The 115,343-nt window shown below is 52.1% G+C and carries 90 protein-coding genes, 1 tRNA gene and 1 pseudogene (1 of these 92 running past the window's edge); 44 read left to right on the forward strand and 48 right to left on the reverse strand.

Annotated features, from left to right (window positions below; all coding sequences use genetic code 11):
- Positions 1-307: 307 nt before the first annotated feature.
- The 3 genes from H6F91_RS09685 to grxC form a co-directional block, all read right to left on the reverse strand.
- Positions 308-1,081: a 1-acyl-sn-glycerol-3-phosphate acyltransferase gene (locus tag H6F91_RS09685; protein ID WP_190770652.1), complete on the reverse strand. Its 774-nt coding sequence runs from the start codon at positions 1,079-1,081 to the stop codon at positions 308-310.
- A gap of 402 nt (positions 1,082-1,483) precedes the next feature.
- Entirely contained in the window at positions 1,484-1,969 is a 486-nt protein-coding gene (gene tadA, locus H6F91_RS09690; RefSeq protein WP_347280021.1) for a tRNA adenosine(34) deaminase TadA, read from the reverse strand.
- Positions 1,970-2,281 (reverse strand): glutaredoxin 3, encoded by a 312-nt coding sequence (gene grxC, locus H6F91_RS09695; protein ID WP_190770651.1) that lies wholly within the window; start codon positions 2,279-2,281, stop codon positions 1,970-1,972.
- 207 nt (positions 2,282-2,488) lie between these two features.
- Here grxC and H6F91_RS09700 point away from each other — a divergent pair, with 207 nt between their 5' ends.
- Positions 2,489-2,812, forward strand: coding sequence for a DUF1825 family protein (locus H6F91_RS09700; protein WP_190770650.1), 324 nt, complete (start codon positions 2,489-2,491; stop codon positions 2,810-2,812).
- A gap of 149 nt (positions 2,813-2,961) precedes the next feature.
- On the opposite strand, the gene H6F91_RS09705 is transcribed toward H6F91_RS09700, so the two are convergent.
- Complete coding sequence (locus H6F91_RS09705) at positions 2,962-4,764, reverse strand: penicillin-binding protein 1A (protein ID WP_190770682.1); 1,803 nt, start codon at positions 4,762-4,764, stop codon at positions 2,962-2,964.
- 670 nt (positions 4,765-5,434) lie between these two features.
- On the opposite strand from H6F91_RS09705, the gene tyrS reads away from it, so the two are divergent.
- From tyrS to tilS, 4 genes are all read left to right on the forward strand, one after another.
- Positions 5,435-6,679: a tyrosine--tRNA ligase gene (tyrS, locus tag H6F91_RS09710; protein WP_199307733.1), complete on the forward strand. Its 1,245-nt coding sequence runs from the start codon at positions 5,435-5,437 to the stop codon at positions 6,677-6,679.
- 178 nt (positions 6,680-6,857) lie between these two features.
- The gene (gene ccsB / locus H6F91_RS09715; protein ID WP_190789305.1) at positions 6,858-7,853 is read left to right on the forward strand and encodes a c-type cytochrome biogenesis protein CcsB; all 996 of its coding nucleotides are present in this window, start codon (positions 6,858-6,860) and stop codon (positions 7,851-7,853) included.
- A gap of 200 nt (positions 7,854-8,053) precedes the next feature.
- Positions 8,054-8,437, forward strand: a complete 384-nt coding sequence (locus H6F91_RS09720) for a KGK domain-containing protein (protein ID WP_190770647.1) — start codon at positions 8,054-8,056, stop codon at positions 8,435-8,437.
- Between the two features lie 100 nt (positions 8,438-8,537).
- Positions 8,538-9,575, forward strand: coding sequence for a tRNA lysidine(34) synthetase TilS (gene tilS, locus H6F91_RS09725; RefSeq protein ID WP_242035715.1), 1,038 nt, complete (start codon positions 8,538-8,540; stop codon positions 9,573-9,575).
- A 60-nt stretch (positions 9,576-9,635) separates the two neighbouring features.
- On the opposite strand, the gene hmpF is transcribed toward tilS, so the two are convergent.
- Complete coding sequence (gene hmpF / locus H6F91_RS09730) at positions 9,636-11,387, reverse strand: pilus motility taxis protein HmpF (protein ID WP_190770646.1); 1,752 nt, start codon at positions 11,385-11,387, stop codon at positions 9,636-9,638.
- Between the two features lie 487 nt (positions 11,388-11,874).
- On the opposite strand from hmpF, the gene H6F91_RS09735 reads away from it, so the two are divergent.
- The 6 genes from H6F91_RS09735 to H6F91_RS27545 all read left to right on the forward strand — a co-directional run bounded on the left by H6F91_RS09735 (position 11,875) and on the right by H6F91_RS27545 (position 24,598).
- The gene (locus H6F91_RS09735; RefSeq protein WP_190770645.1) at positions 11,875-12,030 is read left to right on the forward strand and encodes a hypothetical protein; all 156 of its coding nucleotides are present in this window, start codon (positions 11,875-11,877) and stop codon (positions 12,028-12,030) included.
- A 498-nt stretch (positions 12,031-12,528) separates the two neighbouring features.
- Positions 12,529-13,812 carry a response regulator gene (locus H6F91_RS09740; RefSeq protein ID WP_190770644.1) on the forward strand — a complete coding sequence of 428 codons (1,284 nt, stop codon included), beginning with the start codon at positions 12,529-12,531 and terminating at the stop codon, positions 13,810-13,812.
- A gap of 97 nt (positions 13,813-13,909) precedes the next feature.
- Positions 13,910-14,275: a response regulator gene (locus H6F91_RS09745; protein WP_190770643.1), complete on the forward strand. Its 366-nt coding sequence runs from the start codon at positions 13,910-13,912 to the stop codon at positions 14,273-14,275.
- 11 nt (positions 14,276-14,286) lie between these two features.
- Positions 14,287-14,823: a chemotaxis protein CheW gene (locus H6F91_RS09750; protein WP_190770642.1), complete on the forward strand. Its 537-nt coding sequence runs from the start codon at positions 14,287-14,289 to the stop codon at positions 14,821-14,823.
- A gap of 41 nt (positions 14,824-14,864) precedes the next feature.
- Positions 14,865-17,552, forward strand: a complete 2,688-nt coding sequence (locus H6F91_RS09755; RefSeq protein ID WP_190770641.1) for a methyl-accepting chemotaxis protein — start codon at positions 14,865-14,867, stop codon at positions 17,550-17,552.
- A 188-nt stretch (positions 17,553-17,740) separates the two neighbouring features.
- Positions 17,741-24,598, forward strand: coding sequence for a response regulator (locus tag H6F91_RS27545; RefSeq protein ID WP_199307725.1), 6,858 nt, complete (start codon positions 17,741-17,743; stop codon positions 24,596-24,598).
- 117 nt (positions 24,599-24,715) lie between these two features.
- Here the strand turns inward: H6F91_RS27545 and H6F91_RS09770 are convergent, their stop codons facing one another.
- Positions 24,716-25,798 carry a DRTGG domain-containing protein gene (locus tag H6F91_RS09770; RefSeq protein WP_190770640.1) on the reverse strand — a complete coding sequence of 361 codons (1,083 nt, stop codon included), beginning with the start codon at positions 25,796-25,798 and terminating at the stop codon, positions 24,716-24,718.
- A gap of 402 nt (positions 25,799-26,200) precedes the next feature.
- Positions 26,201-26,575, reverse strand: coding sequence for a type IV pilus biogenesis protein EbsA (ebsA, locus tag H6F91_RS09775; protein WP_190770639.1), 375 nt, complete (start codon positions 26,573-26,575; stop codon positions 26,201-26,203).
- A 422-nt stretch (positions 26,576-26,997) separates the two neighbouring features.
- Here ebsA and H6F91_RS09780 point away from each other — a divergent pair, with 422 nt between their 5' ends.
- A complete protein-coding gene (locus H6F91_RS09780; RefSeq protein ID WP_190770638.1) occupies positions 26,998-28,224 on the forward strand; it encodes an aminoacetone oxidase family FAD-binding enzyme in 1,227 nt (408 codons plus the stop codon).
- A 206-nt stretch (positions 28,225-28,430) separates the two neighbouring features.
- On the opposite strand, the gene H6F91_RS09785 is transcribed toward H6F91_RS09780, so the two are convergent.
- Positions 28,431-28,595, reverse strand: coding sequence for a hypothetical protein (locus H6F91_RS09785; protein ID WP_190770637.1), 165 nt, complete (start codon positions 28,593-28,595; stop codon positions 28,431-28,433).
- 437 nt (positions 28,596-29,032) lie between these two features.
- Entirely contained in the window at positions 29,033-29,773 is a 741-nt protein-coding gene (locus H6F91_RS09790; protein WP_190770679.1) for a peptidoglycan recognition family protein, read from the reverse strand.
- Between the two features lie 538 nt (positions 29,774-30,311).
- Between H6F91_RS09790 and H6F91_RS09795 the strand changes: the two genes are divergently transcribed.
- Positions 30,312-31,295: an alpha-ketoacid dehydrogenase subunit beta gene (locus H6F91_RS09795; RefSeq protein ID WP_190770636.1), complete on the forward strand. Its 984-nt coding sequence runs from the start codon at positions 30,312-30,314 to the stop codon at positions 31,293-31,295.
- A 104-nt stretch (positions 31,296-31,399) separates the two neighbouring features.
- Here H6F91_RS09795 and lysS read toward each other — a convergent pair whose 3' ends face one another.
- Positions 31,400-32,914 carry a lysine--tRNA ligase gene (gene lysS, locus H6F91_RS09800; protein WP_190770635.1) on the reverse strand — a complete coding sequence of 505 codons (1,515 nt, stop codon included), beginning with the start codon at positions 32,912-32,914 and terminating at the stop codon, positions 31,400-31,402.
- 9 nt (positions 32,915-32,923) lie between these two features.
- Positions 32,924-33,706, reverse strand: a complete 783-nt coding sequence (locus tag H6F91_RS09805; RefSeq protein WP_199307734.1) for an ABC transporter permease — start codon at positions 33,704-33,706, stop codon at positions 32,924-32,926.
- Positions 33,707-33,991: 285 nt separating this feature from the next.
- On the opposite strand from H6F91_RS09805, the gene H6F91_RS09810 reads away from it, so the two are divergent.
- On the forward strand, positions 33,992-34,516 hold the full coding sequence (locus H6F91_RS09810; RefSeq protein WP_347280024.1) for a DUF3172 domain-containing protein: 525 nt from the start codon (positions 33,992-33,994) through the stop codon (positions 34,514-34,516).
- 76 nt (positions 34,517-34,592) lie between these two features.
- Here H6F91_RS09810 and H6F91_RS09815 read toward each other — a convergent pair whose 3' ends face one another.
- A complete protein-coding gene (locus H6F91_RS09815) occupies positions 34,593-35,597 on the reverse strand; it encodes a diguanylate cyclase (protein ID WP_190770632.1) in 1,005 nt (334 codons plus the stop codon).
- Positions 35,598-36,226: 629 nt separating this feature from the next.
- Here H6F91_RS09815 and alaS point away from each other — a divergent pair.
- Positions 36,227-38,878, forward strand: coding sequence for an alanine--tRNA ligase (gene alaS, locus H6F91_RS09820; RefSeq protein WP_199307727.1), 2,652 nt, complete (start codon positions 36,227-36,229; stop codon positions 38,876-38,878).
- 91 nt (positions 38,879-38,969) lie between these two features.
- On the opposite strand, the gene H6F91_RS09825 is transcribed toward alaS, so the two are convergent.
- On the reverse strand, positions 38,970-39,647 hold the full coding sequence (locus H6F91_RS09825; RefSeq protein ID WP_190770631.1) for a hypothetical protein: 678 nt from the start codon (positions 39,645-39,647) through the stop codon (positions 38,970-38,972).
- Positions 39,648-40,097: 450 nt separating this feature from the next.
- Here H6F91_RS09825 and trmFO point away from each other — a divergent pair, with 450 nt between their 5' ends.
- Entirely contained in the window at positions 40,098-41,507 is a 1,410-nt protein-coding gene (gene trmFO, locus H6F91_RS09830; RefSeq protein ID WP_347280022.1) for an FADH(2)-oxidizing methylenetetrahydrofolate--tRNA-(uracil(54)-C(5))-methyltransferase TrmFO, read from the forward strand.
- 341 nt (positions 41,508-41,848) lie between these two features.
- Entirely contained in the window at positions 41,849-43,672 is a 1,824-nt protein-coding gene (locus H6F91_RS09835; protein WP_190770630.1) for a mechanosensitive ion channel family protein, read from the forward strand.
- A 122-nt stretch (positions 43,673-43,794) separates the two neighbouring features.
- Here the strand turns inward: H6F91_RS09835 and H6F91_RS09840 are convergent, their stop codons facing one another.
- Positions 43,795-44,691, reverse strand: a complete 897-nt coding sequence (locus H6F91_RS09840) for a pentapeptide repeat-containing protein (protein ID WP_190770629.1) — start codon at positions 44,689-44,691, stop codon at positions 43,795-43,797.
- Positions 44,692-44,931: 240 nt separating this feature from the next.
- Here H6F91_RS09840 and H6F91_RS09845 point away from each other — a divergent pair, with 240 nt between their 5' ends.
- Entirely contained in the window at positions 44,932-46,095 is a 1,164-nt protein-coding gene (locus tag H6F91_RS09845) for a pyridoxal phosphate-dependent aminotransferase (protein WP_190770628.1), read from the forward strand.
- A 118-nt stretch (positions 46,096-46,213) separates the two neighbouring features.
- On the opposite strand, the gene H6F91_RS09850 is transcribed toward H6F91_RS09845, so the two are convergent.
- The 4 genes from H6F91_RS09850 to H6F91_RS09865 form a co-directional block, all read right to left on the reverse strand.
- Positions 46,214-47,308, reverse strand: a complete 1,095-nt coding sequence (locus tag H6F91_RS09850) for a Photosystem Q(B) protein 1 (protein ID WP_190770627.1) — start codon at positions 47,306-47,308, stop codon at positions 46,214-46,216.
- 771 nt (positions 47,309-48,079) lie between these two features.
- Entirely contained in the window at positions 48,080-50,080 is a 2,001-nt protein-coding gene (locus H6F91_RS09855; protein ID WP_199307728.1) for a penicillin-binding protein 2, read from the reverse strand.
- Positions 50,081-50,098: 18 nt separating this feature from the next.
- Positions 50,099-50,692 (reverse strand): hypothetical protein, encoded by a 594-nt coding sequence (locus H6F91_RS09860; protein ID WP_190770626.1) that lies wholly within the window; start codon positions 50,690-50,692, stop codon positions 50,099-50,101.
- 319 nt (positions 50,693-51,011) lie between these two features.
- The gene (locus tag H6F91_RS09865; RefSeq protein ID WP_190770625.1) at positions 51,012-51,875 is read right to left on the reverse strand and encodes an OmpA family protein; all 864 of its coding nucleotides are present in this window, start codon (positions 51,873-51,875) and stop codon (positions 51,012-51,014) included.
- Between the two features lie 505 nt (positions 51,876-52,380).
- Here H6F91_RS09865 and H6F91_RS09870 point away from each other — a divergent pair.
- On the forward strand, positions 52,381-53,211 hold the full coding sequence (locus H6F91_RS09870) for a hypothetical protein (RefSeq protein ID WP_199307729.1): 831 nt from the start codon (positions 52,381-52,383) through the stop codon (positions 53,209-53,211).
- An 85-nt stretch (positions 53,212-53,296) separates the two neighbouring features.
- Here the strand turns inward: H6F91_RS09870 and H6F91_RS09875 are convergent, their stop codons facing one another.
- The 3 genes from H6F91_RS09875 to H6F91_RS09885 all read right to left on the reverse strand — a co-directional run bounded on the left by H6F91_RS09875 (position 53,297) and on the right by H6F91_RS09885 (position 55,641).
- Positions 53,297-54,553 carry a DUF4335 domain-containing protein gene (locus H6F91_RS09875; protein ID WP_190770623.1) on the reverse strand — a complete coding sequence of 419 codons (1,257 nt, stop codon included), beginning with the start codon at positions 54,551-54,553 and terminating at the stop codon, positions 53,297-53,299.
- On the reverse strand, positions 54,550-55,158 hold the full coding sequence (locus H6F91_RS09880; RefSeq protein WP_190789310.1) for a DUF3038 domain-containing protein: 609 nt from the start codon (positions 55,156-55,158) through the stop codon (positions 54,550-54,552). The genes H6F91_RS09875 and H6F91_RS09880 overlap by 4 nt, the downstream gene beginning before the upstream one ends.
- A 198-nt stretch (positions 55,159-55,356) precedes the next feature.
- Complete coding sequence (locus tag H6F91_RS09885) at positions 55,357-55,641, reverse strand: DUF427 domain-containing protein (protein ID WP_190770622.1); 285 nt, start codon at positions 55,639-55,641, stop codon at positions 55,357-55,359.
- Positions 55,642-56,059: 418 nt separating this feature from the next.
- Between H6F91_RS09885 and H6F91_RS09890 the strand changes: the two genes are divergently transcribed.
- The 6 genes and pseudogenes from H6F91_RS09890 to H6F91_RS09910 all read left to right on the forward strand — a co-directional run bounded on the left by H6F91_RS09890 (position 56,060) and on the right by H6F91_RS09910 (position 62,159).
- Positions 56,060-57,916: an AMP-binding protein gene (locus H6F91_RS09890; RefSeq protein WP_347280025.1), complete on the forward strand. Its 1,857-nt coding sequence runs from the start codon at positions 56,060-56,062 to the stop codon at positions 57,914-57,916.
- A 90-nt stretch (positions 57,917-58,006) separates the two neighbouring features.
- Positions 58,007-58,456 carry a YlqD family protein gene (locus H6F91_RS09895; protein ID WP_190770620.1) on the forward strand — a complete coding sequence of 150 codons (450 nt, stop codon included), beginning with the start codon at positions 58,007-58,009 and terminating at the stop codon, positions 58,454-58,456.
- Between the two features lie 181 nt (positions 58,457-58,637).
- Positions 58,638-59,939, forward strand: a complete 1,302-nt coding sequence (locus tag H6F91_RS09900; protein WP_190770619.1) for a dihydrolipoamide acetyltransferase family protein — start codon at positions 58,638-58,640, stop codon at positions 59,937-59,939.
- A 208-nt stretch (positions 59,940-60,147) separates the two neighbouring features.
- Positions 60,148-60,441 (forward strand): annotated as a pseudogene (locus H6F91_RS27885) (hypothetical protein); the annotation flags it as partial.
- 150 nt (positions 60,442-60,591) lie between these two features.
- The gene (locus H6F91_RS09905; protein ID WP_190770618.1) at positions 60,592-60,993 is read left to right on the forward strand and encodes a RidA family protein; all 402 of its coding nucleotides are present in this window, start codon (positions 60,592-60,594) and stop codon (positions 60,991-60,993) included.
- Entirely contained in the window at positions 60,990-62,159 is a 1,170-nt protein-coding gene (locus H6F91_RS09910; protein ID WP_190770617.1) for an FAD-binding oxidoreductase, read from the forward strand. The genes H6F91_RS09905 and H6F91_RS09910 overlap by 4 nt, the downstream gene beginning before the upstream one ends.
- Before the next feature lie 376 nt (positions 62,160-62,535).
- On the opposite strand, the gene H6F91_RS09915 is transcribed toward H6F91_RS09910, so the two are convergent.
- Both H6F91_RS09915 and H6F91_RS09920 read right to left on the reverse strand, forming a co-directional pair.
- A complete protein-coding gene (locus H6F91_RS09915) occupies positions 62,536-63,924 on the reverse strand; it encodes an AtzE family amidohydrolase (RefSeq protein ID WP_190770616.1) in 1,389 nt (462 codons plus the stop codon).
- A 129-nt stretch (positions 63,925-64,053) separates the two neighbouring features.
- A complete protein-coding gene (locus H6F91_RS09920) occupies positions 64,054-64,251 on the reverse strand; it encodes a DUF4089 domain-containing protein (RefSeq protein ID WP_190770615.1) in 198 nt (65 codons plus the stop codon).
- Positions 64,252-64,622: 371 nt separating this feature from the next.
- Here H6F91_RS09920 and H6F91_RS09925 point away from each other — a divergent pair, with 371 nt between their 5' ends.
- Positions 64,623-65,372, forward strand: a complete 750-nt coding sequence (locus H6F91_RS09925) for a hypothetical protein (RefSeq protein ID WP_190770614.1) — start codon at positions 64,623-64,625, stop codon at positions 65,370-65,372.
- 64 nt (positions 65,373-65,436) lie between these two features.
- Entirely contained in the window at positions 65,437-66,327 is an 891-nt protein-coding gene (locus tag H6F91_RS09930) for an alpha/beta fold hydrolase (protein ID WP_190770613.1), read from the forward strand.
- 109 nt (positions 66,328-66,436) lie between these two features.
- On the opposite strand, the gene H6F91_RS09935 is transcribed toward H6F91_RS09930, so the two are convergent.
- The 4 genes from H6F91_RS09935 to sixA form a co-directional block, all read right to left on the reverse strand.
- Positions 66,437-68,059: an ATP-binding protein gene (locus H6F91_RS09935; protein ID WP_190770612.1), complete on the reverse strand. Its 1,623-nt coding sequence runs from the start codon at positions 68,057-68,059 to the stop codon at positions 66,437-66,439.
- A gap of 353 nt (positions 68,060-68,412) precedes the next feature.
- Positions 68,413-68,979, reverse strand: coding sequence for a GNAT family N-acetyltransferase (locus H6F91_RS09940; protein WP_190770611.1), 567 nt, complete (start codon positions 68,977-68,979; stop codon positions 68,413-68,415).
- A gap of 5 nt (positions 68,980-68,984) precedes the next feature.
- Positions 68,985-70,226 carry an amidohydrolase family protein gene (locus H6F91_RS09945; protein ID WP_347280023.1) on the reverse strand — a complete coding sequence of 414 codons (1,242 nt, stop codon included), beginning with the start codon at positions 70,224-70,226 and terminating at the stop codon, positions 68,985-68,987.
- A gap of 372 nt (positions 70,227-70,598) precedes the next feature.
- Positions 70,599-71,099, reverse strand: coding sequence for a phosphohistidine phosphatase SixA (gene sixA / locus H6F91_RS09950; RefSeq protein ID WP_190770610.1), 501 nt, complete (start codon positions 71,097-71,099; stop codon positions 70,599-70,601).
- A 340-nt stretch (positions 71,100-71,439) separates the two neighbouring features.
- Between sixA and H6F91_RS09955 the strand changes: the two genes are divergently transcribed.
- Positions 71,440-72,498, forward strand: a complete 1,059-nt coding sequence (locus H6F91_RS09955; RefSeq protein ID WP_190770609.1) for a folate-binding protein YgfZ — start codon at positions 71,440-71,442, stop codon at positions 72,496-72,498.
- Between the two features lie 962 nt (positions 72,499-73,460).
- Complete coding sequence (locus tag H6F91_RS09960) at positions 73,461-76,127, forward strand: EAL domain-containing protein (RefSeq protein WP_199307730.1); 2,667 nt, start codon at positions 73,461-73,463, stop codon at positions 76,125-76,127.
- A gap of 367 nt (positions 76,128-76,494) precedes the next feature.
- On the opposite strand, the gene H6F91_RS09965 is transcribed toward H6F91_RS09960, so the two are convergent.
- Complete coding sequence (locus tag H6F91_RS09965) at positions 76,495-77,310, reverse strand: TlyA family rRNA (cytidine-2'-O)-methyltransferase (RefSeq protein WP_190770608.1); 816 nt, start codon at positions 77,308-77,310, stop codon at positions 76,495-76,497.
- A 210-nt stretch (positions 77,311-77,520) separates the two neighbouring features.
- Between H6F91_RS09965 and H6F91_RS09970 the strand changes: the two genes are divergently transcribed.
- Complete coding sequence (locus H6F91_RS09970) at positions 77,521-78,432, forward strand: S1 RNA-binding domain-containing protein (protein WP_190770607.1); 912 nt, start codon at positions 77,521-77,523, stop codon at positions 78,430-78,432.
- Positions 78,433-78,574: 142 nt separating this feature from the next.
- Here the strand turns inward: H6F91_RS09970 and H6F91_RS09975 are convergent, their stop codons facing one another.
- Complete coding sequence (locus H6F91_RS09975) at positions 78,575-79,474, reverse strand: aminoglycoside phosphotransferase family protein (RefSeq protein ID WP_190770606.1); 900 nt, start codon at positions 79,472-79,474, stop codon at positions 78,575-78,577.
- Positions 79,475-79,957: 483 nt separating this feature from the next.
- Here H6F91_RS09975 and H6F91_RS09980 point away from each other — a divergent pair, with 483 nt between their 5' ends.
- The 3 genes from H6F91_RS09980 (at position 79,958) to H6F91_RS09990 (ending at position 82,761) form a co-directional block, all read left to right on the forward strand.
- Positions 79,958-80,905: a sulfurtransferase gene (locus H6F91_RS09980; protein WP_190770605.1), complete on the forward strand. Its 948-nt coding sequence runs from the start codon at positions 79,958-79,960 to the stop codon at positions 80,903-80,905.
- A gap of 56 nt (positions 80,906-80,961) precedes the next feature.
- Positions 80,962-81,183: a hypothetical protein gene (locus H6F91_RS09985; protein WP_190770604.1), complete on the forward strand. Its 222-nt coding sequence runs from the start codon at positions 80,962-80,964 to the stop codon at positions 81,181-81,183.
- A 63-nt stretch (positions 81,184-81,246) separates the two neighbouring features.
- Positions 81,247-82,761: an FAD/NAD(P)-binding protein gene (locus H6F91_RS09990; protein ID WP_190770603.1), complete on the forward strand. Its 1,515-nt coding sequence runs from the start codon at positions 81,247-81,249 to the stop codon at positions 82,759-82,761.
- Positions 82,762-83,098: 337 nt separating this feature from the next.
- Here H6F91_RS09990 and H6F91_RS09995 read toward each other — a convergent pair whose 3' ends face one another.
- Both H6F91_RS09995 and recJ read right to left on the reverse strand, forming a co-directional pair.
- Positions 83,099-84,400 carry a hypothetical protein gene (locus H6F91_RS09995; protein ID WP_190789306.1) on the reverse strand — a complete coding sequence of 434 codons (1,302 nt, stop codon included), beginning with the start codon at positions 84,398-84,400 and terminating at the stop codon, positions 83,099-83,101.
- A gap of 92 nt (positions 84,401-84,492) precedes the next feature.
- The gene (gene recJ / locus H6F91_RS10000) at positions 84,493-86,691 is read right to left on the reverse strand and encodes a single-stranded-DNA-specific exonuclease RecJ (protein WP_190770601.1); all 2,199 of its coding nucleotides are present in this window, start codon (positions 86,689-86,691) and stop codon (positions 84,493-84,495) included.
- Positions 86,692-86,998: 307 nt separating this feature from the next.
- On the opposite strand from recJ, the gene H6F91_RS10005 reads away from it, so the two are divergent.
- The 3 genes from H6F91_RS10005 to bchB all read left to right on the forward strand — a co-directional run bounded on the left by H6F91_RS10005 (position 86,999) and on the right by bchB (position 90,910).
- Complete coding sequence (locus tag H6F91_RS10005) at positions 86,999-87,706, forward strand: SDR family oxidoreductase (protein WP_190770600.1); 708 nt, start codon at positions 86,999-87,001, stop codon at positions 87,704-87,706.
- A 104-nt stretch (positions 87,707-87,810) separates the two neighbouring features.
- Positions 87,811-88,836 carry a phosphoribosylformylglycinamidine cyclo-ligase gene (purM, locus tag H6F91_RS10010; RefSeq protein ID WP_190770599.1) on the forward strand — a complete coding sequence of 342 codons (1,026 nt, stop codon included), beginning with the start codon at positions 87,811-87,813 and terminating at the stop codon, positions 88,834-88,836.
- A 547-nt stretch (positions 88,837-89,383) separates the two neighbouring features.
- Entirely contained in the window at positions 89,384-90,910 is a 1,527-nt protein-coding gene (gene bchB, locus H6F91_RS10015; protein ID WP_190770598.1) for a ferredoxin:protochlorophyllide reductase (ATP-dependent) subunit B, read from the forward strand.
- Positions 90,911-90,978: 68 nt separating this feature from the next.
- Here bchB and H6F91_RS10020 read toward each other — a convergent pair whose 3' ends face one another.
- The 6 genes from H6F91_RS10020 to petC form a co-directional block, all read right to left on the reverse strand.
- Complete coding sequence (locus tag H6F91_RS10020; protein WP_190770597.1) at positions 90,979-91,953, reverse strand: alpha/beta hydrolase; 975 nt, start codon at positions 91,951-91,953, stop codon at positions 90,979-90,981.
- 408 nt (positions 91,954-92,361) lie between these two features.
- Positions 92,362-93,093 (reverse strand): hypothetical protein, encoded by a 732-nt coding sequence (locus tag H6F91_RS10025; protein WP_190770596.1) that lies wholly within the window; start codon positions 93,091-93,093, stop codon positions 92,362-92,364.
- Positions 93,075-94,628 (reverse strand): NAD(P)H-hydrate dehydratase, encoded by a 1,554-nt coding sequence (locus tag H6F91_RS10030; protein WP_190770672.1) that lies wholly within the window; start codon positions 94,626-94,628, stop codon positions 93,075-93,077. The genes H6F91_RS10025 and H6F91_RS10030 overlap by 19 nt, the downstream gene beginning before the upstream one ends.
- A gap of 150 nt (positions 94,629-94,778) precedes the next feature.
- A complete protein-coding gene (locus tag H6F91_RS10035; RefSeq protein WP_190770595.1) occupies positions 94,779-95,732 on the reverse strand; it encodes a hypothetical protein in 954 nt (317 codons plus the stop codon).
- Positions 95,733-96,106: 374 nt separating this feature from the next.
- Entirely contained in the window at positions 96,107-97,090 is a 984-nt protein-coding gene (gene petA, locus H6F91_RS10040; protein WP_190770594.1) for a cytochrome f, read from the reverse strand.
- A gap of 55 nt (positions 97,091-97,145) precedes the next feature.
- Positions 97,146-97,685: a cytochrome b6-f complex iron-sulfur subunit gene (gene petC, locus H6F91_RS10045; RefSeq protein ID WP_190770593.1), complete on the reverse strand. Its 540-nt coding sequence runs from the start codon at positions 97,683-97,685 to the stop codon at positions 97,146-97,148.
- A gap of 194 nt (positions 97,686-97,879) precedes the next feature.
- On the opposite strand from petC, the gene H6F91_RS10050 reads away from it, so the two are divergent.
- On the forward strand, positions 97,880-98,191 hold the full coding sequence (locus H6F91_RS10050) for a DUF3067 family protein (protein ID WP_190770592.1): 312 nt from the start codon (positions 97,880-97,882) through the stop codon (positions 98,189-98,191).
- 274 nt (positions 98,192-98,465) lie between these two features.
- Here the strand turns inward: H6F91_RS10050 and H6F91_RS10060 are convergent, their stop codons facing one another.
- The 3 genes from H6F91_RS10060 to H6F91_RS28255 all read right to left on the reverse strand — a co-directional run bounded on the left by H6F91_RS10060 (position 98,466) and on the right by H6F91_RS28255 (position 100,084).
- Positions 98,466-98,801, reverse strand: coding sequence for a tRNA-binding protein (locus tag H6F91_RS10060; RefSeq protein WP_190770590.1), 336 nt, complete (start codon positions 98,799-98,801; stop codon positions 98,466-98,468).
- Positions 98,802-98,953: 152 nt separating this feature from the next.
- Positions 98,954-99,754, reverse strand: coding sequence for a twin-arginine translocase subunit TatC (gene tatC / locus H6F91_RS10065; protein WP_190770589.1), 801 nt, complete (start codon positions 99,752-99,754; stop codon positions 98,954-98,956).
- A 204-nt stretch (positions 99,755-99,958) separates the two neighbouring features.
- Positions 99,959-100,084 carry a hypothetical protein gene (locus H6F91_RS28255; protein WP_277874374.1) on the reverse strand — a complete coding sequence of 42 codons (126 nt, stop codon included), beginning with the start codon at positions 100,082-100,084 and terminating at the stop codon, positions 99,959-99,961.
- A gap of 134 nt (positions 100,085-100,218) precedes the next feature.
- Between H6F91_RS28255 and H6F91_RS10070 the strand changes: the two genes are divergently transcribed.
- Positions 100,219-100,291: transfer RNA gene (locus H6F91_RS10070), tRNA-Phe, on the forward strand.
- A 47-nt stretch (positions 100,292-100,338) separates the two neighbouring features.
- Here H6F91_RS10070 and H6F91_RS10075 read toward each other — a convergent pair.
- From H6F91_RS10075 to H6F91_RS10085, 3 genes are all read right to left on the reverse strand, one after another.
- On the reverse strand, positions 100,339-100,518 hold the full coding sequence (locus H6F91_RS10075; RefSeq protein WP_190770588.1) for a hypothetical protein: 180 nt from the start codon (positions 100,516-100,518) through the stop codon (positions 100,339-100,341).
- A gap of 177 nt (positions 100,519-100,695) precedes the next feature.
- On the reverse strand, positions 100,696-100,887 hold the full coding sequence (locus H6F91_RS10080; RefSeq protein ID WP_190770587.1) for a hypothetical protein: 192 nt from the start codon (positions 100,885-100,887) through the stop codon (positions 100,696-100,698).
- Between the two features lie 62 nt (positions 100,888-100,949).
- Positions 100,950-101,549, reverse strand: coding sequence for a 3'-5' exonuclease (locus H6F91_RS10085; RefSeq protein ID WP_199307731.1), 600 nt, complete (start codon positions 101,547-101,549; stop codon positions 100,950-100,952).
- Positions 101,550-101,857: 308 nt separating this feature from the next.
- On the opposite strand from H6F91_RS10085, the gene H6F91_RS10090 reads away from it, so the two are divergent.
- Together H6F91_RS10090 and H6F91_RS10095 are read left to right on the forward strand one after the other, a co-directional pair.
- Positions 101,858-102,136, forward strand: a complete 279-nt coding sequence (locus H6F91_RS10090; RefSeq protein ID WP_190770586.1) for a BrnT family toxin — start codon at positions 101,858-101,860, stop codon at positions 102,134-102,136.
- A complete protein-coding gene (locus H6F91_RS10095; RefSeq protein WP_190770585.1) occupies positions 102,099-102,377 on the forward strand; it encodes a BrnA antitoxin family protein in 279 nt (92 codons plus the stop codon). Before H6F91_RS10090 ends, H6F91_RS10095 begins: the two co-directional genes overlap by 38 nt.
- A 114-nt stretch (positions 102,378-102,491) precedes the next feature.
- Here the strand turns inward: H6F91_RS10095 and H6F91_RS10100 are convergent, their stop codons facing one another.
- Positions 102,492-102,953, reverse strand: a complete 462-nt coding sequence (locus tag H6F91_RS10100) for a GNAT family N-acetyltransferase (RefSeq protein WP_190770670.1) — start codon at positions 102,951-102,953, stop codon at positions 102,492-102,494.
- Between the two features lie 180 nt (positions 102,954-103,133).
- On the opposite strand from H6F91_RS10100, the gene H6F91_RS10105 reads away from it, so the two are divergent.
- A complete protein-coding gene (locus H6F91_RS10105) occupies positions 103,134-103,517 on the forward strand; it encodes a hypothetical protein (protein WP_190770584.1) in 384 nt (127 codons plus the stop codon).
- A 944-nt stretch (positions 103,518-104,461) separates the two neighbouring features.
- The gene (locus tag H6F91_RS10110) at positions 104,462-105,682 is read left to right on the forward strand and encodes a calcium-binding protein (protein ID WP_190770583.1); all 1,221 of its coding nucleotides are present in this window, start codon (positions 104,462-104,464) and stop codon (positions 105,680-105,682) included.
- A 1,260-nt stretch (positions 105,683-106,942) separates the two neighbouring features.
- Here the strand turns inward: H6F91_RS10110 and H6F91_RS10120 are convergent.
- The 3 genes from H6F91_RS10120 to H6F91_RS10130 all read right to left on the reverse strand — a co-directional run bounded on the left by H6F91_RS10120 (position 106,943) and on the right by H6F91_RS10130 (position 112,123).
- The gene (locus H6F91_RS10120) at positions 106,943-108,376 is read right to left on the reverse strand and encodes an ABC transporter substrate-binding protein (protein ID WP_190770582.1); all 1,434 of its coding nucleotides are present in this window, start codon (positions 108,374-108,376) and stop codon (positions 106,943-106,945) included.
- Positions 108,377-108,552: 176 nt separating this feature from the next.
- Positions 108,553-111,123 (reverse strand): EAL domain-containing protein, encoded by a 2,571-nt coding sequence (locus tag H6F91_RS10125; protein WP_190770581.1) that lies wholly within the window; start codon positions 111,121-111,123, stop codon positions 108,553-108,555.
- A gap of 1 nt (position 111,124) precedes the next feature.
- Entirely contained in the window at positions 111,125-112,123 is a 999-nt protein-coding gene (locus H6F91_RS10130; RefSeq protein WP_190770580.1) for an ABC transporter substrate-binding protein, read from the reverse strand.
- Positions 112,124-113,077: 954 nt separating this feature from the next.
- Between H6F91_RS10130 and H6F91_RS10135 the strand changes: the two genes are divergently transcribed.
- On the forward strand, positions 113,078-113,497 hold the full coding sequence (locus tag H6F91_RS10135; RefSeq protein WP_190771816.1) for a hypothetical protein: 420 nt from the start codon (positions 113,078-113,080) through the stop codon (positions 113,495-113,497).
- Between the two features lie 612 nt (positions 113,498-114,109).
- Here H6F91_RS10135 and H6F91_RS10140 read toward each other — a convergent pair.
- Positions 114,110-115,078 (reverse strand): calcium-binding protein, encoded by a 969-nt coding sequence (locus H6F91_RS10140; protein WP_190771817.1) that lies wholly within the window; start codon positions 115,076-115,078, stop codon positions 114,110-114,112.
- A 227-nt stretch (positions 115,079-115,305) separates the two neighbouring features.
- Here H6F91_RS10140 and H6F91_RS10145 point away from each other — a divergent pair, with 227 nt between their 5' ends.
- Positions 115,306-115,343 carry the 5' portion of a helix-turn-helix transcriptional regulator gene (locus H6F91_RS10145; RefSeq protein ID WP_190771818.1) on the forward strand. 265 nt of this gene lie beyond the right edge of the window, so 38 of the gene's 303 nt are visible here — the first part of the coding sequence; its start codon is at positions 115,306-115,308; its stop codon lies beyond the right edge, outside the window.

Genomic DNA, 115,343 nt, shown 5'->3' on the forward strand with positions numbered 1-115,343 from the left:
AACACCGTTTGAGTGGGGTGGCAAGCGAGCGGCACGACGACAACGAGCGCGATCTAAACGACCTAAGCATCGATTAGGAGGGTCTGGGGCTGTAACCCAGTCCTTGGTGGCCTGAAATGCTCCACCTGAAATGGCAATACTCACGCCAGATGACCCACTAGTAGGCTGCGGCCTAAGTTCGCAACCTATGTTTTTGTGTAGGGTGCTTCGCACCCTACACAAAAACATAGGTGATGGATTTCCGCCTCAGCGTACTAGATATTGCATCCTGACGTAGGCGAACTTAATCCACCCAGTACCCGCAACATCAGGCAACTTCTTCTGTTTGCTTGGCCTGCTGTGTTGTGGCCCTGAGCTCAGGGTGAGAGGTCAAACACTTGTGTCTTAATTGCACTAACCGTTGCCGTAAGTCGTGGGTAAGGCGCTTGGCATCGTCTTTAGGATTGCCAGTCAGATAATCAGCCACCACCATGGGAGTGCTAATCTGAATGCGCACTTTGGAACCCCAACGGGGCATCTCCTCGTCATAGTGCAAATGAATGGGCACAATCTTGGTTCCTATACCAGGCTCGCTCCGCTCTGAATGAATGGCTAAGCGGGCCAACCCTGCCTTCAGAGGGTGCACCTGATTATCACGGAAAATGCCCCCTTCCGGAAAAATAACCAGCATTTCCTGGTTGCGCAGCAAATCCATTCCGTAGCGCAAGCTAGCAATACCGGGTTGTCGGGGGTTGACTGGAAATCCGCCTAACCTGCGGATAAACCACCCCTGAATTCCTTTCACTTCGTCTACCGTCACCATAAACCGCAAGTAGCGTCCGGTTACTCGTGGGCCAGTAACGTGGGGCACGATCAAAGCGTCCCAGCGAGCTTTATGAGTTGGGGCCAAAATAACAGGGCCAGACGATGGAAGATTTTCCTGCCCCGTTACTTCAATTTCGCTGAAGTAGGACGGTAAGAGAAGCCGGCTGCCCAGGGGATAGGCGATCGCCGAAAGCCAGGGAGAAATGCGAGAGTCGATGGGAGCAGCTCGCTCGATGGACGTGAGGTCAATTTCGGTCTCAGGTTTCGAGGATGCCATGAAAATCCGTTTAGGGCGGTAACGCCGTTCCAATCTGCATTTTTAGAATAGTCGGCAATTGAAGGAGCCCTGTTGGGAACAGGACAGTTCTACGGCCGTCCAGATCTAGGCTATCGATTCCATCAGGAAAGCCTAATCCATCGTTGGCAGGAACCCGGCCTCCGCCGCAGGTTATCTCAGCTATATCAGGACTTATGCATTTGTGTTGTGGTTGGTGTGCGAAGTACACCAACCACAACACAAATACACTACGGATAGCGGGCTCGCGTAAGTCCTGTATATCACCTCCGAGAAATCAGGACTGAGGCATTTAATGTTGGGTGTGGTGTGTTTCGCATACCGCACCCAACATTGAATGCCTCAGTCCTGAAGGTTTGAACGGAAGAGAATTTATCCGGGAGATCAGGAACGTCGTTCTAAAAACCACTGCTGTAACTGGTTACGGCATGCCGACTCTAATACCCCTGGCAAGACTCTCAATCGATGATTTGAGCAGGGGCTATCTGGCAGGTTCAGGACAGTACGTATGGTGCCTGCCTTTGGATCATCGGCTCCATAGACTAGCAGGCCCAGGCGTGCCAGCAGAATTGCCCCTGTACACATGGGGCAGGGTTCCAGGGTGACATATAAGATACAGTCTTCGAGATGCCAGGTGCCCCGTGCTTGCCCCGCCGCTCGTAAAGCAAGGACTTCTGCATGGGCTGTGGGGTCATGGTCGCGTTCTCGGCGGTTTTCCCCTGTCGCAATTAAAGAGCCATCCCCGGCTATCACAACTGCTCCTACAGGGACTTCCCCCGCGGCTCCTGCAGCTGTAGCCAGGGCGATCGCCTGCTCCATCCAATAGCGATGAGCAGCGTGTTCAGGCGATAGTACACTCTTTCCGGTCACTTAGACGGCTGGTTGCTGCAAGAGAGCATCAAGTTTTCCCTCCCGATCGAGGCTGTAGAGATCATCGCAGCCACCGACATGCTCATTGTTAATAAAAATCTGCGGCACTGAGCGACGACCATTTGCCCGCTCTGCCATGCGGACTCTGGCTGCGCCATCGCCGTCAATTTTGTATTCAGTAAAGTTTACTCCCTTCCACCGCAACAAAATTTTCGCGCGAATGCAATAGGGGCAAGTTTGCCAGGTGTAAATTTCGACTTGAGCCTTCGCTTCAGGATGACGGCCCAGTAATCGGTTCAGCATTTCAAACATGGTTTTTTAAGTAGGTTTCAAGTAAGTTGAATGATAGGAAAGCTTGCATTGGCTAGGTGATGTCAACGCCCATCGCCGCATTTCACCCCTGAAGTTGAGTGTAGCGATTTCCGCACTTTAGCCCAACCCCTCTCTCCCCTACAATGTATGTATTGCAGCCTACTCGCTGCCTTTCCACCGCTTTTCCCGTTCAGATCGCATAAAGCCATGGGATTTTTTGACTCCGATATCGTTCAACAGGAAGCCCGCCAACTGTTTGAGGACTATCAGAACCTGATGCAGTTGGGTGGCAGTTATGGCAAGTTTGATCGTGAAGGCAAAAAGATTTTCATTGAGCAAATGGAATCCGTCATGGATCGCTACAAGGTCTTCATGAAGCGGTTTGAACTCTCTGAAGACTTTATGGCTCAGATGACGATGGAGCAACTCAAAACCCAGCTCGGTCAGTTCGGTGTCACCCCCCAACAAATGTTCCAGCAAATGCACATGACCCTGGAACGCATGAAAGCTGAAGTCGAAAGCCAAATTTGACTGTTTTCCATGTATTTAATGCCTGTGTATTTAACACCACAGGCATTGAACATTTTTTCACTATCGCCAGAGAGCATGTACGGAAAGAAGGTGGGGTAAAACCCCACCTTCTTTTCGTACACACATTGTGGTCGCTGCTAGATAGGTACCTAAGGCCGTACAAACTGCGAAGCTGGCTTGAACTGTTCTGCTGGAACTCCCTCCAATGCTCGTAGCATAAAGCTCTTCCAGATAGGTGCAACATAGCCCCCACCCGTCGCCCCTCTACCTACTGGCGAGTAGTTATCGTTCCCTATCCAAACGGCAACGGATAGCTGTGGTACATAACCCACAAACCAAATATCCCGTTCCGAAGACGTCGTTCCCGTTTTTCCAGCAGCGGGGCGGCCAATCTGGGCTGATGTGGCGGTTCCTCGGGAGATAACCCCCTGCATCACATCATTGAGCGATGCCACTGCCCACGGGTCTAAAACCAATTGAGGCCGGGGGGTATTGTCCAGTAGTACCCGTCCACTACTATCCGTTACGCGCACAATAAAGGTCGTTTCAGATTGCCAACCTCCACTGGCGAAGGTCGCATAAGCCGAAGCCATCTCTAGAGGTGTCAGGTCTACAGATCCTAACGGTAGTGAAGTTACGGGCTCAATGGGGCTGGTAATTCCCAAAATTCGGCAGATCTCAATCACGCGGTTGATACCGACCTCTTGGCCCAACTTCACCGCGGGTACGTTGCGTGATTGCTCTAGCGCTGATCGAATACTCATGGCACCGTAAAAGCTGCCGTCGTAGTTCTGAGGAGCGTAGGACTCATAGCCATCGGGATAACTCACGGGAGAGTCCATGATGGTTGAGCTGGGCGTGTACTTGCCACTCGCAAAAGCTGCGTAATAGACAAACGGCTTAAAGGCTGAGCCTGGCTGCCGCAAGGACATAATTGCCCGGTTGTACTGGCTTTGCTGGTAGTCGACCCCGCCCACCATTGCCTTCACGAAATGCGTTCGGGGATCTACGGCGACGAGGGCCATCTGATCGGCCCGCAACCCGCGTCGCCGGATGGTCTGATATCCATCTCTCACCGTTTCTTCAGCAATCTGTTGCAGTTTCAGGTCGAAGGTCGTCTGAACCCGCATGCCGCCTTTCAAGACGGCTTCACGGCCAAACTGCTCTGCTAACTCCTGCTCGACTGCTTCCGTTAGGTAAGGGGCACGGCTTACATCAAAGGATTGAATATCCCCCAGCCGAATGGGCTGTTGCCGGGCCTCGGCTTCCTCTTCCGGGGTAATCCAATTCAGCGTCCGCATGCGTTCCAGCACAGTTGCTTGGCGCCGCTTGGCCAATCGGTAATCCACAAATGGGCTGTAATTCTCTGGGGCCTGAATTAACCCAGCCATCATGGCAGACTCGGCCAGGGTTAAGTCAGCGGCTTTTTTGTTAAAGAAGCTCTGAGCAGCAGTTTCAACCCCGTAGTTGTTGTGTCCCCAATACACCTGATTGAGGTACATCTCCAAAATCTGATCTTTGTTAAAGATCTGCTCTAACCGGAGGGCCAGTACCGCTTCCGCCAGTTTCCGGCTGAAGGCTCGTTCTGGGGTCAAGAACAAATTCTTCACCAACTGCATGGTGACGGTTGAACCCCCTTCCACCGTGCGGCCTTCCTCCAGGTTGCTCAAGAGCGCGCGGGCAATACTGGTGGGGTTAATACCGTGGTGGGAGTAAAACTGGTTATCCTCGATCGCCAATACCGCCCGCTTCAAATCAGGCGATACTTCGTTGAGTGTAACGACATCCCGGTTGAACTCGTCATGGATGCTGTCGAGCTGAACCCCGTTAATGTCGTAGATATAGCTTGTTTCAGCCGGAATATAGTTACGCAAAACCCTTACATCGGGCAGGTTTCGGAAGCTGATGGCTAGGCCCACTAGCCCGCCTGCGACGACCGAGCTGCTCAGCATGGTGATGCTGAGTAAAGTTCCAGCGGTAACTTTCCCGACAGATTGTACAAACTGAAAAATAGGGGCCAGTTCCGAGGATTGCTCCGGTACGGCCTGAGCAGAAGTACCCTCGGGGGTTGGCGACGGGTTGCGCCGGGGTGGTTTGGGAGGACGATTTTTCGGTCCCCTGGAGCGGGCGGTGTTGGAGGACACGTCGACAACCTTAATTACGAAACGGATCTGGCAAGGATTAGGTCGAACAGGCGAGTAGAGAGGAACACGTTAGCTGAGTTTAGGGCAGCCTATCAGAAGTAATAGCAGATATCTTCAAATCAGGCAGGAAAGATTCACAAACGTTGCCACGATTTTGGCAGAAATTGAGAGGTTTGTCCCGTTGTGTTCGATAGGATCCCAAAAGGCGATCGCCCATGCCCATCTACTCAAAACAATCTGTATAGTCTATCCCCTGTTCTAGCCTTGTCATCCGGATGCAAGCCAAGAATTACATAACGTTCGGCTAGGCAATCCCCATGGAAAGCGTGGCGAACCCAGACGGAAACACAAATTAAAACTATACTAGGCATTGCTCAAAAAATGATAAGAACCTGTGGGAGCGATAGAAGTAGGCGTGGGCGCAGCAAATTTAGCTCAATCAACTGTTAATGGCGTAGGGGAAACGGCCTCTTCCGATCTGGCCTGGTTGACCCGAGGGATTGTGGAGATCTTCCCAGACGACCGTAACTCCAAAGATCCTGCCGAAAATCTTATGCAGCGCTTGAAGGAGGGCGATCGCCCTCTCCGAGTCAAGCTGGGTATTGATCCCACGGGTACAGAAATCCATCTGGGACACAGCATTGTCTACCGTAAACTGCGAGCATTTCAGGATGCGGGGCATACAGCAGTCGTTATCATTGGCGACTTCACCGCCCAGATTGGCGACCCCACCGGCAAATCTGAAGTTCGTAAACAACTCACTACGGAACAGGTCAAGGCCAACGCCCAGACCTATCTGGATCAGTTGCGCCCTATCCTGGACTTTGATACCCCCGGGCGGCTAGAAATCCGCTACAACTCCGAATGGCTCTCTACGTTGGATCTGAGCAAAATTCTAGAGTTGCTTGGTACGATGACTGTGAGTCAGATGCTGGCTAAGGAAGGCTTTGCCGAGCGGTATGAAAAACAGGTGCCCGTCTACCTGCACGAATTTCTTTACCCGCTCATGCAAGGCTACGACTCTGTCGCGGTGCAGGCAGATGTGGAACTGGGAGGCACTGACCAGAAATTCAACCTGGCGGTAGGGCGGGACTTGCAGCGCCATTTTGGGCAAACACCTCAGTTTGGCCTATTGATGCCCCTGCTCTTGGGCACCGACGGGGTGCAGAAAATGTCTAAATCCCTGGGGAACTACGTTGGGCTGCTGGAGGATGCCCTGACCATGTACTCCAAGCTAGAGAAGACTCCGGATAACTTGATTTCCAGTTACTTTGAGTTGCTGACTAACCTGCCACTGGATCAGTTGCCGGAGAACCCGCGCGATCGCCAAAAACTCCTCGCCCTGGAAGTCGTCAGCCAATATCACGGGAGAGAAGAAGCTCTCAAAGCCCAAGAAGCTGCAATCATTCTCACCTCTGGTTCACCAGTATTTGGTAGCTCTACACTGAACCAATCATTGAGTGTCTCAGCCACAGCCCTTGAGGTACCCACATTTTCCATTCAGGAAATTCAGTTTCCAGTGAAGCTGTTTTATTTGTTGGGAGACAAAGCAACAGGATTGTGTAAGAGCAGTTCTGATGCCCGGCGACAGATCAAGGGTGGTGCAGTACGGTTAGATGGTGAGCGCATTACTGACGAGAACCAGGAATTTGCATCAGCTGAAGAAATCCAGGGCAAAGTTCTACAGGTTGGCAAGAATAAGTTTGCCCGTCTCGTACTTTGACAGGCCGTCTTTTGAACGGCACGAGGCACTTGTGTATTTTTAAGCAAGAACCCAGCGGTTGTTGGCTCAAAAATCCTCGAAGCAGCAACCGCTTTTTCCTTCTGTACCGAGACTCGATAGGATAGAGAGGGATCGCTGCACAGCGATCGAGATTAATCTCACGGGAGTTTTCCATCACATGGATTTGGTTGTTCTCCAAAATTGGCTGGATAATGCCTCCTTTGCTGTCCTCTTTTGCACCATGCTGGTGTACTGGGCGGGCGTGGCATTCCCAGGAGCAACGGTGCTACAGACCCTGGGTACAACGGGGATGGCGATCGCCAATCTAGGGCTGGCTGCACTTCTGGGTGCTCGCTGGCTAGATGCCGGATACTTCCCCCTGAGCAATCTTTACGAGTCTTTGCTGTTTATTGCCTGGGGCGTCACGGCTGTCCATTTCCTGGCTGAAAGCACCAGCCGTAGCCGTTTGGTGGGAGCATTTACCTCTCCCGTCGCCATGGGGATCACAGCTTTCGCGACCCTGTCTCTGCCCGCAGCGATGCAGAAGTCGGAACCCCTGGTTCCTGCACTGAAGTCCAACTGGCTGATGATGCATGTGAGCGTGATGCTGCTCAGTTATGCCTGTTTGATGGTGGGAGCTGTTTTGGCGATCGCCTTCCTCATCGTTACCCGTGGTCAATCGATTCAGCTCCATGGCAGTTCTGTGGGCACCGGGGCCTATCGCGAAGGTCGCTATCGCCTGCGCCGTGCTGGAGCACCTGTGGAGGCGGAGGAGCCGGTTGCGTCTTCGAGTGGTAGCACAGCCGTACTCAATCCTGTGGCGGCCACTACCATGGCTTTAACTCCTCAACGGCTAAGCCTTGCCGACACCCTCGATAATGTTAGCTACCGCATTATTGGTCTGGGCTTTCCCCTTCTCACCATTGGCATCATTGCCGGAGCAGTTTGGGCCAATGAAGCCTGGGGCTCCTACTGGAGTTGGGATCCCAAAGAAACGTGGGCACTCATTACCTGGCTCGTCTTCGCCGCCTACCTCCACGCTCGTATTACCCGAGGTTGGCAAGGACGACGTCCTGCGCTTCTGGCGGCTTCTGGTTTCCTGGTGGTTTGGATTTGCTACTTAGGGGTTAATCTTCTGGGTAAGGGGCTGCATAGTTACGGCTGGTTCTTTTAAGCTCGCGTTCGTCGCCCCGCTGCCGATATCGCTCCCCCTACACGGCATAGATGCCCAGAGCTACTATACCGTTATGAATTAATAAAATTCCAAAGAGGTATAAAGATTGCCACACCTCTTTGGAATTTTATTAATTCGCTAAACCCTTATATATTGGAACCTGGACAAGCGTCCCTGGATGACACTGAGGATCATCGTTAATGGAAGATTACAACCTGCTTAGTGATGACGAGGTGCTGCACGTCCGTGTAGGCCGTGTACTGATGCCTAACTCCACCTTTAAGGTGAGTGAATTTTTGGATGCCCTGGCTCAGGTCGTCAGCGAACGAGAAACGGAATGGGTAGACGAGTGCGAAGATTGGTTTACCGATGAGGGTCTCCGCTGTGAGGTGCTGCGGTTTGGCAACCAGGGCTGGCAGCGTGGCCGTGTCCGAATTCGCTTAGAGTTTCAGCCAGAACCCCAGAAGCTTCTAAAAGAGCAAGCGCCTCGCCGTGCCAACCGTCAGGAGCGAGCTTACCGGGGTGACGTCCAACCAGCGCGGGTCGAGGACGTTCCCTACGAAGAATTTCGAGATGATTACTAAGGGTCCGTCAAACTTTTTGTAGGGCTGCGACCCTCATAAAAATCTTAAGGGTGAGAGTTCTTCACCCTTAACAGATTGGCAAGGGCTCTACTGCCCATTAATGTTTTTGATGGTGAGCGATCGCCACCCCCAATCCACCATGTCGGCTGCATTCCTCTGGAGCCCCTATCACGCCCGTCTGCACCATACCCTTCGGCAACGGGGTCTTTTTTCTCGTAAACAAAGCATGTTGATTGCCGTTTCCGGTGGTCAAGATTCTCTCTGTCTGGCGCAATTGCTCTTGGATCTGCAACCCCATTGGGAATGGCGCATTGAGATCGCCCACTGCAACCATCGCTGGCGTCCAGATGCCGATGATAATGCAGCTTATGTCCAATCCTTAGCCGAAGCATGGCAGGTGCCCTACCATGGGCGCACCGCCGCTGAACCCATTCCCTCCGAAGCCGCCGCTCGTGACTGGCGCTATGCCGTCCTTAAGGAAATTGCCCGGCGGGAAGGATTAGACTGTGTCGTGACGGGCCATACGGCGAGTGATCGCGCGGAAACGCTTCTATACAATTTGATTCGAGGCAGCGGAGCTGACGGCCTGCAAGCTCTCACCTGGAACCGTCCCTTAAGTGACTCCATTCGTCTGGTTCGTCCTCTCCTGGACTTCCTTCGCTCCGAAACCGCTCAAGTCTGTCAGGACAGACAGTTGGAGGTCTGGTACGACGCAACCAACGACGATGTAACCTACGCCCGTAACCGTATCCGCGAAGAACTTCTCCCTTACCTGCAGGAGCACCTCAACCCCCGGGTCGAAGCCCATCTTGGGCAGACTGCAGAGCTACTACGAGCCGACGTAGCTCTGTTAGAAGAATTAGCAACAACCGTGCGTAAACAGGCTAGTAGCCCTGATAGCCCCTACGCCTTAAATCGGCAAGTGCTCAAAAACGCTCCTCTGGCCCTCCAGCGGCGGGTGGTACGCCAGTTTCTGCAAGGCTTATTGCCAGCATCCCCTACCTATGAGCAGGTCGAGAAGGTGGTACGACTTATTCTTGCACCCAACCGTAGTCAAACAGATCCCCTTTCGGGAGGGGCGATCGCCCGCGTTGAGCAGGACTGGATTCAGCTTCAATCGAGGGAATCCAATTACTAATAAATTGGGGGTAGCGCTAAGCGCTACCCCCAATTTATTAGTGATGATTCAGGTAATGGGTTAGGAAGCGTATTCTGGAGCCTGGGTCAAACTGCCGATCAATTGGCGCATCTCGGCGATCGCTTGCAACTGATAGTCGCTGGCTTCCTGGAACTGATTCATCAGCCCAGCAACGGCTTCCAGATTTTCCTGCAACTGCGGCAGAGCTCGGCTGGCAAACTGCATGGCATCCGGGTAGGAATTGAGCCGTCCCCAGATTTCGCCCAGGGCTCCCTTCTCAGCTTTCAGGTCTTGCTCCTGTTGCTGTAGCTCATTCCACAGGGCTTCCTGGGTCGCCGCTTGCTGATCCACTTGTCCCTGCTGATTACCAAAGCTATCTTGCATGGCCTTAAGGTCGCTCTGGGCTTGTTGCAAAGCCTGCGAAAGTTGTTGCTTCAGGTTATCCAGTCGAGACACGACGGGGGAGAGATCAATTTCCGGACCACTGCCACCACTGCTTTCTCCCTTACGACGGCTTAGAACTTGTCGATGCTGCTGGATGACATCTCGCCGCTCTTGCAAAGTCCGTCGTTGCCCTACCAGGGTCTCATCCAACATCCGATAGCGATCCTGCTCGTCTGCCAGCTCCGACTCCATGCGCATGCGATCGTACTCGCTAGCACTTTGGATTTGCTCCATCAGCTTATTGATGTCGTCCTGTTGAGCTGTCAGCTCCTCTTCCTGGCTGCTCACGAAGCGCGAGATTTTCTCCAGGTCAGCCTCCATATCTCGAACTGCCGTCTCCAACTCCTCTAGAGGCATCTTTTCCAGAGCGCTTAGGTCAATGCCACCACCCAAAGTAAACTGCCCCGACGTCTCAATTAACTGTCGGAATTGTTGTTGTAACTCATCCTGCTGCTGTAGCTGAGAAGTCAGGCTATTGATATGGTCCTGCTTCATATCCACCAGCTTTTGGCGTGCTTGCAGTTCCGCTCGAGCATCTTCTAGTGCTGTCTGAGCCTGCCGCCACTCCTGCCAGCGCGTCTGCAGCCGTTGCAGGTTCTCGTCCAGGGTATTCTGACGTTGCTGAGTCTGGTTCCGCTCCTCATCCAATGTCTGATAGTGGCTTCCAATGCTCTCCTGCTGATGATTGAGGATACCAAACGCCTGGTTGAGCTGTTCCCGTACGGCTTCGGTCGGTGCGATCGCCCCCGATAGCCGATCCAGCAACTCCTGCATCTGCTGGGCCTTCCCTTCATCGAGCACAGCCGATTGGGAATATTGAGCCTTCTGCTCCTCCATGCGGTTCATTTCACCCCGCAGATGAGCCCAGGCTCCTTCAAGATCCTGGTTCTTACGGTCGAACTCGGCCCGCTGCTGCTCTACATTCGCTTGCAGCTCTTCAATTTCCCGACGCTGTTGCTCCAGCCGCTCAAAGTCTTCCTCCATCTGGTGGAGTTGCTCTTGGCGAGCTTCTAGCTCCATTTCTCGACGGTTGAGTTCCTGGCTCTGGTAAGTCAGCGACTCCTTCCATTGTTCAATTTCTTCTTCCTGGGATTTGGAGCGATCCTGGAGGCGGGAGAAGTTTTGCAGAATGGTCACCAATTGACGTGCCGCATCGGAGTGCCGCTGTATCTGCTTGGTTCCACTCAGCTCAACCATAATCAGTGCACCGGCGTTGTAGCTAGCCATTTCATCGGGGCACTGAACAATTTCTTCATTGGGTACAGCCGTCCAGCTACTTTCTGAACGCTGGCACGCCAATAATCGAAGTTCCACCTTTGCGGTTCGGAACGCTCCACCCTTCTTCTGCACTTCGGCTAGATACAGCACACCAATATTCCTCTTCCGTATCGGTCTAGACTAAATACCAACGATGCAAATCAATCCACCTGATGGTTGGCAGTTCCTTAGTAGCTGGTAAGCCTATACTGACTTAGGAACCAGTCCCTAGCCCAGCCAAGGTCTTCCATAAGTCTAATCAAAGGCCCCATCATCATTATGTTGCAGAATAACCAAGGGGATACCGATCGAGCCGATGGATCTCGGTTATCCCTGGCAATTTGGTTAGCTGCTGGCGATCGCATCCAACCGTCAAATCGCTCCGCTTTCCGCCCCTGACATCTGCGAACACGCAGTGCGACTAGGTTGGGATGGAGGCACCTGAATCCTTCCGTTCAAATGTAACACCATCAAATGGGAACGGGATCTGGTTCTAACGCAAAAGCACAAACGCTTTTCTAAAATTTATGCAGCCTTCAGGTTTATGCCTTGAATGCGTAATTTTCCGGACAGCATCCAGCAAGCGCGAAGACTCACAATGACAACTTCAGATCTGATGGGTGCAGGGCTAATGCTCTTTGAACAGCCTTTTCAAGTATTGCGATCGCCCTTTTCCTTCCTGTGTCTGGGTAGTGTTGCAAATGCGTGGTTGGTTGTTGAGATGGGGGTAAGCTCCCCGCTCAAAATTAACTAATCAACATGTCTAGAACAGCACCAAATTTATGGCAATGCTCCACTTTGTCACCATTAAGAAAGGCTTCTGTCGTTCTTGGCCATCTCATCTATATATAACGTTGTGTAAACTTCCGGGTATCCACGATTATTCTGCAAAACCCTCTAATTAGGAAGCTTTACAGCCTTTCATCCGGCCTCCCAATGGCTGAAGTAGAGGTATAGCAGTGACTATAGATTGTCCAATCAATGAGTAACGCTATAGTGATAAAGCAGAAGCTCAAGAGCAGCCTTAATTAGCTGCAAAATCAGGCAAAAACCGCTAAAAAGCTACTTTTCATAGGTTAAAAACTCTTTGGGCGAGGAAAAGTCTTTCATTGCGATTGCTCAATACTTTGAGCATGGCTGATGATTTTCCCAATCTGATCGGGAATCTTGATGAAAGAGGTAACAATGAACTAGGTAAAGCACGCGGTTCCCCAATCCCGTGCAACCGTTTTCAGGAGAGCCACTCGGCTAAATGCAGGGCACACTCAGCGAAATCGATAGTCGCAGTATTCTTCAACTCATTGAATTAGGCCAGCGAACTGGAGAGCTGTTTGTCGAAGCCTACAGCTTGCCAATGGTTCCGACCGGCAATGATGCAGTTGTTGCACAGCAAGCTTGGCGGCGCCCTAAAGCCCCAGTCGAGAAATCCTGGTTTGTCTTCTTCCTGAATGGACAAGTAGTCTATGCCGGTGATGCTGGATCAGATTTGACGCGCCTGCGGGATTACCTGCGTCACTATCGCATTACTCTTTCTGCAGATAATGCAGCTCCTTCGGCGATCGCCACCACCAACGCTCCTGAGTATGGCCACCTCTGGGCTCTGCTTGAGAACCATACCCTTACGGCTGCTCAGGGACGCACCATCCTTCAACGTATGGTGCAAGAAACATTGTTTGACATCCTGAGCCTGCATCAAGGCGCATTCATCTTTGAGGTTGGCCCACCTCTGGTGCCTCAACTAATGCCCTTGGAAATCGGTGCGTTGGTGCCCCAAATTCTGAAACAGGTGCAGGAGTGGAAGCAACTGCGCCCCCATGTGCAATCTCCGGAGCAATGCCCGGCGCTTGCTGAAACCAGCCACCTACGTTCCAAAATCTCAGAAAGTGCCCTGACCGCCTGGCTCGATGGCAAAACCTCCATCCGTCGCCTGGCTCGCTATTTGCATCAGGACATTGTGGCTGTAGCAAATCGTCTTTACCCCTATGTGGAACGGGGCGATCTGCAACTGCACATGCCCCAGCCTATTCCTGCCCCAAACCCAAACCTACTGCCTCAAAATCGGGTACCACGAGTTGTGTGCATCGATGATGGGGCCAGTATCCGTAAAGTCGTTGAGCTCATTCTCAACGGCAATGGTTATGAAGGCACATCCATTAGCAACCCACTCAAGGCGCTGAGCCTTCTATTCCAACTCAAGCCCGATCTCATCCTGTGTGATATCTCAATGCCCGAGTTGGATGGCTACGAAATTTGCGCCATGCTGCGCAAGTCCACCGCGTTTCGTCAGACCCCCATCATTATGTTGACGGGTCGAGACGGATTTATTGATCGGGTACGCGCCCGAATGGTTGGGGCTACAGACTATCTGACGAAGCCCTTCGGAGAACACGAATTATTAACTCTAATAGAGAAATATATCGGGCCTGGGAATCCTGATCAGCCTGAGCCTGAAAAATTATTGGCCGAAGCCCTTGAAAATGAGTTAGAAATTGGTATCCCCCGATCTACTTCCGCCACAACTACCCCAACTGATTAATTATTCAATTTGAAGTGCATTATCTTGGTTTACAGGAGAATCCTTATACTGTCCTCGTTAAGCCTCCTTCCCAACCAATCGCGGTCGTAGAGTCGATATGAGTAAAGTTTTAGTCGTCGAAGACAGCGTAACCCAACGAGAAATGATTACAGATCTACTAAAGGGTAGTGGACTAGAAGTAACAGTCGCCAGTGATGGGGTAGAAGCCTTGGAGCAGATCGAGGATCTGCGGCCCGATCTAGTCGTGCTCGATATTGTAATGCCTCGAATGAATGGGTACGAGGTCTGCCGTCAGATCAAATCTAATCCCAAAACCCAGAACATTCCTGTTGTGATGTGTTCATCAAAAGGGGAGGAGTTTGACCGCTACTGGGGCATGAAGCAGGGTGCAGATGCCTATATTGCTAAGCCCTTCCAGCCCACAGAGCTGGTTGGCACCGTTAAGCAGCTATTGCGAGGATAAGGCGTGACCTAATGATCGGCAATCCAGATTTTTTAACCGGTAGTGGGCAAGATCAGGCCCCCGAACTACAACAGCTCGATAGTCCCGAGGGTGAGCTTCACCTGCGGTTTTTTGTCACGTCAGGGGGTGAGTTTGCCTTGCCTGCTATGGGCATCCGCGAAGTGATCTCAGCCTCCCCGGATCGAATTACACCGATCCCGAATGTATCCCCCCTCCTCTTGGGTACTCTCAATGTACGGGGGCGGGTCGTGTGGGTCGCCGATCTGGGTCAGTTTTTAGGTGATGTCATGCCCCTCAGCACCGATCGCTCTGAAATAGCAGTGATTGCGGTTGAGGATCAAGACACTATGTTAGGCTTAGCGGTTGACCGCATCTACGGTATGGATTGGCTGGACATCGAGGAGATTCAGATGCCCACCAATGTAGCCGATGGTATGGCACCGTTTCTCCGAGGAGAGTGGACTGTTGCCGATGCCACTGGCACAGACCATGTCCTCAGGCTTCTAGACCAGGTCGCAATCCTACGATCAGCGCGATGGGCGGCATAAATATCAGGCAAATTCCGAATCTGTTCGGGTAGGAGGAGCAAATGGGATCAGGCACTGAGTACGCACAAGAGTATCAACAGGCTGAACGAGCCTACATGCAAGGCAGATATGAAGAGGCTGCCGAAATCGTCGATCGCTTGGCTGCCAACCACCCAGACGATCCAAGCACCCGGCTGCTGCGAGGCCACGTCTATTGCTATGGCCTGCAACAGTACGAGATGGCCCGCCAGGAATACGAGACGGTACTTACCATCACCACGGATGCAGAATATATTGACTACGCCAACAGTGGCTTAGCCGCTATCAGCCAATATTCCTCCTCCGACTCCGATAGCCCAACGGGTGAAGATCCAAGCTTTGGGGTCGCGGACTTTGATATTGATTCAGATTTTGTTAGCACCCATGATCCCTCTTCCTATGGAACAAATGGATTCCAGGCAGAAGGGGATGACTTTGGCTTAGAAGACTTTGGTGCATTTAACGGCTCTGACAATCCCTTCGGGACAGCCGCTACGGAAGACGCTTACGATAATCCATTCGCTAACAATGTGGGCGATGGCAATATAGGCGGTGATGATCCGTTTGGCCTGGATGATTCACCGTTCAATACGGCGGCTCCGGCTTATCCTCCCAGCGATGATGAGTTTGGCAACACAGTTTTTGGAGGTGAGAATCTCAGCTCCCCGCCACCCTTTGAAGATGACTTTACCGTAGACGAAAATCCTGGATACGCCAGCAATAACTATGGCGATTATGGTTCTTCCCTGGATAGTGCGCCAGGGGTGACCCATAATCGGCAAGGCGATGAGGAAACCCTTTTTATGTCGGGTGATGAATTAGAAGGTCAGCCCCAGATGGATCAGACCTTTGGGTATCCAAGCTACAACTCCACCGTCAGCCTGAACACTGGCTCTGACAGCTTTAATGATTTTGATTTGGAAGACCTGGATGATTTTCAGGACTTTTCTACCAGCGAAGAACCCCGTCCAGCGCCTCAAAATACAGTTCGCTCTGGAGGAGCTGATTTTCTTGATGACTTTGAGGAGTTTGACGATCTGGGAAGTCTGCCCGACTTTGACCTATCGGACAACTCTGCTGGTTTTAGCAGCCCATCCGTTGGGATCTCCAACTCTATGTCCTCCGGGGATTCCAGCTTCGGCTTCGCAGACAGCGGCGACCAATCCGTCATTCGGGAAGACGAAATCTTCAGCATTGCAGGTAATACTGAATCGTTGCCGACATTCACGTCCGTTGATGTCCGTGATGTGGAACCCGAAGTAAGTGTGGAGCAAGGATGGACGGCTCCGATGGAGAATGCTTCCCTTTCCTCCAAGCGTTGGATTATTGCTGGAGCGACAGGGATTGTATCGGCTCTATCGGTTGCAACCGTTAGTTTCATCTCCTCCAGTCTTCTCGTACCCCCGCAAGACAAGCCTACCGTGGTTCCTTACACCACCCGTTCTGGCTTGCTGATGGCGGCAGCTGCAGGCTTATGCGGGGCAGGTACCGCTGCGGCTCTAAGTTGGGCCACAACCCGTCAAATGCAGCGCTCTGTAGATGACTTGCAACGCCAGTTTGAATCGGTTTCTCAGGGAAACCTGAATGCTCGAGCTGTAGTGTACTCCGAGGATGAACTGGGCCGCTTGGCGACTGGCTTTAACCAGATGGCTCGAGTGATTTTAACGACCACCAGTGAAGCTCAGCGTAAGGCGGAAGAGCAGGAGCAAGCGAAGGAAGATTTGCAGCGTCAAGTGATTCGCTTACTGGACGACGTAGAAGGCGCGGCCCGAGGTGACCTGACGGTACAGGCGGAAGTAACTGCCGACGTTCTGGGAGCCGTTGCTGATTCCTTCAACCTCACCATTCAAAACCTGCGAGAGATTGTGGAACAGGTGAAGACTGCTGCTCGGCAGGTAGCCAAGAGTTCTACAGAAAATGAAATATTTGCGCGATCGCTCTCCTCTGACGCTCTCCGTCAGGCCGAGGAGCTGGCCGTCACCCTCAACTCTGTGCAGGTGATGACCGACTCGATTCAGCGGGTGGCCGAAAGCGCCCGTGAAGCTGAGGAAGTAGCCCGTTCTGCATCGGCTACCGCCCTCAAAGGTGGGGAAGCGGTGGAACGTACTGTATCCGGTATTTTGGAAATCCGAGAAACGGTGGCGGAAACAACCCGGAAGGTGAAGCGACTGGCCGAATCTTCCCAGGAAATTTCCAAGATCGTGGCATTGATTTCTCAGATCGCTTCTCGTACGAACTTGCTGGCCCTTAACGCCAGTATTGAAGCGGCTCGTGCCGGTGAAGCAGGTCGAGGATTCGCCATTGTTGCCGATGAGGTTCGTCAGCTAGCGGACCGGGCGGCTAAAGCGTCGAAAGAAATCGAGCAGATCGTATTGCAGATTCAGGGTGAAACGAGCTCGGTAATGACGGCAATGGAGGAAGGTACCCAGCAGGTTATTGAGGGTACTCGACTGGCAGAACAGGCCAAGCGATCGCTCGAAGACATCATTCAGGTATCTAACCGAATTGACGTGCTGGTGCGTTCTATTACCGCCGATACCGTCGAGCAAACGGAAACCTCCCGAGCTGTGGCCCAGGTTATGCAATCCGTTGAGTTAACCGCTCAAGAAACCTCCCAGGAAGCCCAACGGGTGTCCGGTTCTCTTCAGAGTCTGGTGGGAGTTGCGCGTGACCTGCTGAACTCCGTGGAACGTTTCCGCGTTGAAAAATAAGCCATTCTTATTTCGTTAACCCCTATTGGAGGGATGACGTGATAGTGATATGGGAGAAGTCGGGTACATTAGATGCAATTCATCTATAAATCGGCCGACTGATCGGTTTGTATCAGGTGCCACCGAGTGACATCTACCAAGCCCACTTGGGTGCATAGCCAAACCCAGCGTATTCGAGGAACACTGCCATGCTGTCGGAACAACAACAGCGGATTATGGGGTACTTCATTGAGGAGGCGAAAGACCACCTCAATACCATTGAGCAGGGGTTGCTGAGTCTCCAGAACACCATTTCAGACCCCGAGATGGCCCATGAAGTATTCCGTGCGGCCCACTCCGTAAAGGGCGGAGCAGCAATGCTGGGTTTGGACAGCATTCAGCAAACCTCCCACCGCCTAGAAGACTACTTCAAAGTCCTGAAGGAATGCCCGGTTCAAGTTGATCAGCGCTTAGAAAGCCTGTTACTGAACGTCTTCGACACCCTCCGGGATTTACTAGACCAATTGCAGGGGCCATTCGGGCTAACGGATGATAAAGCGCAAGAAGCCATGGTGGCGATTGAGCCCACCTTTGCGCAGCTCAACGAGCACATCAGTAAATTGGTTGCTCAGGCTGGGGTCACTCCTCCTGATGACGTGAACTTGCAGTCGGTACCTGTCGCGCCACAGCCAGTCATCACCCCACTGGTTGTTGCGGCTCAACCTGCTGAGGAAAGCGCGTTTCAACTTATCTTTCAAAGCGATGTTCCGGCTCGTCTCCGGGATATGTTGCAGCTCTTTAAGCAACCTGATCGTCCCGAAATACGGCAGCAACTGGACGGAATATGTCAATCCCTGGCCCAGGCTGGAGAGCAATTTGAGCTCGTACCCTGGGTCGATTTGTTGAATCTGACACGGCGAGCGGTCGCCCACCCTGAGAACGAGTTCCGGGCTTTGGCTCCCGTCGTCATTCGCGAAATCAAGCAAGCTCAGGAACAAACTCTTGCAGGCCAGTCCATGGCGATTTCGGCTGGGGACGCCTTACTGGCTTTGGTGCCACCAGAACCCGAGCTTGAGTTCAACGAGCTAGAAGCTCTAGACTTCCTGACTGACGACATTGAAGAGGTTGGTACCTTTGAGTTGCCCGAACTGGGCTTTGGCTTGGATGAGGCGGCCCTGCTGGAAGATGCCGATTTGGCAACCGGAGCAGGCTTGATGGCCGATACAGATATTGACTTTGGCGATCTGCCCTCTCTGGAACAAGATAGTACCTGGGTGCAGGAAGACGCCTTTGCAGATTCGAGTTTAGCCGATGAGTTAAACACCAGCGAATTCACTTCAACGTCAACAGATGATGGCCCTATAGTTGGCATGGCTGAATTGAATAGCCTGGCCGATCTTTTTGAGGCTGACACTCCGGAACTTGGTATGACCTGGCAGGAAGAGGAAATCCTCAGTGATGCAGATGCCGGTATGCCTGAGCCGTTAGAGTTAGATAATTCAGGAGATTTCAGTGATCTTCTGCAAACAGGCTTTGGCAACACTGATCCTTTTGCTCTGGAAATCCCTGCTTCATCGGATGAGGATGATGATAGCCTCTCCGATCTGCTCCGTCAGGCAGAGCTGCCAGATGCTGCTGGCCTTGATTTGGACTTAGGTTCCAGTGATGCATTTTTGACAGAATTAGGTGGCCTGGATGTAGGAGCTGCGGGAAGCGATCGCGCCTCCATTGATAACCAGGAAATGATTGGCGAACTCAATCTCTTCTTCTCTGATATCCAGGATGATTCTTTTGGAGAGACCGGTGCTACCAATCTCCCGCCTAGCGATGAAGAGAGTGTCGATTTTCTGTTCGAGGATACCTCTGAGACAGTCATCATCACTGATTTGCCTGGAATGGATGATCCTTTTGGAGGGATTAGCATTTCCAGTTTTGGCCCTGATGAAGACGAAGAACTAACTTTAGAACCCACAAATCCTTTTCAGGATGTGGGAATGGCTGACCTAAACTTGGCAGTTGACGATCAATCTTCTCCTGATTTTGAAGATGGCAATCCTTTTGCTGATCTCAGCTTTGGGGAGGAGAGTAACCCATTAAGCGAGTCCTTTGCAGATGAATCTCTATTCTCAGAGCCTGAAAGTGTCACAGCTTCAGGAGAGGAATCTGCTTCTGAGGAAGCTTCGGCTGAATCACTGTCCTGGCTAGACATGCTCGATTCCGATGAAGGGTTGACGGGGATGCCTGCCGCTCCTTCAATGTGGAACACAGATGACGAGGATGTGACTGCTGACCTGTGGGACAGTGATCAGGCCCAGGCAGCAGCATCTGCCGGCGATCCCTTTGGTAGCTTTGACCTATCAATGGCGGTACCTGAGCCAGCTGCAGATGTTGCACTTGCATCAGAAGAAGTACTTCTTGAACTTGACCCTGCTCTCACAGCCGATAATCTCGATTTAGATCTAGATCTTCCTGTTGATCTGAGCGATGACAACCTGGAGTCTCTTGATCTGGATTTAGACAGCTTGATTGCTGCCACCGAACCTGAAGCCATAAGCGCCAAGGGCTGGGATGCTGAGGGAAGTGATTTAGGACTCGATCTGAACCTGGATTTCGCGGAGAATTCTGAGGACCTAGGGTTAGGCTCTTCACTAGAAGCTACTCCTGCTTTGGAGCATGATTTAGGGTTCGGCGAACTCGATCTGGGTAGTGGTGACTTTACGGGTAGCGGGTCTGAGGATCCATTTGCTACAGATATGCCGGGCTTCGATCTAGATTTGGGGCTGGCTGATGAGAGCTTCCCAGAGGCCACAGCAGAGAGCTCCGTAGATAATTTCAACAGTTTTCTGAATGAAGAGAGCCTAGATTTTGATCTGGAGGTGCTTTCAGATGGACTGACCGCTACACCTGTCGAGGAGACACCTGACAATCTGGGCAGCATAGCGGATAGCGCTGACCTTGATTTTGATCTGGGTCTTGGCTTTGATGTGCAGCCAGAAGCGGAAGACAGTGAAATTTCTGGAGATTTAGATGCACTGCTAGGTGAATCAGCTCTCGACTTTGATCTGGAAACGGAATCGAGTGAGCTGACAGAATCTTCTGTAGATCAATCTTCTGATGATTTTGATGTCTTGCTGGGCGACGGGTCAGAGCTTGATTTTGATCTGGGGATGGAATCGAGTGAACTGACGGAATCCTCTGTAGATGAATCGTCTGAAGGTTTTGATGCCTTACTGGGCGGGTCAGAGCTTGATTTTGATCTGGGGATGGAATCAAGTGAACTGACGGAATCCTCCGTGGATAGCTCCTCTGAAGATTTTGATGCCTTGCTGGGCGGCGGGTCAGAGCTTGATTTTGATCTGGGGATGGAATCAAGTGAACTGACGGAATCCTCCGTGGATAGCTCCTCTGAAGATTTTGACGCCTTGCTGGGCGGCGGGTCAGAGCTTGATTTTGACTTAGGAATGGAATCGAGTGAACTGGCAGGATCTTCTGCAGATAGTTCTTCTGAAGATTTTGATGCCTTGCTGGGTGGTGGGTCAGAGCTTGATTTTGATCTGGGAATGGAATCAAGTGAACTAACAGAATCCTCTGAGGATAGCTCCTCTGAAGATTTTGACGCCTTGCTGGGTGGTGGGTCAGAGCTTGATTTTGATTTGGGAATGGAATCAAGTGAACTGACAGAATCCTCTGTGGATAGCTCCTCTGAAGATTTTGACGCCTTGCTGGGTGGTGGGTCAGAGCTTGATTTTGATTTGGGAATGGAATCAAGTGAACTAACAGAATCCTCCGTGGATAGCTCCTCTGAAGATTTTGACGCCTTGCTGGGTGGTGGGTCAGAGCTTGATTTTGATTTGGGAATGGAATCAAGTGAACTGACAGAATCTGTAAGTGACTCATCGGGTGGCTTTGACAACTTGTTTGATGAACCTGGGCTTGATTTAGACCTGGGTATGGCATCCGATATGTCACCAGACCCCTTTGTCAACACCGCATCAGATGAGACTGAGAATCTGTTTGATGGAGCGGCTCTCGATTTTGGCTTAGGGTCAGAATCGAATGACCTATCAGAAGTAACCAGCAGTGAGACATCGGAAGATTTCGATAACCTGTTTGATGAATCTGAGCTGAGCCCTAATCTGGGGGTGGATTCAAGGGAGTCTCTTGATGCTTCTGATGGTGATAATGCGGACAGTTTCGATGCCCTTTTAGGTGAGGCTGATCTTAGTCTTAATTTGGCGTTCGATGCCTCAGATGATGCGTCTGCCAGCCTTACAACTGATAGCTTCGACGACCTCTTTGGGGATGCACAATCCGAGTTTGATGCACCCCTTGCATCCGTCGAAACGTTGGATAGCGACTTGTCAGAAGACTTCGGGAATCTAGATAGCTTTCTTAACGAGGAAACTGATTTAGGGCTGGATCTGGAGTCTTCATCGGCATTTGATGATGAGTTGGGCTTTAGCCTTGATGAAGCAGGAGATACTGAGGCGGATGAATTAACGGAGCTTGCTTTTGCTGGGTTGTCGCTGGATGAGGACACAGAAGAGTCTTCTCCCACTCTGTTTCCGGATGATGGAAGCAGCTTTGATTCCGACACGGACTTGTCGCTTGACTTCGATGTTGACACGCTACTTGACGATGTCAGCAGCGGTCAGCTTCAAGAAGCTGATTTGAGTGTGACAGGTTCGGGGGACGTGGACGGTTTTGCAGATCTGGATGCCTTACTGGAGGAAAGCTCTTTTGAGCCTTCTGGAGCAGCAAGCTCTGAGCCTGACGCTGGGCTGGATGAATTTGCCGACCTAGATGCTTTGTTAGGGGATGCATCATCGAATGGTGGCGTTACAGATACAGCAGGCGGTGATGATTTTGCAGATTTGGAGGCACTTCTAGGTGCAGATTCTCCTGGGTTAGCTACGCCATCTGTTCAGCCAGCAGAACCAATATCTTCTTTTCCCAGTGATGAATTTGAAGACCTCGAAAAACTGCTAGAAGCTGCCGACAATACGTTGGGTGGACCACCCAGTGTTCGGGGAGTTCGCAGTCCTGCGATCGCCAACCGGCGTCCCACCGCAGCTCGTACCTCGGGTATGCGGGGTGATCAGACGATGCGGGTGTCCGTCAAGAACCTGGACAACCTCAACAACCTGATTGGGGAACTGGTGGTCAACCGGAACAGCCTGGAACAGGCCGAAGAACGTCTGCGGCAGTTCCTGGATAACCTGCAATACCAGGTGCAGCAGCTCAGTGATGTGGGGCAGCGGATGCGTGACCTGTATGAGCGATCGCTCCTCGAAAGCTCCCTCATGTCGAGCCGTAAGAGCTATCAGATGGCAGGGCCTCATCAGACAGGCACACCCGCAGCTTCACAATCTCATGCCACTGGAGTCAGCTTCGATGCCCTGGAGATGGATCGCTTCACTGGCTTCCATACCCTGTCCCAGGAAATGATTGAGCTGATTGTCCGAGTTCGGGAATCGGCCTCTGATATCGACTTCGTGGTGGGTGAAACTGATCAGGTTACCCGTAACTTCCGCCAAATTACCAGCCAGCTTCAGGAGAGCCTGACTCGGGCTCGAATGGTACCCTTTGCGCAAACGGCGGACCGTTTGCCTCGTGCGGTACGTGACATCTCGCTGCGCTGTGGCAAACAGGCTGAGCTGACGATCGAAGGCCGGGATACTCTGATTGACAAGATGATTCTGGAGCAGTTGTATGACCCGATGACTCACCTGGTCAACAACGCTATTACCCACGGTATTGAAACTCCGGAAGAGCGGACATCTCAAGGTAAGGCCGCTACTGGGCGCATTACCGTTCGGGCCTTCCACCAGGGTAACCAGACTGTTATCTCGGTGAGTGATGATGGCGCAGGGATTGATCCAGATCGGGTGAAGCAGAAGGCGATCGAGCGGCGTCTGATTACCCCCGAGCAAGCTCGGATGATGAACCGCCTGGATGTTTACGACCTGCTGTTCCATCATGGATTCAGTACACGCGATCGCGCCGACGACTTTGCCGGACGGGGCGTTGGCATGGACGTGGTACGTACCAGCCTCACAGATATTCGTGGGGTGATCAACATTGACTCCACCGTGGGTCGTGGCACCACGTTCACCATTCGTCTGCCTCTCACCCTGAGCGTTTCTAAGGCGCTGTGCTGCATCAGTAATCGCGCCCGGATCGCCTTCCCGATGGACGGGGTGGAAGATATGCTCGACGTACCTCGGGAGCAAATTCAGATCAACTCTGAGGGCCAGTCCTGCATTCAGTGGCGAGATCAACTGCTCCCCTTCCAGTTACTCTCTGACCTGCTGAAGTTCAACCGGAGCCTTGGACGTGGAAGCGTTTATGGCGGTAACCAGGAAGAGGATATTGTCTCGGTGGTTGTGCTGCGGAGTAACGCGGGTAGCTACCTGGCACTTCAGGTTGACCAGGTGCTGGGTGAGCAGGAAATTGTAATCAAGCAGCTCGAAGGTCCAGTTCCCAAGCCCGTCGGTATTGCGGGTGCGACGGTTCTGGGGGATGGGCGGATTATGCCGATCGCTGACGTTCTGGAACTGATCGACCTGTCCCTGGGACGGATTCGCCGGGAGGCGGGTACTCCCTTCTGGGATCAGGGAGCGGATCAGATTCCTCTGGAGCCCGTATCCGAACTCAAGACCGAACCAACGGTGTTGATTGTGGACGACTCGATCACGGTACGCGAGTTGCTGTCGATGACCTTCAACAAGGTGGGCTACCGAGTAGAACAGGCTCGTGATGGCCAGGAAGCTTGGGAAAAGCTACGTTCAGGCCTACCTTGCGACCTTGTATTCTGCGACATCGAGATGCCTCGGATGGATGGTCTGGAACTGCTCTCTCGTTTGCAGAAAGACGGGCATCTGAACCGAGTTCCCATCGCTATGTTGACCTCTCGTGGTGCTGACCGTCACCGCCAAATGGCAATTCAGCTTGGGGCTAAGGGCTATTTCACCAAGCCTTACCTGGAAGAAGTGCTGCTGGATGCTGCCCAGCGTATGCTGAAGGGCGAAATCCTGGTAGAAAGTGCCGCTGCTGAAAACAGTTAGCGAATTTGACAGTTTGCAAAGCTCAATGAGCTTTGCAAACTGTGCAGATACGAGAAGAGCGTTGGGAGATGATCCCAACGCTCTTTTTCAATAAATGGGCTGGAGGTGTCAGTCTTTCTAGCCTGCTTTAGCGGGTGCCCTCACTCCTATCAGGTTGAGCAAACGATCGCAGTCAAAATACTTCGTCATCATCTGCTGGATGTGAGCGACTTTTACTGGCTCATGCAACCGCACCTGTCCAAACGCTCGGTCGACTACTTCCACCGTAGAGAGGGTATCCAGGTCGACGGAGAGAATGGGCACTTCCAATTCTTCGGCGCGGCTCACGATGTCCTGGGTAGGAGGAATTTGGCCCGTCAGGATGAGGCAGTGCGTTGAGGTTTCCAGGGCGGCTAGCTGTAAGTCAGTGCGATCGCCCCCCGTTACCACGGCCATATTGCGAGCCTTGCGGAAATACTTGAGGGCTGAGTTGACATTCATCGCCCCAATTTTCAAGCTTTCCACGAGCAAATCCATTCGTTCGGGACAACACAGGACTTCTGCCTTAAGCTGATGCACCAACTGCGCTACACTAACGCTGCGCAACAGGGCACTGCTGGGTAGGATAGCCAGAACTGGAATACCATAACCTTCCAGGAAGGGACGGATGCTGGTTTCTACGAAGTCTCGCTCAGCCGTTGGGACATCGTTGATGAGAACACCGACTAGGCGATCGCCTAGTCGCTGCTGCGCTGCCAGAAGTGAATCAACGACCAGTTCCGAACGATAGCGGCAGACAAGCACAACATTGGCATCCAGCGCCTCGGCCATTTGTGGTACCGACAGATCGAAAAGCTGACCTTCATTCAGTGTTCCGGGGCCTTCCAGAAGAGCTAGATCAACCCCTGGAGCAAGAGGCTCATTCTGGAGTAGTTGACCGTAATTGGTGGTGTCTTCCTGGCGAATTCTCGGTTGGATGGTTTCGGGAGCGAGGTTCAGCAACGTTGGGGTCAGGCGATTGTCCGGGAGCTTCAGAGTCTGAGCGATGAACCGCACATCTTCGTCAACGCAGTCGTCGAGTTCGCTGGGACATGTTCCAACGGGTTTTCCGTAGCTAATGTCAAGCCCTCGCTTTTGTAGTCGATGAGCAATGCCCAAAACTACAGCAGATTTCCCGCTATACGCCTCTGAAGAACCAATGAGTAAATACTTTCCCGCCACGCTGTCCTACCCTTGCTGGTTTGCCTCCAGCCTGTGCATTGTGCAAGTCTGGATTTCACGTCATAGAGATTGTCGCGCACTCCAGCCATCCTAAATTGGTGGCTAGAATCCCGACACCTCTTGCTTCATCCCCTCCTGGGGAGCATCCGGTCATCCTATCATGGCTTGTTAGGCTCTCATAGAACCGACTTTTCGCCGTAACCATCCTTTTAAGTGAATGTTTGAAAACAAAAACGGATTGGTTTTTCAAACGCTCACTGAGTTAAGGATAACCAACTATTGCGATGTACAGTTTTGTTGTAGCGAAAGGAGTGCCTAGGGATGAATCCTATGCACTCCTTCTGCAACGAGACTGAACAACCCGTCAGTTGGGTGGAACCGGACTAGAAAACCCTGGAGAGTTTAATCATCGTAGCGCAATAGCTTGCGGTAGAAAATTTGGGAGAAGTCTGCTTTGCGAGTGGCTTTGAAGTTGAAAATGACATCAATCAGGTAGTCAACAAACTCAAAGTTAGCCATGGTGACTTCATAGCTTAATTCAGCATTTCCATCGAATTGCATGCGGCAGCGGGTCAAATCAGCTGGCAACGATGAAACTGTCCAGCTAGCCACAAACGGAATGCTCTCTCCACCTTCAATGCGCCGAGTTCCCTCCAGGCTGCCCCGTTGGTAAAGGCTGATTGCCAGAGGTAAGGCATTTTTCTTGCGCCCCTGGTAATAGGGGGCATAGACGTTAACATCCCGTGGGTTGGCTGGTTGTAGAACTTCGATGGTCATGCCCGTGTCGTCCTCTGGCTTGCACTCAAACTATATTTGGAATCGGACGGCCTAGCCGGAGAAATCCGATCCTACAAATTCCGGAAGCAATTGCTCTCGGGTACTCTGTGGATCAGTATGCCCTTAGTTTCTAGGTTTTATTCAAAAATTCCCCAACATTCATAGGACTTACGAGAGCCCACTATCTGTGGCGTAGTACGGATGGGTGTAGCGAATTCACTCCGCTACACGATAAATATCTGTCAGTTATAAGAATGCTAAGCGTTTCAGCCAGCTGACCCGTATTGTTTGGGCTTTGCATAGGCGTATGAGTCAGCTTGCTAAAACGGCTCCGATAGAATTCATGTCGAAACGTGAAGAAGCCAAAATTTAATTTTTGGGGATCTTGTAACGTTAAAAAATCCTGTCTATTGAGGGTAAACGTGCCAGTTGACCGCGTGATTGTTATTGGGGGAGGAGCAGCAGGGTTTTTTGGGGCGATCGCCGCCGCAGAAGCAAATCCTGAAAAATCTGTGTTGCTCCTAGAAGCAGGTCGGGAACCGTTGCAAAAAGTACGCATTTCCGGTGGAGGCCGGTGCAATGTGACGCATGCCTGCTTTGAACCAGCCCTGCTCGTGCAGAACTATCCCCGGGGTGGCAAAGCGCTTCGGGGTGCCCTGAGCCGGTTTCAGCCTCGGGATACGGTTACATGGTTTGCCAAGCGTGGAGTCAAGCTAAAAACCGAAGCAGATGGGCGGATGTTCCCGGTGACCGATGACTCCGCAACCATCGTAGATTGCCTCATGCAGAGTGCCCGAGATGCGGGTGTACGGCTGCAAAATCAAGCACCGATTGTAGATATCAAGCCCTTAAATCCAGGATTTGAAATCCAACTTAAATCGGGGGAAACCTGGCAGGGCGATCGCCTCCTCCTGGCTACAGGCAGTAATCCTCAAGGGTTACGCCTGGCTCAGAAGCTTGGCCACACCATTGAGCCTCCTGTCCCTTCGCTTTTTACCTTCAATATTGCTGATGGGGATTTACGAGAACTGGCTGGGGTGTCGGTTGCTAGCGCTAAGGTAAAGCTGTCTGTTGCTAGTCAGTCGCCTCTGGAACAGGTAGGACCCCTGCTTATTACCCATTGGGGGTTGAGTGGTCCTGCCATTCTGAAATTGTCAGCTTGGGGAGCCCGGTTGTTACATGATTCTCACTACCGTGCCAGCTTACAGGTGAACTGGTTGGCGGGGCGATCGCCTGAGCAAATTCGTCAATGGTTGGCGGAAACGCGACAGGAGAATGTGCGGCGGGCGATCGCCACTATTCATCCTCCAGAACTGTCCCGCCGTCTCTGGCGCTATCTAATTCAGAGAGCCAATATTTCTGAAGACCAGCGTTGGGCCGAGCTCTCTAAGGTTCAAACACATGCATTAGTCCAAGCCCTAAGCGCGTGTATGTACACGGTGCAGGGTAAGGGAGCGTTTAAAGACGAATTTGTCACCTGTGGTGGAGTGCGTCTCTCTGAGGTTAACTTCAAAACCATGGAGAGCCGTCTTTGCCCTGGCTTACACTTTGCAGGGGAAATTTTAGATATTGATGGTGTCACGGGAGGCTTCAACTTCCAAAGTGCCTGGACAACAGGGTGGTTAGCGGGTCAGGCTATGAGCCAGTAACGCTGTGTGTTGTAGTGAAGCAAAGTAGTGTGCAGTTGTACATCTAAGATTTTCTAATCCAGTGAGGTACAAAAGTACCTCACTGGATTAGAGCCGTTTTGTACTGAGTGAGAAGCTTTTTAGAAGGTTGGGTATTCGCGCGTTGCTAACGCGAATACCTAACTTTTCAAATGCCAGTTTGATGATGTAGATAGTGCATTGCAGAATTAGTCATTTCGAATTTTGACGCCCTGTGTCAGTAGTTTTGCAAGGTATTCAGCAACTAATTGTTCATCCGTTTTCTTTTCTTTCTTCTTTTCTGGGTTGGTGTACATACCCAGCACAAAGGAAAGCGAAATGACCAAGAGAAATAGCAGGTCAATTCCAGTCATACGTTATGGTTGAGGATAGTTTGATAGATTGCGACCCGTACCGCACCCATTAACAAAGGGAAACACAACCGAATCAATTGATTACTGAAAGAAATAGAAGTAACTTGCTCTGGAGAGAATTTTCAGGTTTTTCTTTAGAGCAGGAACACTGATAAATCTCTAACAAGCAGATTTTGGAAGTCTATCACTTTCTATCGGTAGAATCCACCTATATGGTACTTCTTTCCATGTATCTATTGTTGCATGCTATACCAAGCCTCAAAGCCCTCTATTTGAATTGCTTAGTCTCTCAAAGTGCACCTTCTGGGGATTGCGAGGCCGCTATAGGAGGAGGGTACGGGCTCAGTACTCAGTTTTTTGATAACTTAATAGGTGTTGACGATATAGCGCTGTACTTAACGCATTTGCAGTTATATAGCTTCTCAAGCGAAATAGGCTTATCCTACAAATTCACTCCAAATTTGAATGAATTCTGGAAAGTTAAAGCTTCGGGGGTCACGGCGGTTGCCTGAGCGATCAACTGCACGATGGGTCGTAATCCGCTCCTGAGGCACTCCAGTGCGGGCTGTGAGCCAGGCCAAGGACTCGTATTGAGCTCGGGTATAACCGCTATGACCCGATTGATTGCCACGGCCATCCGATGGAGTTTCTAAGGAAATGTGATACGCGAAGTTATTAACGGATGGGGGGAAAGCGGCATTGGTAATGACGGCTTCAGGGCCGTAGGGGCCATCAAAAACTGAATTTCCGGCTCCGAAAGCCCGGTACTCTGGCGGCACAATGTACACAACTGTCCCATCTTGGCGAATTAAGGCGTGATAGCTTCGCTGGTCGTTGTCTCGTACATGATAGGTCTGGAATGTATTAATAGCGCTTTGGGCAGACCCGACGGTCTCGTGTATCACAACGATGAGTTCGTTGTAGACGGGATTGCCGTAAGCATCCACCAGAAACCGTTGTCCGTAGTTGCTGGGATCTGCTGGGGCCACTTCTTCAGGCGGTGTGAAGTTGGTGGCTAGAGCATGTAGCGTTGGTGCTGGAGATGTTGTAGCCGTTATGGCTGCAGTAGCGACAGGGTTTTTGTGAGGGTGGATGCCTGTCTGTAGATGCGGCTCGGGTTGGGAAGTGCCTGTAGGGACAACAAATCCGATCGCCCCAACGCTACCTAAAACTAACATTAGAGAGCAAATCAATGCTGTTAGGAAAAACCATCGAAAAATCACAGACTGATTCCAGGAACGAGCGAATCCGGCTGTAATACGAGGAGTCCATGGCAGTCTCTTGGGTGGTGATTTTCTCTGGCCCACCGTAACTCTCCTTTAATGAAAGTGGCTCACTTTGCCTGATTATGTCTAAAACTATCGGCCATTGCCCAGCATTTGCCACGATGGCCAGCTCTAAACGGTAGGCTGGGTGCGTGCTCTATGGAGTGCATCCAATCTATTGTTCTACAGGCATTTAGGAGATTTCCAGGAATAAAATGGCTTCCGTCGTGTGGAGAATTTCTTGACGAAGCAGGGAATTTTCTACACGACAGGTAAGGTCTTATGCAGAAATCTCCTTAGGCTTTGAGCGATCGCCCCTTTCCCATGACGATCGGCTCGTTAAAGCAAGCTCATGAAGGGTGCTTAAAAAGAACTGAGGCTTTTTCGGAAAGAGGCACAGTAAACAGATAAGATTTTAGATTGAACTGAATTTATCGATCAACCAATCCAGATGGCAGAAACCCTCCTGTACAACGCGCTAAAAGAGGCCATCGATGAGGAGATGGCCCGAGACCCCAATGTATTTGTGCTGGGGGAAGACGTAGGCCACTACGGCGGCTCCTATAAAGTCACAAAAGATCTCTATAAGAAATATGGAGACCTACGGGTTCTCGACACTCCCATTGCGGAAAACAGCTTTACGGGTATGGCTGTTGGAGCAGCTATGACCGGGCTCCGTCCCATCATCGAAGGGATGAACATGGGGTTTCTGCTGCTGGCATTCAACCAAATTGCCAATAACGCAGGGATGTTGCGTTATACCTCAGGCGGCAACTTCAAGATTCCTCTCGTGATTCGTGGCCCTGGCGGTGTAGGCCGTCAATTGGGTGCTGAACACTCTCAGCGTCTAGAAGCTTATTTTCAGGGCGTACCAGGTCTGAGAATGGTGGCCTGCTCCACGCCCTACAATGCGAAGGGGTTGCTCAAGGCTGCGATTCGTGACGACAACCCAGTGCTGTTCTTCGAGCATGTGTTGCTTTACAACCTGAAGCAAGATCTACCTACAGAAGAGTATGTGCTGCCTCTCGATAAAGCTGAGGTGGTACGAGAAGGGAAGGATGTGACTATTCTGACCTATTCTCGGATGCGGCACCATGTCACTCAAGCAGTCAAAACTCTTGAAAAAGAAGGGTTTGACCCTGAAGTGATTGACCTGATTTCCTTGAAGCCTATTGATTACACCACAGTAGGAGCTTCTATCCGCAAGACCCACCGCGTGATCATTGTGGAAGAGTGTATGAAGTCTGGTGGGATCGGGGCTGAGTTAAGTGCCTCTATCATGGATCGCTTCTTTGATGAGTTGGATGCTCCGGTTGTGCGGTTAGCCTCCCAGGATATTCCAACCCCTTACAACGGTATTCTGGAAAACCTGACTATCGTGCAGCCGCAACAAATTGTTGAAGCGGTACAGAAAATTATGGCTAACCAGATTTAAATCTGTTGGCCCGACCACGGCTTCTTCAAGAAGTTGTAAATCTGATACAAATAGCCCCCAGTTCTTAAAGGTAACTGGGGGCTGTTTTGATCCTCGGATTCTGCTCAGGTCTCGTCTGAGTCTTTCTCGGGTTTCAGTAGGGGGAAGGCGATCACATCACGGATGCTGGCAGAATCCGTCAGCAGCATGGCCAGGCGATCGATGCCCATGCCCATGCCTACTGTAGGTGGCATTCCGTATTCCAGGGCCAGCAGGAAGTCCTCATCGACTCCCTGGGCTTCCAGATCGCCCGCGGCTTTACGGGCAGCCTGGGCTTCAAAGCGATCGCGCTGATCAATCGGATCGGTCAACTCCGAGAATCCGTTAGCCGTTTCACGACCGACAATGAACAGCTCAAATCGTTCGACCAAACCCGGCTTGCTGCGGTGAGGTTTCGCCAGAGGAGAAATTTCAACAGGATAGTCGGTTACAAAGGTCGGTTGAATCAAATTAGGTTCAACAGTTTGCTCGAATGCCTCATTCAGTACGCGACCGATCGCATCACACTTGTCGACATCCTTAATGCCGGCTTTCTTCGCAGCGGCTTTAGCATCGTCCAGGTTTTGGAACTGGGCAAAGTTAATGCCAGTGCTTTCCTGCACCAGTTCATGCATCGTCGCCCGTCGCCAGGGTAGGGTTAAGTCTACCGCCTGCCCCTGATAGGAGATTTGGAGGGTGCCGACGATTTCTTGAGCGACCGTCGCAATCAGGTTTTCGGTCATCTCCATCATGTCGTGGTAGTCACCGAACGCTTGATAAACCTCGATGGAGGTGAACTCCGGGTTATGCCGGGTTGAGACACCTTCATTCCGAAAAATACGACCGATCTCGAACACGCGCTCAAATCCACCCACCACGAGTCGCTTCAAGTGCAACTCTGTGGCGATGCGGAGGTATAACTCCATTTCGAGAGTGTTGTGGTAAGTGATGAAAGGCCGGGCATCGGCTCCACCAGCCTCTGATTGCAGAACCGGGGTTTCAATTTCCAGAAAGTCCTGATCTGTCAGGAAGCGGCGGATAGCGGTAGTGATTTGGGCACGTCGCCGGAAGGTCTCACGCACTTCAGGGTTAACGATGAGATCGACGTACCGCTGGCGGTAGCGCTTCTCAACGTCCGTGAGGCCATGCCACTTGTCGGGTAGGGGTTGCAGCGATTTAGTCAGCAGGCTATAGCGCTGTACAAAGACGGAGAGTTCGCCCTTTTCGGTACGGCGTAAAGTCCCCTTGACGCCCAGGAAGTCTCCGGCGTCGGTCAGTTGCTTCAGGTGTTCAAAGGCATCGGAGTCCGTATCGGCCATGCCTTCCTGAATGGCTTTTTTATCCAGATAAAGCTGGATAGTGCCGCTTTCGTCTTGCAGGGTGAAGAAGGCGAGTTTGCCGAAGACGCGCCGATTAAGGATGCGCCCAGCAATGGAAACGGTGTCTTGAACCTCTTCCCCGTTACCCAGATCCGCGTATTTTTCTTGCAATGGGGCAGCCTGGTGGGTAACCTCCCACTTATAGGCATAGGGATTGAAGCCCAGTTCTCTGAGCTTTTCGGCTTTGGCGAGGCGGGCGGCACGGAGATCGTCGGAAGACATTAGAAGTAGTTAATCTTTTTGATGGGAAAACTGGTAGGCACCGACCGCGGAAAGGGCGATCGCCGCCAACATCAGCACTGGAATACTGTACCAGGGAAAGCGGGACAACGGCAGATACGCCGCTGCTCGGAGGCTGATGCTGGTGTAAGTCAGGGGCAGCAGATAGACAACCGTTTTGAGAACCGCAGGCAAGGTGGCCGGATCGAAAAAAGTTGCCCCCAAAAATGACATGGGCACGATCAAGAAGTTGTTGAGCAATCCAACCCCTTCCAGGGATTTAACATTCAATCCGACGATGACGCCTAACCCTGCAAATACAGCACAGTTCAGAACGAGCATCAGTAGAAATAGAGGGCTCAGGAAATGCCAGTTGCCCGTGACGACGAGGGCGATCGCAATCACAGAACCCGAGGTCAGCAGCCCCCGCAGCACTCCTGCTAGCATCTTGCCCAAAAATAGAGCAAGGGGATGTACGGGTAACAGCAGAACTTCCTCAAAGGTTTTACTGTAGAGTCGCTCACCGCAGATAGAGAAAGTTGTACCGCCGAAGCTGATGGTCATGGATGAGAGAGCTACCATCCCCGGCAGAATGAACTCCAGATAGTTGTCTCCGGCAGGGGGCTGAACAGCTTGATCCAATGCACTTCCCAGCCCTAACCCGAAGGCGAGGATATAAATCAGGGGAGAGATTAAACCTGACGCGATGACCTGGGTAATGCGTACACGCAAGTCAAGCCAATCGCCCCAAAAAACGGTCAGGCTGTCCCGAAAAATGCCAGGAATGAGCGCCAGGGGCGAGGGTTGAGTAGCAGGAAAGGAGGTTTGGGCGGCCACGGTGTCAGGTTTTGATTACGGACTAGATGTTATTTAATGTAAACAATTTTGACGTCGATGATAAGGTGCCCCCAAGCTGCCCTCTCCCCGGATGCCCCGATCGATCGCTATACTGGACTTTAAAGTGGCTGCGGATCTTCGTAGCGCTCTACCCCTGCAAACCGTTAGTGGTTGCTTTACAAAACTGCCATGAGACGACGCCCACCTTCCCCTCCGCCTCGATCCTCTTCCCAACGACCGTCTATGGACAAGCCACCCAACAAATCTCCGCTGACCTCTGCATTTAACTATGCCAGCGTGGCTGTCATGGCGGCCATTTTTATTCTCGGGATCGGTATGGGCATCGCCTTTAGTTCGACAGCGAACTTTGGCCCCGAAAATATTGCCTCCCGTGAAGCGATCGACCGTAGTGCACCCAACCCAGAAATTTGTGCCCAGTATGGCGCCAGTGCTATCACGATGAATATGCGGGCTTTTGTCACCTTAAACCCGTTTAACGTCTATATTTCTCAGCCTTCAATGGAACCCGGATGTGTGTTGCGAAGCACCAACTGGTCAATTTTGGAGAAGCAGAATTTAGTAACCAATGATGATGTAAGGGATTGCCGTCAGCGGCTGAATACCTTTGGCTTCACAGGCGAGCTGAATCGGCCTAACGAGAAGCCCAAGATTGATTGTGTCTATCAAAATGATGCAGCCAAGAATCTCTTCTTGAATCAGCCCGGGTTTGGTACGACGACCACTCCCCCTGCAGCCGAGCGCTTCTAACGGCTCATTCGAAACTCAACAAAAAGCAGTGGGAGATGCTAACAGCATCTCCCACTGCTTTTTGTTCTTCAAAGGCTTACTTCCCTGTAGGAGGGTCACTCAGGACAACCTGATTCCGGCCTCGGGCTTTGGCTCGGAGGAGGTTTTGGTCGGCTCGGTGGAGCAGGCTAACGCCACGGTTGTCGTCAGTGCTTTGAAGGGATGACACCCCGGCACTAATAGTAATGGTTAGTTCTAAGCTATCGCTGATACTGAAGGGTTGGCTGCTGATCAGATCACAGATGCGGGTTGCGATCGCCCCCACCTCATCGGCTCCTGTATCACTCAGTAGAATAACGAACTCTTCACCTCCGTACCGGAAGGGGGTGTCGTAGAAGCGCAAATTATGGCGTAGTCGGGCAGATACCAGTTTTAGGGCGCGATCGCCCACTACGTGCCCATAGGTATCATTAATTCGTTTGAAATAATCAATATCTAGCATCAACAGGCTGATCGGCACCTCACGATCGCGGCTGTTTTGGATCTGACGGGGTAGTTCCCATTCGAAGGCACGACGATTATTCAACTCGGTGAGGGGATCAACGAGGGCGATCGCCGACAGCAAATCGTTAGTACGCATCAAATCTCGATGGTTTTGTACCCGCTGTTGGCCGGCGTGAAGCTGTGCGTAAAGCCGTTGCAGGACAAGAGGATCGCATCTTTCTAGGGCAAGCGATTCAGGTTGCAAGGGAATGGGTAGATTCAACAGGGCATCTGCTCCCATCTGCAACGCCTGAATCTCAGCCTGGAGTAACAAGGTCGGATCTGAAAGCTGCATATGACCAAGCGTTGGGGCTGTTTGAATCACAATGCAGTAAATCCAGGCAAGCTGGCTTTGAGATTTAATTTGTTGGCACAGGTCAAGGACACCCAGTTCACTGGCCTGAAGCAGTAATAAGTCGGGCTGTTGGGCCTGCACGAGTGACATCGCTTCACGAGGATGAGACGCCACTTGAATTGCAAAGATCGATAACTTCTCTACCAAGCTTGAAAAGGTATCGACAAAGTCATCGCTACCAACGATTAAGATTGAAGCATCCATTGGTCTGGGAGGCACACTCCAGGCAGTATGTCAAGGATTCCGTACAGTTAAATCCAGATGTGGGGGTACATAAGGCAAGCGGTGGCAACCGAGACGCTTCGTTAGCGTATGGACTGTAGGAGTTAGAACCAGGCAAGTAATAATGGGAAATCAGTAGACCCTTGAGATACCAAACCGGGGCCATGAAAACCCAGTCGTGCTATGGGGCAAAGGCCGCGGATATCCATGGCTACAAATTGTTAGGAAAATATTACGGAACGGTTGCGGATCTCAGATACATACCCTGTAGACAGCAATTATTGCCCGAGAACTCCATACGCTTCACAAGCAGGTAAAAGCGTCTCCTCAAAGGGCTAACTGAATGTTCACTCCAGTCGGCCTATCTAGAGTTAGACGTGAGGATTGCTCGTTCGTACGGCATCATGGAAGGAGAAGATTAGGGATATATTTTCAGTCTAAAGATGACCCTGAGATGTCTGCCGTAAATTCCCATATTACGTTAATGCCATAGGGGTTTTATACCCTTGCAGGAATTCTTAGAGCTTTTTCTTTAGTGAAAAACTCCATCTGAACCCATTGTCGACCCAGATCCTTCTTAGCCTGACCTATTGATACGACCAGGAAAACCCATGTCTACTGCCCTGCCCACTACCAACATCCCAATGCTGACTGGCTCTGAAATTCGCCAAACCTTCTTGAATTTCTACGCTGAGCGGGGGCATCAGATTCTGCCTAGTGCTTCCCTGGTGCCCGAAGATCCCACGGTGCTGCTGACCATTGCGGGGATGTTGCCGTTTAAGCCGATTTTCCTGGGGCAGCGTACCTCCGAGTTCCCCCGAGCCACCACATCTCAGAAGTGCATTCGTACCAACGATATTGAGAATGTGGGGCGTACGGCGCGGCACCACACCTTCTTTGAGATGCTAGGTAATTTCAGCTTTGGGGATTATTTCAAGGAGAAAGCGATCGCCTGGGCCTGGGAACTCTCCACCGACGTGTTCAAGCTTCCGGCTGATCGATTAGTGGTGAGCGTATTTGAAGACGATGACGAAGCCTTTGCTATCTGGCGCGATCAGGTTGGCGTACCTCCGCATCGCATCATTCGCATGGGAGCTGACGATAACTTCTGGGTTTCTGGCCCCACCGGCCCTTGCGGCCCCTGCTCTGAGATCTACTATGATTTCCATCCTGAGCGGGGCGATGACCACATTGATCTGGAAGACGATACTCGCTTCATCGAGTTCTATAACCTGGTGTTCATGCAGTTCAACCGGGATGCTGCCGGGGCTCTGACTCCCCTGGCTGCGAAGAACATTGATACGGGGCTGGGTCTGGAGCGAATGGCCCAAATTCTCCAGCGCAAGCCCAATAACTACGAAACGGATCTGATCTTCCCCATTGTTGAGAAGGCAGCGGAGATCGCAGGGCTGCAATATGCGGCGTGTGATGAAACGGCCAAGGTATCCCTCAAGGTGATTGGCGATCATGTGCGCTCGGTCGTTCAGATGATTGCTGATGGCATTACCGCTTCAAACCTGGGACGGGGCTATATTCTGCGGCGCTTGATTCGGCGGGTGGTGCGCCATGGGCGTTTGCTTGGTATTGAGCAGCCCTTTATTACTCAAGTGGCGGAGGTGGCGATCGCCCTGAGCGAAGCGCCTTACCCCAATGTGCGCCAGCGAGAAAAAGCTATCCTGAGCGAACTGCAATTAGAAGAAGCTCGTTTCCTGGAAACGCTGGATCGGGGCGAGAAGCTATTGGCGGATATTTTGTCTCAGGTTCCGCAAGGTGGGCAGGTGTCGGGCCGTGATGCCTTCGTTCTATACGACACCTACGGCTTCCCCTTAGAGCTGACCCAGGAGATTGCCGAAGAACAGGGCCGCACTGTCGATGTCGAAGGGTTTGAAGCCGCCATGGAGGAGCAGCGCGATCGCTCCCGTGAAGCCCACGAAACCATTGACTTGACGGTGCAAGGTTCCCTCGACAAGCTGGCCGAGAACCTGCACGAAACCCAGTTTTTAGGTTACACCGAGGTCAACAGTCCTGCCGAGGTTAAATTGCTGCTGGTCGGAGGCCAACCGACTGAGGTCGCCGAGGCTGGAACCAGCGTTCAGGTGGTGCTGGATCGCACTCCCTTTTATGCGGAGTCTGGAGGACAGATTGGCGATCGCGGCTACCTCTCAGGCGACCAGATTGTGGTGCGGGTTGAAGATGTGAAGAAGGATGGGGCGATCTTCGTTCACTTTGGCCGCGTTGAGCGGGGGACGCTGAAGACAGGCGATCGCCTCACGGCTCAGATTGACCTGGCCTGCCGCCGTCGGGCTCAGGCTAACCATACGGCAACTCATCTGCTCCAGGCCGCTCTGAAGAAGCTAGTTGACGAGAATATCGGGCAGCAAGGCTCTCTGGTTGCCTTCGACCGTCTGCGCTTTGACTTCAACTTCAACCGTGCCCTCACCCTGGAGGAAATTGAACAGATTGAGGAACAGGTGAATGCCTGGATCGCAGAATCCCATGGGGCGCACGTGACTGTGATGCCGTTGACGGAGGCGAAAGCCAAGGGCGCGACCGCCATGTTTGGTGAGAAGTATGGGGATGAGGTGCGCGTCATTGACTTCCCAGGTGTCTCTATGGAGTTGTGCGGGGGAACCCACGTCCACAACACCGCTGAAATCGGTCTGTTCAAGATTATTTCCGAAACGGGTGTGGCGGCTGGAATTCGCCGGATCGAGGCGGTTGCAGGTCCCGCAGTGCTGGAGTATCTGAACGTGCGCGATAAGGTGGTGCGAGAGTTGAGCGATCGCTTCAAAGCGAAGCCCGAGGAACTCACTGATCGGGTCACGGCCATTCAGGAGGAACTGAAGGCGACCCAGAAACAACTGGATGCGGCGAAGGCTGAACTGGCTCTAGCAAAATCTGACCAACTCCTCGATCAGGCAGAAACCGTCGGCTCCTTTAAGGTGCTGGTGGCAGAAATGCCCGGTGCTGATGCTGACTCCCTCAAGACCGCTGCGGAGCGTTTGCTGCAAAAGCTGGGTGAAGGGGCAGTATTCTTGGGAGCTTCCCCTGAAGCGGAAAAGGTGAACTTGATTGCAGCTTTCAGCCCTGGGGTGAACCAGAAAGGGGTACAGGCTGGTAAGTTCATTGGGGCGATCGCCAAGCTCTGCGGTGGCGGCGGCGGTGGCCGTCCTAATTTTGCCCAGGCCGGTGGGCGCGATGCCTCTAAGCTGCCTGAGGCTTTAGCCGAAGCTAAGCGCCAGCTGACAGAGCAGTTGGGTTAATTTCAGACAAGAACGAGGGTAAACACACGATAAAAAGTGGTGTAGCACAAAGCGCTGCACCACTTTTTATCGTCAGCACAACGACACGATATTAGTAAGCCTGGTCATCTGCCCAAGTGCGAAATGCTCGATAGGCCTCATTTTGAGTGGGATAGGTGTCCGTCCTACGAATTGCTGTGCAGTCATTTTGTGGCCAGTATACAAGGTAGAAGTCGTTACTCCGATCCTCCTGGATAATGTCATAGCCCCAACGAGAGCTAATTGAGCCACTGGCAACTTCGCGATCGCCCTCAGAAATTGTGTAGCACTCCGCTGCAGACTCCTGTGCTACCGCTGCTCGGGTTGTTGAGTTTGCTGTTGCCATATAACCCGGTGAAGCATTGGACTGAGAGAGACTTTGAGCTGCTCGGTCCCAGTTCAACTCAGAATTGGAAGTTGCGGCGACCTCAGGGGTATTTGCTACAGCTAATAGGGTTTGGCACTGGGTATGTCCCGATCGATCAAAGACAGTTTGAGCAGCGCGGTAGGCTTCAAATTGACGGCGCAACTGTAGATAGGATTGGCGATCGCTCGACGACACGCTATCCTGCCCTATGATCTGACTTGTGAGCCGAATTGCCGTCGTCCAATCATTCAAACAAACAGAAGTTTGTAGGGCAGTAGTCAAATCGGATAGCGATAGATTTTGGGCCGAAACCCTAACAAAATTGCCCGGTAGCAATCCACAGACAACGGAGAGCCCCAGGGCCAGGGAAAAATGCTTCAACATGGTTTTGAGAGACACCCAAACAGTTCTGGCTTAGTGATGACGTGCAGCGCTGCTCAGCACAGGACAAAAATTCAAACCTTGCTAAAAACTGGATTTTTTTGTTGCGGCGGCTTCACCGCAACGAAAAATAGGTTTTAGAGATTTTGTTTTGTACTGAGACAGAGCACACATAATCACCTTGCTCAATTTATCGGGGAGAGAATTGAGAAAACACGGTTAGAAATACGGATTGGAAGGGTTAGAGAAAACCACATTCAGTAGTTATTCTGATCGGGCGATCGTCGCAATGATGTGAGGGGGATAGGGGCTAAGCACTCATCCGACCCTGTTGATCTAGAGCCGTGGCCAGGTTCGTTAGAGCGATTACAAGCAATGCCTGTAATCGCTCTAACGAACCTGGCCATAGCCATAGGAGCTGAGCGTAAACCGTTATGCTGGATAGGTTGAGCTATGGATGTAGGGGCGATCGCCCACCCAAACCCGATGGAACCGATTCATGTCATAGGTGGTGGACTGGCTGGAACCGAAGCGGCCTGGCAAATTGCGCGAGCAGGATTGCCGGTGGTGTTGCATGAAATGCGCCCTGAGCGGCAGTCTCCTGCTCACCACTCCGAGCACTTGGCCGAGTTAGTATGCAGCAACTCCTTTGGCGCGCAGGCCACAGATCGGGCCTCGGGGCTTCTGCATGAGGAGTTGCGGCGGCTCGGTTCCGTGGTGATTGCCAAGGCAGATGAGCATCAGGTGCCTGCCGGGGGTGCGCTGGCAGTCGATCGGGCCGTCTTTAGTGAAGATTTGACCACAACCCTGGCTCAGCATCCCTTGATCGAATTGCGACGGGGCGAGGTGACTCAGATTCCAACAGAGGGAGTGGTGGTCTTGACGACGGGTCCACTCACGAGCGAAGCTCTGTCAGCAGATTTACAGCGGCTCACTGGGCAGAATTACTTGAGCTTTTTTGATGCAGCCAGCCCAATTGTCGTGGGGGAGAGCATCAATCAAGACATTGCCTTCATGGCGTCTCGCTACGACCGCGGTGAAGCGGCTTACCTCAACTGCCCCATGAACCGGGATCAGTATCTCCACTTCTGGCAGGAGCTATGTCAGGCAGAACAGGCAGAGCTGAAGGATTTTGAGCGAGAGACCGCCAAGTTTTTTGAGGGCTGCTTGCCGATTGAGGAGATGGCAAAGCGAGGCGAGGACACCATGCGCTATGGCCCTCTAAAACCCGTGGGTCTATTTGATGCCCGCTTTGGAGATTTCAAAGACCCGGCAAACCGGGACAAGAAGCCCTATGCAGTAGTGCAGCTGCGCCAGGAGGACAAAGCTGGTCAGCTGTGGAACATGGTGGGCTTTCAGACCAACTTGCGGTGGGGCGAACAGAAGCGCGTCTTCCAGCTGATTCCTGGTCTAGAGAATGCTGAGTTCGTGCGGATGGGGGTGATGCACCGCAACACCTTTATCAATTCACCAGAGTTGTTGAGTGCGGGTCTTCAGTTCCATCAGCGTCCAACGTTGCTAGCGGCGGGGCAATTGGTCGGAACTGAAGGATACACGGCGGCTGTCGCAGGAGGCTGGTTAGCTGGGACTAATGCCGCTCGTGTTGCCCTGGGGCGTGAGTTGCTAACTATGCCAGTTTCCACAATGATGGGAGCAATGTTTGACTTCATCAGCTCGGCTGAGCCAAAGCATTTTCAGCCGATGCCACCCAACTTTGGAATTCTTCCAACCCTGCCGACGAAGGTGCGGGATAAGCGAGAGCGGTATGGGCAATATCGCGATCGCTCCTTCCAAGATCTTTCTACCTGGGCCAATGCTCATGGTTTGGCATTGCGATTACCTGAGGTTGTGGCGATCGCTTAAGGGACTTGCTGTCAAATGAAATCTCGGAGAAGGGGGTGCAGGCTTTGCCCATAGCCCCCTTCTTCGGGATTTTTATTTTTTGCTAAGCCCTAATCGCATAGCGCTGAAAGAGACAGCCTTTAGACCTCCTGCGTAAATCGTTGCGCGGCTGCACCGCGCAATGATTCACGCTTTAGAAATCGATTCATGCAGGAGGTCTTTTATCTGGCAGCTAGGTAGGAACCTCTATAAAAACATCCCTTCGGCAGACCGCCCGTGGTAGGGATGCGATCCTATATGAGTAAGCAAACCTGGAGAAAATCCGGACAATAGGCTGTGGATGTCGTGCATCGAGATGCTTCATGTTGAGATTTCGACCGAAACGATTCCTTGGCCTACTCTTGTTGGGGCTGGTAATGACAGGCTTGATGGGGCTGACAGGACCGCTAGCTCAAGCTCAGGTACCGCTTCCCGCCCTATCGCCGTCACCCGCGCCGAGTGAGGTATTGGGACCACCGGACAATGTGCGCCGGGTAGGCAATGTTGAATTGGCCCCCGTCATCCTGGATGGGGAACGGTTATTTGACGTAGTCGCTCCTACAATCCTGGACCGGAATAATTTGGGGGGGCGAACCCCGGTAGAGGTGCGGGCTCAGCGCATTCGGGAGAACCTGGACTATATCCTATCGTTGAAAGAATTTTCTCTGCTCGACAACGAGATGGAGTATGGCACTCGCTTTGATCCAAAGACCCTTGCTGTTGGGGTAGCGCCTCTCAGTGGCCAAACGGTTGTGGCTGCGAGTGATGCTGACCATCCAGAGCCGCAAATCCTTCTGACGGTGACAGAGCAGGATGCCAACTATTACGGCCTCTCTCGTACGCAGTTGGCAGAGCGGTGGCGCGATCGCCTCCAAACCGCTCTCCTCGACGCCTTAAAATCGCGACAACCAGAAGCCATAGCCCGCTGGGTGTGGTTAGCCCTGATTATTGTGTTGGGTCTGCTGCTACTCAGCCTGCTGGGTTTTGTGGGGGTTAAGCGGCTCAATCATCGCCGTCAGGCTTTAAAAGAACGGCAATCTGCTGCTTCGTCTCCTGTGCCACCCCAGGCACCCACGGAAGGAGACCCCGATCCGGCATTCCTGCTAGATTTTCCTGAAACTCTGAAGCGCTACTTTGATTTGGATCAACGCTTGCGCTGGTTAGATCTGTTGCGCTGGTTGCTAATTTGGGCCGGAGTTTTGGCCTGGTTGGTGGGAATTGCCATCCTGGTGGAAGAGTTGCCGCTGATGCAGGTCACAGCCCTGGAGGTATTGCTGGCACCTCTGACCATTGTGCTGGTGTGGGGAGCTACCGGGTTAGTGAATCGGTTGGCAGACATTGGGATCAACCGTCTCATGGCGTTGTGGCGTATCCAGGGGGGTGGGGGAGATATGCAGCGGCGATCGCTCCGCATCACCACCATCACCAATGTACTGAAAGGGCTAAAAACATTTCTGGTCTACCTGCTGGCAGTATTGATTATTCTCGAAACCCTGGGCTTTAGTACCCAGTCGGTATTGGCATTTGGGGCGATTATAGGATTTGCTGTGTCCCTGGCTTCCCAAAACCTGATCCGTGATCTCGTGAACGGCTTTCTGATTCTGCTAGAAGACCAGTACGCGATTGGGGATGTGATTTCTGTGGATAATGCCGCTGGGTTGGTTGAGAACCTGAACCTGCGTACGACCCATCTTCGCAATGGAGAAGGGCGTTTGATTATTTTGCCCAACAGCTTGATCAACCGGGTCGAAAATCTAACTCGCTCCTGGGCTCGGGTCGATCACACGATTGAACTGGCTCTCAGCACAGATGTTAATAAAGGTTTGCAGGTGATCCGGGATGTGGCTCAGGGACTATATGACGACCCCAAATGGCAACCTTTATTGGTGGAGCCGCCGGAGGTCTTGGGTGTAGAAAATATTACGTCTACAGGCATCCTGATCCGCACCTGGATTAAGACTCAACCCTTGCAGCAATGGGCTGTAGGCCGAGAATTTCGGTTCCGCCTGAAATTGGCTTTGGATCAGGAGAATATCTATGTGGGTAATGTGCAACAACTGCTGTTGCACTCTGGACCCGAGGATCAGGAAGAGCTTGAGGGGGTGAATGGCGATCGCCCTCAACCCAGCTCAATATTTAAGCCTTAACCTCCACAACCTGAACTCAGCCATAATTTTGATGGGGCAGCCCATTGCGTTGCCCCATCAAAATCCATTTTTGCCTACGTTTCGCGCAAAAATGGGTAAGCAGATGCTCCCGAATTGACGTGTTAAATGGCCAAAATTTCTTCGATATCTGGCGATGCTTCGTCGGAGTCGGCTACAGGGGCAGCTTCGGCATAAACTACCTGGTCAAGACTTACGCCTTCCATCATCGTCCCTTCCAGGTTGGCATCCTGTAAGTTTGCACCTTCCACTTGAGCATTCTGAAGATTAGCACCGCTTAAGTTCGCACTGTTCAGATTGGCTCTGGTCAGGTTGGCTCGCTGTAATTTTGCTCCCAACAGGTCAGCCCCACTCAGGTCGGCCCCACTCAGATTAACTTCTCCTAAATCAGCGCGATTCAGCCGGATGCCGGCCAGATTCCCTCCTGAGAGATTTGCCTGAGACAGTTTGGCTCCTATCAATCGGGCATAGCTGAGATTGGCTCCACTCAGATTGGTGGCTCTCAGATTGGCCCGGCTCAAATCAGCCCGGTTCAAGTCAGCACCACTCAACGTTGCCTGGGTTAGAGTCACGGTGCTCAGGTCGGCTCCGCTCAGGTTGGCCTGAGTAAGATTGGCCTCTGTCAAATTAGCCTGGCCCAAGTCTGAGCGGTTCAGTACCGCCTGGGAGAGGTTCGCTCCTGTTAAATCGGCCTCTCGCAGATAGCAGCCCAGGAGATTGGCCCCTTGCAGATCTGCTCCACTGAGATTCGCAGCTCCTAGCTCGGCTCCACTTAAATCAGCCTGACAGAGAGTCGCGTGCTCAAGATTGGCTCGGCTAAGATTAGCCCCCGCTAGAATGGAATCCGAAAGATTAGCCCGACTGAGATTAGCATCCTGTAAATCATTCTGGATGAGATTAATCTGGCTGAGGTCGGGAATTACGCTAGGGTTGTCGTCCCGCCAGCGGTTCCAGTGGTTGATACTTTGCCGGAGTAAGGAGAGGTGCTCTGGATTTGCCATGGCGAACGCCTGTGAAAGATATGCGAGTCTATAGGAATATATCCAGCGGTATCATTCAATCGCCAGGACACAGCGTTGATGTAACCGTTATCTGACATTTCTCGCATCTTGTCTATGGTGGGTACGTTATTCTAGCTAGGAGCCCTGCCGGGGATACTTCATCGTCGGGATGCGATGCAGCGTTTGCCTCGTCAGGAATCGATACATAACAACACTGATGAAAGAGTTTTGGGGTTTGTCATGAAACTGGCGGAGCGGGTAGATCGGGTGTCACCGTCGATGACGTTGGTCATTGATGCTAAGGCAAAGGCAATGAAGGCCGAAGGTGTCAACGTCTGTAGCTTCAGCGCCGGGGAGCCCGATTTTGATACACCAGCCCACATCGTAGAGGCCGCGAAGGCAGCCCTCGATCAGGGCAAAACCCGTTACGGCCCCGCTGTTGGAGAACTGAAGCTGCGGGAAGCGATCGCCCAAAAGCTCCAGCGCGATAATCAACTTTGCTATGGCGTTGACAATATTCTGGTGACCAACGGTGGCAAACAATCTCTCTATAACCTGGCTCAGGTGTTTCTAGAGCCAGGCGACGAGGTGATCATTCCAGCTCCCTACTGGGTCAGTTATCCCGAAATGGTGAAGCTGGCCGGAGCTACCCCTGTCATTGTTTCCACCACTGTGGAACAAAACTTTAAAATAACACCGGAGCAATTGCGGCAGGCTATTACTCCCAAGACAAAGTTGTTTGTTTTCAACTCACCCTCAAATCCGACCGGGATGGTTTATACGCCCGAGGAGGTGAAGGCGATCGCCCAGGTGATTGTCGATGCGAACATCTATGTTGTCGCTGACGAAATCTACGAAAAAATTCTCTACGATGGAGCCACTCACCTCAGCATGGGTGCCGTTGGGCCAGAAATTTACGAACGTACCATTGTCAGCAGCGGTTTTGCTAAAACCTATGCCATGACGGGCTGGCGCATCGGTTTTCTGGCAGGGCCACAACCTCTGATTAAAGCGGCTACGAAGCTCCAAAGTCATTCCACATCGAATGTGTGTACGTTTGCTCAGTATGGGGCGATCGCTGCTTACGACGGTCCTCAGGACTGTGTTCAGACCATGTTGACAGCCTTTGCAAAGCGTCGTGAAGTCATGCATGAACGGCTCAATGCAATGCCCGGTCTGACCTGCTTAAAACCAGATGGCGCATTCTATATGCTGCCCAGCATTCGAGACACCGGAATGACCTCTCTCGACTTCTGCAACGCTCTTTTAGATGAATATCAGGTCGCTGCGGTACCGGGGATTGCGTTTGGGGCAGACGATTGCATTCGTTTATCCTATGCAACCAGCATGGAGATGATCGAAGAGGGGATGGATAGGCTATCCAAGTTTTTGCATAAGCTCTAACTTTAACGAGAGGGGGAGCTTGGCTCCCCCTCTCGTTTGTTGTCCTCACACCACCGGGACATGTGTAGCTCGTGTTGTCCTCACACCACCGGGACATCTGTAGACAATTTGTTGTCCGTTAGCTCTGAACCACTGGAGCACTCAGGCTTACTGGAGTTGCGTCACCTCCTGCCAAAATGTTGGGGAAGTGGTGCGTGTTGGGTGCATGCATGGCCTGAATTCCTAGCATGGCTCGATTGACAAGATCCGCATCGGTAGGAATCACTTTACCTTGACTATCGAGAATGGATTGATTGAAGTTAAAGCCGTTTAAATTGAAGGCCATAACACCAACCCCAGCAGCAGCAACCCAAACGCCAACTGTTGGGAGAGCAGCCATCAGAAAGTGAACGACACGGCTATTTCGGAAGGCGGTAGCAGGGATCAACAAGCGGCCCAGGTACCCTGCGTGCCCTGCCAACAAATTGTAAGTGGTTTCCTGTTGTCCAAACCGGTAGCCCATGTTGGCGGATTCCAGGTCAGAGGTTGTGCGAATCAGGCTGGCAGATACGAGAGAACCATGCACAGAGCTGAGCATAGCTCCGCCTAATACCCCAGTAACGCCGAGCATGTGCAGCGGGTGCATCAGGATGTTGTGATCGGCCTGGAAAGCAAACATGAAGTTGAAGGTGCCCGAAATGCCCAGGGGCAATCCTTCCGAGAAACTGCCCTGACCTATGGGATAGATCAGCAGCACGCTAGTGGCGGCCAGGACGGGAGCGGAGAAGGCGATCGCTACCCAAGGCCGCATCCCCAGGCGGTAACTCAACTCCCACTGTCGTCCCAGGTAAGCAAAAATTCCAATTAGGAAGTGCAGCACAATCAGTTGATAAGGCCCACCGTTATAGAGCCACTCAGGAATTGATCCCGCTGCCCAGAGAGGGTAAAAGTGCAGTCCTATAGCGGCTGAGGTGGGGATTACGGCGGCAGTCAGAATATTATTGCCCCCTAGCAGCGAACCAATGATAGGTTCCCGAATTCCATCCAGATCGACGGGAGGAGCCGCAACGAAGGCAATGCTGAAGGCGATCGCTGCCGCTGCCAGGGTGGGAATCATCAGTACTCCAAACCAACCAACGTAGAGGCGATTGTTGGTGCTAGTAATCCATTCACAAAAATGATCCCAGGTCCTGAATACATCTAATTCAGGCCGATGTTGAATAGTGGTACTCATGATGACGTTTCCTCTGCGAGAGGTCACTTCACCCAGATCTATTCCATTCCATTTAAATTGATAGAAACGCAGAGAATGAGAGCATGTCTGAGCCCCAGAAACGGTAGATTTTTCGTGCAATGTGCCTACGAAAAATGTTCCATCAATGCCCTTTTAGGTGAATGAGGTAGGATGCAAAATTTGAGCGATCGCAAACAAAAGGCTTTGAAGTGTAATGCTTTGTTCGCAAATTAAGAATCGGAATTGGAGCGAACTGAAGTGAAGCCAATAATCTTAACTTTCCTAATTTTAGACCGATTGCCTCGTCTAGTTTGTAGAGAAACACTAAGTTTTATGGCACTTGTTTTATCCAAAGAATCACAAACAAAATAACCTGTAATTCTTTTTGGGGAAGGGGTGGTTGCGCCACCCCTTCCCCAAAAAGAATTACAGGTTAATAAATACGCGATCCAAGGTGGGCGCAGTTTTGCTTCCTTTGCAGGAAGTTCATCACCATATCTTTTTAACAGGAAAAAGTGTAGAACATTCGACGCATCCTCATACTGAATTAACGTCAGTTCGGGATAAGCCGAACCGCCCATTATTGCGTGCGCGACGCGCACGCAATAATGGGCTTTTTCGAGTGCCGCGCGAAGCGCGGCACTCGAAAAAGCCCTTAACCAGAACTGAGGTTGAATTACTATAAGAACCCGTTTGAAAAGGTTGATTATTCGTGTCTAAAGGGCACAGAAAACCAACCTTCTCAAACCAGTTTAGAAATCCGAGTTCAAGTTACCAGCCCTGGTCGTCTGTGTCCTGCGTCAACCCATCATCAGCTGCATCGGTTGGTTGCGAATCAAGCGTATCATCTGAGGTCTGAGTGTCATCCCAGCTATCGGTAGCTGCTTCAGCAGCGGGGGAAGCCTTCAGTTCTGCTGGGCGACTAGGAGGAACACCCAGTGTGGTAATCATTGTTTCAATGACCGTCTTTGCCAGAGGGGCTGCTACAGTCCCACCATAGGCGTTGTCTCCCTGAGGCTCGTCAACAACGACCAGGATGCTATAACGGGGAGCATCGGATGGAAAGAGGCTGACAAAACTGGTAATTCGTGCCGAGGAATCATATCCACCAGAGGCACTGGCTTTTTGGGCTGTACCTGTTTTTCCCGCAAGCCGATAGCCGGGGATTTGTGCGGCTTTTCCAGTGCCATCGTCTACCACGGCTTCCATCATCTTCAACACGGCCTGAGCCGTTGCTGTGGAGAAAACTCGGCGGGGAGCCGGCAGCTTGGGTTGCCATTGAAGTTTGTTGTTGGCGTCGTAGAGCCCGGTGACAACGTGAGGTGTCACTAACATGCCGCCATTGGCAATGCTGCTTTGAAGTTGAACCATTTGCAGCGGTGTCAGCGAAATTCCCTGACCAAAAGCAGTGGTTGCAGGTTCAATAGGGTCTGATAAAAATGTTTCCTTGTCCTTCAGGGTACTGGCGGTTTCAAAGGGTAGGTCGGTGCCTGTCACATCACCCAGGCCGATCTTCTCAAGCCAACCATAGTAGTCATTTGGCTTGAGCTGTTGCATCACCCGTACCATACCTACGTTGCTGGAGTTTTGGATGATTTGAGTGATAGTTTGCGGGCCTCGTGCCCCAGCGTAGGAGTAGTCGTTGTTCTGAATAGGCCATTCTCCAACGATAATTTGGCCTTCATCCACAAAGCTATCACTGGGCTTAACGGCCTTCGATTCTAGAGCGATCGCCACATTCACGGTCTTGAATGTAGAACCTGGCTCATACAGGTCGCTAACGGCCCAGTTGCGATAGCGATCTGCTGGGGACTTGTAGAATTGGTTGGGATCAAAAGTAGGTTCGGTGACCAACGAGATCAGGGAACCATCGCGCACATCCATCACCAGGACAGCTCCCCGCTTGGCACCATAGCTTTTGATGGTGTTTTGAAGGGCAATGCGGACCAGCCGTTGCAGCCGGCTATCAACCGTCAGGTGCAGACTCAATTCATCAGAGTGGGTCAGGTCTCCGGGGTCTGAACCGGGGAGGATTTCCCCCATGGCTGTACGCCGTAGCTCATACTTGCGGGGCTTGAGCTGAAGCTGCTCGTCAAAGCTATATTCAATGCCTGCCTGTCCCTTCTGCTCGCCATTGACAAAGCCAACAATTTCTCCAAACAAATTTTGCTGAGGGTAAAGCCGTTGTTGTTCTTCAATCAGCTCTAATCCATCCATCCGTAAGTCGCGGATCCGGTCAGCCATATCCTCGGGTAAGGCATATCCAGCTTCCAGCCCACTTTCCCCACTCTGAAAGAGTTGTACCAGGTCGCTCATTGGCTTGTTGATGATAGGAGACAGAGCCTGGGCAATGGCTTCCTTCGACTCCTTAAACAGCTTGGGGTGAGCATACAGTGTGTAAACCGGGCGATCCACCGCCAGAATATTGCCCAGGCGATCAACGATGGGTCGACGGGGCGGTGGTGAATTGAGCATGATGCTCTGCTGCGATTCAGCTTGCGCCTGTAAGCTCTCCGCATCAAATACCTGCAAACGTACCAGATTTGCAGCAAGCCCTACCATACTGACAAGCAGGATGGCCCATACGATAAGCAGCCGCGCCCTGGGATGATCCAGAGCTGAGGAGCGCGATGGCTTCACTGGCCGAGCACTACTCCCCATTCCCCTGGGTAAGCGTTCAGGGCGAACAGGGCGGGAGCGAAAGGATTGAACGCTGGGGCGGTGGGCACCCCGTGGAGCCGAGGTGGGCTTACGAGAGCCAGGGCGAATCATGAGTGGCTTAGGGCGAGGTTAGTAGGCAAAAGGACGAGCAGGTTCAACCTCGGGAGCGGGTGCAGACGCTGCTGTAGGAGCGATCGCCTCACTAGAAACGGGCGGCGGAGCATCCAAAAACACAGTCGTGTTTAAGTCAGAGGTGATCAGCCCACTATTGGGGTTGAGAGCCTGCTGGGCCAAATCATTTTTTAACACTTCATCGGCCGCCATAAGTTGACGTTCCTGCCGTTGTAGAGCTTCCAGCCGATGGTACTGCTGGCTCCAGAGCTGCTGGGTATAAACCGTCCAGCCATAGAATACGGCGGTCACTGCAATGACCAGAAAGGTCAGAGGTGTGGCAACCTGTTGCGCAAGCATTAACGTCCGCAGCCCCGCTGGCATGGACCGTGAAACGGGCAGAGACTGTACCGTGGGGGCACTATTCTGCCGCCGTCCGGGCGGAGCCAACCGTAAGTCTGCTGCTGAGGGACGTACAGCTAGGCTTGAGGGTTGTGTAGACCTGGGAGCCAGGGGCATTGGGCGGGAGGAGTTAATGGCCTGAAGTGAGCCATCCTGGCGTGACCGGGGCGATCGCGGATACGGTACCAGGGGCTTAGGAACAGCAGTCATAACCTCACTCCTTCAATAAATCCTTCAAATAAGCCGTATTTAGACAGACTCAAGAGCCCATTGATGCCGTCTTTTTTCCGCCTTGGAAAAGATTCCAAAGAGAGGACGGAATCAACAGAATCTAAAGCCGAGGAAGACTAAAGTTGCCCTCATCATAGTCCGTCTCTAGAAGTTTACTGATCTTTTCAAAGCTGGCAAGCAAATTTTTCAGAGAAATCAAAGGAGCGATAAAACCGAATGGGTTTAATAGTTTGCTCCTTGACACCATAGCCTGCTTTTTTTAATTTCCCGGTTCTCCCAATCACTTGATTGAACTGGGCTATCGAGGAACAATACGAATTTCAATTCGCCGATTTCGGGATGGATCCGGAGAATTGCCTGCGCCTGTTAATGGTTTAGTGTTGCCATAACCAACGGTCAGCCATGTGTAGCCAGCACCTAAGCGGCTTTGTAGATACCCTGTCACCGTACTAGCTTGCGCAAAGGATTGCTCCCGTTGCGCTTCAGCACTACCGCTCGCATCACTATGGGCTGCTACCCGCATGACCGCATTGGGATAAGCCTGTAAATCCTGAGCGATGCTGTCTAGAATGCCACGGGCAGCCGGTCGTAGCATCTGTCCGTTGGGCTCGAACAACGCATCGCTGGGTAGAGTGACCAGCAGAGTCCGCTCGCCCGCCGCAACGGGGCTCGTCTCTACGGGAGCCGCTGTTGGATCAATGCTCTGCTGTAAGCGTCGCAACCGGGCATCCAATGGCGCGGCGGTGGGCACGATCCCCAATTCGGTTTCCAGAGCGGTGGCGCGATCGCTCAAGGTTTGCAAATTTCCCTGAATCTGGTTAACTTCGGCTTGAGCCGTCTGGCGGGCTGAGGGAGCCAGGGTTAGTGGTGTTGGTGCTAACGATGGTTCTGCCGCAGGTTGGGTTGAGGGCTGAAATGGCATAACCCCCGTTTGCCGACGCGCATTCAAGTCTTCGACTTGCTGGAGCAGGCGCTCCGTGAGAGGCGGTTCGGCTACTGTGCCGGGGGCTAGTTGGGCGATCGCTATCCCAATCAGCCAAGCCAACCCACCACTGACCCCCAGTAACAGTAGACGAAATATAAGAGTTAAAACTCCTAAGGCCCGATTCTTGCGTCTGGAAGAAGGCTGAGTTGAGGGAGGAATTGCTTGGGTCTGAGACATGACAACAGTGCAAAGCGCAAGGGTGCAACAAGACAATGCAAGCAGCTAAAACAGGACATGCAGTGCTGCTATACGTCTACTCCGAATGGATTGCCTATGTCAAAACAAGACACCGAGGGTTGATTGTAGCACCGGGAAATAGTGAGGAAATCCATCTTCTGGCTTATGGGAAAACGGTAAATCAACGCTTTAATGGTGCTCAAATACCAGTTTGGATAACCGCTTCCATATTCCCACATCCTGTCCGGATTGGTGGCAAAGGGCGTCGTTAAGACTGGTAACGGTTTTTTCAGGGAAACCCCAGATCAATCGTCAATTAGACTACATTAGAGCAAATTCGATGGGGATCGTTGCGGTTTTCTCCGAGGCTTTTGAACCTGATTTGTATCGGTTTGAAGGCATACTCCGCTGCGACACCTAGGCATCGGGTAATGCACTCCTTTGTTTCCTGTTCTTGGCTATTTCGTGAGTTTCAATCTGGAGTTGAGGGATCACGTGTTTGTACGTGATTCGTTCATGCCCCTATTTCTCTTCCTCTCCGTCGGGCATCGACAATCGCCTGACACAATATCACTCCAATATCTGTGTTGAACGCCTGCATGTTGCTGTTGTGTTCAGCACAACTCCACTTCCCTCACGCCCTCACACTGCCATGCAACCGTCTATTCAACTCGATCCGCTGAACAGCCCTTTCCCAATTCCTTGGAATTGGGTGCTGGCCACGTTGTCTGACACCCGCAATTCTGTTTCTCGGATGCGCTATTTTCGCACCCAGTCGTTGCTATCGCCGGATGGGCGTTTTGCCGCCTACAGCCGGATTCAACTGGTGGTCGAATCTGACTTTACCCGGAGTCGGGTGAGTAGCGCAATGTTTGTTGAAGACTTGCAGACGGGAGACTTAAAGACGATCCCCATTACAGCCCCTTTTGCCGATAACCCCTTCATGCATGAAGCCGATCAGGAAACTTCTGGCACGATCGCTATCGTGATCCCCGTGGCCTGGTCTCCTGATGGCGATCGCATCCTGGCCCGTGAATTTGAATCGATGTTTGGCACCGGGTTAGCATCAGACTTCGCTGTAATCTGGGATCACCACACCAACCGCACTCACACCCTTGCTCCCAGTGGCATTGCCTATAGCAACGCTATCCTGTTGGGCTGGAGCCGCACTCATCCCAATCGGGCTCTCTTCCGAGCGGGAATGATGGGCGATCCCCAATGGGAACAATGGGCCGTTGATCCCAGCGGTACTACCGATCCCGCCCCAGAGGATCAACCCATTACGTTTGGGCAATACGTCAATCATGTGTGGGCAGGGCCCCAGGCTTATCGATAAGGGTTCTTAAAATGATGGAGTGTTGACAAAGCCAATATTCCATAACTAAAGAGTGGGGGTGGCAAAACCACCCCCACTCTGAGTTTTATTGAGCAGGCCGCCCATGCCATGGGCTGACCTGGACCGCCCCGCCGGGAGTAAAGACCACCCGAAAATCGGCAGACGGCTCAGGGGCATCGTTGCCCGTTGAGTTGTACTGCAAATCTCGGAGGGGAGTTTTGTCCATGTGTTGTACAGCCGCATCATTCACATAACGGAAGCCAAGAATGTCGCCGTTTTCAGCGGTACGAACACGGTAGACTAGCTCTTCAGGGAAATCTGAACCCTGAGTCCAGGCTTCATCCAAGCGATTGCGCAACTGATCCTGTAACTGGTCAACAACCTCGGGATCCGTAATTTCGTTATCCCGGGTCAACGCCTGGTTGAGGTTGCCAGCCGCAGCCGAGCGCCTTGGAGAAGGTGTTGCTGAGGCTTCCGTTGTTGGGCTTGTTCTGGGCCTAGGTGACGTTTCTGCCTCAGGCGATGAGCTCGCCTCCGGGCTGGAGGTCACCTCCGGACTGGGAGTTTCTTCAGGGCTGGAAGTTTCTTCAAGACTGGAAGTTTCTTCAGGGCTAGCAGTCGCCTCAGGGCTTGGAGAGGGGCTGGTTGCAGGAGAAGCACCGGGGAGAACTGCGGCTGTATTGGATACTGCAGCCGGCGATTCCTGCGCAGTGGGTTCCTGCTCCACGCGCCGCTCGGGAATGGGGAGGAAGAAGAGAGCGATCGCTGCTGCTGCCAGGCTGGTTAACCCCACTGCAATCGGTACAACACGCTTACCCACAGGCTCATGGGTAACGGCATACTGACGGGAAATGGGGGCTAGAGGAACGGTCAGGTCAGGAACCGTTTGCTGATCCGCCAACATTTGATCGAGCGCTTCTACCAGATCAAAAAGTTGTACCGTTTTCAGGTCTAGCTGAATGGTTCCAGGAGCGCCGATCGCAACTTGTCCATTACCTGCGGATGCATCCTCTTTTGACTGCACAGTTAGACGATGCACGTCTGGATTAACACGTTCTAGCCGTACCACTTCCCGATCCGCCCGATGGCTACCGGACGCCCCAGGGCTGTGAGGGTGCGGTACGCCGCTGAGAAACTCTTGGGCGTAGTTGCTTACAACGAGCACCAGGGAGTCGAGTAGCGATCGCCCCCCGGTAAGGGGCGGCTCTAGACCCAGCAGATTACACTCGACATGGGTAACGACGGAGAGAGGCGGACGGGGAGAGGTTTCAGTGCCGTCTGGGGCAAATCCTTCGACGACTAACTTACAGTTGGGCAGATTGTATTCACGCTGAATGGTCATGCCACCTCTCCATCAAACAGGCTAATCCACAGCCGCTGAGTACCTGAAATACCCGTGCAAAACAGCAGTTGACTCAGCAGAGAAAGGGCCAGACTGTTAAGTTTTTCATCCGTGTTGTAGGCCATGACCGCTGCCCGCTTGGGGTTCATCCGGGAGCGGAAATGGGCACGGAAACGTTCTAAATATTCGGATAAACGGAAGGAAGATTCTAGCGGAATGTTGCGTTCGTTCAGTTGCTCATAAGCTAGCAGTAACTGCCGGATCAGCACCGTGAGCCGCCGTGCCTGAGAGCTGATCATCATCACCAGAGCTTTTCCCTCTGTCTGGCTCAGCTCGCGATGTTGGCTACCGTAGCGACGTAAGGGGTTGGTGCAACGCAAACGCCAGAGTTTAACCCGGTTTTCGATCACAGGTTTGAGGTTGAGTTCTTGGGTCAAGCTGAGGAGTGCTTCAGACCCGTTCAAATCCAGGGCTTCGATCGCCAGCAATAGCAAGTCGAGCTGGACACGGGCACGATGGGGGCAGTTATCGCCCAGGCCGTCAATGTTGGGCAGGGCATCCAGCAGGGAACCGTGGGGTGGGGTGGGAGGGCTATCGACTTGCATTAATGGTTTCGCAATGGACACACAGAATCAGCAGAATTTTAGCGCTTAACACAGTGACTGGAACGAGCCACCCCTCAACCAGGCGCAGATCGGGGGCAATGCTAAGTCTAACGACGCAGCATCCTGTCTAGGGTGCCCACTTTAATCCTCAAAGGGATCAATGACAGATTGTGGGCATCGCGCATGATGGAACACAACTTAGACTTCGACCTGAACTCCACGCCAGAAGGCGATATGCCCCGTAATTTGCTTCGCTGCATCTTTGGGGGTGGGGTAGTACCAGGCGGCGTCTTTGTTGACTTTTCCATCCACTACCACGTTGTAGTAGCTGGCGAACCCTTTCCAGGGACAGGTTGTGTGGGTGTCACTGGGCTGAAAATATTCGGAGTGAAGAGCATCGGGGGGAAAGTATTGATTCCCTTCGACGACGACACAGCGATCGCTTTCGGCCAAAACAGCGCCATTCCAGGTAGCTCGTGGCATATATCTTCTCCAATGGGGGAATGGTGAGATCCGTATAAATCGTCGGAGGGTCAAGTTGATCCATCCGGAACGATGCCAGGTAAAAACTCTGTCTACACCGTCTGCCATTTTAGCGTCCGGATGCCTACGCTCATGAAAAAGTATTGGAATTCCTTAGGGCACATCAAAATCTGATGGGAGTTTTGGGTGTTCTCAGGGCACATAAAACTCACGCCAGGGCTGGCATCAACTTTCATGGCATTTTGCTAATTCTTGCTATCGAAGCTCCTAATGTTATGAAATGGGGAAGCCAATCGCGGTCAGTGCCATAGTGAAATAAAGCACCCTCAACTGCACGTAAATTACGTCAACCTGGAGTCCTTCCATGAGCAATGCAGCCACCCTAAATCCGGTTAACACCGAGACGAACCAGCGCCCCATGGCTTTTGATTCGCTGCAAGCGGTTCCTGAACTGTGGGCGATCGCCGCTCAGCGTTTTGGCTCAGTGGTGGCGCTTCACGACCCCCACGCCAATCCTCCCGTCGAAATCACCTACAGCGCGCTGTATCAGCAGACTCAGCAATTTGCAGCCGGTTTACAGTCCCTTGGCTTGCAATCCGGGGATCGTGTGGCTCTCTTTGCCGATAATCAACCCCGATGGTTGCTGGTAGATCAGGGCATTATGACAGCTGGCATGATTGATGTGGTGCGGGGTGCTCAGGCTGATCCGGCAGAATTGCGCTACATACTCAGCCACAGCGAAAGCATTGCTCTGGTTGTGCAGGACATTGACACCTTAAAGAAGCTGCTAGCACAACCAGAGCCGCTTCCGGTCAAGCAAATTATTATCCTGTCTGATGAAACGCCCATTGAAGTTCCAGGCATCGATGTGATGACCTTCTCCGCTGTGATGGAGCGAGGCCAGGGCCACCCTCTCAAGCCAACTACCGCCAAACGTACAGATTTAGCCACACTGATGTATACCTCCGGAACCTCCGGACAGCCTAAAGGGGTCATGCTGAGTCATGGCAACCTGCTGTCTCAGGTATCCGGCGCAGGGACGGTGGTGGATTTGCAGCCGGGCGATCGCGTCCTCAGTATCCTGCCTATCTGGCACTGCTACGAGCGCAGCTTTGAGTACTTTATTTTTGGCCACGGCTGCACGCAGATTTACACCAACATTCGCTACGTCAAAAAAGACCTCAAAACTTATCGTCCTAACTACATGGTGGCGGTGCCCCGGCTGTGGGAATCCATCTACGAAGGAATTCAGAAGCAGTTTCGGGAACAGCCTGAGAAAAAACAGAAATTGGTGCAGTTCTTCCTGGGGCAGAGCGATCGCTACATCAAAGCGCGCCGTACTTTCCTGGGGCTAAACCTGGAGAACCTGAATCCGTCGCCTCTGGACAAAGCGGTAGCACTGGCAACGATGGTGACACTGGCCCCCGTGCATGGTTTGGGCGATCGCCTCGTCTACCGCAAGGTACGCGAGGGCGTTGGCGGCAATATCCACTTTGTCGTCAGCGGTGGCGGCTCTATTGCCGAGCACCTGGAAGACTTTTTTGAAATTGTGGGGATCGAAATTCTCAGTGGTTATGGTCTGACGGAAACTTCCCCCATTACCCATGTGCGCCGTCCCATGCGTAACCTGCGAGGGGCCGACGGCCAGCCTCTGCCCTACACAGAAACGCGAATTGTCGATCCTGAAACTCGTCGGGATTTACCCGTTGGGCAGCAGGGTTTGATCTTGCTGCGGGGGCGTCAGGTGATGATGGGCTACTACCGTAACCCGGAGGCTACAAAGAAGGCGATCGATCCCGATGGCTGGTTCGACACAGGAGATTTGGGTTGGGTGACGCCCCAGGGCGACTTGACCATTACCGGACGGGCCAAAGACACCATTGTGTTGACCAACGGCGAAAACATTGAGCCGCTACCCATCGAAAACGCTTGCTTGCGTAGCCCCTATATCGATCAAATCATGCTACTGGGTCAGGATCAGAAGGTGCTGGGAGCCCTGATTGTGCCGAATATGGAAGCCCTGGAAGCCTGGGCAAAAACCGAAAACGTCTCGCTGGATCTGCAGAGCAAAGCGGTGCAGGATTTAATTCGCAAGGAGCTGAATCGGGAGGTAATGAACCGCCCCGGCTATCGTCCTGACGACCGAATTGGCCCCTTCGTGTTGTTGGAAGAACCCTTCACCATTGAGAACGGTCTCCTGACCCAAACCCTAAAAGTACGGCGCGATGTCGTGAGGGATCGCTATCGCAGTATGATTGACGGTATGTTTGCCTGAGCTTGAAGCCTTTTATTTAATAGGACTTCAGTGCAGGCGACCCGTTTTTCTGTATAGTCTTTTTGGTCACTCTGCGCTGAAACTCTTCTCATGGATCTTTCAAAGCCTCATCTCCTGCTTAAACGTCCGGTTAACATCAAAGTCATTGTGACTCCCCGCTGGAAGGAGGAGGTTCAACAGCAACTCCAGGCCCAAATTAATCAGATTGACGGCCAACTGCAGCAGATTGAAATGCAGGGCCAGCGCATGGTTGCCGAAGTTCAAAAGCAGGCGGCTAACCCGAGCGATGCTGCGATCGCTCAGCAAGTTGGCAACCTCCAGGCCCAGGTCAACCAGCGTAAGAGCGAGTTGTTAGAGCGCAAGAACCAGACCCTTCAACAGCTTCAGCAAGTGCAATTGCTGGAGATGGACAAGGAAGTGACTCAGGGCACGATTGAAGGGTTTTTCCGGATTGAGCAGGGGGATAACCTGGTGCGGAAGATGCAGGTCGAAGTCCTGCTGCGCGATGGCATCGTAGAAGAGATTCGCGGCGAAATTTAGAACTTATTTGAGAATTTGAGAGACCATTCCCCACACGCAATGTGTGTGAAAAATCGTCCATGTCTAAGAGCTTGCCCTTGTGCAGACGCTCTTGATGTTCCCTCAACACGATACAATTATCAGTTGCCAAGATTGCACTGACCCATCCCATCCATCCTCATCCCTAGCAGACTTAAAGCCAATGATTTACGAAGTTTTCATGCCCGCCCTCAGCTCCACCATGGAGGAGGGCAAAATTGTGTCCTGGACAAAGTCTCCGGGAGACAAGGTCGAAAAAGGCGAAACCATTGTGGTCGTCGAGTCCGATAAGGCCGATATGGATGTGGAGTCCTTCAATGAGGGATATCTGGCGACAATTATTGTGGAGGCTGGTGGTGTAGCTCCTGTAGGAAATGCGATCGCCTTTATTGCTGAGACTGAAGCTGAAATCGAAGCGGCTAAGCAGAAAGCCGCTAACCTTGGCGGTGGAGCTGCTGCTCCGGCCGCCGCTACTGCTCCTGTGGTAGAATCGGCCATTCCCTTAGTGTTGGAAGAGGTGATTCCCTCTAAGAATGGTTCCAGCAATGGCGGTCGCCCGGTCATTTCGCCCCGCGCTCGCAAACTGGCAAAAGATTTGAAGGTTGATTTGGCCACCCTCAAGGGCAGCGGCCCCTACGGTCGGATCGTAGCTGAAGATGTCGAACGTGCAGCGGGTAAAGCGCCCTCTGCGGCTCCTGTCGCAACGGCTCCCGCTCCTGTGGCAGCTCCGGCCCCGGCTCCTACAGCCCGCCCTGCGGCCGCTCCGGCTCCGGCTCCCGTCCCTGCGACACCCGGTCAGATTGTGGCATTTACCACGCTGCAAGGAGCTGTAAACCGCAGCATGGTGGCAAGTCTGGATGTTCCTACCTTCCACGTCGGCTACACCATTACCACCGACGAGCTGGATAAGCTCTATAAGCAGATCAAGAGCAAAGGGGTGACGATGACGGCGTTGTTGGCGAAAGCGATCGCCGTAACCCTCCAAAAACACCCGCTACTGTATGCCAACTACACTGATCAGGGCATCCAGTACAACAGCAGCATTAACGTAGCCGTTGCAGTTGCCATGGATGACGGTGGGCTAATCACCCCCGTTCTACAGAACGCTGACCAAATGGACATTTACACCTTGTCTCGCACCTGGAAGGATCTGGTGGAACGGGCACGGGTGAAGCAACTGCAACCTGCTGAGTACAGCACTGGCAACTTCAGCATTTCGAACTTGGGAATGTTTGGAGTTGATCGCTTCGATGCAATTCTGCCTCCTGGTCAGGGTTCTATTTTGGCGATCGGAGCTTCCCGTCCTCAAGTGGTGGCAAACCGCGAAGGTATGCTGGGAGTTCGCACTCAGATGCAGGTCAACATTACCTGTGATCACCGCATTATTTACGGTGCCCATGCAGCAGCGTTCCTGCAAGACTTGGCGAAGCTAATTGAAACCAATGCCCAATCCTTAACCCTGTAAGGGCTTTTGGGAAGTCTATAAAAAGAGCGCGGTGTTTTTCACCGCGCTCTTTTTATTAGGATTTGGGACTTTTTAAAATAAACTTTCTGGTGCTGAGTCCATAACGTTCTATCTAGAGTAATCCGGTTTGATTTTTGAAAGAGGTGGGAGAGAATACGAAGACCGCTCGGAATCGGGGTGCCTAATGACGCATATCTCTGCTCAGGCTGCTGTAGAAGAGTTGCAAGGGTTTATTGCGAGCAATCCAGATGCCCGTGAAATGCGAAAAGCCTTAGCGCTGAAACTGATGTACCAGAACTGAAATCGGTGAATTGGAGCAGCACCTGACCGAGTACTATGATGTGGTCTATGAATCTAAGTAAAGCTACTACGATCTGTTTGAGGCCGCCGGGATGAGTTGGAAGAAAACTCCCAAAGGTAACTCGAAAGAAAATTCTCAAATAGCCGCAGCAACAAAGACGAAATTGGGTGGTTGCTGGCAAGCTACCGGAAGGAAATCGAGCGGAGCACTCTAGGCGGTGCTTTAAAGCGGTTTCGAAGCCTTATTGGCTCGTACGAGCCAATAAGGCTTCGAAACCGTTTCAGAACATTTCTGCAACGAAGTGTTACATTGCTTTTTCGTATACTAGCCACATGCGAGGTGAGCAATTGCATGGAACGACAGAATTTTTCCACGGGTACCCCGTGGGAATCTTTAGCTGGGTATTCCCGTGCTGTACGGGTTGGGCCATTTGTCTATGTGTCAGGAACAACGGCCAGTGATGCCAGTGGACAAATACAGCATCCGGGCGACCTCTATGGGCAAGCTATCTATATTTATCAAAAGATTGAGGGTGCTTTAAAGGCGGTGGGTGCGAGTCTACAAGATGTTGTACGAACTCGCGTTTATGTCACCAACATGGATGAATGGCAGCAGGCCACCCGTGCCCACCATGAAGTTTTTCAGGATATCCGTCCGGCCAATACCCTTGTTGAGGTCAGTCGCCTGGCTACACCCGATATGTTGGTCGAGATCGAAGTAGATGCGTACATAATGCATGAGGCACAGGCATGAGTTACGACTGGATTGTAGTCGGTGCAGGACTGGTTGGCTCTGCTGTAGCCTATGAGTTGGCAAAGGTCGGGTTTTCAGTCTTGCTGCTGGACCAGTCGCCCGATCCTTCAAACGCGACTCGATACAGTTATGGCGGTATTGCCTTTTGGGCTGGAGATAGTGACTTGACTCGGCAACTTTGCCAGGAAAGTGAGGCCATTCATCCCCAACTCTCCGAGGAATTGGGTTATGACACCCAGTTTCGTGAAATGGACATGTTGCTAGTGATCGACCGCGATCGCGATCCCACTGCCATTGCTGCTTCCTACCAGCACTACCGCATCCAACCTCAACTGCTTGACCCGTCTATGGCGGTGAAGATGGAACCTTTGCTAGAGCCAAAGGCGATCGCAGCTGCCCTTCACATTCGCCACGGGCACGTTGATCCAGAGTCCCTGACTCGGGCGTACCAGCATGGTTTGAGGCAAGCCGGGGGACGGGTAGAAATTGCGTCTGTTGAAAGATTTGTGCAGACGGGCGAACGGATCGAAGGGGTTGTGACGTCGCAGGAAATCTATAGCGGCCAGGTCATAGTTAGCGCCGGGGGATTGAGCCGAAGGCTGCTGTACCAGATGGGCATTTCCACACGTCTCTATTACACCCAAGCCGAGATTCTGGAGACGCCGCCTCTAGAGACTGTGTCTCTGCAAACCATTGTGATGTCTGCGGAGCTGCAACGAATGCCCATGGAAGCGAAGGCTACTCGCCCCGAGTATGAGTCCCTCTGGGATGAACCGGGTCACGAACCTGTGCCTCCTATCCTGGATGTCGGTGCGATTCAATTTCAAGACGGACGCATCCGGATTGGGCAGCTTAGTCGGGTGCTGACGGACCCAGATGCTCTGGTGAATGCAAGTGCAAGTGAAGAACAACTGCGCGATCGCATTGGTCAAGTTCTCCCCTGCTTGAAATCGGTTCCGGCCGCCTGGGGAAGCTGTTTGGTGGGGTTTAGTGGCGATCGCCTGCCTCTGATAGGGGCCCTTCCTGGTGTCAGTGGTCTGTATCTCTGCTCAGGTTTTAATGGGCCTTTTTTACTGGCTCCTCCGCTGGCTCGCCGGTTTGCCAAATCCCAAAAAGGGGAAGCTGACCCAATTTTGGCGCAGTTATCTCCCGCCCGGTTTTCCTAGTACGTGACGGCTTAAGTTCATGGGTTGATTTCTGCCACTTATTGCTAAACCTCAGTTTGGGATAAGGTGAAGTGCTCATTTTGGTGTGCGCAAAGCGCACACCAAAATGAGCGTTTTTGAGTGCCGCGCAACGCGCGGCACTCAAAAACGCCCTTAACCCGAACTCAGGTTACTAAAGTCTGCTTTAAAGGTCATTTTTCCGTGTGTGGAGCGCATGACAGAAGACCTTTAAAGCCAGCTTTAAAACACGTTCTAGGATCTCGTACGGAATAAAACCTGGATTTTTTGTGGGAGATGCGGCTAAAGCGCACCTTCCACAAAAATCCAGGTTTTATTCTATTTGTATTCGTGAGGATAAATGTTTGATCAATCGTTTTTAAGGGGAAACCACGGGAGCTGCAATGACCCCTTCTGCTTCCAGAACAGCGGCAGCTCGTAGAGCTAGCGCTTCATGGTAGGGGGCCGCAATGATCTGCACGCCAATGGGTAAGCCGGTTTGTTGTACCGGTACGACAAGAATGGGCAGGCCAATGAAGGAAAGGGGCTGAGTATAAAGCCCCAGGTTGGGACGCAGAGGCACTTCTTCGCCGTCCAACATCAGGGTCTTTTGCCCAATTAAAGGTGCGGGGCAAGGAGTGGCAGGAGCCAGAATGAGATCAACAGTCTGAAACAACTCACGGACACGATCGCGGTACCAGCGGCGAAACCGTTGTGCCTGGATGTACCAGGCGGCCGGCATGAGAGCGCCTGAGAGAAAGCGATCGCGCGTTCCAGGGTCAAAATCCATTGGGCGAGTTTTTAGCCGTTGCAGATGCAGCGCACTCCCTTCACAGGTAGTAATGACATAAGCGGCAGCTCTGGCTCGCTTTGCCTCGGGGATGACAACGGTTTGATCAGCTCCCAGGGCTTTGGCAACTTTGGCAACGGCATCCAGTGCTTCCGGGTGAGCACCCTGGGCGAAGTAGTCTGTAGCGATCGCCACCCGCAGACCTTCCAAGCCTTTCGCTAACTGCGGCAGAGTTGGTTCAGGGGCCCGGGTCGAGCAGATGGGATCTCTTGGGTCAGGGCCATGTAAGACATCAAAGCTGGTAGCGATATCTTGCACGGAACGGGCAAAAGGGCCAATGTGGTCGAGGCTGGCAACAAACGGGTAGGCTCCGGCTCGAGAAACCCTGCCATAGGTCGGTTTCAATCCAAAGATGCCGCAGAGGGATGCGGGTACCCGAATCGAACCATTGGTATCTGAGCCGAGGGATAGCGGCACCAATCCTCCTGCGACAGCGGCAGCAGATCCGCCAGAGGAACCTCCAGCCACTCGGGCCAGGTCATGGGGATTATGGGTGGGGCCGTAATGGCTGTTTTCAGTGGTGAAGCCATAGGCATACTCATCCATACGCAGGGTGCCCACGAGGATTGCGCCGGCTTGCTTGAGCGCTGCGACCGTCGTAGCATCCTGAATGGCAGGTAGATTCTCCCGGTTAATTTTGGACCCGGCAAGGGTGACAACCCCGGCGACATCCAGCAAATCCTTGACGGCAAAGGGGACACCAGCCAGAGGACCAGGATCTTGACCGGCGGCGATCGCTCCATCCACCGTCTCTGCCTCTGCCATTGCCTGCTCGGTCAGCACGTCTGTAAATGCATTGAGCGACACGTTACCTGCCTCAATCCGTGCCAGGGTTTGCTGCGTGACCTCTTTAGCACTAACCTCACCCGAGCGCACCGCTGTTGCAATGGCGATCGCATCTACTTTCCCCCAATCCATCCCACTACCTCTCCAGCTAAGGAACACAAACTCTCGTAAACGTGTGAGCGTCAGGATAACCCTCTTACACAGAAGACACGGGCCTAAATTTTGCTGAGTTAAGGCTGAGCAAAATTCATGAATCAACGATTACGGCTCAAAAGTTGGGCCTGCCTCCAGGTCGTCGGGTAAGGGAAACTCCATAACGAGGCGGGCGATCGCCGACGTTCGCATCATGTTGTCTACTACGCCTTCCAGACATTCGGGGGAAATGGGTAGCCCAATCAGGGCTGCTACCTGTTCTACATAGGTCTCAACGGCGTCCCGGTTTGATGATGTCTCTGTCATAGCCCCTCCTATGTTGAATCTTTCCGATTGTGCCGCTGTTGGGTACCGCAGATTGTAGTCCGTGAGACGTCTTTGTATGGGTGCGGAGGGCGCGATCGCACTAGCTGGTAGGAACTCTAAAAGCTACACCAGTTCAGTTAAAAGTGCATTGAGGGTGCTTTACTCACCATCAACGCACTTCTTACCCTATAAGGTACGAGAGGGGGATGTAGGACTTCGTCCTGCATCCCCCTCTCGTACCTTATAGGAGCGGAAAATGCTGTAGAAGCAGTACAAATCCTTTGTCCTGACGGGTGTGTGCCTTGTAAGCTGCTATCCGCAAGACTGGAGGTTAATAGTACAATCTGGAGCATGGTCTGGTCTGGAGTCCGATGGAAATTTCTCTACTCATTGGCAGTCTCATTTTGCTGGTTATCGTCGGGTTCCATGCCTGGTTCTCGTACCGCATTCTGCAAGAGGTTCGCCATGAGAATAGCCTGTACCGGGGGGCGATCGAGCGTCAGCTACGATTAGCGTCGTTGCCCCATGTTTACTGTGACATCCAGCCCCTGGCCGATGGTGCCGGAATGCATCTGGGCATCTACAACATCGGCAATACCCCGGCCTATGACGTGCACATAGACATCATTGGTGCTTATGCCGTCGAGGGCATGGATATTCCCACCTTTATGCGAACGTTTGTGCAACCTCGTTTTCGCAAATATCCGCTGCAACCCGATAAGGTGGGTTACTACGGCGTTCGCAACAGCGCTCGTTATCCGCTTCTGGCCTATCAAAAACGTCTGGAACTTCCCCTCAAAATTCCTGCTACCCCAGTGGATGTCTATGCTCTTTTGCAATACCGCGAGGTCACAGGAGTGAACTATCACCAGGTGTATTGCTTTTCAGAGGTCAATGAGCAGGGCAATTACCGGGCTAATCTAGCCGAGCCGAGTCGTGCCGAGATTATCGAGCGCTTACATTTTTACGATACGGACGACGCTAAGATCTCCAGCCAGGAAAAGGCACTTCCCTTTGCGCTAAAGGCGTTTATCGATCTGTGGAATCACTCCATGTCAGTGCGCTTTACCCTGCTGGAACCGGAGGGCGCAGCCCCTGTCCCCTCCGTTCAGGAGATTTAGCATCCCTACCGAAACCTCGCTATGATCGAGGCAGTGGTTTACATAATGTAATATTGCGATCGCCATGACTCTCACCCACACCGCTTCCGTTGAGACAAAAACCTGGCAATGGCAGGGGTTTCCAATTCGCTATCAGCAATCTGGAACAACAGGGCCAGCGGTGGTATTGATTCATGGGTTTGGAGCTTCCAGTGATCACTGGCGAAAAAACTTACCGGTTCTCGGGGAAACCTGCCGAGTGTTCGCACTGGACTTACTCGGGTTTGGCTTCTCGGCAAAGCCCGAGCCTGGAAATCCATTGGCTTACAGTTTTGAAACCTGGGGCCAGCAAATTTTGGACTTCTGCCAGGAGATTGTCGGCGAACCCGTGTTTCTGGTAGGTAACTCCATTGGTTGTGTGGCAGCGGCTCAGGCAGCGGTGATGAATCCGTTGTTTGTGCGGGGGGTAGCGATGTTGGACTGCTCCCTACGGTTGCTGCACGATCGCAAACGTCTAGCTCTGCCCTGGTATCGTCGGATGTCAGCGCCGGTTCTGCAATCAATTTTAAGCAATCGCGCGCTTGGTCATCTCTTTTTTTCGCAGCTGGCGAATCGGCGCACCATTCGTAAAATTTTGCTGCAAGCCTACGGGCGGAAAGACGCTGTGACCGATGAACTGGTGGATTTTCTCCTCAAACCTGCCTTTGAGCCGGGAGCGGCTGACGTCTTTTTAGCCTTTATTAAATACTCTGAGGGGCCTTTAGCAGAAGATTTGCTCCCAGAGATGACCTGCCCGGTGCTGATGTTGTGGGGAACAGTCGATCCCTGGGAACCGATTGAGTTGGGGCGTGTTCTGGCAGAGTTTCCTGCGGTCGAAGAATTCGTGCCTCTGGAAGGAGTGGGCCATTGCCCCCAAGACGAAGCACCTGAGCTCGTAAATCCACTGCTACAAAACTGGATTGCACGGCATACCTGAGCTTGTCTCAGTTCCTTGGTTTGCCTAGGGTTTGGAGTACAGGGTGCGTCGCAACTTATACCCCAAACCATCGGTTGATTTTGCCGTGCAGGACCGGGTAAGAGAAGGCCTACTCGTAAACTGGAAGCATCACTGAGAATGTGCTGCCTTCACCCGATTTACTCCGGACAGAAATTGAGCCGCCACAGCGCAGCAATAGCTGCTGCACAATAGACAACCCGAGACCAGCCCCGCTCGTGTCATCCCCTTGCCCATGACGTACCCGATAGAAGCGATCGAAAATTTTGGGAATATCAGACTGGGCAATGCCAGCGCCTGTATCGCGCACATCAATTTGAACAAATTCACCCTGCTGTTTTGCCTTCACCCAAACCTGCCCGCCCTGCGGCGTGAACTTAATCCCGTTGTGTAACAGGTTGATCACGATTTGCCGTAACCAGGGGGTGGTGCAAGTCACCGTGGGCAGATCTTCTGGGACGGTGTAGGCCAGCATAATGCCCTTTTCCTGAGCCAGAGGCTGGTAGGTGCTGACAATTCCTGGAACGACATCAGACAAGCGGATGGGTTGGGTGGCGGTGTGGTCATCCACGTTTTCCAGTTGCAGCAGATCGAGCACGCTGGTGATCAGTGAACCCTGGCGATCGCACTCCTGGGTCAGCATATCCATGTACCGCTGTCGTTGGGGCGGCTTCAGAGTCGGCGATCCGAGCAGCGTCAGTGCCGTTTTCATACTGGAAAGGGGCGTACGAAGCTCCTGCCCGACGTTCTTCAGGAACTCGTCTTTCAAGCGAATCGCGTTCTGTAACTCTTCATTTTCGAGTTGTAAAGTCGATGCCGACTCAGCCTGCCGACGATAGCCCGCCGTACGATGCCACATTTCTTCTTGGCGCTGGATCTGGCGCACCATTAGGTGGCTCAGGATAGCCGGGTCGAGATGAACCTTGTTCGCTGGAGCGGTTACCTGAGACCAGTTCAGCAGCAAAGAGGTGAGTTCTTCCTGTTGTTGATTGTGGGGCACGCTAGAGGCGATCGCCAGATGAATCCCTGTCAGTACCTTCTGAATCGTGGCCGAGTCAAAGGAGCAAAGGGTTAACAGTAAATGCTTCCGCTCCTCCTCGTCCGCTAGCGGTGATTCTAGAGAGGTGTCGGCTGGAATATCTTCGGTTGCTACCGAGCGCTCCTGACTGCGAATGGTGCGGGGGCGGTGGGCCAGCACCAGCACCGAAAACTCCTCCGAGAGGATAAGGACAAAATATTCGCGCCGAAGCTGAATTTCTGACTGAATGGGTAAAAAGACGCTGTTGGCTGTATCGGGTTGTGCTGCTGCGATGACGCCCTGGTCATCAATCAGCGCATCCGTTTCAGCACTCATCAGCTGCAACTCAATACTGGAGCAAGAGTCCATGTCAGAGCCAAGCTCGGCAGCGAGCATCCCCATCTGCGCGGCTAGAGAGGACTGTTTGGGCGGCTCGCTCCGGTGACTGCTAAAGGCATAAATGGTGTGCGGAGCCACAGCCGAACGCCGAAATCGCTCAACTTCTGCTTGCCATACGTCTCCTCGGGGCAGCTTCATCCACACCGTCGCTGGAATCTGCTTTTCTAGCAATAGGTCGATCAGCAAACTGATAAGCGACTTGAAGGTGGTGGGGCTAAGTTGCAGAGGATGAGGGGGCTGCTCCGAGCTAAGCGCTAGTTCGTAGAGGGAGACATCTTGCAAAGAGGACGATTTCATGAAGAAGTGACTCTCAAATAATGCAAAAAGAACCTGAAACGGAACAGGGCACTTTATCCATAAATCTAGAGAATTAATCGCCTTTCCGGGCGGTTCTTAACCCTTCTTAGACTTTGCTTAAAAAGTGTTGCAGACGACATGTTGCTGTTTGGGAGTTCATCTACCAAAACAATTTTCAAGCAACTTTTTAAATTCTGCTTGAAAACAATAGGATATGCCTGAAATTTCCCTAATGTTTATCCAACCAGGTCAATTTGCAGTGCTTAATTGTCGTTTTGGTTAAGAACGGCCGTTGAAATGACTTTGTTAGGCCATGCTCAGGCCGAAGGTATCGCTGTTGGTAGCTAACCCAGCTACTGATCACCGTAAAAACTGGGAGGATGAGCCCCCGGCCAGGGGCCAGGTGGGGTCTCTGGGAAGTCGCGACTATAGTGTTCTTCCCGATAAACCTTGAGACCACGAGCCTGGTAATTCTTAAGAGCGGTGGGGCCATCTAAAGAACACGTGTGAACCCATACCCGGTTGGCCCCAATATCCCAGGCTTGCTGAATACCTGTACTCAACAGGTGCCCACCAATTCCCTGCCCGATGAATTGGTGAATGAGCCCAAAGTAAGCAATTTTTACGCTCTCGTCGGGTTGGGTTTCGAGCTCAATATAACCGGCTGGAGTTCCAGCGTAGTAAGCGACCCAGGTTTGCAGGTCCAGACGATTGACGTAAGCCCACCACTGCTTGTAGGTCCAGGGAATGCGATCGCACCAATACCAATGCCCCCCCACACTTGTGTAGAGAAACCGATTGAGCTCAGGGCAAGGGACTTCGGCCTGCAACACGGTCAAGCTAGGGTCATCAGAGTATTTGGGCCGGAATTCCGACCGATCGCGCATTTCCAGATACCAGGTGGTGACATCAAGCAGCATAGATCTTATAGGGCTAGGGCTGCGCTGGGGGAAAATGAGCGCTGAAGTGTGGTTTGAGCGATTAAGTGGCCGCTCTTGAAGACGGTGCGATCGGCTGGGGTGAGGGCGATCGCCTCTGATACAGAGGATGCTCCCAACAATACCAGATCTGCCGGGCACCCTTCCTGCAAATTATGGACCAGACCTATCGCCCGGGCGGCTTGAGTTGTGGCCATTTCCAGGCACAACCGATGTTGCTCGATGGTGCCTAACTGGAGTACCTCCGCCAACAGCAATGCCACCTTCAGCACATCGCCGTCTCCAAAAGGGGTAAATAGATTCTGAGTGTTATTCACTGCGACGCCCACATTGACGCCAAGTTCCGCCAGACGATGAATAGGGGCTACTCCCCGCCGGACATTGTGAGTGTCCTTTCGGGCCATGATGTAAATGTCAGAGGCTGGCAAAGCCAGAATTGAAATATTGGTATCCCTGAGGGCTAGACCGATGTCTGTCAACTCGTTGGGGGTCAGTGCTGCCAACTTGGTCATGTGGCCCAAGCATACACGCCCCTGCCAACCTCGCCGTTGAGTTTCCTCGATCACGAAGGGCACCAGCATGGGAGCGTCATCATCCAGAAAATCTAGATGAAAGTCGACATCGCAATCAAACTCCTGAGCAATGTCGAAAATAATTTGTACGTTGCGGTGAGGGTCGGGGTCCACATAGGGGGCTGAGCCAATGACATCACCACCCATATGCATGGCCTGACGCAGTAAATCAGCTTCGCCTTCAACATTTGTGATGCCCTCTTGGGCAAAAACTGCCAATTGCAGAGTGATACCCCAGGCATATTGCTGCCGCAGAGGCAGCATTGCCTCCAGCGATCGCAATCCCAAAGTTGGGTCAACTTCCACATGGCTGCGGATGGCTGTGATCCCGTGGGCGATCGCCCGTTCCAGGACTCTCCGGCCCCGTTCCTGCATATCCTCAATGGTAAAACTCTGCTTTAATCGCAGGGTCTCGCGCATGGCTTCGGCAAACGTGCCTTCATAGGCAGGTGCGCGGTCATAAATGAGCGCTTTGTCTAAATGAAAGTGAGCGTCTACCAGAGCAGGAATTAGGAGACGGCCACTGGCTTCTAGCTCACGGGCAGCCTCTGTCTCAATGTGGGGGGCGATGGTGGAGATGCGATCGCCCATAATGCCAACATCCCAGAGCCCATCCCGCCCAGGCAACCCAGCCCCAGTAATCTTCCAATCCAGCACAGTTGATTTTGCCCTTAGTACGCTCAATCCATGTATATAGCTTTTCTCAAGGATTTGTATAGCGATGAGTTGATGCTTTAATTTCTGGACATGGGATGTGAAGGAAAGGGCGTTATCTTTTCACCACATCCCATCTGGACGTCTAGTGGTGTGCCAATGTTTAAGTGTGGGGTAACCCTACACTTATAGCGCTTGAAAAGTGCTTAAAATCTGTTTGTTTTTGTAAGAGCTGTGCAGCGCGCTGCTCTCATAAAAACAAACGTGGCTGATTCAAGCACAGAGCCCTGTAATTAGATTTAAGGAATTTTTGAGAGGTCGTAGCCCTCAAAAATTCTTTGACAGAGTGCTGGAACCCTACCCCTCAATTCATGCTCAGTCCATCAAGAATCGTGGGGGTGTGAGCCAGAACAGTTCACCCTGCCCAATCGGTGATCCAGTTTTCGGTAAGGTTATGCCGATGACCCCGGCTTTCTTCAACCGAATGTGATAGCGAATTTCGCCCCAAACAAGTTGCTCGGCCCAAGTGCTCAAGTTCGGTTCATGGCCTACTAAAGCCAAGCATTCGCTGCCGCTCTGTTTCCACGTTTCAAACCAGGGAAGCCAATCTTGAATATGGCCTTCTGGCGCAAGTAGGCGCGACTCTTCCAGGGTTTTTCCTAAACCCGCTGCTACAAAGATGTCGGCGGTTTGCCGGGCTCGTACGAGGGGGCTGGTCAAGATACTATCAAAGCGAATTCCAAAGGACTCCAGTCGATTAGCAATCTGCTTGGTTTTTCGCTGGCCTTCGTCGGTAAGGGGACGTTTTTCATCATCAGCATAGCTGCCATGTTCTCCAGCGAGGCCATGGCGAACGATGTAAAGGTCGATGGGCATGGGGTAGCTCCAGGCAGATTATGAGTGAGGAATTTTGATAGCAAGTTTTGCGGTGGCACAGGAGAGATCATCGTACCAATCCCATTCCATCACGACAAATTCCCTGGGTAGGAACTAGTAATTTTCATTTTGGCATCCAGCCCGAACACTCGCCCGAGGCGAGTGTTCGGGCTTCAAAGCCGAGAGTTTGTGACCCCAAGGCCTGAACTATCAGCTTTGAAGCTCACGGAGAATTGGTGCCGAATGACACGGTGACGCAAATGAGAGCGCAGGTATGCAGGATACTGGAGAAAAGGCTTGATCGCCTTCGATATCCCCTAATCGAAAAGACTGAATTGAGATGAGCCAGGCACTTCGCAACCAACAAACCGCCCAAGGAGCCCAACTGGGCACTGTAGCAGAGCAGGCTGTACCCCTCAGCTTTAGTAATGATGCGATCGCCCTCCAGGCTACTCAAACAGGGGTCGCACTGTACGATCGCACCCATTGGGGCCGCATTCGAGTGGGCGATCGCGATTACCTCCGCTTCCTCCATAACCAGACCACCAATGCCTTTGAGGGGCGGAAACCCGGTGAGGGTTGCGATACAGTTTTTGTCACTTCTACAGCCCGCACTATTGACCTGGCAACGGCTTACATTCTGGAAGATGGAGTGTTATTGCTGGTGTCACCCGGGCGATCGACCTCCCTTATCGCCTGGATGGATCGTTACATCTTTTTCGCAGACAAGGTAAGTCTGCAAGATGTGACCACTGAAACGGCTGCTTTCAGCGTGATTGGGCCGGAGAGTGAAACGCTGTTGCGGACATTGGAAGTGGAATCGCTGAGTAATCAGCCCTATGGCACCCATCAAGAGGTGTCGTTAAAGGGAATACCTGTGCGGGTCGCGGTGGGCAGTGGGGTGGCGATCGCCGGATATACCCTGATCACGCCTATAGACCATGCTGCGGATCTATGGGGCATCCTGGTCGATACTGGAGCAGTGCCTATGGGAGAAAACGCGTGGGAACAACTGCGGATTCAACAGGGCCGGCCTGTCCCTGACCACGAACTCACGGATGACTTTAACCCTCTAGAAGCCGGGCTTTGGTCTACCATTTCCCTCTCTAAAGGCTGCTATATCGGTCAGGAGACGATCGCCCGGCTTTATACCTATCGCGGTGTTAAACAACAGCTCTGGGGCATTCAATTAGAGGGTGCAGTTACACCTGGTAGCACCATCACAGCAGGCGCTGAAAAAGTCGGCGTTCTGACTAGCAGCATTGCTACGGATGCAGGCTATTGGGGCTTAGCCTACATTCGTACAAAGGCGTTGGAAGGTAATCTGCAACAGGTCCAGGTGGAAGGTGTCTCCGGGTATCTTGTCTCTCTACCTTTTGTGGACCATACCTACTTGTGATAGTCCCAAAGTCTTGAGGATCACAAATAAAACAACCTGTCATTCTTGTTGTGGGAGTGGTGACAAAATCACCACTCCCACAACAAGAATGACGAAGATGATCTTTTACGTTACCTTTCTAGTTTCCCTGTAATAGAAGAAAAGCTTAGGGTAGCTATAAGTTGGTTATCAAAGTTGGGTTCTTCAATATAGCGCTGTGCACGTTGATTAAGTACGGTGGTGTGGGGCACGAAGTGCCCCACACCACCGTTGCTGTACTTAACGCACTTGCACATTGCTATAGATTCATAAGCTTTCCAAAAGCTAGAAACAACATTTTCTATTCTTCGGTAGTTGACTCAATCAATTAGCATAAACCCCGAAAAACTGTTCCTACGGCTGTGCGGTGGGAACAGTTTTTCGAGGTTTATGTTAATTAATCTGAGAAGCGGTTTGAAAACCCCCGGGAAAAGACCATTTTGGTGTGTGCTCTGCGTACGCCAAAACGGGCACTCGGGCCTATCCTGAACTGAGGTTGATTACCATTACTGACCGATTTTGGTTTTGGAGGCTTATTTGAAACAATTACTTTTTGATCCTCAGGGTAAAAACTAACCGTTTGAGTACCTACTTTATACAGCCTCTGAATATCGGTGGAGTAAGGCATCTTTTTACTCCATCTCTGGGAATACTTAATTCAAGGTTACCTAAGTTAATTGTAGAAATGATTCTGTACCTTGAAAGGATAGACAGGCGTTAGACAAAATTGCCTTGTCAGCAAAAAATTGGGTGTGTCTCAAGCGTGTAAATAAAGATCAACAATTGTAAAGTTTGTTGTAAATGCTTCTACAAAGTTCAGTTTGTTTATCGTTTTCAAGGCGGGTTCCTACGGACTATTGTCCTACTTAGGAGCTGGCTGAAATTCAAATTTTCTTCAAAGTTATCTTCTAGTCTCTTATTACATTTGTTGTGAGAAAACTACCTTGGCTCACACCCCTTCCCCCCATGAACACCTGCTCCATAATATTGCGAGCCGGATTCGCCAATCTTTAGAATTGCCTGAAATTTTAAGAACTGCTTCTCAAGAAATCCGGCAATTTCTAAACATTGATCGTGTCAAAATTTATCGCTTCGATGCAGATGGCTCAGGGCAGGTTGTTGCCGAAGCGCTCTGCCCTGATCGGCTGCCTTCTCTCCTCCATCTACACTTTCCCGCCGAGGATATTCCACCTCAGGCCCGCCAGCTCTTTGTACAGGCTCAGCAACGGGTTATTACGGATGTGGCCGCTCAGCGCCGGTTAACTTACAGTTTTGATCCAACCCACCCGGAAGGCCGAGCCCAAGAAAAAGACGTACGCTACAGCCCGGTTGATCCATGCCACCTGGAATACTTGCAGGCGATGGGGGTCAAGGCTTCTGTTATTCTGCCTATCTTGCATCAGCAGCGATTATGGGGGTTGCTGGCGATTCATCATAGTGAACCCCGTCATTTTGCGGAGCCCGACTTACAGGTGGTGCAGTTACTGGTCGATCAAATTTCAATTGCGATCGCCCAGGCTGAGTTGCTGGCTCAAGCCCGTCATCAAGCCTTTCAGGAAAGCACCCTGAATAAAATCAGTGGGTTACTTCACTGCCCACTATCGCCGGAAGAAGCCCGCCAGTGTGTGTTAGAGGCTGCGGTCAATGCGTTAGGTGGTTCCGGAGGACGGCTCTACATTATTCCTGAGTCTTCAGAGTCTCGGGGGCAAGTGTATCTGCATGGGGAACAACCTCATATCGCGCGGTTAGAGGAGGAGCCCCAGTGGCAGAGTTTAATGCACTATTCCAGCAGCTCCCTGACACGCATGAGCCTGGTGGAGGCGATCGCCTCCTGGCAGACCAGTCAGTCGCCCTTGATACAGGGGAGCGACCTGGAGCCTCTGTCCGTGCAGAAATTTCGGTCCGTTTCCCTGGCAGAACTGCAGCGAAGCCCTCAACTCAAGACCCTGGCTCAGGGGTTTGCTGCCTCTAAAATTCGTTCCTTATTGATGGTGCCGCTGGAATTTCAGGGGCAGTTCATGGGATATTTCACAATCTTCCGTAACGGTTACGACCAGGAGATTTTGTGGGCCGGTAAGCGTTATCCTAACGAGCGACATCAAAGACCCTGTGCATCCTTTGATGCTTGGCTGGAGGTGCGCCGTGACCAAGCGCCTGAGTGGACCTTGGAAGAACGTCGCCTAGCTCAGGCCATTGGGACGCACTTATATATGGCCGTGATGCAGCGGCGAGTGGAGAGCCTGATGCGCTATCAAGCCTCCCATGATTCCCTGACGGAGTTGCCCAATCGGCTCATGTTTGGGGAGCGGCTGGCGCTGGCCTTGGCGGATGCCCAGTACCGGGATGAAATGCTTGGGGTTGCCTTTTTAGATCTCGATCGCTTTAAGACGATCAATGACACTCTCGGCCATGCGACGGGAGATGAGCTGCTGAAGCTGGTGGCTCAACGACTACGGCGAGGGCTGCGAAGTTGTGATGCGATCGCCCGTTGGGGTGGCGACGAGTTCACCTTGATGTTGCCCCATCTAACCTCCGCGGAGGATATCAGCAAGCTGGCCCAGCAGGTTCTAGACAATCTGGTAGATCCCTTCTCTCTGGATGGTCAGGAGTTTTATGTCACCGCTAGCCTGGGGATTGCTCTGGCTCCCTATGATGGTCAGGATGTGGAAACCCTACTGAAGCACGCTGACATGGCGATGTACCAGGCCAAACAGCAGGGCAAAAATAACTTCCAACTGTATTACGAGAAAATTCACAAACGTACCCTAGAGCACCTGACGCTGGAGAGCGATCTGCACAAAGCGTTGAGCCGCAATGAATTTTTGCTGTTCTATCAACCCCAAATTCAGCTTCAAACCTGTACTGTGGGTGGTTTAGAAGCACTGCTGCGCTGGAATCATCCAAAGTTAGGGTTTGTGCCTCCCTCACAATTTATTCCCCTGGCAGAAGAAACGGGGCTGATTAACCCGATTGGCGATTGGGTGCTGCACGAAGCCTGCCGACAACATCAGGTATGGCGATCGCTCGGCCTCCCGCCTATTCGCATCGCAGTCAACCTGTCAGCGAAACAATTCCAGCAGGCCAATCTGGTCAACAAAATCCTGACGATTTTAGAGGAAACGGGTATGGAGCCGCGTTATCTCGAAATTGAAATTACTGAAAGTGCTGCTATGCGGGATGTGCAATTTACCATTGCTACACTGCAACTGCTTCAGGAATTAGGTATTCAAATTGCTCTAGATGACTTCGGTACGGGTTATTCTTCGCTCAACGCCATTAAGCATTTCCCGTTGAATACGCTGAAGATCGATCAGAGCTTTGTGCGGGAGGCCTGTCATGACTCCAGTGATGCGGCGATCGCCCGCACCATTGCCGCTCTTGCTAAAGGGCTCAAGCTCAAAACTGTGGCCGAAGGCGTCGAAACCCAGCAACAACTTAATTTCCTACACGCGATCGGTTGCGATGGGGCCCAAGGGTTCCTGTTTGGAAAACCTAATCCCGCCGATCGCATCCCTGATGTGCTGGGGCTTCATTCATCTTTCTGCCTGAGCCTGGGTAATTCGAAGGAGGTGCATAGCACCCCACTAGAAGCACAACAACTGAACCCTTGATGAAACCAGGTTTTGTAAAAGCAATAGGTTACTCCCGCCGCTTTTGCAAAACCTATGAACCGAATTGCGATCGCAGTTCCGTGAAACGCTTTCAATCCAAAGGTTTTTGCCTATAACCTACCGCGATAAAAAGTTCAGGACTTCGCCCTTATAGCAATGTGCAAGTGCGTTAAGTACAGCAACGGTGATGTGGGGCACTTCGTGCCCCACATCACCGTACTTAACCAACGTGCACAGCGCTATATGTTGTGTGGGGTGTGCGAAGCACACCCCACACAACATAAGGGCTCTAAATTTTGAAAAGCTACGCAAGCCAGCTTTTCAAAGCTAAACTTTCTGGTTCTGAGTGCGTAGCGCTATACACGGGCTAATTCTCGGTAAGCTGCTGTCGAGCTTGTTTGGTTAGCTCTAAAATTTCCTGCAACGTGGGTGGAGGGGTGAGAGAATTCATGCGCAGCCACAGCAGGTATTCGATGTTGCCAGCGGGGCCGAGCAACGGTGACCAGGTAAGGCCACAGTAACCCCAGCCCAGGTTAATAGCAGATTGGAGAACCTGGGCGATCGCCTCGGCCTGATCTTTCGCCTCCCGTACAACACCCTTTTTGCCGACCTTCTCTCGCCCTACCTCAAACTGGGGTTTGACCAGCAACACCACTTCGCGAGGTGCCTGGAGCAGGCCCCAGAGGGCAGGCATTACCTTGGTTAGCGAGATAAATGACACATCAGCAACGCCCAAATCGGGGAGGGGAGCGTCGCCGTACAGATCTTCGGCGGTGAGGTGGCGCAGGTTGGTGCGCTCCCGTAAGATGACGCGGGGGTCTTGGCGCAGGCTCCAGGCAACCTGGCCGTAGCCGACATCTACCCCATAGATTTGGGCAGCACCATTTTGTAGGAGGCAGTCAGTAAAGCCGCCCGTGGAGATTCCAGCATCCAGAGCAATGCGTTCGGCTACAGCAATGTCAAAAGCTTCGAGAGCTCGGGCGAGTTTTTCGCCACCTCGGGAGACGTAGGGCGATCGCTGCTTGACCGTAATATTGGCTGCTAAATCAATTTCAGTGCCGGGTTTATCGATCACCTGCTGGTTGACCTGCACTTCGCCCGCCCGGATCAGGCGTTGGGCCTGTTGTCGGGAATCGGCGAGCGATCGCTCTACCATCAGCATATCGAGGCGTTGTCGCGGCACAGGCAATCCATGGGTAAATAGGGCAGATTCGGGTGTGTTTTAGAACTGGCTAGAAAGGTTGATTTTTGGGTGCATGAGGCGCACAAAAAAATAACTTTTAAAACAGACCCTAAGGGATGTGTTGGCATATCCATCCCACAGGTATTTTAGAACCCTCTCTGGTGAGTTAGATTAGGAGTTCAGACTTATTGCTGCTCATGGGAGGTCCGCGTGTCCTTTTCCTCTGACGATTTTGCCAAAGCCCTGGAACAACAGCTCTACGACTTCAGCAAAGGGCAAGTCGTGCGGGGGCGGCCCTTTAGCTACGAGTCCGACGGGGTGTATGTCGATATTGGTGGTAAATCTGCGGCGTTTTTGCCCGCTAGTGAAGCCGGATTGCGGCAGACGACCGATCTGTCTCAGCTAGTTCCCCTCAACGAAGAACGAGAGTTTCTGATTGTCCGCGATCAGGATGCTGATGGTCAGGTGACTCTGTCAATCCGCCAACTAGAGCTACGGAGCCTGTGGAAGCGCCTGGCAGAGATGCAAGACACCAAGGAAACCATTTCGGTGCGGGTCAGTGGTGTTAACAAGGGCGGGGTGACGGTCGATGCAGATGGATTGCGGGGCTTTATCCCGCGATCGCACCTGGTCGAGCGCGAAAACCCCGAAGCTCTGATTGGTCGAGCGATGACAGTTAGCGTTCTGGAAGCTAATTCCAGTACTCGTAAGCTGGTGCTGTCGCAACGAAATGCGTCTCAGGCCGCTAGCTTTGGCCGCTTGCACGAAGGCCAGCTCATTTCTGGCAAGATTTCGGGAATTCGGCCTTTTGGGGTGTTTGTTGATTTTGATGGCAGTTCGGGGCTGCTCCACGTCAACCAGATCAGCAAAAATTATGTGAGTTCGGTGGAGACGGTATTCAAAGCTGGACAGCCGATTAAAGCGATCATTTTGGAAATCGACGATATCAAGCGGCGCATTTCCCTGTCGACGAAGCAGCTAGAGAGCTATCCCGGCGAAATGCTGGATAACTTTGATGCGTTGATGGCAGAAGCAGAATCCCGGATGGAGAAGCTGAATCAATCGAAACCCAGCGCTCCCGCCGAGGTTGCAGAACCAGCAGATGAGGCTGAGGCCGAATAGGGTTGCAGATACGACGGATGAATTGCCAGGGTTAGTGACTGGATGCGAGACACCCGGGGTTTTTAGAAACCTCGGGTGTCTGAGCTTTTGCTATCCAAGAAGCGCAGGTGTCTATTGGCTTGAGTTGTCTTACGATCGCCGTTTATGAGGGGCGATCGCTCCCCTGATACCGATCGCGCAACCATTGCAGTCGGCGTTCAATGCGTGGTAGCCGCTCAGGGTTGGGATGTTCGCGGTACAAAATAATTGACCAAACCAGAGCCACCAAGGTGCGGGCTTCAATGCAGAGATCGAGAGCCTCTGGGTCAAAAGAACCATAGCCTTGAAGGGCGGCTTCAGCTTTGTCCTGATCGACGCCGAAGACGTGAGGCGCGGCAACCAGGGAGGCTAAATCCCATTCAATTGGGCCGATGAAGGCATCTTCCCAATCCGTCCACAAAACTCCATCTGACGTGTTCAGGACATTGCCTGAATGCGGGTCACCATGAAGGGGTTGCATGGACAAGTTTTGCAGACGAGGTTCTAGAGATTGGCTCACCTCCACAAGGAGAGCGGCATCGGCTTCAGCAAACGTTGATTCTGCAATTAGTCTGGTTAAAATTTCGTGGCCTTCTCGGATGAGAGCGAGGTAGGGTAGTTCTCCTGGGAAGTGCTTCAGAGCGGTATGGCATTGCCGTAAAGCCTGCCCTGCTTGGGTGGGGTCAAACGGTTCGGGTAAAACCTGCACAAATTTCCAAAAGCTGAGGATAAAGCCATCGTGATAGTGTGGCCCGGGCTTGAGGAGGGTAGTGGGAGGAATGATAGGAGCCTCGTGGGTCATTAGATGTTGGGCGATCGCCACTTCACGGGTGAACCACGCATCACCCTGACGAATGGTGCTCGTGGAGCCCATTACCCGGGCAACGACTGGTGTTGGGGAGAGGTGGGCGATGATGTTGCTCTGGTTTTGCAGGGTGATTGCCCGCTCGAATTGCAACCCCTGGTTACGGGCGATCGCGCTAGCTGCATCCAATGCCCTTTGCAATCGCGCATTCTGGCTCATGCGGTGTTTACCCTTCGTGCGTTACCTCACCAATTTTGGCAGAACGGATGAGGACGTAGTTTTGTTGACATCATGGGAGAGTAAGAGGACATCTTGCACCCTCCAGTAAAGATAGGAAAACGGGTTAGCCCTGAAAGCTTTATGGCAGTGGCATTGCATGCAATGTCATTGCCATAAAGCTTTCAGGGCTAAAAACTGTGCCAACGCATAATGCAGACTCGTAGACCCAAATAGGGGCTTAGGTTCGTTTCGATAGTGATCCCAGTGCAAATTGTATCTGTCCGAATTGCAATTGTATTTGAATACAAGTAAGATGCATTGTTAACGCTGGAAAACTTCACGGACTAGGCGATGGGTGATGTCTCCACCCTCGCCCTCCTTCCTGCTTTTGCGGCCTATGGGTCCACAAATTTTTTAGCAAAGGTGTCAGAATCTCACCTCTGCTCGCATTCATCCCCTAACAAGTCCAAGCAAACTCACTCTATGAATATCCGTTGGAAGCGCTGGATTTCTCAGCTCACGGCTTTTTTTGTGTCTGTCGTTGTGGCGATCGCCCTCATCCCTGCGCTAGCGACATCGGGTCAAGCCGCAACTACTCTGGAGTACGTCAGCCCGCAGTGGCTCTCAGAGCATGCAAACGATCCGCAGCTGAGAATTCTGGACGTGCGCATGAATCCGTTGGACTACATTCAAGGCCATGTTCCGAATGCTGTTCACATTGCAGACAATACTTTCCGTGGTCCTAATGGTCGTCTGCCTATTCAGTACTGGGAGCAACAAAAGCTGCAATCCCTGTTCCGTCAGGCCGGGATTTCTGGGGATAGCCAGGTGGTTGTTTACTCCGAAGGCAACAATATCTTGGGGGCGACCATGGTGGCATACCTGCTAGAGCGCAGCGGCCACGACAAGATTGCAGTTCTGGATGGCGGCTACAAAGGTTATGAAGGGGCAGGTTTACCCCTGACTAAAGAGTTTCCGCAGTATGCGCTAGGTAACTTTGAAGTGCAGGACAACACCTCTACCCGGGTAACCCTGAATGACATTCGCCAAGCCATTGGCAACCCCAACATCACAATTATTGATCCCCGCCCACCGGCTCTGTTTTCGGGTGAGCAAAACTTGTTCATTCGCAACGGGCATATTCCTGGCGCTAAGAATATACCCTGGCCCACCTTTACGGTTGGTGAAGCCAACTTCCACCAGCTCAAGCCTCTCAATGAAATTCAGGCTCTGCTCGACCGCCGTGGAATTACTCCCGATGACGACATCATTGTTTCCTGTAGCACGGGCCGAGAAGCGACGCTGCAATACACCGTTCTGAAGCACCTTCTGGGTTATCCCAAGGTGCGCGTCTACGAAGGCTCCTGGACGGAGTACTCTGCTCAGCCTGATCTGCCGATTGAAACTGGCCTCGATCCGGAAAACGTTTAAGCCAATTTTTCTCGTGGGGTTGCCGATGAAATCCGAGTTGGCAACCCCGCCCCCCTATGGTTGCTCCCGATAGTGCTCTGGAGGTAAATGCCGTGCTGACTCCGTTGTTCTTGATAGGTGGTGTGTTGACCGTTGTTAGTATCTGTAGTCTGACATTTTGGGCTTCCCAGGAGGCGGGCTATGGCTATAGTGTGGCTCCTTCCTTGCAAGCCTGCGAACCGACGAGTTCTGACACACCCGCAAGCCCCCCCGATACTTCTGAGGCCGATCCGTCCTAACGGGTCGAGGTCTCATCCATCTGCATCGTTTTTGTTCTTTGCACTGTACCAGGGGAATTTCGCATGATGCCGTTTGAAGCGTTTGAGCAATCGACCACATCGGTGCCGACAGTCGCCATTATTGGTGGTGGATTCAGCGGTGCCATGGTTGCCATGCACCTTCTGCGAAGGGCTCGGGTACCGTTGTCGATTTACTTGATTGAGCGTCAATCCCAGGTAGGCCAGGGTGTTGCTTACAGTAGCCCCCTTGATTGTCATGTCATGAATGTGCCCGTGGGAAGCCTTCGGCTTATGGATGATGAAGATGGGACCGTGGGCGATCGCCCCGACTTCCTCACCTGGCTGCGGGAGGTTGCCGGGCTCGCCTCTGTGACGGCTGAAGATTTTGTGCCCCGCTACTGGTTTGGGCGCTATGTGCAAGCGTCACTCCAGGCCGCCATTGCCCAGCGCCATGCTAATGTGCAAATTTCTGTGATTCAAGATGAGGCGATGCAGATTTCGGTGGGTGATCGCTATGCCACCCTGCACCTACAACGGGGGCAACGGCTACGGGTCGATCGCGTCGTCCTGGCTCTAGGGAATTCTCCTCCAGCCTCACTTCCCATCGATAATCTGGCGTTTCACAACAGTGCGTCTTACATCGAGTCAGGGAGGAGTGATGCCCTGGATTCTGTATTGTCCCAACCCTCGTTGCTGCTGGCGGGTATGGGTTTAACTGCCGTGGATTGGGTAGTAGCATTGCATCAGCGAGGCTATACCGGGACGATTCATGCCCTTTCGCGGCGGGGGTTGCTACCCCAGGTGCATCGCATCTCCAGTGCAGCGCAGGCCGCCCAATCGTCAATGCGGTTGGTTGTCCCTCAGGAGGGTGAGGACACCTTGCTTGCCACATTGCCCACGACGGTGCGAGAGTTGACCCAATGGATACGGCAGCGAGTAGCGATCGCCCAATCCCTCGGCTATGACTGGCGTCCGGTCTTTGACAGTCTGCGCCCCTACACCCAATCCCTTTGGCAACACCTTCCCCTAAAGGAAAAACGGCGCTTCCTGCGGCATCTGCGCCCCTATTGGGATAGCCATCGCCATCGCGTTGCTCCCCAAGTGTATGAGGTGGTGCAATCTTTACGTCGTTCCGGTCAACTTCAGCTTCATAGAGGGCAGCTACAAACCTGTGAGAATTCGGATGCAGGGGTTGTGGTACGATTCCGTCCTCGCGGGCAAACTCATTCAGAAACCCTGACGGTCGGAGCAGTGATCAACTGTACCGGTGCTCAGACGAACTATCGGGAAATCCATCACCCGCTGATTCGCTCGCTCATGCACCAGGGGTTAATGCGCACAGATGCGCTGCGGCTAGGGCTGGATGCCGCACCCAATGGGGCTGTAAGGAATAGGAACGGAGTACCCTCCTCCTGGCTCTACACCCTCGGTACGGCCTGTCGGGGGCAGCTGTGGGAAACAACGGCGATCGCTGAAATCCGTACGCAAGCAGCGGCTCTGGCCACTACCCTGCTGCTTCCTCAGGGGGGGATTGTGCCTTCCCATGGTTCAATGATTCGCATTACCCATCCTGCCTGACCCTTTCCGGTTGCTGCCCCTTCTTAACCTTAGTTCGGGATAAGCTGAAGTGCTCATTTTGGCGTGCGCAAAGCGCACGCCAAAATGAGCGTTTTCGAGTGCCGCGCAACGCGCGGCACTCGAAAACGCCCTTAACTCGAACTCAGGTTTCTTACAGCCCCAGGTGCTTAAAACCAGGAGGATGACTACTGAAGAGGTGCATTCTGTGCACCTCTTCAGCAGTTTGTTCTGGGCGATCGCGTTTGTAGCCTTGGCCTGGATGGTTAGGACATGCAGTAGGAGCTTTGCTCCTACTGCATGTCCTAACCATCCAGGCGATATAAGAGGGCCGTCATAATTAACCGTGCCCCCGATAAACGGCTTGCAGGATGCCCAACCAATCCTCATCCCCCATCACTAAGCAGGCCAGCAGATCGTATTGCCACTCGTAAAGGGGGGCATCCTGCCCGATACGGGCGTGAAGTTTGTGGGTTTGATCAATCCAGCTAGCGGCTTCCTCGGCCTCTTCCAGTAGCCAGGTAGCGAGGGGATGCTCCCAGTCGTGAAGGAATTGCTGCATGAGGTTGCGATCGCCCCCTCCCACGAGCTGCGCTGGAACCCCAGTCATATAGAGCTGATTGTCTGGGGGAAATTCGGGGCCCTGCAAGGCTGAAACGTTCAGGGTTTCCCACTGAGGAGCTATTAGGGAGGGCAGCAGGCCAAAGGTGTACTGCTTGTTCGCTTCCAGGGAAATACCACCAATGTCAGGTGGTCGGTTGTGCTGCGTCAAAAAGTCGTAGAGTGCCTGGAAAAACGGCTGGATGATTTCACGGGCTATGACGTCGCAGAGGCGATCGCCCACCTCTGAAAAGTCTGTTTCTTGCAGAAGGATCTGCTGTTGATGTAGCAGAATTGCCTGGCTCAGGTCGTGCTGGCTGCGATCGTCCAGGCAGAACCAGACGGTAGTGCCGAGGTGATCCTTGAGCTGGCGTTCAACGTCAACAGGATCGAGGGTGCTGGAAGGCGGGGCGACGGTGGGTGGATGGCTATCCTTTCTGTGGCCCTCTGGCTTATTCTCACGAATGAAATTTGAAGTTTGGTCGGCGAGTTTTTGTTGAAGCTCGGCAATTTGCCGGTCTTTTTGAGCGAGTTGGCGTTGAGGATCGGGACGGTTTTGAAGCTGAAGGCGGAGATCCTGTAATTGTTGTTGAAGTTCGGCAATCTGGCGATTTTTGCTAGGGAGAGTAGACCCTTCCTCGGTGCGGGCTTGGAGCTGGAGGCGAAGTTCTTCGATGTGGCGACGCAGGTCAGCAATTTGGCGGTCTTTTTCGGCGATCGCCTTTTCTGCCGAAGCTCCTGCCGCCAGTTGTTGCCACAGCTCCTCCGTTTCCTGCTGGAGAGCCGCAATCTGCTGGTCTTTTTCGGCAATGACCGTCGCCTGTGACGCCTTTTGAAGCTGTTGCCCCAGTTCTTCGTTTTTCTGACGCAGGGCGAAAATCTGCTGTTCTCTCTCGGTCGTGACTGTAGCCAAGTCGGCTTGAGCCTGGTGCAAGGCTTCGAGCTGCTGGTGCAAGTGGGCGATTTCTTCGTCTTTTTGGGCGATCGCCTCCTGATGGTTCGCTGTCTCTAATAGCTGTCGTCCCGCTTGAGGTTCCGGCAACGGCGTCCCCACACTACCTGGGTCTGGGTATTGGCGACGGAAGGTTTCGATTTGCTCCTGTAGCGCGGCAATTTGCTGATCCTTTTCAGCAATTAAACTGTCTTTTTTTTTATCCAGTCCTCCTTTTCGGCCAGTTGCAGGGCATGGAGGGCTGATTGCATCAGATTTTCGTAAAAGGGCTGATTGAGGTCAACCAGTTCGGCCTCGCTACCCTGGCGGGTAAGTCGGCCAGTCGTTTGTTTCGGTGAAATGGTGAGCAAGTTGCCTTCCGCGTTGTAAATTTGCAACTCGCGGCTGTTGCCCTGAGGAACGACACGGCATTGATAACGGCGGCGGCTAAAGATAAAGGGGACGCCGGGCAATTCAGGTAGGGGTGGGGGGGAGGCAGTCTGGAGGATGGCTGAATTGACGGATGCATGCGTCGGGACGGAGGTCAGGGGGAGGGATGGCTGAACGGCACGGGAACGGGTTGGAGGTTGTAGGATGCGTTCGGGCACGTAGCCTTCGGGAAGGCGCATGCCCACGAGTTCGAGTTCTACGTTGCGGGTGCCGTTCCACTCGTTGAGGCGAAGTTTGTAGGCAATATCCAGGCGACCGGGTACTGGGCAATACTGGCCCCAGCGCCAGCCGATTGCCTTCAACGCAACGGGAGCACCATCATCTTCCACCACCATTAATTTCATATGGGCGCGGGTTTGACCCATGCACTGCTGCTCCACAACTCGTACGTTGGGTGTCCAAAAAACAGGGTCACAGTTTTCAATGCCGCAAGGTTGCAGGTGGTCAATCTGCTGGTACAGCTCCAGAGTGATGTCCTGAAGAGAGGCTTGCACATCAACATTAACCAATGGCTTCAGGTGTTCGGGTTCCAGGTGTTGGTTGGCGAAGGCAATGAGATGCCGTCGCATCTCTTCCAAATTCTCTGTTTTAAGGGAGAAGCCCCCAGCTGCTTTGTGCCCACCGAAGCGCTCCAACACAGGCGCACAAGCTTGTAGCGCGTCAAAGACGTTGAATTCAGGAATACTGCGGGCAGAACCGCGCACATGGCTGGGGTCATTCTCCTCAAAGGTTCCAATGAACACGGGTACGCCATAGCGCTCTACCAATCGGGAGGCGACGATGCCGATGACGCCATGATGCCAGCCAGGTTGTACGAGAAGGAGAACGCGATCGCTCAATAGATCCGGCTTTTCGGCCTCAATGGCGGCGATCGCCTGCTGCTCAATCAACTCACACAACCGCTGGCGCAACTGGTTAATTTCTTCGCACTGCATTGCGCGATCGAGGGCAACACCAGGGTCATCGGTTGTGAGCAGATCAATCACAATTTGCGGATCGGCCAACCGTCCGACGGCATTAATCCGGGGCCCCAGGCGAAAGCCAATGGCTTCAGGCTTCAACGCTCCATTGCCCTCATTCACTCCAGCCACCTGGCTCAAGGCTCTGACTCCCGCCAGTCTGGATTGGGGTAACAGCGCTAGCCCTCGCCGCAGCCAACGACGGTTGACCCCGGTTAACGGAGCCAGGTCAGCAATGGTGCCCAGGGTAAAGAGTTCCAGCAATGGAGCCGCGATGTCTTGCGCCTGCATAACCTGAGCCAGGGACACGGCCAGCAGGTAAGCCACACCTACCCCCGCCACGCCTCGAAATGGCGAATCAATGCGAATCAGTTTCGGGTTAAGGATGGCATCCGCGGGAGGTAGGGTCGGCGGAACGTCGTGGTGGTCGGTGATGATGACCGTGAGGCCCTGTTCTCGGGCATAGGCGACCGGATCAACGGCTGCAATGCCGTTATCCACGGTCAGGATCAACTGCACCCCATCCTGTTTAAAGTCATCTACAATGCGGCGGTTAATCCCGTAGCCTTCTTGCATCCGGCTGGGGATCGCTTGAATCACCTTGGCCCCTAAGGCCCGCAATGCCCGTAGCAGCAGGGCGGTGCTGGTCATGCCGTCAGCGTCATAGTCGCCGCAGATGCCGATGGTGCGCCTGTTGGCGATCGCCTCCTTCAACAGCTCCAAGGTCTTGGGCAGATCAGGAAACTCGTCCAGGGGGGACGGCAAAACCTGTAACTCGGGCTGCACAAAAATTTGAGCCGCTTCGGGCGTATCCATTCCTCGATTGAGCAAGACCTGCCCCAGCAACGGTTCCAGGTCTACCGCTGCGGCCAATCGCCGGGCCTGTTCAGGTTGGGCAGGGGCAATGCGCCAGCGTTGATCAGGAAGACGGCGATCGCGGCTCAGGTCAGAAGCAGGCTGTTCAGCAAAGGAGGACGAGGGAGACACAGGCATTCCGGCAGAGTGGACGGTAGGTCAATGATAATAATAGGACTCCCAACCGAGTAGTTAGCTTCAACAATTTTCGTTTTGTTTTTGTCTGGGCTTACGCATTTGTGTTGTGGGTGGGGTGCGAAGCACCCCACCCACAACACAAATGCACTACGGATAGTAGGCTTGCGTAAGTCCTGTTTGTTCTTGGGATGTGCCCTTCTAAGGTGCGTCTCAAGAACAAAAAGCAGCGGCATCTTCTACGGGAGCTGTCTTAGAATGAAGCATTCCAACTGGATGTAGAAACCCTACGCTTCAGGAGGCGCAATTTATGTCCCCCGTCGATCGGATCGCTGTTGTGACTGGGGCTAACCGTGGCATTGGTCTAGAAACGGCCCGCCAGTTAGCTCAGCATGGTATTCATGTCATCTTGACCAGTCGTGATCAGGATAATGGCATTGCGGCGGCAAAAACGCTTCAAAGCGCTGGGCTACCTGTGACGCCTCAGGTACTCGATGTCGCCAACCCAGCCAGTATCCAGTCATTGGTCGATTTTTTGACGGCAGAGTTTGGCGGTGTTGATATCCTCGTCAACAATGCGGGGGTTTATCTCGATAACGGCCTGACTGGTTTGAACGTGCCAACAGAGATTGTGCGGCAGACCCTGGAAATTAATACCTTGGCTCCCCTCCAGTTGAGTCAGGCCGTCATCCCGTTGATGCGCCAGCGGGATCGGGGCCGCATTGTCAACGTGTCATCCGGAATGGGTGCTTTGACGGATATGACCGGTAGCTCTTTGGCCTACCGCGTCTCGAAAACAGCGCTAAACGCCATCACCCGTATTCTGGCCGATGAGCTATCGGACACCAATATTTTGGTCAATTCTGTTTGCCCCGGTTGGGTAAAAACGGCGATGGGTGGGGAGAGTGCCCCCCGTAGCGTGGAGAAGGGTGCCGATACAATCGTGTGGCTGGCGATGTTGCCAGATGGGGCACCCAGTGGGTTATTTTGGCGCGATCGCGAACCCATCGCCTGGTAGTCCATTCAGCAAGGGGATTTTTCGCCCGTGTCTCGCACGAAAAATAACTTTCAGGCCACCCCAACAGGATAAAATGACATCCGGCTAAATTCCGGAATAGAGCAATGGATTATCGCGAGGCTGGGGTTGATGTAGAAGCGGGGCGTGCTTTTGTGCAGCGCATTCGCAATTTGGTGAGCCGTACCCACCGCCCAGAGGTGATGGGCGGTATTGGTGGCTTTAGTGGGCTGTTTCAATTACCGACTGGCTACCAGGAACCCGTGCTGGTATCGGGCACCGATGGCGTCGGCACCAAGCTCAAACTGGCCCAGCAACTCGATCGCCATAACACCATTGGCATCGACCTCGTCGCCATGTGTGTCAATGACGTCCTCACGTGCGGTGCAGAGCCTCTGTTCTTTCTGGATTACCTGGCTACGGGCAAGCTCAACCCTGAACAACTCGAAGGCGTTGTTGAAGGGATCAGTACGGGATGCCAGCAGGCGGGCTGCGCTCTGTTAGGGGGTGAAACGGCTGAAATGCCAGGTTTCTATCAACCTGGAGAATATGATCTCGCTGGATTTTGTGTCGGGATTGTGGAAAAGAGCCGCATTCTCGATGGTTCTCAGGTGCAAGTGGGAGATGTGGCGATCGGTCTTGCCAGTGCCGGCATCCACAGCAACGGCTACAGCCTGGTGCGGAAGATCGTAGAACTCAGTGGGCTAGGACTGGATCAAACTCCTGCCCAACTCAACGGCACATCCCTGGGTGATGCTCTCCTGGCTCCTACCCGTCTCTATGTCCAGCCCATTCTTGCCGCACTTCGGGCTAACCTTCCCATCCACGGCATGGCACACATTACGGGTGGCGGCCTCCCCGAAAACCTGCCTCGTTGCCTTGGCCCCGGCCAATCTGTACAGGTTGCTTCTGATACCTGGCCTGTCCCTCCTGTCTTCCAATGGCTTCAGGAAACGGGCTCTGTGGAGACTCTGGAAATGTTTAACACCTTCAACATGGGAATTGGCTTCGTCGTGTTGGTACCCCCGGCCAATGTCTCCACGACTCTTGAATTTTTCAAAAACCAGGGGTTGGAAGGCTGGGAAATGGGTTCTGTGATTGAAGGCTCAGGGGAATTACAGTTCACCACCTGATCCATACGTTTGTGTGGAGAAACCATTTGAGGGGCTGTGTGAAAAGTTGATTTTTCGCATGCTACACATATGAAAAATCAACCCTTAGGATCGTGTATTGAATAACCTGTAATTCTTTTTGTGGGAGGGGCGGCAAAGCCGCCCCTCTCACAAAAAGAATTACAGGTTGTTTTATTTGTGATCCTTAGCGGGCTTTTTCAAACAACCTCTCATCGATGTCCATAGGCAGATGGGGTTCAGTCAGGATTCCCCTGCCCTACGTAAACCATCATTAAGAATCCCTGCAATCTGTAACTGAACAAAGCTTTGGGGTATTTGCCTCAAAGCTTTGTTTTCTAAGGATCTCAGCTAGCTTGAAGAGGCTTTTTTGAGGGCGATCGCCCCTTCCCCTCTCTCTTCACCTTTTCCGCATCTCTGCGACAATCACAACAGTCCTTCAATCTTCCACGCGGTTCCGTGGCGGCGATCGCCGCGAAGCAACACGGAACCTCACCTCCATCTCAACCTCCCGGTCACGCAACCATCATTTGCAGGGAGATCCTCATATATGAAATTGGCTTACTGGATGTATGCCGGACCGGCGCACATCGGCACCCTCCGCATTGCCAGTTCCTTTAAGAACGTCCATGCCATCATGCACGCGCCCCTGGGCGATGACTACTTTAATGTCATGCGTTCCATGTTGGAGCGGGAACGGGACTTTACCCCCGTTACGACCAGCGTGGTGGATCGCAACGTGCTGGCTCGGGGTTCCCAGGAAAAGGTGGTCGACAACATCACTCGCAAAGATCAGGAAGAAGCGCCGGATCTGATTGTGCTGACTCCCACCTGCACCTCCAGCATTCTGCAAGAGGATTTGCAGAACTTCGTAGATCGGGCGCAGATGGACGCCAAAGGCGACGTGATGCTGGCGGATGTAAATCACTACCGCGTCAACGAACTTCAGGCCGCCGATCGCACCCTGCAACAAATCGTTCAGTTCTACATCGAGAAGGCTCGCAAGAAAGGCGAACTGCCCGAAGGCAAGACGGAGCGTCCTTCTGTCAATATCATTGGCATTTCTACCCTGGGTTTCCACAACAACCACGATCGCCGTGAACTGATTACCTTAATGCGGGATCTGGGAATTGAAATCAACGCCATCATTCCCGATGCTGCGTCTGTGCATGAGTTGAAACATTTGCCTCGTGCCTGGTTCAACCTGGTGCCCTACCGCGAACTGGGTCACATGACCACGGATTACCTCCAGCAAGAATTCGGCATGCCCTCTGTGGACATCACTCCCATGGGGATCGTGGAAACCGCTCGCTGCATCCGCGCCATCCAGAAGGTGCTGAATGAGCAAGGCGCCACGAAGGATTACGAGAGCTATATTGACGAGCAGACGCGCTTTGTCTCCCAGGCCGCCTGGTTCTCCCGCTCCATCGACTGCCAAAACCTAACGGGTAAGCGAGCTGTGGTGTTTGGTGACAACACCCATGCTGTTGCCATGACCCGCATCCTCGCTCGCGAAATGGGGATCAAGGTGGTGCTGGCAGGAACTTACTGCAAGTACGACGCCGAGTGGTTCCGGGAACAGGTAGAGGGTTATTGTGACGAGGTGCTAGTCAGCGATGACAATGCAGCCATTGCGAACGCGATCGCCCGCTTAGAACCCGCTGCCATCTTCGGTACTCAGATGGAACGCCACGTTGGCAAACGCCTGGATATTCCCTGCGGTGTGATTGCCTCTCCAGTTCACATCCAAAACTTCCCGGTGGGCTTTACTCCCTTCCTGGGCTACGAAGGCGCAAACCAGGTAGTGGATCTGGTTTACAACTCCTTCACTCTGGGCATGGAGGATCACCTACTGGAGATCTTCGGCGGTCACGACACGAAGGAAGTGATTACCAAGGAGATGTCGGAGACGACTGATCTGGCCTGGAGTAAAGATGGCCTGGTAGAGCTGAACAAGATCCCCGGTTTTGTGCGGGGTAAGGTGAAGCGCAACGTGGAGAAATTTGCGCGCGATCGCCACATCGCCCAAATTACTGCCGAAGTTCTGTACGCTGCTAAAGAAGCGGTTGGTGCATAAAAGCTGCATCTACGCAGAATAAGACACCCGGTGTTTTTGAAAACACTGGGTGTCTTCGTGATCAGCCGCTATTCGTCGACGCGAAATGTATTGCTATAGGCATCATATTTAAAGCCCCTCACGAGCTCTCCTCGACCTCCCGTAATGACCCGCTGACAGAATTGAGTAATAACCTCATTTCCCTCAATACCGAGAAAGATATCGTGGCTACTTCCAACATTCTCAGCGTCGGTAAAATCAACGTAAATTGGGCGTTCAGCGATTAATCTTTCAGCCGTGTTTCCTAAACGAGCAGGATTAATAATGTCAGATGCTTTTAGAACCGCATCACGTTCGTTAATGGTGACATAAATGCGTCTGCTATTAATCAGATCAATCCATGTGTAATGGTTTTTGTTATCTACGTCAGCCTGTTGAAAAATCACGTTGTCAAAGATTCTGGTTTCTCCCCCAAAGATGGGAGATTTAATGAACTCTTGTACGAGAAAACACCCCAGGCTATAACACATAAAGTTAAGGCGAATGCTACAACCTTCGCTGTTGACCCCTTGCGATCGCGACATCGAATTGCGTTCTTCAATATAACGTCCCAATTTTTCTAAGGTGCGATCGAGGGCCAGGCTCGATGCTCTAGCGGCTGCCCGTGCATCACGATACTCATTACTGATGAAACCTCCCTGATTGGAGGGCCAGGAAAAGGCAATGATATTGACGCCGTAGGTCTGCTCAAGCCGACGACATTCCTCTAAATTTCCCCGAAACGATTGATTGAATCCGTGAACATAGAACAACCAATCTGCTTTCAATTCCCCTGCACCAATAGCAGTAATAATACGATTAAATAATCTTTTGCTGGGAACATTCGCTTCATTCATCGCATCCGGTTCTGGCAATAATTCCACTTGCCATCGCTCGTTGCTTTCGTCATGGTTAGCGATCGCTATCCGTAGTTCATCTAAAGAAACCTCATTGGGCTTTTCCCCAAACAAATTCTCGCCAGTTTCCCCTTCATTGATGTTGCGGTTAGTAACAACGACAATCATGGTCAGTTCTCCAAAACTAGGTGGGCAATTCCTGGGCTTTGATTTAGGCTGAGGAGAATTTTCTCATCTTTTTTAGAGCATTAGTTCGGACAGTTTTTCTGAAACCCTTGATTTTGCGTACGCGAAGCGCACGCAAAATCAAGGGTTTCAGAAAAACTGTCCAGAGTATTGTTAGAGATCAGCTTTGTTCTATTTCTTTAGGCGTAGTTCGGTGATGCTGTATCTTGCACGTTTGCTATGTGATCCGGTACAGCAATCCAAGAACCGGATTAGTCCAAACTAAAGTGAATGAACTGGAATCAGATATAGTGCTATGCGCTCAGAACCAGGAAGTTTAGTTTTGAGAAACCGCACTCTGTCCGGTTTCTCAAAACTAAACTGACCTCACCGGATTACATGGGTTGTACGCTACCGCGATAGTATCTGCTCGATGACCTGGGTCAGATGTTTGGGACTACGCAAATGAATTGCTTGTAGTAGCCCTGATTTAACGATGCGGTGGGCACGTTCGTCGGTGATCTTGCCTTCCAAAGCAGTGGCGAGGACATCGGCGGTACGGCCACTACCCGCGATCGCAATGACAGGTCGTCCCTCCTCGACATTCTCGCGAGTATCCAACCAGCTCACCTCGCCGCCGTTGATGAGGAGAGTAACAGAGGGTTCGTCCTGAGCGATCGCCGTCGCAAGTCGAGCAATCCACTCAGACTCCGCCCCCCACTGGGCACCGGGAATCATCAGGAAGTGAGTGTGGTGGGGTTCTAAATAGGCCGCATCCGTGTTGGGTAGAGGTTGATCAGGCAGGGCTACCAGCCCGACCGGAGCCACGCCAAGCAGGGGAAAGGTGCCACGGGTGCGGATACGGGCGCGGCCCATCATGCGCATGATGCCTGCGTCAGTGCCGCCATCGACCACGACGGCGTTGAGGGTTTGAGCCAAGGGGGCCAGCACTTGCACAAATAGGCTGCGAAGGAGCTGCTGATCGCTGGCGCTGATCTGGCTGGCCCCGCCAATTAATACCAGCACTGGACGGGGATGTGGAATTTGCATCAACTCCAGCACGGTATCCAAAGGAGCATCTTCTGGCACCTGCATTGCCACGGCTTTCAGGCGATCGCCAAACGCTACGGTGAGAGGTTCCATTGCAGTGCTGGGATGAGAGAGTGAGCAAGGGTGACGGCATCCACCCCCAATTCCGTTCGCCGCTGGGCTGCCCATCGTGCCGCCTGGGAATGCCACCAGGTTGCGGCTTGAACGGCTCCTTCGGGTGGCATTTTCATCAGCGTAGCCTGAGCCAGCAAGCCGCTCAAGAGCCCGGTTAAGACATCACCACTGCCACCCCGCGCCAGGGCAGGAGTACTTTCAGGATTCACCCAGACTTTCCCCGATTCTGGATGGGCGATCGCCACCCGTGCCCCTTTCAGCAATACAATTGCGCCACTGCTGCGCGCCGCTGCTTGAGCCAGAGCAATCCGATCCACCCCTTCTGCCTGAGGGAACAATCGACGAAACTCTCCTAAATGTGGCGTCAGAATGGTGGGAGCCGATCGCGATCGCACCTCCCAACCCTGCCGTGCCGCCAGAATGTTCAATCCGTCGGCATCCAGTACCAGGGGGCGATCGCTCGCCAGTAAGGCTTCTATAACAGCGGTGGGATGGGGCGTAAGACCAGGGCCACAGGCGATCGTGCTGTAACGACTCAGATCTAAATCGGCGGGGAGATGGGCGATCGCTCCGTCTGTTTCTGGCAAACCGACCACCAGAGCATCGGGCACCTGAGCCACAAGCAACGGCGCGAGGGATTGCGGTACGGCCATCGTGAGCATGCCTACTCCACTGGCCCGGGCTGCTAATGCTGTCAGGATGGCGGCTCCCGGATAGGTGCGCGACCCGGCAATAAGGAGCAGGTTGCCCTGTTTGTATTTGTGCGTGTCAGCGGGACGCGGAAGGGGCAGGAGAGCGATCGCTCCTTCGTTTGTCATTCGCTCCACTTCCGGTTCGCCCACGACGGCCTGCACATCTGCCACGGGCAAACCAAAATCAACCCGCTCGACTGTCCCGATATATTCCAGCGCCGCGTCCTGCATGAACGCTCGCTTCCACAGGCCCAAACAAAACGTATGGGTTGCCCGGATAGCAATACCCAAAACCTCTCCGGTGTCTGTATGGATGCCCGAGGGAAGGTCGATGCTGAGCAGGGGCTTTTGCCAGGTGTTCAGGGTGGCGATCGCGGTAGCGATGGGGTCAGTGAGCGATCGCTCCAGCCCAAAGCCAAACAGCCCATCAATCAAAACATCACAGGTGGCTAACGCTTCAAGGGATGACGCGAATGGAATGGTGAGCGAGCGCGCATAGCGGGCATGGGCATCCGTTAATTCCTTCAACCGCTCAAAGGGGCAATAGATCTGTATGGAATATCCTTGCACGTGCAGTTCCCGCGCTACGACCAGAGCATCGCCGCCATTGTGCCCTGGCCCTACCAACACGCCAAAGGTTGTAGAGGTTGCTGGATAGAGGGCGATGATGCGTTGAGCAACCAACCCGGCTGCCTTTTCCATCAAGGCCGGCACCGGCATTCCCGCTGCAAAGACCCGCGATTCAATGGCCCGCATCTGCTCTGCGGTGACCACAAACCGGTCGAGAATTAATGGTCGGTTGAGGGCGCTTGGCCCTACCATGCCAGGGAAAATGGCCACAGTTCCTCTCTTGGTGGTTGCTAATCGTGGATAGATGTCAAAACACTATCCCATTCCACGCCGGACCTCTGCCGTTAACCAAGCTTCAACACCGATATTTGAAGGCTCAGGCGTCACGTCCACCCCAATCCGTTACCGGCGGAAGTACACTCGCGCATCCATTCCAAAGTCACGGAAATAGTTATTCCACCGTTCTGCGGCGCTACGTCCGTTGAAGGGGCCGACTCGTACATGAGGGCCGAGGGGAGAATCCCGTTCTTCCACTAACCGGGTCAAGCGAAATCCATAGGCCATCCGAACCACTTGTTCACTGATGTCCGCTAGATCCTCATCCGACGCGGGAATCACAATGTAATAATCCCGCCTTGCTTCCTGCGCATCATCTCTAGTCGATCGCTCGCCAGAGGGAGCCGGTTGGTTTTCTAAGGGAGTTAAAGGCTCAAACTCTAGTTCTTGGGGAACGACCGTTGTGGGCAGTTCTGGGATAGGGAACCCCTCGACTTGATTCAGATCCGCTTGTTGATTTAAGTCTGCTTGGGCAACGGGTTGCGGTGCAGGGGTTGCCTCCGCAACGGGAGCGGGTTGCGTCAAAGGAGCCGCAGCCACCACCCGCGATACAATGCCTCGTTCACTCAACCGTTGCACTTGCTGCGTAGCTGCGGCCTCATCACCAAACACTCCAGCCTGAATCAGCGATCGCCCTTCTATCGGTACAATCGTCGCCTCCGGTTCTACCTGCTGCACTTGAGATAACAGTAATGGGCTATCTCCATCTACCACCACAATGTAGGAGCGAATGGTCGGCATCACGGTGCCCATGGGCTGAGCGGGTGCTGCCGTGGTGGGCGGTGGTACGGAAACTGATGGTGTGGAACTCGGCACCCCATAGGGTTGAGCCGGAGGCAAGGGGGCTGGGGGTAATCCATCCACCACCTGCGCGGTGGCGGGTTTTGCCAGAGGTAGCAGGAGAGCCAGCAGGGTTAACCAGGATAGCGATCGCACCGCCAACGAAACACAGCCTGTAGGTTGAGACGCTTGCACCAACCTGCCTGAAATCACCTTAGAACCAAACCGAGGATGTACCATTTTGCCCTAAAGCTCCACACTGACTCTCAAGAGTAGCGGAATTGAAGCAAAATGTATCACGCATCTCTAGCGTCGTCACTCAAGTTTTCTGAAACTTTTCCCCATATTTGGTTGCTGCATCAGCAATTCTCATTTTGAAATCAGGCCCGAAAACTGCGCGCCTTTGGCGCGCAGTTTTCGGGCTTCAAAGCCGAGAGGGCGCGCCCTCTCGGCTTTGAAGCCCATACTGAGAATTGCTGTTGCTGCATTGTCTTATAGCGCTGTGCCTGTTGGTTAAGTATGGTGGTGTGATTAACGTATTTGCATATTGCTATAAATACAAAGACCCCCGGTATTTATAAAAACACCGGGTGTCTGAAACTCAGCGGGTTAACTTAGAAGGACATTTCGGCTTCTTGAACACGCTCGACCTGTTTCTTCTTCAGCACCAGCATGATTTGCGACAGCATCACCGCTGCAACAAAGGCGATCAGACCCTTGATGCGGTTGGGGCTTTGCAGCACGATTTCGGTGTCTTTCTGACCGAAGCCACCCACGTTGGGGTCGTTGGTCAGCGCTTGCCCAGCGGTTACCTCGTCGCCTTCAGAGACGATCAGTTGAGGGCCAGCGGGAATTGCGTCAACCACTTCACCATCGGCAGTTGCGATAGTAACCGCAGCGCTACCGTCAGCGTTTTGAGCGATCGCCGTTACAGTACCCGCCGCAGAGGCGTTGTAAACGGTGTTGTTGCTCTTTTCACCCGTGGGGTAAACCTGACCGCGACCGCGGTTAGCACCCAGGTGAACGGAGTACTTACCAAAGTGGATAGCCTTGTCGCTACCAGGATCGGGAGACAGTACGGGGAATACGATTTCCTCATACTGATCGCCGGGCAGAGGCCCTACGATCACGATGTTGTCCTGGCCTTCGGCATAGCTCGTGAAGAGGTAGTTGGGGCCCACTTCTTCCTTCATTTCTTCAGGAATCCGATCTTCGGGAGCAATCTTGAACCCTTCAGGCAGCATCAGCACGGCACCCACGTTCAGGGAGCCCTTTTCGCCGGTGCTGGTGACCTGCTGAATGCTGTGGTCATAGGGGATCTTGACAACGGCTTTGAAGACGGTATCGGGAAGAACCGCCTGGGGTACTTCGATTTCCGCAGGTTTTGCGGCCAGGTGGCAGTTTGCACACACGATGCGACCCGTCGCTTCGCGGGGGCTGGCGTAGTTTTGCTGTGCCCAGAAAGGATAGGCTTGAGCGGCCTGGGGATGGAGCAGATCGCTGCCGAAGCAGAGGGCGATCGCCGCCAATACCGCCAGGGTTGCTCGGAGGCCTGTTTGAATACGTGCAGGCACAGACGACCAAATTGTTGATTTCATCGGATATCTGTTCTCAACCAGGGGTTTGACAATAAAGATTTGGTACAACGAGAGATTAGGACCACCAGGGATTGTCACCCGTGCGGAAGTCTTGCTCCGTCCAGGGGGTGAGGGTTACCTTGCCGTCCTCGGTCACATCGGAATGTGCCAGAGCCAAGGACAGGGGAGCCGGACCCCGAACCACTTTACCCGTGTTGTCGTATTGCGACCCGTGGCAGGGGCAGATGAACTTGTTAGCACTTGCGTTCCAGGGCACAACGCAACCCAGGTGGGTACAAACCGCGTTGATTGCGTAAGTGGCGATCGCGCCATCTTCTACAACCAGATAGGTGGGGTCACCCTTGAGGCCCTGAACCAGCGAGCGATCGCCCTCTTTATGAGAGGTTAAGTAGTCGCTGACAACAACGTCGTTACCCAGCGCATCTTTGGCTGTTACGCCACCACCCGCGCCACCGCTGGAGGGGGGGATGAAGTATTTCACAACCGGATACAGAGCGCCCAGCGCCGTCCCCGTTACCGCCCCAAACGTGAGGAGGTTCATAAACTGCCGCCGCCCCAAATCAGGCACGTCAGCATTTCCAGAAACTTGAGTCATGATGTGAATCGGATAAGCTACGAAATGGATCGGCAACCGCCGCGATGACCCCTGGTGTTTCAGGCTGAGCCAATATTGGGCACCCTGGCCCATCAGCCGAACGCGGCATTGATTTACAGTCTGTATTATTGCATCTTCTAGATTCCATACGGGTTAAACCCATCGATTGCAAAGTTTTGTTACAGGGGTCGGGCATGACGGGGGAAGAACTTCATCAAATGATCGTGAGTAAATGGGGCTGCTCCTTTGATGTGCAGCTTCGCAAGGTGCAGGGGAAGGTATTTTTTCAGGTGATGTGGAAGTACCTGGAGCAGGCGTCTTTCCCGATGTCAGAGGAGGAGTATTTCGATCATTTGAATGACATCGCCCAATATCTCAACGCCTGGGGCAGCTCTCACCAGGTGCAGGCCTATATTGACCAGACGAGTGAACGCCCGCGCCTCGGTAAGGCCGTGAGTGTGGCGCTAGATTTGGGCGATCGCGCCTCCGAGTGGATGTTGGAATGACGTAAAACCCCAGCCGTTTGGGAAAGGGCGGGTTTTGCCGTCAGGTTAATGGTGAGAAGTGGGAGGTATCTGCTAAACCCGCCCCTACGCCCTATGCCTATAGGTGGCGCGATCGCCCCATCGGTTCCTTTAAGACACAAACCTCCATCCAAATCTGTAGGGGCAGGTTTTGCCGTCAACAGACAACGAAGCCAGGGACTCCCTATCAAACCTGCCCTGACCCAAGAAATCCCACTGTAGCCGATTGCCCTCCCAAGGAATGTCCTCAAACTCGCTACAACACCCGTAACCCCAGTGGCACTTCCCGGTCGGGCTGAATCAGGGCTACTGCTCCACCATCCAGCACCACTCCCAACACCAGCACCTCTGACATAAAATCGGCTACCTGTCGGGGTGGAAAATTCGTTACCGCTAAAACCTGCCGATTCAGTAGTGTCTCTGGCGTATAAAAATCTGTAATTTGGGCACTCGACCTCTTCGTGCCCAGCTCCCCAAAATCAATCCACAACTTATAGGCAGGCTTCCGAGCCTTTGGAAACTCCTCAACGCGAATAATCCGGCCTGCGCGGATTTCGACTTTCTCAAAGTCGGCATAGGTAATCTCAGCCATTCCCCACCTCTCTAAACCATGGCTTACGTATTCTGGTTGTGCGTAGGTTGCTTGGCATCCTACGCACAACCAGAATACGTAAGTCTATAAAGAATAGGGCGTACGCTTTGCGCACGCCCTATCAACACTATTCAAAATATCCTGACGTTTGCCTATTTACCTAGCAGCTTGGTCATTCCAATGCCGCCGAAGTACAGCAGTAGAATTGCCCCTGCCAGCAAGCTCTGAGTCACTGGGTCGGTGGAGGGGGTGAGTACGGCCCCCAGAATGGCCCCGCCCAGGATGACAAAGCGCCAGCCCGACAGCATTTGCTTCGAGGTCACAATTCCTAATAACCCCAGCAGCATTTGAATAACAGGAATTTGGAAGGCCAACCCGGTGCTAAACAGCAGCAGCAGCACAAACTCGAAGTAGCGATCGATTGACCAGAGCTGCTCTACTACATCTGCACCATAGCTGATGAAGAAGTTAAGCGCGGCGGGAATGAGGGCAATGTAGGCGAAAAATAGTCCACCTACAAACAGGAGGCTCGATCCGAGCACGATCGGCCCAATCAGCCGTCGCTCTTTGCGGGTTAGCCCCGGCAGCACGAACTGGATGATCTGATAGAGGACGAAGGGACTGGCTACCAGCAGGCCACTGTATCCCGCCACCTTGATCGACACAAAGAAGTACTCGCCTGGCGACAATTGCAGAAATTTCACGCCCTGAGCGGGGACTTCCAGCAGTTGCACAATGCGATTGACGAAGACGAAGCAGCCAATTATCCCTGCAACGACGGCAATTAAGGCGTAGAAGATCCGCTGCCGCAACTCTTCGAGGTGGTCGAACAGCGACATCTCCACGTCATAGGGGAGTTCGTCTTCGACCTCCGTGTCGGGAGTGCCCTTAGGCGTGGCATCCGCTGGCGGAGGACTGGTCTGAGCAGTGTCTAGTTCGGTCGGCGCAGTCATAGTGGCAGCAGTCTGTGGTTGAAGTCTATTTTAGATGACTTGCTGGGAGAAACCCAGGTCGCCTACTATCTGCCCGGCAATTCTCGCTTGAAGTGGGGTTTTTCTGGGGGCGGGCATCTTGTCTGGCTAAGCGTTGGGCAGGCAAGATGCCTATCCATAAAAGATGTTGTTCTTTAAGACCAAGGGGCAACATGTGAGTTGTGGTTACCCGCCGCCCAAAAAGCTTTTTTTGGCGATCGCTCCCACTCTCCTTCCCCCAATACCGCTCTCAACCATAGGCAGAATGAGGGGTGTGAGGCGATCGCCCTTCCCACCCGCGAGGCATTTCAAAAAAAACTTCCACTTTTTTTTAAAAACACCTTGCAAAATGTTTTGACCCTTTGTTACTATCAGTAAGCGCTCGGGAAACGGGCGCACGAAGCGAAACGCCCTCACCGAAAAGGTTTGACGTTTACTTCATCCCAGCCGGGATAGCTCAGTTGGTAGAGCAGAGGACTGAAAATCCTCGTGTCGGCGGTTCAAGTCCGCCTCCTGGCATTGTTTCAGCGTCTTCACCCGCTGGAAAGGAAAATAGTCGGACTATTTTAGCCTCCATCCTGGAGGTTTTTTATTAACAGTTTGAGGTCATTAATCTTGCTTTCAAAGAAAGCATCATTTTTACCTTTGAAAGGACCTTCTTGCAAGGTTGCATAGACGTGAATAAGCTCACTAGCTAATCCATTAACCAGGTTTTTAAGGCGTTGAATTTCTGTGTCTTTATCCATTTCTTACTTAACCTCATAACCGACACGGAGTAGAGCTTTAAGCCTTCCACCATCTAAAGCAATGGTTACCCTAATCAATCGAGGCTCCCATAGCACTGGATAGGAAAGACGGCCAGGTTCAGGTGTAGCAGTGAAAAACCAATGATTTGCTTTCATAGCACTGCAATGGGTAATAAATTAATCCTCTCGTGGTTCCAGACCACGCTTTATTCGATATTCATCAATGCAGCTATCGAGGGGCCTTTCATTGACGCATTGGTCGAAACTGAGCCTATCCTCAACAAACCAGATGATAGGTGCAACTATCAATGCAATTCCACAACCAACAAACACACCCCAGGCGATCGCTTCAATTTCTTTACTTGACATATACATTTCCTAAGTAATTGTTTGCGAGGCACACAAAGATTCAACTTCATTCATAGCTACAACTAAGCCCCCTCTTGGTAACTTGCCGCCATCCGACGCATGACTGACAATGTGGCTTTGCAATCTCCCAGAGCAGAGTGATCGCCTCCTGGCAGCTTCTGCCAGCGATAATTACCGTGGTAATCGTTCCACTCTCCACACCAGGCCGAATACTGAAGCATGGCGCAATGGATGGAGCCGCCATTGAGAAAAACGCGACATTGCCGCCGATCGCTTGTGGGGAAAGCTAAGTGAATTCCGTATGGGCGCAGCGATTGACGAATCAACTTCAAGTCATACTCAGCGTTATAGATAACTAGGTCTTTGTTCCCTACAGCTTGGAGTATTGGCACTAACAGCTGGGAAAATGTTGGGGCATTTTCTACGTCCTCATCATCAATTCCGTGGATGTCGGTTGCCCGTGCCCCAATAGGGCAGGTGGGCTTTACCAGGGAGTTAAAAAGCGGATAACCTAAATTGCTTAGTATTGCAATTTGCACTATTTCATCTGTACTCCCTAGACCCGTTGTCTCAGTATCAAGAATGCAGAAATTGCTATTTTTTAGCAGTTCATGTGCCCACATCGCCGCTAATTGATGGTCATTTTGTTGGGTCATTACCATGGTTTCCTCCTGTGATGGGTTGCCTGGAGGGGCAACTATTCAAACGGAAAAGTAACTATTGCAGCTCTAAAGCTTCATCTTTCTGAATGAGAGAATGAGGTTTTCAGAATATAGCCAATTGGTTATGTAGTCCAAATCTAGTCCTCATGCTCAGAACTGAGAGACGAGGATGCGATCGCCTTCCCGAATTCGCTGCAAAGTCAATCAAATTGCCTTGCTTGTTGGGAAATAGCAGCTCTATGGCATTTGCTGATTTGAGATGTCATACAAGATAATAGATATACGCTAACTAAGGTATTTAGGCCTTCATGCAGTTTGAGTGGGACGAAGCGAAAAACTTAGAAAACATTCGTAAACATGAGATTGATTTCGCTGATGTTCCTGAGATGTTTGAAAGCCCAATGCTGATTGAGTTGGACGATCGCTTTGACTATGGTGAGGATCGCTGGTTTGGTATTGGGTTTCTAGGCAACGGTGTGGCGGTTGTGGTTTGGACAGAGCGACAAAATGATGTAATTCGGATCATTTCAGCACGAAGGGCAAATCGATATGAGCGGCAAAGACTTAAGCAATACCTCTCGTACTAATTGGGAAGCATTGGAGTCAATGGATGATGAAGGGATTGACTATTCTGACATCCCTCCATTGACTGCAGAGTTTTTTGAGAACGCTACCTTAAGAATTCCTGCACCTCAAGCTCAGCATTTGGTACAGCTTGAGCCCGACATTTTGAAATGGTTTCAAGCTCAAGGTGGAGAATATCGAGCTTTAATCAACTCGGTTTTACGCCGTTACATCGAAAGCAGCGGCGAACAGTCTGTTATTTAGGGGCGTGTGTTTAATAACCTGTCATTTCTTTTGTGATAATGGGAAGCGATCGCCAATCAAAGAACTGACAGCAGTTCTGCAAAGTCAGTGTCGTGGGAATTGTTTCGCTATTAGCTACAGGAACTTTTCCATTGCATAGTTGATGAACGTTTCGCCTCCGCGAGATACTTGCTGTTCTTTGACAACTGAAAATCCCATCCGCTCAAAAAACGGCTTCGCGGTAATGCTGGCTTCAACAAACAATCGGCTTAACCCTAGCTCAACAGCTTTCGCTTCGATAGTCTGATAGATTTGCCGACCTACACCACGACCTATATAGTTTTTATGACAGTAAAAGCAGTCGATATGTCCATCTGCCTCTAGCTCTCCGAATCCAGCAATCACACCCTCATCCTCTGCCACATAGGTAAATCGGTTAGAACAAACCTCAACCCAGTTTCTAAAGTGGATGTCGTCAGGAGCCCAGGCCTTAACCTGATTCACGGAATAATCGCGCACATTCACTTCACGGATTGTGTCATGAAACAGTTGCGCGATTTGTTCAGCATCCTGTGCTTCAAATAAGCGTATCTTCATTGCGATCGCTCTCCATCCATCATGCAAGGTAATGCTTCTATCCATCATCCCTACAATTGCCAAGCCAGCAATTCCTGGTCTTTGCATGAGCCGTTTAGGGAAGCCAGGGGCATTCTAAGGAGAAGCTTTCAATCTTAAAAATTGAGAGCTTGCAACTATTGTCATGCCTTCAGGGGCTTCATGCTTTATCTTGCTCTGCTTGTCTGCGTAGCGATCACCCTGGGTTTGCTTGGCCTGCTGCTGTCCATCATCCGAGAACAACAGCGGCCCAAGCCCATCGCCCTCAAGCCTTATTCATCTAAGCGATCGCCTACCGCTCGTCAGCGCTCGTCAGCGCCCGTGTTAGCCAAGGGAAGTGTGAGCGATCGCACCCGTCCGCGCGCACAAGCTCAGCCCAAACGACGTAAGCCTACGCGGGCTTACCCACAATTGGAGAAATTGCTACATGGCGATCGCGCCGCTGCCGATCGTCTAATTCAAAACCTTTTGGATAGTTATCCCGATAAGCCTGAGCAGTGGTGTTACGAGAAAGCCCTCTTCGATCTGAACCGCGATCGGCACTGAAAGCCGAAAGAGGGAACCCTGATTAATTCGGCAAATGCAGAGCCAATACCCAAATCGACCAACTGGCTGGATTGTCAGTAAAGTGATTGCTGATTTGGAAAGGGATAGAGGGCGCTAATAATAATTTTGCTATTTTGATTATCCTGAGAAGGAGAGTATGAGACTAAGCCCCATGCTCTCCTTCTCATAATTAACATTCTGCACCTTCCCAGTACCAGAACCGAAGAGGAGTTTTTCTGTAACTTAGTGGCAGAAAAGCTCCTCTCCTGGGTTTTATGTATGATCTGATACGACCTCCGCTTTGTATAGAAACGGTATGTTATTTGCTGGGGTGTCCTCTATTTGGGCATCTCAGGAGAAAGCAGACTGTTACTTTATAAGTAAATTTCCTGTGGGACTAGCGACAACTGAACTTTCCAGAACTTCAGGTTTTTTAGAGGCTGCTTCTCACACTTTTTACAACCACTGTCAGAGTATAGCTTTGGGTGATTTCAGGTAATTTTTAAGCCTACTGAGAGTATCCCCCAGATGGGTGAGGGGTGGTCGTGCGATCGGGTGAGGAATCAATAACCTCTAAAGAAAGCTTAGGCGGGGCAAGGGATAGAGGGGCTTTTGCTAACGCTAACTCCAGACCTTTTCTGTAACGACACACACAAAATCGCAAATTATAGTCATAAACATAGAGTTCAATAAACACAGCAAAGCACTGATAAAACTGCGAAATGGATGAATTGCAAAAAGAGTTTCTGCTCTTGAGAAAGCGCTCCTACAATTCACCATTCAAGTGATTCAAAATCTCCAATTGTTGCAGGCTTAAGTCTCAGAAAAAAGCTTCCTCAAGTTTGGAAAATCCTATTCGTCAACGGGGCAACGAACCGTAGGCATAGGCTCTGCTGCGCTGCCATGAACTACCTAAAATAACCCATTCCTTCTGGAGAACTGTAATGCTGGTTACTGGTACCAATTCCAATGAAAATAACGTTACTCGCCCTCAACTGGTTGGGAGTGAACAGGATGATCAAATGTATGGGTTGGGTGGGGAAGATATCCTGTATGGATTAGGCGGAAACGATTTATTGGATGGGGGCTCAGGTATTGACACCATGTATGGTGGTGCAGGAAATGACACCTATGTTGTGACAGGGGGAAGTTTATTTATTGATAGTGTTGTTGAACAAAACGGAGCAGGAAATGACACAGTTCATTCATACGTCTCCTACACCTTGGGGAATTATGTAGAGAACCTCGAATTACAAAGCCTGATCTCACTTCCTGGGCAACCTGCTGTTAACAATAACCTCAACGGCACAGGCAACAACCTCCAAAATCGTATTACGGGTAATATTGGCAACAATGTTTTGCAAGGATTAGGCGGCGCCGATACACTTCTGGGCGGTTCGGGTAGCGATACTCTCTATGGCGGCAGCGAGGCTGACCTTCTAGACGGTGGCTTTGGCGCAGACTTCATGTATGGGGGTACAGGTAGCGATACTTACTATGTCGATAACGTGGGTGATGTGGTCGCCGACAGCAGCTCGGCTTCAAGTGGAACCGATCGCGTCATTCTCAAATCTGTTCTCAACTACACCCTGTCTGATTATGTTGAAAACCTGGAACTGGTTTCCAACACCACCACCGCTCAATCAGGTAGAGGTAATGCACTAAATAACCAAATTAGTGGTGGGTTAGGGAATGACACCCTGCGAGGCTTGGGTGGAGATGATAACCTCTATGGCCACACAGGTAGTGATAATTTGCTAAGTGGTACGGGTAGCGATCGGCTAGTGGGAACATTCAATGGTCGGGGTGAAATTGATCGATTAACAGGTGGTGCAGGCAATGACACGTTCGTGCTAGGGCAGGCCTTGACCCCAACGGGTGGGAACTACTATATCGACAATAGCTTTCTCTCCTCTGGGACAACCGACTATGCGCTGATTACAGACTTCGCCGTTGGTCAAGACAAAATTCAGCTCATCAATAACGCATCCCAATACATTGTTCAGAATGTAACTCTGGGTTCTGTCAGTGGAGCTGGAATTTATATCAAGGGCAATCAATTAGCAGTAGCGGAGCTCATTGGTGTTGTACAGGGCGTATCTGCGGCAAATCTGAACTTGAGTGGGGCTTCGTTTACCTACGATCAATACCAGCCCCCTCAGTAAAACCTTGTTGTTTAAAGGCCCATACTCTAGCATGAGCCTTCTACCCAGCAAAACTTAAACTCGGGATGTACATGGTGCTTTGCATCATGTACATCTTCAGTTCTGGGTGTTGCTAGCTGGGGGGTGAAATGGAACGTCAACTATAGTTTGGCGCTCCATTTCACCCCCTGGTTAATATCAGATTTTGTGGCGGCTTTATAATTTGTGCGAGGGACGGGCATTCTAGGGGTAAGCTCTTATCCAAAGGCTACAGACTCGACTTTTATAGTATTCAGGGTTTTTATGATTTACTGTACTCTGTTGATTGCATGCATTACCCTCGTTGGAGCATTGCTGATGCTGCTTCAAACGATTTTGGCTACAGCGATCGCCCAACCCTCGCTCACAGTATGTAAAATTTACTGGCTACCGAGCTCAGCCTCTTCAAATTCTGACGTTACACCCCAACCCTATTCAACATCTTTTGAGAAGTAGAAGGTCGTTGAGTTAGAGCGATCGAAATTGCACTCCTTGTTACACATTCACTTTAAAGAGTGAGTGTATGTTGAATGCTAATTCAACTCTTGAGAGTGGCAACATGAAATGGCTGGTTAGATATTTTTATGAGATTAAGCCAGCTAAAGCTGTTCTCTGGTGCTATCTCATTTGGTATCTGGTTACCGTTTACTTCTACTTTGATTCATCTCTCAAACTTTGGATTAATTCATTAGGAATCAGTGCTGTTATTGGTACCGGATTAATCTTGAGTGTATCCTCTAGTAGAGATGGTCGACGTGATCACTGGCAACTATTTAGGCTCTATCTAATGCCGTTTTGCGTTTCTAGCTTCTCGGCTCTCATTAAAGATCAGGGCTTTCTGCTGATTGTGTCCCCTAATATTCGAGAAACGTTAATTACAATTATCTGTTGCACGTTATTTCTCTGTTTAGTGTTCGTAGTTAAACGTATAAAGCATCCATGGATGTGGCATCGCTAGGATCGTGCATTAAAAGACCTTCTGTATGAATCGTTTTTGGGGGCGTGAGTCGTTGCGCGGCTCCGCCGCGCAACGACTCACGCAGGAGGTCTGTTGATTCTAGGGCTTGTGTAAGCTCACTATCCCTAGTAGGCTGCGGCCTAAGTTCACAACCTATGTTTTGTGTGGGGTGCGAAGCACCCCACACAAAACATAGGTGATGGATTTCCGCCTCAGCGTACTAGTGTGTTTTTGTTGGCTATGGTGTGTGATGCATATAGCCAGCATAGCGATGAGTTTAGGCGTTATTGAGCAGGCACAAAATCATACCCAAAGCCTGAGCGGGAACCAGGAGCGACTTTTACCAGTTGCATGGGAAGATTGCGATCGCCCGATGCCAAAAAGCGGATGCTTCCGGTTGCCCCTTCAACGGCAAAGCTAGAGTTTCGAAGCGTTGTGTCAATACCTTCGCGAGTGGGATTGGCGCGCAATCCTTCAACAATGGCAATCACAGCATCATAGGCTGTTGCTGTACGCCAGTTAATATCTCCCCCCCAGAGTTGCCGGGCCGTTTTGGTGAATGGCGATTGAGCATTGGCCTGGATAATCCAGGGTACTGTAACGACCATCCCTTCGCTATTGGCACCGCCAATTTGCAACAACTTGGGGCTATAAAGGCCATCGCCACCCACCAGGGGCAACTGTCGGCGGTTTACCGCAACCATTTGAATCGCGGTATCGATGTTGCCAGAGTTGGTTAACAAAACCAGCGCTTCAGCTTGTTGCTGTTGGGCTGCCTTTACAGCATTCCCAGGATCAAACCCGTTACCTGTAATATCTACCTCTGATAGAATTTGCCCGCCGTCCGTTGCAAAGGCCGTAGAGAACTCGTTTTTAAGGGAGATGCTATAGTCGCTCTGGCCGTTGAAAAAGACGACAACGTTGCGCTGCTGTCCTGTATTCATTAAGTGTCGGGAAAGGGCCGTGGCGGTAAAGCGATCGCTCGGCACGGTGCGAAAAATATAATTCCCCTGCCCCGACAACTGGATGGAGGTACTGGTGGGAGAAATCATAACGAGTTTCCCCTCGTTATAAATGGGCGCAGCCGCCAGCGACGCGTTACTGCTGAAATGGCCAATAACCGCCAGCACCTTGGAGTCATCCACCAGGCTACGGGCAACGGTTTTCACCGTATCCAGATCGTCATCATCACTGGCAATGAGCACCCGCAAGGGAGTACCGTTGATGCCCCCTGCCTGGTTTACCTGATTCTGAGCTTGGGCAACGCCCCGCAGTATTTCCAGCGCTACATTAGTGACCGTGCCAGCCGGTACCGAAACGGCGATGGTGTAAGACGGGCCATCTCCAATCCGAGCATTATTCAGATAAATTAGGGCTTCAGGGTCGTTGGAGTTCTGTTGCAGTGAGGCTTCTAACAGACGTACGGCTTCTGAGTAGTTCTGGTTGGCGATCGCCGCCACCGCCGCTGTTTTGTCTTCAGACGCACCCTGGGGAAATAAGACTTGTTGTCCCAGGCTCAATCGTTGAGCAATGGGGGTATCGGTCCCGGGGGAAGTGCCCTGGTCTGGTGCATCGGGAGCCGTCGCCGTGGGTGAGGAGGGACGCAAGACATTTCCCACATTGAAGCGGCCCACAAACCACCAGGCTCCAGCCCCGATTAAGGCCAGGGTCACGAGCAGAGACAGAATCAGTGCAGGGGTTTCGTTTTTGTTTGCCACGGCCCGATTGCTACTACAGATACAGTTCTTGAAGTCATCATATCGCCATAGTACTCGACGGCTTAAGTTTGCGAAGGTTCGGAGGTGAGAGAACCCCCTCATGGGTTGATTTCCCAGTTATTCTCATGCTGAAATCCAGCCCGAAAACCGCTCGTCTCAGACAGCAGTTTCCGGCTTTAGAGCTGATAGACGGCCTCCACGGTGTCAAATTCTCGTGCCAAAAATGGTTGAGGAAACGAGATCCCATAGCCCTGAGCGTAATCAACGCCGATTTGTTTTAGCTTTTCGGTGATTTCGTCATTCTCGACGAATTCGGCAATGGTGAGCAAATTCATGGCATGGCCGACCTGATTAATGGCGTTGACCATGGCTAGATCCAGTACATCGGTCATCATATCTTTGATAAACATGCCGTCGATCTTGAGGTAATCTACTGGCAAAGTCTTCAGGTAGGCGAAGGATGACATGCCGCTACCAAAGTCATCCAAAGCAAAGTGACACCCCATGCGTTTGAGATCCTGAATGAGCGCAACAGCTTTTTTGAGATTGGCGATCGCTGCTGTCTCCGTCACTTCAAAGCAAATCATGCTGGGGGGAATCTGATAGTGGCTCAAGCGCTCACGAATAAAGTCCACCAGATGTTCGTCACTGAGGCTGGCTCCCGATAAATTCACCGCATAGATGCCATCAAGATGGCAGTATGGCCCCAGGGTCATCCCACTCCATCGTGGATCGGGTTGCTGCATACGGATGTACAGAGTCGCAAATAAGTGATCAATCACCCAACGGTCAAGCTTGGGCATTAGGTCATACCGTTCAGCCGCTGGAATAAATGCCATCGGAGGGATGGGCTGACCGTCCAGGCCTATCATGCGCAGCAGAATTTCAATGTAAGGTCGCGGTGTTGCCAATTGGCCCGATTGGATTGGCTGTACTCGCTGGTAATAAAGTTGGAACCGTTCCTCTTCGAGTGCCCGGGTGATTTGGGAAACCCACTGACGCTCGTTGCGCTGGCGCATCAGATCCTCGTCGTCTTGCCGATACACATGAATCCGGTTGCGGCCTCCGGCTTTGGCTGCATAGCAAGCAGAATCAGCCGCACTGAGTACCTGGGTATGGTTCTGAAAATTGTCATCAACCACTACCAGGCCAATGCTGACCCCGATGGTAAAAACCTTATCCTGCCAGGAGAAGCGGAAATTATGGACGCGATCGCACAACAGTTGGGCAATGTTCATCGCTGTTTCCGGAGAGCAATCCCATAGCAACACCCCAAACTCATCGCCCCCTAACCGAGCAAAGACATCGCTTTTGCGGACCTGCTCGTGCATAAGCTGAGCAATCAGGATGAGGAGTTCATCTCCTGCGCAATGACCGCAAGTGTCATTCACAATTTTGAATTGGTCGAGGTCGAGATAGCAGAAAACATGCTTCAGGTTGCTGCTATGGGCTGTGGACATGGCCTGTTGCAGGCAAACCTCAAACTCATGGCGGTTGATTAGCCCGGTTAGCGCATCGTGACTGGCCTGCCAGGAGAGTTTTTGGGAGAGGGAGAGAGCCTCTGTCATATCTCGCAGCACCAGCACAGCCCCAATAATGTCGCCCCCAAGGCGGATGGGAGCGGCCGAGTAGTGCACCGCAAAAGCCTGACCGCTTCGGGGATGCAAGGTGTTGTCATGGGTCAAACTCATTACGGGGCTGCCCTGAAGCACCTGTTGCAGGCAGGCAGGCACGATCTCCTCTCCCTCAATACTTCGCATCTGCAAAACTTGGGGTAACAGACATCCCACGGCAGTGGCTTCTTGCCATCCTGTCAACCGTTCAGCTGCCGAGTTCATGGCCTGAATTTGGCCTGCCGAGTTGGTTGTAATGACAGCGTCTTCAATGGATTGCAGGGTGATCTGGGCCAACTCCTTCTGGCATTGCAATTCCTCGGTTCTGACACGAACCATGGTTTCTAGATTGTTATTGAGATCCTGAAGCTGGGTTTGCTGAGTGCTTAGAACTTCGAGCATGTGGTTAAACGTTTGTCCCAGCATCGTCAACTCCAGTACACTGCCGGAGAAGTGGAAGCGAGCCTGCAAATTGCCCTGAGATACCGACTGGCTTAATTGAATGAGCTGCTGAACGGGTGCAAACAAACCCCATTGCACCAGGGCTTCCACCAGGGCTACCAGAGCGATGCCCACCAGTCCCTGCCGCAGAAGTCGGATTGTTACCGATCGCCAGACCTCCTGATACTCCCGCTGCCAGTTCACTCGCACCACCAGAGCCGCAGCCACCTGACCTTGCTGGTTGGTCAATGGGAGGGCATAGTTGTGGTAGTAGGGTTTGGGGCCAGGGGCCGAGGAGAGGCGGAGCGATCGCATGGCCTCTTCTGCCAGGTCTTGCCATGCAGCAGGAGAAGAAGCGCGATCGCCTTCGGTATCCCAATGGGAATCTCCCCGCTGACGGGCCAGCACGGTTCCCTCTGACCCGACCACCAGGACATCTACACGCCCCCCAATTACAGACAGCCGAGATAGGGCCGCTTCTACAGCGACGCGATCGCCCGTCTTGAAGGCGCGGTCTAAAACCAGACCGATGAATAGGGTTTCCTGGTGCCCAACCTCTCGCCAGGTATGGGCATGCGTCGCCGTGTCATGCATCGCATGGGTGAGTACAACAGCACCCCAGCTGCCCAAAAATGCCCCATAGGTAGCCAGAATCAGTGATTTTAGTTTGAAACCCGGTTGGAATACTGCCATGTCATGGTCGGGCCGCCTCTACAATGGATGGCTCGTAAAGGGATTGAGGGTCAAAGTCTGATAGGTTGGGATTCGTACTTTTCAGAAAGTCGTAGGTCGCTTGCAATTGTGCCGCAACGGTGTTCGGTCCGCCTTGGGGGGCAAACAATCGGTGGTTGTCTTCAAGCCGTAGAAAACGAATGCCATCGGCCTCGGCTTTAAGAGCTTCGCTGGGGCGATTGTTGATTGCCGAAAGTAGCTGCCAGCAGCGATCTGCTTCGGTTTCACACGTTGCCCGCATCTGATCCCAGGCTTCCACGAGCTGAATATAGGAATCTCGATTAGCTTGCAGTTTTGACTTGCGAACCACAAGTACATTCAGAATCAAATTGGGAAAATCTCGAGATGTGGTGAGAATGTGCATGTTGGGCAATGCCACTGCTGTGCTTAGGTTCGGTTCCCAGGTGACGACGGCATCAACCTGACCTGTTTCGAGGGCCTGGTTGACCTCATCGGCTTGCACATCAATATAAGTAATGTCATCCAGGGTTAACCCGGCTTTCTTTAGAATAGCCAACAGCAGGTAGTGGCTGGTGGCTCCCGTTTCTGCTCCAATCCGTTTGCCCCGTAGGTCAGCCAGGGTACGGATCTCCTTGCGGGCAACCATGCCATCGGCTCCACTCGATTCGTTATAGGCATAGATGACAGCCATATCGGGATCCGTGGCTGCCAGGTTGATGGCAACATCGAGGGTGAAATTTAAAACATCTGTGGTGCCATTGCGAAATGCCTGGACGATATCGTCTGATGTCTTGATCGCTGGTAGATTCAGATCCAAGCCATGGCTTTTGTCTAAGCCCAACTCCTGGATAGCAATGAAGCCCTGATCGCCGGGCCAATCTGTGGGCAGTAGAGTGAGCGATCGCGGTGCAGGGTGCACAAGTCGCGGAACGAGCGGCACTACCGCCAGGGACACCCCCACAATTAACCCCGTAATCAGGACGCGAGGTATCCGCACCACAGCCTTTCCTCCCAATGTTTAGTACCTGCTTGAACATTGGCCTGTTTATAGCGATCGCCCGGAGGACAACCTCCAATGCAATAGATTGGAACGCTTGAAGATTGCAGTTCCAATTATTGAACAGGTTTACCTGCTTCTCAATGGCTATAAAAAGGCAAATGCCTATTTTTAGAATTGCCAGAAGTGTGCATTAAATTCAAAAGCCATCACAAAACTTCAGCATTCCGGGACCAAGCCTGAGTAAGTGGTCATCGTTAACCATTTAATTTGAAGGCTATGTTGGCCACAATGCAGTCAGCATCGTCTTTTGGGTTATCTGTTAATTGGCTGATACCAAATCAATGTGAAGCTGCACAGAATGAGAGTTGCGGCGGGTACCCGCCGCAACTCTCATTCTGTGCAGCTTCATATAAAAACAGTATGAGCCACTTATTGTTTATTCACTCAATCGTTCTAGGAGTAGTTTCTACCAATCCCTGCTTTTTGGATTAACAGTGCAACTTAATGAAACAAGACCCAAAACTCATGCCTTAGTGTGGTAAGGAGCATGGTTTTTTGAATTTTACAGCGCTTTTCAAACGCTTAAAATCTGATTGTTTTTGTGAGAGCCATGTTCCGCGTGGCTCTCACAAAAACAACCGTAGCTGATTCAAGTGCAAAGCACCGTAGGTTTAATTGAGCTGGGTTATTCACCTTGACTAAATAATCACCCGAATGGGTGAAGTTCCCATTATTTAATCGCATTTTTCCGTATTGCTTTCAGGTTCTGTTGTAGTTCTAAAAAGTGTTTGAGAGTTGCACTAAAACAGAAGAATTCAGCCCTTTGAATTTAGTTTTCAAGAATGTTTATCCGTTCTAGTAAAGCTAGTTTCTTCTGTAGAGAGTGCGAAAAAGAATAAACTTTTCGGACACTTTTCTATCCTGATTATCGTTTTTGTTGAAAGGTTCATATTTATGAAAGCGAGAGCCCTTGTATTGCTGGCCATTGTAGGAGTTCTGTCTACTTCTTCGGTGGTGGCTGCCCAGCAAGCACGATTACCTCAACCCAATGCGAATGGTGACTACACAGCGCGTACCAGCCATAGTTCCTGGCAAGTAGTTGATCCTGACCCAAATGGCTTGAATTGTCGTTGGTCGAGCCAAATGCCTGCAGAATGGTATGCACCGGATGCGCGCCTTCCCCGCAGGGATGTGGTGAACTGGGGCGTTGTACGCCGTTTCGCGACGGGAACAGTATTAACTGCCAATACGACTCCCGCTGGATTTGCGACAATGACAGATTCCCGAGGGCTGCCTTGGCTTAAAGTATCGATCGGAAATAACGATCAGATTTGCTTAGTACGGGCGAATAGCCGATTTGTTCGTCCTCGGTAGGACGCGCTTTAAAGCTGGCTGAAAGGTTCATTTTTTCGTGCAGGAAGTGCACGAAAAAATGGCCTTTCAAGCAGGCCCTGAATCCATTTCAGTATTCAATTTGATGAAGTACAAAAAGCAGTGTGTGGTGCGTAGCACCACACACTGCTTTTTGTACTTCATCAACCTACATAATGCTGCCAGCTCAGCAAAAGAGAAGGATATGAATGCGGGAAAACCCCAAACGTCAGACTACGTTCCACGCCTTCTCTCATATCTCATTAGATTGGCAAGACGTATAACTTGCATAAAAAAATAAGTCTTAAACAAAAGAAAAAGCTGATGTTCCCGCCAGACCTGCGGAAGGCATCAGCATCTTGGACTTTGGAGCGGCCCAGCCTGAGAGAATGTTCAGATTAATGACCGTGGGCGCGAAGCACAGTTATTAACTTTGCATCGAATCGAACATTCTATAGTTGAAAGGTTGAAACATATGAAACAGACAGATACTTTACGGACTTAAGCATCCCTTGAACCAAAATATTCCAACCCTGTTCAAGAAGTTGTTTGAAACGTTTGAGAACGGATGAGTCTCTCTGTATAACACGCACGCTTAACGTTTCAAATACGCACTTATAGAGCGTAAGAAATATGGCCAAAATCGGCTGGAGTGATAGTGTTGGCATCAACTCCAACAAGGATTGCCAACGTTTCTCCGCCAAGTTTGATGCGGGTGTTGTCGCCCTGTTGTCGGATGGTGAGCTCGGAGAAGGCAATCTGTACCAGACCCAAGCGATCGCCCGCCCCAAAATCTACAATCTTATCTGTCCCAGTGCCTGCTTCCAGAACAAATACATCGGCTCCAGCTCCGCCCTTGAGCCTATCTCGGCCTTCGTTACCGAACAGGGTGTCATCCCCAGTCCCGCCAAGAAGCGTATCTCTTCCGGTGCCACCCCGCAGGATGTCATCCCCAGCACCACCCCTCAGGCGATCGCGGCCATCGCCCCCATAGAGGCGATCGCTCCCGCCACGCCCTAGGATTTTGTCATTTCCCTCGTCACCCCAGAGTAAGTCACGCTGCTGGCTCCCCCGGATCGTATCGTTACCCTGCCCACCATAAATGCCACTGCTGGTTGAGCCAGCCGTCAGCCGATCATTACCGGAAGTGCCTGTGATTAAGTTATCTACAACTGTGGGCATGTCATCTACATAGATGACATCGAGGTCAGAACCGGGTATTTCAGGCATAGGCCACGGATCTGTAGGAATGGGGTCATCGAGTCTGGGGCCTCTGGTCGTCGATCCGGGACGAAAGCCTGGAGGGAAGCAGATCAGCGGATCTGTAATGATGATTGAGGTCGTGGCCATAAGCTCAGCATCAGGGGTGGTAGCTCCCTCCTCGGGTGAATTGTCTGTTGCTTCGCCGCCTAAGGTTTGGAAGGTCTGAAATGTTTCAAAAACGCCTGAATCAACTGGCTCGAAAGCAACCCAATCATTTACCACCCAATCAATAGGGTCAATCCACTGAACATCAGTCTCTTCAGAGGAAGGGGAAAGCTCGCTAGATAGCGATGAGTCCGTGTTGGTTAAATCTAAGGCCATAAACTAATTCTCCATATGAGTGACGTGGACAGCACGGCCTATTGGAATCGCTGCCTCTAATAATCAGGATGCCCTAAAAACTTCACCCTAAAACAATTTAGGCTAAAACTTCATAGATCTGCAAGGTTTACCTAAAGAAATTTAGTCAAGCGCGACTATGATAGAGGAGTGACCTTAAGGCGGATACCCCACAGTCTGCCTTTCCCCTCAATCTCTGGGATGAAACGATGACAATTTCGCAGATCGCCGCGTTGCGCGAGCAGGC

This window comes from Leptolyngbya sp. FACHB-8 (genome assembly GCF_014695575.1).
GTDB lineage: Bacteria > Cyanobacteriota > Cyanobacteriia > Elainellales > Elainellaceae > Vacuolonema.

Excerpts from the sequence above, each read along its gene's own strand:
- H6F91_RS09685 (WP_190770652.1), bottom strand. The coding sequence starts at position 1,081 with ATGGCATCCTCGAAACCTGAGACCGAAATTGACCTCACGTCCATCGAG.
- grxC (WP_190770651.1), bottom strand. The coding sequence starts at position 2,281 with ATGTTTGAAATGCTGAACCGATTACTGGGCCGTCATCCTGAAGCGAAG.
- H6F91_RS09700 (WP_190770650.1), top strand. The coding sequence starts at position 2,489 with ATGGGATTTTTTGACTCCGATATCGTTCAACAGGAAGCCCGCCAACTG.
- H6F91_RS09705 (WP_190770682.1), bottom strand. The coding sequence starts at position 4,764 with ATGCTGAGCAGCTCGGTCGTCGCAGGCGGGCTAGTGGGCCTAGCCATC.
- ccsB (WP_190789305.1), top strand. The coding sequence starts at position 6,858 with ATGGATTTGGTTGTTCTCCAAAATTGGCTGGATAATGCCTCCTTTGCT.
- H6F91_RS09720 (WP_190770647.1), top strand. The coding sequence starts at position 8,054 with ATGGAAGATTACAACCTGCTTAGTGATGACGAGGTGCTGCACGTCCGT.
- tilS (WP_242035715.1), top strand. The coding sequence starts at position 8,538 with ATGTTTTTGATGGTGAGCGATCGCCACCCCCAATCCACCATGTCGGCT.
- H6F91_RS09735 (WP_190770645.1), top strand. The coding sequence starts at position 11,875 with ATGACAACTTCAGATCTGATGGGTGCAGGGCTAATGCTCTTTGAACAG.
- H6F91_RS09740 (WP_190770644.1), top strand. The coding sequence starts at position 12,529 with ATGCAGGGCACACTCAGCGAAATCGATAGTCGCAGTATTCTTCAACTC.
- H6F91_RS09745 (WP_190770643.1), top strand. The coding sequence starts at position 13,910 with ATGAGTAAAGTTTTAGTCGTCGAAGACAGCGTAACCCAACGAGAAATG.
- H6F91_RS09750 (WP_190770642.1), top strand. The coding sequence starts at position 14,287 with ATGATCGGCAATCCAGATTTTTTAACCGGTAGTGGGCAAGATCAGGCC.
- H6F91_RS09755 (WP_190770641.1), top strand. The coding sequence starts at position 14,865 with ATGGGATCAGGCACTGAGTACGCACAAGAGTATCAACAGGCTGAACGA.
- H6F91_RS27545 (WP_199307725.1), top strand. The coding sequence starts at position 17,741 with ATGCTGTCGGAACAACAACAGCGGATTATGGGGTACTTCATTGAGGAG.
- ebsA (WP_190770639.1), bottom strand. The coding sequence starts at position 26,575 with ATGACCATCGAAGTTCTACAACCAGCCAACCCACGGGATGTTAACGTC.
- H6F91_RS09785 (WP_190770637.1), bottom strand. The coding sequence starts at position 28,595 with ATGACTGGAATTGACCTGCTATTTCTCTTGGTCATTTCGCTTTCCTTT.
- H6F91_RS09790 (WP_190770679.1), bottom strand. The coding sequence starts at position 29,773 with ATGTTAGTTTTAGGTAGCGTTGGGGCGATCGGATTTGTTGTCCCTACA.
- H6F91_RS09795 (WP_190770636.1), top strand. The coding sequence starts at position 30,312 with ATGGCAGAAACCCTCCTGTACAACGCGCTAAAAGAGGCCATCGATGAG.
- lysS (WP_190770635.1), bottom strand. The coding sequence starts at position 32,914 with ATGTCTTCCGACGATCTCCGTGCCGCCCGCCTCGCCAAAGCCGAAAAG.
- H6F91_RS09810 (WP_347280024.1), top strand. The coding sequence starts at position 33,992 with ATGGACAAGCCACCCAACAAATCTCCGCTGACCTCTGCATTTAACTAT.
- H6F91_RS09815 (WP_190770632.1), bottom strand. The coding sequence starts at position 35,597 with ATGGATGCTTCAATCTTAATCGTTGGTAGCGATGACTTTGTCGATACC.
- alaS (WP_199307727.1), top strand. The coding sequence starts at position 36,227 with ATGTCTACTGCCCTGCCCACTACCAACATCCCAATGCTGACTGGCTCT.
- H6F91_RS09825 (WP_190770631.1), bottom strand. The coding sequence starts at position 39,647 with ATGTTGAAGCATTTTTCCCTGGCCCTGGGGCTCTCCGTTGTCTGTGGA.
- trmFO (WP_347280022.1), top strand. The coding sequence starts at position 40,098 with ATGGATGTAGGGGCGATCGCCCACCCAAACCCGATGGAACCGATTCAT.
- H6F91_RS09835 (WP_190770630.1), top strand. The coding sequence starts at position 41,849 with ATGTTGAGATTTCGACCGAAACGATTCCTTGGCCTACTCTTGTTGGGG.
- H6F91_RS09840 (WP_190770629.1), bottom strand. The coding sequence starts at position 44,691 with ATGGCAAATCCAGAGCACCTCTCCTTACTCCGGCAAAGTATCAACCAC.
- H6F91_RS09845 (WP_190770628.1), top strand. The coding sequence starts at position 44,932 with ATGAAACTGGCGGAGCGGGTAGATCGGGTGTCACCGTCGATGACGTTG.
- H6F91_RS09850 (WP_190770627.1), bottom strand. The coding sequence starts at position 47,308 with ATGAGTACCACTATTCAACATCGGCCTGAATTAGATGTATTCAGGACC.
- H6F91_RS09855 (WP_199307728.1), bottom strand. The coding sequence starts at position 50,080 with ATGATTCGCCCTGGCTCTCGTAAGCCCACCTCGGCTCCACGGGGTGCC.
- H6F91_RS09860 (WP_190770626.1), bottom strand. The coding sequence starts at position 50,692 with ATGACTGCTGTTCCTAAGCCCCTGGTACCGTATCCGCGATCGCCCCGG.
- H6F91_RS09865 (WP_190770625.1), bottom strand. The coding sequence starts at position 51,875 with ATGTCTCAGACCCAAGCAATTCCTCCCTCAACTCAGCCTTCTTCCAGA.
- H6F91_RS09875 (WP_190770623.1), bottom strand. The coding sequence starts at position 54,553 with ATGACCATTCAGCGTGAATACAATCTGCCCAACTGTAAGTTAGTCGTC.
- H6F91_RS09880 (WP_190789310.1), bottom strand. The coding sequence starts at position 55,158 with ATGCAAGTCGATAGCCCTCCCACCCCACCCCACGGTTCCCTGCTGGAT.
- H6F91_RS09885 (WP_190770622.1), bottom strand. The coding sequence starts at position 55,641 with ATGCCACGAGCTACCTGGAATGGCGCTGTTTTGGCCGAAAGCGATCGC.
- H6F91_RS09890 (WP_347280025.1), top strand. The coding sequence starts at position 56,060 with ATGGCTTTTGATTCGCTGCAAGCGGTTCCTGAACTGTGGGCGATCGCC.
- H6F91_RS09895 (WP_190770620.1), top strand. The coding sequence starts at position 58,007 with ATGGATCTTTCAAAGCCTCATCTCCTGCTTAAACGTCCGGTTAACATC.
- H6F91_RS09900 (WP_190770619.1), top strand. The coding sequence starts at position 58,638 with ATGATTTACGAAGTTTTCATGCCCGCCCTCAGCTCCACCATGGAGGAG.
- H6F91_RS09905 (WP_190770618.1), top strand. The coding sequence starts at position 60,592 with ATGGAACGACAGAATTTTTCCACGGGTACCCCGTGGGAATCTTTAGCT.
- H6F91_RS09910 (WP_190770617.1), top strand. The coding sequence starts at position 60,990 with ATGAGTTACGACTGGATTGTAGTCGGTGCAGGACTGGTTGGCTCTGCT.
- H6F91_RS09915 (WP_190770616.1), bottom strand. The coding sequence starts at position 63,924 with ATGGATTGGGGGAAAGTAGATGCGATCGCCATTGCAACAGCGGTGCGC.
- H6F91_RS09920 (WP_190770615.1), bottom strand. The coding sequence starts at position 64,251 with ATGACAGAGACATCATCAAACCGGGACGCCGTTGAGACCTATGTAGAA.
- H6F91_RS09925 (WP_190770614.1), top strand. The coding sequence starts at position 64,623 with ATGGAAATTTCTCTACTCATTGGCAGTCTCATTTTGCTGGTTATCGTC.
- H6F91_RS09930 (WP_190770613.1), top strand. The coding sequence starts at position 65,437 with ATGACTCTCACCCACACCGCTTCCGTTGAGACAAAAACCTGGCAATGG.
- H6F91_RS09935 (WP_190770612.1), bottom strand. The coding sequence starts at position 68,059 with ATGAAATCGTCCTCTTTGCAAGATGTCTCCCTCTACGAACTAGCGCTT.
- H6F91_RS09940 (WP_190770611.1), bottom strand. The coding sequence starts at position 68,979 with ATGCTGCTTGATGTCACCACCTGGTATCTGGAAATGCGCGATCGGTCG.
- sixA (WP_190770610.1), bottom strand. The coding sequence starts at position 71,099 with ATGCCCATCGACCTTTACATCGTTCGCCATGGCCTCGCTGGAGAACAT.
- H6F91_RS09955 (WP_190770609.1), top strand. The coding sequence starts at position 71,440 with ATGAGCCAGGCACTTCGCAACCAACAAACCGCCCAAGGAGCCCAACTG.
- H6F91_RS09975 (WP_190770606.1), bottom strand. The coding sequence starts at position 79,474 with ATGAGCCAGAATGCGCGATTGCAAAGGGCATTGGATGCAGCTAGCGCG.
- H6F91_RS09980 (WP_190770605.1), top strand. The coding sequence starts at position 79,958 with ATGAATATCCGTTGGAAGCGCTGGATTTCTCAGCTCACGGCTTTTTTT.
- H6F91_RS09985 (WP_190770604.1), top strand. The coding sequence starts at position 80,962 with ATGGTTGCTCCCGATAGTGCTCTGGAGGTAAATGCCGTGCTGACTCCG.
- H6F91_RS09990 (WP_190770603.1), top strand. The coding sequence starts at position 81,247 with ATGATGCCGTTTGAAGCGTTTGAGCAATCGACCACATCGGTGCCGACA.
- recJ (WP_190770601.1), bottom strand. The coding sequence starts at position 86,691 with ATGCCTGTGTCTCCCTCGTCCTCCTTTGCTGAACAGCCTGCTTCTGAC.
- H6F91_RS10005 (WP_190770600.1), top strand. The coding sequence starts at position 86,999 with ATGTCCCCCGTCGATCGGATCGCTGTTGTGACTGGGGCTAACCGTGGC.
- purM (WP_190770599.1), top strand. The coding sequence starts at position 87,811 with ATGGATTATCGCGAGGCTGGGGTTGATGTAGAAGCGGGGCGTGCTTTT.
- bchB (WP_190770598.1), top strand. The coding sequence starts at position 89,384 with ATGAAATTGGCTTACTGGATGTATGCCGGACCGGCGCACATCGGCACC.
- H6F91_RS10020 (WP_190770597.1), bottom strand. The coding sequence starts at position 91,953 with ATGATTGTCGTTGTTACTAACCGCAACATCAATGAAGGGGAAACTGGC.
- H6F91_RS10025 (WP_190770596.1), bottom strand. The coding sequence starts at position 93,093 with ATGGAACCTCTCACCGTAGCGTTTGGCGATCGCCTGAAAGCCGTGGCA.
- H6F91_RS10030 (WP_190770672.1), bottom strand. The coding sequence starts at position 94,628 with ATGGTAGGGCCAAGCGCCCTCAACCGACCATTAATTCTCGACCGGTTT.
- H6F91_RS10035 (WP_190770595.1), bottom strand. The coding sequence starts at position 95,732 with ATGGTACATCCTCGGTTTGGTTCTAAGGTGATTTCAGGCAGGTTGGTG.
- petA (WP_190770594.1), bottom strand. The coding sequence starts at position 97,090 with ATGAAATCAACAATTTGGTCGTCTGTGCCTGCACGTATTCAAACAGGC.
- petC (WP_190770593.1), bottom strand. The coding sequence starts at position 97,685 with ATGACTCAAGTTTCTGGAAATGCTGACGTGCCTGATTTGGGGCGGCGG.
- H6F91_RS10050 (WP_190770592.1), top strand. The coding sequence starts at position 97,880 with ATGACGGGGGAAGAACTTCATCAAATGATCGTGAGTAAATGGGGCTGC.
- H6F91_RS10060 (WP_190770590.1), bottom strand. The coding sequence starts at position 98,801 with ATGGCTGAGATTACCTATGCCGACTTTGAGAAAGTCGAAATCCGCGCA.
- tatC (WP_190770589.1), bottom strand. The coding sequence starts at position 99,754 with ATGACTGCGCCGACCGAACTAGACACTGCTCAGACCAGTCCTCCGCCA.
- H6F91_RS10075 (WP_190770588.1), bottom strand. The coding sequence starts at position 100,518 with ATGGATAAAGACACAGAAATTCAACGCCTTAAAAACCTGGTTAATGGA.
- H6F91_RS10080 (WP_190770587.1), bottom strand. The coding sequence starts at position 100,887 with ATGTCAAGTAAAGAAATTGAAGCGATCGCCTGGGGTGTGTTTGTTGGT.
- H6F91_RS10085 (WP_199307731.1), bottom strand. The coding sequence starts at position 101,549 with ATGGTAATGACCCAACAAAATGACCATCAATTAGCGGCGATGTGGGCA.
- H6F91_RS10090 (WP_190770586.1), top strand. The coding sequence starts at position 101,858 with ATGCAGTTTGAGTGGGACGAAGCGAAAAACTTAGAAAACATTCGTAAA.
- H6F91_RS10095 (WP_190770585.1), top strand. The coding sequence starts at position 102,099 with ATGAGCGGCAAAGACTTAAGCAATACCTCTCGTACTAATTGGGAAGCA.
- H6F91_RS10100 (WP_190770670.1), bottom strand. The coding sequence starts at position 102,953 with ATGAAGATACGCTTATTTGAAGCACAGGATGCTGAACAAATCGCGCAA.
- H6F91_RS10105 (WP_190770584.1), top strand. The coding sequence starts at position 103,134 with ATGCTTTATCTTGCTCTGCTTGTCTGCGTAGCGATCACCCTGGGTTTG.
- H6F91_RS10110 (WP_190770583.1), top strand. The coding sequence starts at position 104,462 with ATGCTGGTTACTGGTACCAATTCCAATGAAAATAACGTTACTCGCCCT.
- H6F91_RS10125 (WP_190770581.1), bottom strand. The coding sequence starts at position 111,123 with ATGGCAGTATTCCAACCGGGTTTCAAACTAAAATCACTGATTCTGGCT.
- H6F91_RS10135 (WP_190771816.1), top strand. The coding sequence starts at position 113,078 with ATGAAAGCGAGAGCCCTTGTATTGCTGGCCATTGTAGGAGTTCTGTCT.
- H6F91_RS10140 (WP_190771817.1), bottom strand. The coding sequence starts at position 115,078 with ATGGCCTTAGATTTAACCAACACGGACTCATCGCTATCTAGCGAGCTT.